The 115,343-nt window shown below is 37.3% G+C and carries 119 protein-coding genes, 4 tRNA genes and 1 pseudogene (2 of these 124 only partly in view); 39 read left to right on the top strand and 85 right to left on the bottom strand.

The annotated features are described in order from the left end of the window. From ACR1PO_RS11890 to ACR1PO_RS11865, 6 genes are all read right to left on the bottom strand, one after another. Positions 1–241: the 5' portion of a four helix bundle protein gene (locus tag ACR1PO_RS11890; protein ID WP_332388245.1), read on the bottom strand. The gene continues 110 nt to the left of window position 1, outside the view; only the first 241 of its 351 coding nucleotides appear in the window; the start codon lies at positions 239–241; its stop codon lies off the left edge, out of view. A 79-nt stretch (positions 242–320) separates the two neighbouring features. Then, positions 321–1,352 carry an AAA family ATPase gene (locus ACR1PO_RS11885; protein WP_332388246.1) on the bottom strand — a complete coding sequence of 344 codons (1,032 nt, stop codon included), beginning with the start codon at positions 1,350–1,352 and terminating at the stop codon, positions 321–323. Positions 1,353–1,439: 87 nt separating this feature from the next. After that, complete coding sequence (locus tag ACR1PO_RS11880) at positions 1,440–2,597, bottom strand: DUF4350 domain-containing protein (protein WP_433986886.1); 1,158 nt, start codon at positions 2,595–2,597, stop codon at positions 1,440–1,442. Positions 2,598–2,608: 11 nt separating this feature from the next. Continuing rightward, positions 2,609–3,400: a DUF4129 domain-containing protein gene (locus ACR1PO_RS11875; RefSeq protein WP_433986885.1), complete on the bottom strand. Its 792-nt coding sequence runs from the start codon at positions 3,398–3,400 to the stop codon at positions 2,609–2,611. Beyond that, positions 3,393–4,355, bottom strand: coding sequence for a DUF4013 domain-containing protein (locus tag ACR1PO_RS11870; protein WP_433986884.1), 963 nt, complete (start codon positions 4,353–4,355; stop codon positions 3,393–3,395). The genes ACR1PO_RS11875 and ACR1PO_RS11870 overlap by 8 nt, the downstream gene beginning before the upstream one ends. After that, on the bottom strand, positions 4,339–5,322 hold the full coding sequence (locus ACR1PO_RS11865) for a stage II sporulation protein M (protein ID WP_002983361.1): 984 nt from the start codon (positions 5,320–5,322) through the stop codon (positions 4,339–4,341). The genes ACR1PO_RS11870 and ACR1PO_RS11865 overlap by 17 nt, the downstream gene beginning before the upstream one ends. A 28-nt stretch (positions 5,323–5,350) precedes the next feature. Between ACR1PO_RS11865 and ACR1PO_RS11860 the strand changes: the two genes are divergently transcribed. Both ACR1PO_RS11860 and ACR1PO_RS11855 read left to right on the top strand, forming a co-directional pair. Continuing rightward, on the top strand, positions 5,351–6,100 hold the full coding sequence (locus ACR1PO_RS11860; protein ID WP_332388252.1) for an RDD family protein: 750 nt from the start codon (positions 5,351–5,353) through the stop codon (positions 6,098–6,100). A 129-nt stretch (positions 6,101–6,229) separates the two neighbouring features. Next, entirely contained in the window at positions 6,230–6,520 is a 291-nt protein-coding gene (locus ACR1PO_RS11855; protein WP_332388253.1) for a GNAT family N-acetyltransferase, read from the top strand. On the opposite strand, the gene ACR1PO_RS11850 is transcribed toward ACR1PO_RS11855, so the two are convergent. From ACR1PO_RS11850 to smpB, 5 genes are all read right to left on the bottom strand, one after another. Then, positions 6,509–7,480 carry a glycosyltransferase family protein gene (locus ACR1PO_RS11850; RefSeq protein WP_433986883.1) on the bottom strand — a complete coding sequence of 324 codons (972 nt, stop codon included), beginning with the start codon at positions 7,478–7,480 and terminating at the stop codon, positions 6,509–6,511. The genes ACR1PO_RS11855 and ACR1PO_RS11850 overlap by 12 nt on opposite strands. Beyond that, positions 7,481–8,305: a UDP-2,3-diacylglucosamine diphosphatase gene (locus ACR1PO_RS11845; RefSeq protein ID WP_433986882.1), complete on the bottom strand. Its 825-nt coding sequence runs from the start codon at positions 8,303–8,305 to the stop codon at positions 7,481–7,483. 57 nt (positions 8,306–8,362) lie between these two features. Then, the gene (locus ACR1PO_RS11840) at positions 8,363–9,103 is read right to left on the bottom strand and encodes a YebC/PmpR family DNA-binding transcriptional regulator (protein ID WP_002983354.1); all 741 of its coding nucleotides are present in this window, start codon (positions 9,101–9,103) and stop codon (positions 8,363–8,365) included. 94 nt (positions 9,104–9,197) lie between these two features. Then, complete coding sequence (locus ACR1PO_RS11835) at positions 9,198–10,709, bottom strand: OmpA family protein (RefSeq protein ID WP_433986881.1); 1,512 nt, start codon at positions 10,707–10,709, stop codon at positions 9,198–9,200. 77 nt (positions 10,710–10,786) lie between these two features. Next, positions 10,787–11,245 (bottom strand): SsrA-binding protein SmpB, encoded by a 459-nt coding sequence (gene smpB, locus ACR1PO_RS11830; protein ID WP_041462062.1) that lies wholly within the window; start codon positions 11,243–11,245, stop codon positions 10,787–10,789. A 121-nt stretch (positions 11,246–11,366) separates the two neighbouring features. On the opposite strand from smpB, the gene ACR1PO_RS11825 reads away from it, so the two are divergent. Beyond that, complete coding sequence (locus tag ACR1PO_RS11825) at positions 11,367–12,989, top strand: ABC-F family ATP-binding cassette domain-containing protein (RefSeq protein WP_002983348.1); 1,623 nt, start codon at positions 11,367–11,369, stop codon at positions 12,987–12,989. Between the two features lie 73 nt (positions 12,990–13,062). Here ACR1PO_RS11825 and ACR1PO_RS11820 read toward each other — a convergent pair whose 3' ends face one another. Then, on the bottom strand, positions 13,063–13,860 hold the full coding sequence (locus tag ACR1PO_RS11820; RefSeq protein ID WP_433986880.1) for an SDR family NAD(P)-dependent oxidoreductase: 798 nt from the start codon (positions 13,858–13,860) through the stop codon (positions 13,063–13,065). A 305-nt stretch (positions 13,861–14,165) separates the two neighbouring features. Between ACR1PO_RS11820 and recJ the strand changes: the two genes are divergently transcribed. From recJ to ACR1PO_RS11805, 3 genes are all read left to right on the top strand, one after another. Then, positions 14,166–15,878 carry a single-stranded-DNA-specific exonuclease RecJ gene (recJ, locus tag ACR1PO_RS11815; protein ID WP_433986879.1) on the top strand — a complete coding sequence of 571 codons (1,713 nt, stop codon included), beginning with the start codon at positions 14,166–14,168 and terminating at the stop codon, positions 15,876–15,878. Positions 15,879–16,007: 129 nt separating this feature from the next. Continuing rightward, positions 16,008–16,592 carry a nicotinate (nicotinamide) nucleotide adenylyltransferase gene (gene nadD / locus ACR1PO_RS11810; protein ID WP_332388258.1) on the top strand — a complete coding sequence of 195 codons (585 nt, stop codon included), beginning with the start codon at positions 16,008–16,010 and terminating at the stop codon, positions 16,590–16,592. A gap of 74 nt (positions 16,593–16,666) precedes the next feature. Next, positions 16,667–17,005 carry a DUF3817 domain-containing protein gene (locus ACR1PO_RS11805; RefSeq protein WP_433986878.1) on the top strand — a complete coding sequence of 113 codons (339 nt, stop codon included), beginning with the start codon at positions 16,667–16,669 and terminating at the stop codon, positions 17,003–17,005. A gap of 44 nt (positions 17,006–17,049) precedes the next feature. On the opposite strand, the gene ACR1PO_RS11800 is transcribed toward ACR1PO_RS11805, so the two are convergent. Beyond that, positions 17,050–18,831, bottom strand: coding sequence for a carboxypeptidase-like regulatory domain-containing protein (locus ACR1PO_RS11800; protein ID WP_433986877.1), 1,782 nt, complete (start codon positions 18,829–18,831; stop codon positions 17,050–17,052). A gap of 323 nt (positions 18,832–19,154) precedes the next feature. Here ACR1PO_RS11800 and ACR1PO_RS11795 point away from each other — a divergent pair, with 323 nt between their 5' ends. The 3 genes from ACR1PO_RS11795 (at position 19,155) to ACR1PO_RS11785 (ending at position 24,659) form a co-directional block, all read left to right on the top strand. Beyond that, positions 19,155–21,416 (top strand): TonB-dependent receptor domain-containing protein, encoded by a 2,262-nt coding sequence (locus ACR1PO_RS11795; RefSeq protein ID WP_433986876.1) that lies wholly within the window; start codon positions 19,155–19,157, stop codon positions 21,414–21,416. A 45-nt stretch (positions 21,417–21,461) separates the two neighbouring features. Next, positions 21,462–23,720: a TonB-dependent receptor domain-containing protein gene (locus tag ACR1PO_RS11790; RefSeq protein ID WP_433986875.1), complete on the top strand. Its 2,259-nt coding sequence runs from the start codon at positions 21,462–21,464 to the stop codon at positions 23,718–23,720. A gap of 78 nt (positions 23,721–23,798) precedes the next feature. After that, positions 23,799–24,659, top strand: coding sequence for an alpha/beta hydrolase fold domain-containing protein (locus ACR1PO_RS11785; protein WP_433986874.1), 861 nt, complete (start codon positions 23,799–23,801; stop codon positions 24,657–24,659). A gap of 49 nt (positions 24,660–24,708) precedes the next feature. Here the strand turns inward: ACR1PO_RS11785 and ACR1PO_RS11780 are convergent, their stop codons facing one another. From ACR1PO_RS11780 to ACR1PO_RS11730, 11 genes are all read right to left on the bottom strand, one after another. Further along, the gene (locus tag ACR1PO_RS11780; RefSeq protein WP_433986873.1) at positions 24,709–26,463 is read right to left on the bottom strand and encodes a discoidin domain-containing protein; all 1,755 of its coding nucleotides are present in this window, start codon (positions 26,461–26,463) and stop codon (positions 24,709–24,711) included. A 28-nt stretch (positions 26,464–26,491) separates the two neighbouring features. Then, positions 26,492–27,517 (bottom strand): hypothetical protein, encoded by a 1,026-nt coding sequence (locus ACR1PO_RS11775; protein ID WP_433986872.1) that lies wholly within the window; start codon positions 27,515–27,517, stop codon positions 26,492–26,494. A 9-nt stretch (positions 27,518–27,526) separates the two neighbouring features. Continuing rightward, positions 27,527–29,053, bottom strand: a complete 1,527-nt coding sequence (locus tag ACR1PO_RS11770; RefSeq protein ID WP_433986871.1) for an NAD(P)-binding protein — start codon at positions 29,051–29,053, stop codon at positions 27,527–27,529. A gap of 37 nt (positions 29,054–29,090) precedes the next feature. After that, positions 29,091–30,605, bottom strand: coding sequence for a polyamine aminopropyltransferase (locus ACR1PO_RS11765; protein ID WP_433986870.1), 1,515 nt, complete (start codon positions 30,603–30,605; stop codon positions 29,091–29,093). Beyond that, positions 30,598–30,813, bottom strand: a complete 216-nt coding sequence (locus ACR1PO_RS11760; RefSeq protein ID WP_142725356.1) for a DUF350 domain-containing protein — start codon at positions 30,811–30,813, stop codon at positions 30,598–30,600. The genes ACR1PO_RS11765 and ACR1PO_RS11760 overlap by 8 nt, the downstream gene beginning before the upstream one ends. A 12-nt stretch (positions 30,814–30,825) precedes the next feature. Next, a complete protein-coding gene (locus ACR1PO_RS11755; protein ID WP_332388281.1) occupies positions 30,826–31,023 on the bottom strand; it encodes a hypothetical protein in 198 nt (65 codons plus the stop codon). Further along, on the bottom strand, positions 31,010–32,476 hold the full coding sequence (locus ACR1PO_RS11750) for a DUF4178 domain-containing protein (protein ID WP_433986869.1): 1,467 nt from the start codon (positions 32,474–32,476) through the stop codon (positions 31,010–31,012). Before ACR1PO_RS11750 ends, ACR1PO_RS11755 begins: the two co-directional genes overlap by 14 nt. A 2-nt stretch (positions 32,477–32,478) precedes the next feature. Beyond that, on the bottom strand, positions 32,479–32,838 hold the full coding sequence (locus ACR1PO_RS11745) for an S-adenosylmethionine decarboxylase family protein (RefSeq protein ID WP_332388284.1): 360 nt from the start codon (positions 32,836–32,838) through the stop codon (positions 32,479–32,481). A 21-nt stretch (positions 32,839–32,859) separates the two neighbouring features. Further along, positions 32,860–33,783 (bottom strand): citrulline utilization hydrolase CtlX, encoded by a 924-nt coding sequence (gene ctlX, locus ACR1PO_RS11740; protein WP_433986868.1) that lies wholly within the window; start codon positions 33,781–33,783, stop codon positions 32,860–32,862. 208 nt (positions 33,784–33,991) lie between these two features. Next, a complete protein-coding gene (locus ACR1PO_RS11735) occupies positions 33,992–34,246 on the bottom strand; it encodes a four helix bundle protein (protein ID WP_332388286.1) in 255 nt (84 codons plus the stop codon). A 106-nt stretch (positions 34,247–34,352) separates the two neighbouring features. Then, on the bottom strand, positions 34,353–35,267 hold the full coding sequence (locus ACR1PO_RS11730; RefSeq protein WP_433986867.1) for a dimethylarginine dimethylaminohydrolase family protein: 915 nt from the start codon (positions 35,265–35,267) through the stop codon (positions 34,353–34,355). Positions 35,268–35,557: 290 nt separating this feature from the next. Between ACR1PO_RS11730 and ACR1PO_RS11725 the strand changes: the two genes are divergently transcribed. Beyond that, complete coding sequence (locus tag ACR1PO_RS11725) at positions 35,558–35,722, top strand: hypothetical protein (RefSeq protein WP_162800874.1); 165 nt, start codon at positions 35,558–35,560, stop codon at positions 35,720–35,722. A 35-nt stretch (positions 35,723–35,757) separates the two neighbouring features. Here ACR1PO_RS11725 and ACR1PO_RS11720 read toward each other — a convergent pair whose 3' ends face one another. From ACR1PO_RS11720 to ACR1PO_RS11710, 3 genes are all read right to left on the bottom strand, one after another. After that, the gene (locus ACR1PO_RS11720) at positions 35,758–37,932 is read right to left on the bottom strand and encodes a TonB-dependent receptor domain-containing protein (RefSeq protein WP_433986866.1); all 2,175 of its coding nucleotides are present in this window, start codon (positions 37,930–37,932) and stop codon (positions 35,758–35,760) included. Between the two features lie 80 nt (positions 37,933–38,012). After that, positions 38,013–39,074 carry a helix-turn-helix domain-containing protein gene (locus tag ACR1PO_RS11715; RefSeq protein WP_433986865.1) on the bottom strand — a complete coding sequence of 354 codons (1,062 nt, stop codon included), beginning with the start codon at positions 39,072–39,074 and terminating at the stop codon, positions 38,013–38,015. Between the two features lie 117 nt (positions 39,075–39,191). Next, entirely contained in the window at positions 39,192–39,569 is a 378-nt protein-coding gene (locus ACR1PO_RS11710) for a winged helix-turn-helix transcriptional regulator (protein ID WP_433986864.1), read from the bottom strand. A 76-nt stretch (positions 39,570–39,645) separates the two neighbouring features. On the opposite strand from ACR1PO_RS11710, the gene ACR1PO_RS11705 reads away from it, so the two are divergent. Next, complete coding sequence (locus ACR1PO_RS11705) at positions 39,646–40,464, top strand: alpha/beta hydrolase (RefSeq protein ID WP_433986863.1); 819 nt, start codon at positions 39,646–39,648, stop codon at positions 40,462–40,464. A gap of 48 nt (positions 40,465–40,512) precedes the next feature. On the opposite strand, the gene ACR1PO_RS11700 is transcribed toward ACR1PO_RS11705, so the two are convergent. The 7 genes from ACR1PO_RS11700 to ACR1PO_RS11670 all read right to left on the bottom strand — a co-directional run bounded on the left by ACR1PO_RS11700 (position 40,513) and on the right by ACR1PO_RS11670 (position 48,764). After that, positions 40,513–41,799, bottom strand: coding sequence for a citrate synthase (locus tag ACR1PO_RS11700; RefSeq protein ID WP_374464939.1), 1,287 nt, complete (start codon positions 41,797–41,799; stop codon positions 40,513–40,515). An 81-nt stretch (positions 41,800–41,880) separates the two neighbouring features. Next, entirely contained in the window at positions 41,881–43,173 is a 1,293-nt protein-coding gene (eno, locus tag ACR1PO_RS11695) for a phosphopyruvate hydratase (RefSeq protein WP_433986862.1), read from the bottom strand. A 250-nt stretch (positions 43,174–43,423) separates the two neighbouring features. Further along, positions 43,424–43,753 carry a hypothetical protein gene (locus tag ACR1PO_RS11690; RefSeq protein ID WP_433986861.1) on the bottom strand — a complete coding sequence of 110 codons (330 nt, stop codon included), beginning with the start codon at positions 43,751–43,753 and terminating at the stop codon, positions 43,424–43,426. A gap of 49 nt (positions 43,754–43,802) precedes the next feature. Next, complete coding sequence (locus ACR1PO_RS11685; protein ID WP_433986860.1) at positions 43,803–44,609, bottom strand: sensor histidine kinase; 807 nt, start codon at positions 44,607–44,609, stop codon at positions 43,803–43,805. Between the two features lie 618 nt (positions 44,610–45,227). Further along, complete coding sequence (locus ACR1PO_RS11680; RefSeq protein ID WP_332388295.1) at positions 45,228–46,055, bottom strand: hypothetical protein; 828 nt, start codon at positions 46,053–46,055, stop codon at positions 45,228–45,230. A 5-nt stretch (positions 46,056–46,060) separates the two neighbouring features. Next, positions 46,061–46,693 carry a response regulator transcription factor gene (locus tag ACR1PO_RS11675; RefSeq protein ID WP_332388296.1) on the bottom strand — a complete coding sequence of 211 codons (633 nt, stop codon included), beginning with the start codon at positions 46,691–46,693 and terminating at the stop codon, positions 46,061–46,063. A 217-nt stretch (positions 46,694–46,910) separates the two neighbouring features. Then, positions 46,911–48,764, bottom strand: a complete 1,854-nt coding sequence (locus ACR1PO_RS11670; RefSeq protein ID WP_433986859.1) for a glycoside hydrolase family 35 protein — start codon at positions 48,762–48,764, stop codon at positions 46,911–46,913. 66 nt (positions 48,765–48,830) lie between these two features. On the opposite strand from ACR1PO_RS11670, the gene ACR1PO_RS11665 reads away from it, so the two are divergent. After that, positions 48,831–49,265, top strand: coding sequence for a hypothetical protein (locus tag ACR1PO_RS11665; protein WP_433986858.1), 435 nt, complete (start codon positions 48,831–48,833; stop codon positions 49,263–49,265). 97 nt (positions 49,266–49,362) lie between these two features. Here the strand turns inward: ACR1PO_RS11665 and rplQ are convergent, their stop codons facing one another. The 31 genes from rplQ to ACR1PO_RS11510 form a co-directional block, all read right to left on the bottom strand. Continuing rightward, entirely contained in the window at positions 49,363–49,881 is a 519-nt protein-coding gene (rplQ, locus tag ACR1PO_RS11660; RefSeq protein WP_002983271.1) for a 50S ribosomal protein L17, read from the bottom strand. 6 nt (positions 49,882–49,887) lie between these two features. After that, positions 49,888–50,883 (bottom strand): DNA-directed RNA polymerase subunit alpha, encoded by a 996-nt coding sequence (locus ACR1PO_RS11655; protein ID WP_002983269.1) that lies wholly within the window; start codon positions 50,881–50,883, stop codon positions 49,888–49,890. Between the two features lie 33 nt (positions 50,884–50,916). Next, positions 50,917–51,525: a 30S ribosomal protein S4 gene (gene rpsD, locus ACR1PO_RS11650; RefSeq protein ID WP_002983266.1), complete on the bottom strand. Its 609-nt coding sequence runs from the start codon at positions 51,523–51,525 to the stop codon at positions 50,917–50,919. Positions 51,526–51,544: 19 nt separating this feature from the next. Further along, positions 51,545–51,934, bottom strand: coding sequence for a 30S ribosomal protein S11 (rpsK, locus tag ACR1PO_RS11645; protein WP_002983263.1), 390 nt, complete (start codon positions 51,932–51,934; stop codon positions 51,545–51,547). A gap of 12 nt (positions 51,935–51,946) precedes the next feature. Further along, positions 51,947–52,324 (bottom strand): 30S ribosomal protein S13, encoded by a 378-nt coding sequence (gene rpsM / locus ACR1PO_RS11640; RefSeq protein WP_002983260.1) that lies wholly within the window; start codon positions 52,322–52,324, stop codon positions 51,947–51,949. 9 nt (positions 52,325–52,333) lie between these two features. Continuing rightward, positions 52,334–52,450 carry a 50S ribosomal protein L36 gene (rpmJ, locus tag ACR1PO_RS11635; protein ID WP_007839480.1) on the bottom strand — a complete coding sequence of 39 codons (117 nt, stop codon included), beginning with the start codon at positions 52,448–52,450 and terminating at the stop codon, positions 52,334–52,336. Positions 52,451–52,512: 62 nt separating this feature from the next. Next, on the bottom strand, positions 52,513–52,728 hold the full coding sequence (gene infA / locus ACR1PO_RS11630; RefSeq protein ID WP_002983257.1) for a translation initiation factor IF-1: 216 nt from the start codon (positions 52,726–52,728) through the stop codon (positions 52,513–52,515). A gap of 3 nt (positions 52,729–52,731) precedes the next feature. Beyond that, a complete protein-coding gene (gene secY / locus ACR1PO_RS11625) occupies positions 52,732–54,111 on the bottom strand; it encodes a preprotein translocase subunit SecY (protein ID WP_002983253.1) in 1,380 nt (459 codons plus the stop codon). A 9-nt stretch (positions 54,112–54,120) separates the two neighbouring features. Continuing rightward, on the bottom strand, positions 54,121–54,570 hold the full coding sequence (rplO, locus tag ACR1PO_RS11620; RefSeq protein WP_002983250.1) for a 50S ribosomal protein L15: 450 nt from the start codon (positions 54,568–54,570) through the stop codon (positions 54,121–54,123). Between the two features lie 21 nt (positions 54,571–54,591). Then, positions 54,592–54,768 carry a 50S ribosomal protein L30 gene (gene rpmD, locus ACR1PO_RS11615; RefSeq protein ID WP_002983247.1) on the bottom strand — a complete coding sequence of 59 codons (177 nt, stop codon included), beginning with the start codon at positions 54,766–54,768 and terminating at the stop codon, positions 54,592–54,594. An 11-nt stretch (positions 54,769–54,779) separates the two neighbouring features. Beyond that, on the bottom strand, positions 54,780–55,301 hold the full coding sequence (gene rpsE, locus ACR1PO_RS11610) for a 30S ribosomal protein S5 (RefSeq protein WP_002983245.1): 522 nt from the start codon (positions 55,299–55,301) through the stop codon (positions 54,780–54,782). Between the two features lie 19 nt (positions 55,302–55,320). Beyond that, positions 55,321–55,674, bottom strand: a complete 354-nt coding sequence (gene rplR, locus ACR1PO_RS11605) for a 50S ribosomal protein L18 (RefSeq protein ID WP_002983242.1) — start codon at positions 55,672–55,674, stop codon at positions 55,321–55,323. A 15-nt stretch (positions 55,675–55,689) separates the two neighbouring features. Further along, positions 55,690–56,235: a 50S ribosomal protein L6 gene (rplF, locus tag ACR1PO_RS11600; protein ID WP_002983238.1), complete on the bottom strand. Its 546-nt coding sequence runs from the start codon at positions 56,233–56,235 to the stop codon at positions 55,690–55,692. Between the two features lie 17 nt (positions 56,236–56,252). Continuing rightward, complete coding sequence (gene rpsH / locus ACR1PO_RS11595) at positions 56,253–56,651, bottom strand: 30S ribosomal protein S8 (protein ID WP_002983236.1); 399 nt, start codon at positions 56,649–56,651, stop codon at positions 56,253–56,255. A 145-nt stretch (positions 56,652–56,796) separates the two neighbouring features. Further along, the gene (gene rpsN, locus ACR1PO_RS11590; RefSeq protein WP_002983233.1) at positions 56,797–57,066 is read right to left on the bottom strand and encodes a 30S ribosomal protein S14; all 270 of its coding nucleotides are present in this window, start codon (positions 57,064–57,066) and stop codon (positions 56,797–56,799) included. A gap of 3 nt (positions 57,067–57,069) precedes the next feature. Further along, on the bottom strand, positions 57,070–57,621 hold the full coding sequence (gene rplE / locus ACR1PO_RS11585; RefSeq protein ID WP_065400324.1) for a 50S ribosomal protein L5: 552 nt from the start codon (positions 57,619–57,621) through the stop codon (positions 57,070–57,072). Positions 57,622–57,634: 13 nt separating this feature from the next. After that, positions 57,635–57,961 carry a 50S ribosomal protein L24 gene (gene rplX, locus ACR1PO_RS11580; protein ID WP_002983229.1) on the bottom strand — a complete coding sequence of 109 codons (327 nt, stop codon included), beginning with the start codon at positions 57,959–57,961 and terminating at the stop codon, positions 57,635–57,637. Between the two features lie 21 nt (positions 57,962–57,982). Beyond that, complete coding sequence (rplN, locus tag ACR1PO_RS11575) at positions 57,983–58,351, bottom strand: 50S ribosomal protein L14 (protein ID WP_002983226.1); 369 nt, start codon at positions 58,349–58,351, stop codon at positions 57,983–57,985. A 2-nt stretch (positions 58,352–58,353) separates the two neighbouring features. Beyond that, the gene (gene rpsQ, locus ACR1PO_RS11570) at positions 58,354–58,608 is read right to left on the bottom strand and encodes a 30S ribosomal protein S17 (RefSeq protein WP_002661338.1); all 255 of its coding nucleotides are present in this window, start codon (positions 58,606–58,608) and stop codon (positions 58,354–58,356) included. Between the two features lie 12 nt (positions 58,609–58,620). Then, positions 58,621–58,806, bottom strand: coding sequence for a 50S ribosomal protein L29 (gene rpmC / locus ACR1PO_RS11565; protein WP_027381309.1), 186 nt, complete (start codon positions 58,804–58,806; stop codon positions 58,621–58,623). A 12-nt stretch (positions 58,807–58,818) separates the two neighbouring features. Next, a complete protein-coding gene (gene rplP / locus ACR1PO_RS11560; RefSeq protein ID WP_002983219.1) occupies positions 58,819–59,244 on the bottom strand; it encodes a 50S ribosomal protein L16 in 426 nt (141 codons plus the stop codon). A 97-nt stretch (positions 59,245–59,341) separates the two neighbouring features. Beyond that, complete coding sequence (gene rpsC / locus ACR1PO_RS11555; protein WP_002983216.1) at positions 59,342–60,091, bottom strand: 30S ribosomal protein S3; 750 nt, start codon at positions 60,089–60,091, stop codon at positions 59,342–59,344. A 7-nt stretch (positions 60,092–60,098) separates the two neighbouring features. Beyond that, positions 60,099–60,497, bottom strand: coding sequence for a 50S ribosomal protein L22 (gene rplV, locus ACR1PO_RS11550; protein WP_002983214.1), 399 nt, complete (start codon positions 60,495–60,497; stop codon positions 60,099–60,101). A 2-nt stretch (positions 60,498–60,499) separates the two neighbouring features. Then, on the bottom strand, positions 60,500–60,778 hold the full coding sequence (gene rpsS, locus ACR1PO_RS11545; protein WP_002983209.1) for a 30S ribosomal protein S19: 279 nt from the start codon (positions 60,776–60,778) through the stop codon (positions 60,500–60,502). 2 nt (positions 60,779–60,780) lie between these two features. Continuing rightward, a complete protein-coding gene (rplB, locus tag ACR1PO_RS11540; protein WP_433986857.1) occupies positions 60,781–61,602 on the bottom strand; it encodes a 50S ribosomal protein L2 in 822 nt (273 codons plus the stop codon). 22 nt (positions 61,603–61,624) lie between these two features. Then, positions 61,625–61,915: a 50S ribosomal protein L23 gene (gene rplW, locus ACR1PO_RS11535; protein ID WP_002983204.1), complete on the bottom strand. Its 291-nt coding sequence runs from the start codon at positions 61,913–61,915 to the stop codon at positions 61,625–61,627. Positions 61,916–61,918: 3 nt separating this feature from the next. Then, positions 61,919–62,548: a 50S ribosomal protein L4 gene (gene rplD, locus ACR1PO_RS11530; RefSeq protein ID WP_002983197.1), complete on the bottom strand. Its 630-nt coding sequence runs from the start codon at positions 62,546–62,548 to the stop codon at positions 61,919–61,921. Then, entirely contained in the window at positions 62,539–63,165 is a 627-nt protein-coding gene (gene rplC, locus ACR1PO_RS11525) for a 50S ribosomal protein L3 (protein ID WP_002983195.1), read from the bottom strand. The genes rplD and rplC overlap by 10 nt, the downstream gene beginning before the upstream one ends. Positions 63,166–63,380: 215 nt before the next feature. Further along, the gene (locus ACR1PO_RS11520) at positions 63,381–64,217 is read right to left on the bottom strand and encodes a GLPGLI family protein (RefSeq protein ID WP_433986856.1); all 837 of its coding nucleotides are present in this window, start codon (positions 64,215–64,217) and stop codon (positions 63,381–63,383) included. Positions 64,218–64,289: 72 nt separating this feature from the next. After that, on the bottom strand, positions 64,290–64,580 hold the full coding sequence (locus ACR1PO_RS11515) for a hypothetical protein (RefSeq protein WP_332388310.1): 291 nt from the start codon (positions 64,578–64,580) through the stop codon (positions 64,290–64,292). A gap of 155 nt (positions 64,581–64,735) precedes the next feature. Then, entirely contained in the window at positions 64,736–65,497 is a 762-nt protein-coding gene (locus ACR1PO_RS11510) for a DeoR/GlpR family DNA-binding transcription regulator (RefSeq protein WP_332388311.1), read from the bottom strand. Positions 65,498–65,613: 116 nt separating this feature from the next. On the opposite strand from ACR1PO_RS11510, the gene ACR1PO_RS11505 reads away from it, so the two are divergent. The 7 genes and pseudogenes from ACR1PO_RS11505 to ACR1PO_RS11475 all read left to right on the top strand — a co-directional run bounded on the left by ACR1PO_RS11505 (position 65,614) and on the right by ACR1PO_RS11475 (position 74,938). Beyond that, positions 65,614–67,212, top strand: a complete 1,599-nt coding sequence (locus ACR1PO_RS11505; protein WP_332388312.1) for a glycerol-3-phosphate dehydrogenase/oxidase — start codon at positions 65,614–65,616, stop codon at positions 67,210–67,212. A gap of 10 nt (positions 67,213–67,222) precedes the next feature. After that, positions 67,223–68,719: a glycerol kinase GlpK gene (gene glpK / locus ACR1PO_RS11500; RefSeq protein ID WP_433986855.1), complete on the top strand. Its 1,497-nt coding sequence runs from the start codon at positions 67,223–67,225 to the stop codon at positions 68,717–68,719. A gap of 20 nt (positions 68,720–68,739) precedes the next feature. After that, a pseudogene (locus ACR1PO_RS11495) lies at positions 68,740–69,474 on the top strand (MIP/aquaporin family protein); the annotation flags it as partial. Positions 69,475–69,479: 5 nt separating this feature from the next. Next, entirely contained in the window at positions 69,480–70,292 is an 813-nt protein-coding gene (locus tag ACR1PO_RS11490; protein WP_332388314.1) for a hypothetical protein, read from the top strand. Between the two features lie 191 nt (positions 70,293–70,483). After that, a complete protein-coding gene (locus ACR1PO_RS11485; RefSeq protein ID WP_332388315.1) occupies positions 70,484–70,906 on the top strand; it encodes a hypothetical protein in 423 nt (140 codons plus the stop codon). A gap of 254 nt (positions 70,907–71,160) precedes the next feature. Next, a complete protein-coding gene (locus ACR1PO_RS11480; protein ID WP_433986854.1) occupies positions 71,161–72,138 on the top strand; it encodes a hypothetical protein in 978 nt (325 codons plus the stop codon). Between the two features lie 76 nt (positions 72,139–72,214). Continuing rightward, on the top strand, positions 72,215–74,938 hold the full coding sequence (locus ACR1PO_RS11475) for a hypothetical protein (protein WP_433986853.1): 2,724 nt from the start codon (positions 72,215–72,217) through the stop codon (positions 74,936–74,938). Positions 74,939–74,996: 58 nt separating this feature from the next. Here ACR1PO_RS11475 and ACR1PO_RS11470 read toward each other — a convergent pair whose 3' ends face one another. From ACR1PO_RS11470 to rpsL, 8 genes are all read right to left on the bottom strand, one after another. Next, complete coding sequence (locus ACR1PO_RS11470; protein ID WP_433986852.1) at positions 74,997–77,255, bottom strand: zinc-dependent metalloprotease; 2,259 nt, start codon at positions 77,253–77,255, stop codon at positions 74,997–74,999. Between the two features lie 154 nt (positions 77,256–77,409). Then, on the bottom strand, positions 77,410–77,904 hold the full coding sequence (locus tag ACR1PO_RS11465; protein ID WP_433986851.1) for a low affinity iron permease family protein: 495 nt from the start codon (positions 77,902–77,904) through the stop codon (positions 77,410–77,412). A 134-nt stretch (positions 77,905–78,038) separates the two neighbouring features. Then, entirely contained in the window at positions 78,039–78,326 is a 288-nt protein-coding gene (locus tag ACR1PO_RS11460) for a hypothetical protein (RefSeq protein WP_332388323.1), read from the bottom strand. Positions 78,327–78,340: 14 nt separating this feature from the next. Beyond that, complete coding sequence (locus ACR1PO_RS11455; RefSeq protein ID WP_433986850.1) at positions 78,341–80,602, bottom strand: TonB-dependent siderophore receptor; 2,262 nt, start codon at positions 80,600–80,602, stop codon at positions 78,341–78,343. A 323-nt stretch (positions 80,603–80,925) separates the two neighbouring features. Then, positions 80,926–81,231: a 30S ribosomal protein S10 gene (gene rpsJ, locus ACR1PO_RS11450; protein WP_002661363.1), complete on the bottom strand. Its 306-nt coding sequence runs from the start codon at positions 81,229–81,231 to the stop codon at positions 80,926–80,928. 17 nt (positions 81,232–81,248) lie between these two features. After that, positions 81,249–83,366: an elongation factor G gene (gene fusA, locus ACR1PO_RS11445; RefSeq protein ID WP_002983152.1), complete on the bottom strand. Its 2,118-nt coding sequence runs from the start codon at positions 83,364–83,366 to the stop codon at positions 81,249–81,251. 6 nt (positions 83,367–83,372) lie between these two features. Continuing rightward, complete coding sequence (gene rpsG / locus ACR1PO_RS11440; RefSeq protein ID WP_002983149.1) at positions 83,373–83,849, bottom strand: 30S ribosomal protein S7; 477 nt, start codon at positions 83,847–83,849, stop codon at positions 83,373–83,375. 23 nt (positions 83,850–83,872) lie between these two features. Then, a complete protein-coding gene (gene rpsL, locus ACR1PO_RS11435; protein ID WP_002983146.1) occupies positions 83,873–84,286 on the bottom strand; it encodes a 30S ribosomal protein S12 in 414 nt (137 codons plus the stop codon). A gap of 447 nt (positions 84,287–84,733) precedes the next feature. Here rpsL and ACR1PO_RS11430 point away from each other — a divergent pair, with 447 nt between their 5' ends. The 5 genes from ACR1PO_RS11430 to ACR1PO_RS11410 all read left to right on the top strand — a co-directional run bounded on the left by ACR1PO_RS11430 (position 84,734) and on the right by ACR1PO_RS11410 (position 88,218). Beyond that, the gene (locus ACR1PO_RS11430) at positions 84,734–85,210 is read left to right on the top strand and encodes a Dps family protein (protein ID WP_079240229.1); all 477 of its coding nucleotides are present in this window, start codon (positions 84,734–84,736) and stop codon (positions 85,208–85,210) included. A 95-nt stretch (positions 85,211–85,305) separates the two neighbouring features. Next, the gene (gene pncB, locus ACR1PO_RS11425) at positions 85,306–86,484 is read left to right on the top strand and encodes a nicotinate phosphoribosyltransferase (protein WP_433986849.1); all 1,179 of its coding nucleotides are present in this window, start codon (positions 85,306–85,308) and stop codon (positions 86,482–86,484) included. A gap of 3 nt (positions 86,485–86,487) precedes the next feature. Further along, the gene (locus tag ACR1PO_RS11420) at positions 86,488–86,955 is read left to right on the top strand and encodes a YciI family protein (protein ID WP_332388327.1); all 468 of its coding nucleotides are present in this window, start codon (positions 86,488–86,490) and stop codon (positions 86,953–86,955) included. A gap of 203 nt (positions 86,956–87,158) precedes the next feature. After that, a complete protein-coding gene (locus ACR1PO_RS11415) occupies positions 87,159–87,395 on the top strand; it encodes a hypothetical protein (protein ID WP_332388328.1) in 237 nt (78 codons plus the stop codon). Between the two features lie 67 nt (positions 87,396–87,462). Next, complete coding sequence (locus tag ACR1PO_RS11410) at positions 87,463–88,218, top strand: DUF5995 family protein (protein ID WP_433986848.1); 756 nt, start codon at positions 87,463–87,465, stop codon at positions 88,216–88,218. Between the two features lie 57 nt (positions 88,219–88,275). Here ACR1PO_RS11410 and ACR1PO_RS11405 read toward each other — a convergent pair whose 3' ends face one another. The 5 genes from ACR1PO_RS11405 to ACR1PO_RS11385 all read right to left on the bottom strand — a co-directional run bounded on the left by ACR1PO_RS11405 (position 88,276) and on the right by ACR1PO_RS11385 (position 96,116). Then, positions 88,276–91,374: an efflux RND transporter permease subunit gene (locus tag ACR1PO_RS11405; protein WP_433986847.1), complete on the bottom strand. Its 3,099-nt coding sequence runs from the start codon at positions 91,372–91,374 to the stop codon at positions 88,276–88,278. Further along, complete coding sequence (locus tag ACR1PO_RS11400; RefSeq protein WP_433986846.1) at positions 91,374–92,477, bottom strand: efflux RND transporter periplasmic adaptor subunit; 1,104 nt, start codon at positions 92,475–92,477, stop codon at positions 91,374–91,376. The genes ACR1PO_RS11405 and ACR1PO_RS11400 overlap by 1 nt, the downstream gene beginning before the upstream one ends. A 15-nt stretch (positions 92,478–92,492) precedes the next feature. Further along, positions 92,493–93,695 carry a TolC family protein gene (locus ACR1PO_RS11395; protein WP_433986845.1) on the bottom strand — a complete coding sequence of 401 codons (1,203 nt, stop codon included), beginning with the start codon at positions 93,693–93,695 and terminating at the stop codon, positions 92,493–92,495. A 382-nt stretch (positions 93,696–94,077) separates the two neighbouring features. Then, on the bottom strand, positions 94,078–95,439 hold the full coding sequence (locus ACR1PO_RS11390) for a HAMP domain-containing sensor histidine kinase (protein WP_332388333.1): 1,362 nt from the start codon (positions 95,437–95,439) through the stop codon (positions 94,078–94,080). Positions 95,440–95,441: 2 nt separating this feature from the next. Next, positions 95,442–96,116: a response regulator transcription factor gene (locus tag ACR1PO_RS11385; protein WP_433986844.1), complete on the bottom strand. Its 675-nt coding sequence runs from the start codon at positions 96,114–96,116 to the stop codon at positions 95,442–95,444. A gap of 181 nt (positions 96,117–96,297) precedes the next feature. On the opposite strand from ACR1PO_RS11385, the gene ACR1PO_RS11380 reads away from it, so the two are divergent. From ACR1PO_RS11380 to ACR1PO_RS11370, 3 genes are all read left to right on the top strand, one after another. Next, positions 96,298–97,803, top strand: coding sequence for a DNA recombination protein RmuC (locus tag ACR1PO_RS11380; protein ID WP_433986843.1), 1,506 nt, complete (start codon positions 96,298–96,300; stop codon positions 97,801–97,803). A 6-nt stretch (positions 97,804–97,809) separates the two neighbouring features. Further along, a complete protein-coding gene (locus tag ACR1PO_RS11375) occupies positions 97,810–98,226 on the top strand; it encodes a hypothetical protein (protein ID WP_433986842.1) in 417 nt (138 codons plus the stop codon). 81 nt (positions 98,227–98,307) lie between these two features. Beyond that, complete coding sequence (locus tag ACR1PO_RS11370) at positions 98,308–99,075, top strand: TrmH family RNA methyltransferase (protein WP_433986841.1); 768 nt, start codon at positions 98,308–98,310, stop codon at positions 99,073–99,075. 132 nt (positions 99,076–99,207) lie between these two features. On the opposite strand, the gene ACR1PO_RS11365 is transcribed toward ACR1PO_RS11370, so the two are convergent. After that, entirely contained in the window at positions 99,208–99,549 is a 342-nt protein-coding gene (locus ACR1PO_RS11365) for a hypothetical protein (protein ID WP_332388338.1), read from the bottom strand. A gap of 183 nt (positions 99,550–99,732) precedes the next feature. On the opposite strand from ACR1PO_RS11365, the gene ACR1PO_RS11360 reads away from it, so the two are divergent. Beyond that, positions 99,733–100,914: a hypothetical protein gene (locus ACR1PO_RS11360; RefSeq protein ID WP_433986840.1), complete on the top strand. Its 1,182-nt coding sequence runs from the start codon at positions 99,733–99,735 to the stop codon at positions 100,912–100,914. Beyond that, positions 100,898–101,479: a hypothetical protein gene (locus tag ACR1PO_RS11355; protein ID WP_433986839.1), complete on the top strand. Its 582-nt coding sequence runs from the start codon at positions 100,898–100,900 to the stop codon at positions 101,477–101,479. Before ACR1PO_RS11360 ends, ACR1PO_RS11355 begins: the two co-directional genes overlap by 17 nt. On the opposite strand, the gene ACR1PO_RS11350 is transcribed toward ACR1PO_RS11355, so the two are convergent. Together ACR1PO_RS11350 and trhO are read right to left on the bottom strand one after the other, a co-directional pair. Continuing rightward, the gene (locus ACR1PO_RS11350) at positions 101,428–102,003 is read right to left on the bottom strand and encodes a 5-formyltetrahydrofolate cyclo-ligase (protein ID WP_433986838.1); all 576 of its coding nucleotides are present in this window, start codon (positions 102,001–102,003) and stop codon (positions 101,428–101,430) included. The two genes, ACR1PO_RS11355 and ACR1PO_RS11350, sit on opposite strands and share 52 nt — an antisense overlap. Before the next feature lie 39 nt (positions 102,004–102,042). Continuing rightward, entirely contained in the window at positions 102,043–103,404 is a 1,362-nt protein-coding gene (gene trhO, locus ACR1PO_RS11345) for an oxygen-dependent tRNA uridine(34) hydroxylase TrhO (protein ID WP_433986837.1), read from the bottom strand. A gap of 339 nt (positions 103,405–103,743) precedes the next feature. Between trhO and ACR1PO_RS11340 the strand changes: the two genes are divergently transcribed. Then, positions 103,744–105,270: a trypsin-like peptidase domain-containing protein gene (locus ACR1PO_RS11340; RefSeq protein ID WP_433986836.1), complete on the top strand. Its 1,527-nt coding sequence runs from the start codon at positions 103,744–103,746 to the stop codon at positions 105,268–105,270. A 72-nt stretch (positions 105,271–105,342) separates the two neighbouring features. Here ACR1PO_RS11340 and ACR1PO_RS11335 read toward each other — a convergent pair whose 3' ends face one another. The 3 genes from ACR1PO_RS11335 to ACR1PO_RS11325 form a co-directional block, all read right to left on the bottom strand. Further along, positions 105,343–105,792: a hypothetical protein gene (locus ACR1PO_RS11335; RefSeq protein WP_002983085.1), complete on the bottom strand. Its 450-nt coding sequence runs from the start codon at positions 105,790–105,792 to the stop codon at positions 105,343–105,345. Continuing rightward, a complete protein-coding gene (locus tag ACR1PO_RS11330) occupies positions 105,792–106,172 on the bottom strand; it encodes a RidA family protein (RefSeq protein WP_041461978.1) in 381 nt (126 codons plus the stop codon). Before ACR1PO_RS11330 ends, ACR1PO_RS11335 begins: the two co-directional genes overlap by 1 nt. 144 nt (positions 106,173–106,316) lie before the next feature. Continuing rightward, positions 106,317–108,902: a putative LPS assembly protein LptD gene (locus ACR1PO_RS11325; protein WP_332388344.1), complete on the bottom strand. Its 2,586-nt coding sequence runs from the start codon at positions 108,900–108,902 to the stop codon at positions 106,317–106,319. Positions 108,903–108,955: 53 nt separating this feature from the next. Between ACR1PO_RS11325 and ACR1PO_RS11320 the strand changes: the two genes are divergently transcribed. From ACR1PO_RS11320 to ACR1PO_RS11280, 9 genes are all read left to right on the top strand, one after another. Further along, positions 108,956–110,242: an N-acetylmuramoyl-L-alanine amidase family protein gene (locus ACR1PO_RS11320; protein WP_433986835.1), complete on the top strand. Its 1,287-nt coding sequence runs from the start codon at positions 108,956–108,958 to the stop codon at positions 110,240–110,242. A gap of 58 nt (positions 110,243–110,300) precedes the next feature. Continuing rightward, positions 110,301–110,372 (top strand) — tRNA-Glu (locus tag ACR1PO_RS11315). A gap of 336 nt (positions 110,373–110,708) precedes the next feature. Next, positions 110,709–111,029 carry a hypothetical protein gene (locus ACR1PO_RS11310; protein WP_002983076.1) on the top strand — a complete coding sequence of 107 codons (321 nt, stop codon included), beginning with the start codon at positions 110,709–110,711 and terminating at the stop codon, positions 111,027–111,029. A gap of 66 nt (positions 111,030–111,095) precedes the next feature. Then, the gene (gene rpsT / locus ACR1PO_RS11305) at positions 111,096–111,350 is read left to right on the top strand and encodes a 30S ribosomal protein S20 (RefSeq protein ID WP_002983073.1); all 255 of its coding nucleotides are present in this window, start codon (positions 111,096–111,098) and stop codon (positions 111,348–111,350) included. Positions 111,351–111,360: 10 nt separating this feature from the next. After that, positions 111,361–111,432: transfer RNA gene (locus tag ACR1PO_RS11300), tRNA-Glu, on the top strand. Positions 111,433–111,513: 81 nt separating this feature from the next. Beyond that, a tRNA-Glu gene (locus tag ACR1PO_RS11295) sits at positions 111,514–111,585 on the top strand. 63 nt (positions 111,586–111,648) lie between these two features. Then, positions 111,649–111,720: transfer RNA gene (locus tag ACR1PO_RS11290), tRNA-Glu, on the top strand. A gap of 290 nt (positions 111,721–112,010) precedes the next feature. Next, a complete protein-coding gene (locus ACR1PO_RS11285; protein WP_332388346.1) occupies positions 112,011–112,784 on the top strand; it encodes a T9SS type A sorting domain-containing protein in 774 nt (257 codons plus the stop codon). Positions 112,785–113,016: 232 nt separating this feature from the next. After that, positions 113,017–113,772 (top strand): T9SS type A sorting domain-containing protein, encoded by a 756-nt coding sequence (locus ACR1PO_RS11280; RefSeq protein ID WP_332388347.1) that lies wholly within the window; start codon positions 113,017–113,019, stop codon positions 113,770–113,772. Positions 113,773–113,908: 136 nt separating this feature from the next. Here ACR1PO_RS11280 and ACR1PO_RS11275 read toward each other — a convergent pair whose 3' ends face one another. Further along, positions 113,909–115,343: the 3' portion of a DUF5074 domain-containing protein gene (locus ACR1PO_RS11275; RefSeq protein ID WP_433986834.1), read on the bottom strand. 824 nt of this gene lie beyond the right edge of the window; 1,435 of the gene's 2,259 nt are visible here — the last part of the coding sequence; its start codon lies off the right edge, out of view; its stop codon occupies positions 113,909–113,911.

The following is a 115,343-nucleotide window of genomic DNA, read 5'->3' as shown; positions in this document are numbered from 1 at the left end:
TTAATTGTGTTTCTACTTCTGCACAACTGCCTCTTGATATTTTTAAAAATTGCAGGTAATCAGGTTTGCTTCTCCTTGAGTTTCCCTCTGCAATATTGGAGGGTATAGAAACAGCAGCCTTTCTGATTTGTGATGTCAAGCCGTAAATCTCATCCTTAGGAAAAGCTTCTGTATTTCTGTAAATTTCAGTAACAAAATCAATAGATCTCTGCCAGACTAAAAGCTCTTTAAAATTTGCCATACATAATAATTTTGTAAATATTTAAACATTCACTCACAATCAACTGCTACCAGCTACCTACCATCTACTACCTATTGGTCTATCTAGGTATTTCTATTCCTTCTAAAATCTGACGGATAATTTCATCTGCTGTAAGACCTTCCATTTCTCTTTCAGGAGATACAATTACTCTATGTCTCAGAACAGCGTAGCATGACTCTTTGATATCCTCAGGAGTCACAAAATCTCTTCCTCTAAGGGCTGCAAATGCTTTTGAAGCTGTAAGAAGCGCCAGGGAAGCTCTCGGAGAAGCTCCAAGATATAAAAACTGGTTTTCTCTGGTGTTAATGATAATTTTAGCAATATATTCCATCAGCTGGGCTTCCACAATAATTTCTTTTACCAGATGCTGGTAATTTTTTAATTGTTCAGCCGTGATAACACGGTGTATGCCTTCTGTTTTATCTTCTTTTTTACTTTCGTGCTGATTTTTAATGATGGCAATTTCCTGCTCGAGATTAGGGTAGCCTACATTAATTTTGAACAGAAAACGGTCCAGCTGAGCTTCCGGAAGGCGGTATGTTCCTTCATGCTCAATTGGGTTTTGTGTTGCTATCACCAGAAAAGGTTCTTCCATTGTATAGCGCGTGCCATCCATTGTGATCTGTCTTTCTTCCATTACCTCAAATAATGCAGACTGGGTTTTTGCCGGCGATCTGTTGATTTCATCAATCAGGATAAAGTTGGAAAAGACAGGACCTTTTTTAAATTCAAACTCCGAGTTTTTTACATTAAATACAGATGTTCCCAGGATATCAGAAGGCATCAGGTCCGGCGTAAACTGGATTCTGCTGAAGCCTACATCGATGGTCTTAGCCAATAATTTTGCTGTAATCGTCTTGGCTACTCCCGGAACACCCTCAATCAAGACGTGCCCGTTTGAAAGTAAAGCAGCCAAAAGATGTTCAATCATCTTTTCCTGTCCTACGATTACTTTTCCGATCTCAGATTTTACTTTCTCTAAGCTTGCGCGAAGTTCAATCATATCGATTCTCGACTGAAACTGCTCTTCCTGTTTATTAAGGTCTATAGAACTTTGGTTTTCTATATTGGGGTTATCAAAGTTTTCCATAATAAGTTTTTATTTACCAATCTAGCAATGTATCAATATAACAATTATTGGGGAACTGCTATCTCGTCGTATTATTATTTTGTTATATTATCTAAATATTTCATCAAGAAGCTTATTAATTCTGGTAAGATCTTCCTTCATTACGCTGGCATAGGGATCCTGAGCTTTTTTAATAAGTATTATTGCCTCATTAATCATCTCCATGGTTTTTCCGGTTTTCAGCTGTAATTTTTTAGCAAATTCCTCATCCAGATGCTGAGTATCGATCAGCAGATCCATTCTTACTTTATTCAGAAAATACTGAGCTTTTTTCGCCATCATATCATGGAAATCACCTTCCTGAAGATAAAGATTTCCAATACTTTTTACAAAATCCAGGGAAGTATTTCTTAATGGCTCCGTTACAGGTACTATTCTCTGTTTTCTTTTGGCATTAAAGAAAATAAAAAGCACAAGCCCTCCTAAAAATACCCACCATGCATATTTTAAAGCCGGATTTGACAATACAAACCGCATAAAGAAACGTGATGTTGAGCTTTTATTTGAAACGAACCAAAGGGTTTCTCTATCCGGAAGATAGGAAAATACATCCTGTGCATATTTTGCATTTCCCGGTTTCAGCAGATAATAATTGGTCAGAAAAAGGGGTTCTGTATGAGCATAAATATACCCTTTTCCAAACTTAACCTTAATAAAGTTGGCTTGATCCGTATTCTTTTTTTCCACTGTTTTCCCAAGTACCTCTACTTTAGGTTTGATGAAGGAGAACCCTCTTCCTGATGGAAATTTATCTAATCTGATGAAATCATTCTGGAATTTTTTATCCGTAAGTTTCAGAACATTTTCCTCTTCGAAAGAGATTTCCGAATCATAATATCCGATACTATCCGAAACTTCTTTCGGCATTCGGGTTACCATCAGAAAGGCATCTGAACCTTCGGATACCTGGGTCAGGATTTTTTTCCACGATTCACCATCAAGGTTGTTTTCAATAACAATAATATTGTGAGCGTCTTTTTTATGCTGGCTGTAATATTCATAAGGAGCCTGTTCTACCTTTTTCAGATTGTTCTTAAAAAGATGTTTGGCTTCATTATTAAAAACAAACAGTCCGAACGGTGACTTTTCATTGATATCGAAGTTTTTCCGCCAGTCTGTCGTTTCTTTTTTGTTAACTTCAAGCAATGCCAGAATAATCATCACAATGATGAAAATTGCAGCATATGTTTTGAAAGTTTTATTCATGGTTACTGTTGTTATGGTTTAAATGCCTGATACTGGTTTTTAAATTTCTGATAGCTCTCTTCTTCAATACTGAATTCGCCATACCAGACATAATCAAAGATATAAGAGAGGTTTGAAAAATCGTTTTTCAGATGGGGAGTTTTTAACTCTGCAGAATAATCCTTATTTGTTTTTTCAGGATTCCAGCTGATCAGTTTTTTGTCACTCAGCTTTTTAAGGATAAACAGGAAGTGATAACGTATTGCAGAACGGTAATCTCCTGACAGCTCAAATTGGGCAATACTTTCGGGGAAATTGATCTCGTGGATATTCTCATGGAGTTCCTGCACATTGATATCCAGTTTTTTATTCTTTTTACCGAAAATAAAATTCCCGTCTTTTCCCATGATGTATTTAATGATGAAATACAACAGGAAACCTACCAGAATAATTGCAAAAAGGCGGATAAGAACAGTGGTGAATTCTGCAGACTTAGTCATAGCTGTTTCACCAAAAATCCCCCGTATAATCTGGTTGATTTTTCTCATCAGTTTTTGAAAGAAAGATTCTCTCGGTTTTGACACCGAATAATCGAACTCATTTCCTTTATATCTTGAGGATATATTTTCTTTAAATGTTTTCGGATAAACCCTATTCTCCGATACCGGATTTTTCATCAATACAGAGTCTGCACGCAGCATATTTCTGTAATGCCCTGTTGTATATAATGAATCTGCCAGATCATCAGAAGCGGGAGTATCGTCCTGTGCATGAACCAGCCCGGAAGAGAAGAAAAGCAGTAAGAAAAAAAGAATTCTATTCATTGATTCCGATAGTGTCTATTTCCGCAAGTTCTACCTTTTGATGCAGATCTGTTCTGCTGTCATAATACATTAATCCCGCATTAACATACATCAGGTTTGAAAGGAAAAACGAAAGCAGCATTGAAATTCCGTATAATACAAAAAACAAGATGCCTGCAGTTCCCGTAAAAGGATTCTGTTCAAAATTTCCATCCGGCGCAGTGGTAAGAAGGGATCCGTAGAAAAACATCATCGGAATGAATGTAAAAATTGACGTGATCATGTAAATAATAATGAACATGACAAATGCAGCTCCCCAATATTTCCAGTAGGGAGATTTTTCACTGCCATTCGGGTAAGAAAACTGCGATCTTAAAGCATAGCTTAAGCTTCCCCAAAAACCCCTGTCCGAATTAAAGTAATCATACATCAGAAATGTAGTGAAATTAAATATCGTGGGATAAAGAAGCAGTATCAAAAAAAAGCCGATTATAATAAAAATGAGGATATAAGAAAAGCCTAACACAAATAAAATCGCCGGTGTGACGATAAAGATCATCCCAAGGCATAATTTAGCTATTCTCCCTGCATTGTTTTTAAAATCACTCAGAATTTCATCTGCCTTGATCTTTTCCGCGCCCTGTGCAATTCTCTTTAAATAAAAAACCGGATACAGGTAGTTTACGATCATTAAAACCATGAAAAGCAGAAAAGTCAGTAATCCGACGGTAATCAGCATTCCGGAATTTTCTGAAAAATACTGTTCAAAATAATAGGTTTCACCGCCCAGATTGGATCCGAATATCTGGGAAAAAAGCTCTTTGTATCCGAAAACCACAACAGTGACCATTAAGATCAAAAGCAAACCATTGATCAGGATGTAGTTTTTAAAGTAATTCTTACCGTATAATTTGAAAAAATTGAAGCTATCACTTATAAAAGTTCCAAAATCCCTTTTTTTATAAAATTGTATCATTGATCAGTTTATTAGTTTTTTTGTAAACAACAGACGGATACACAAAATAGTAATATCCAATAATTGCCAGTGAGCCAAAAATAATGATAAGGTTCAGAATTAAAGGCATCTTCAATGCGTGTCTGGTGACATAACCTTCTATAATTCCTGCACAGATAGTGAAAGGAACCGTACTTAAAAATATTTTAAATGAATCTTTAAATCCTTTTTTAAAAGAATTAAACCTTGAAAAGGTTCTCGGAAATAAAATAGAGGCTCCCAGGATCAATCCGCACATGGCTTCCACCACCATAGCAAAAATTTCAAAAACCCCGTGAAGCCATATTCCTCTTGCACTGTCTTTCAATGCTCCATAATCATAGAAAAAATATTGAAAAGCTCCCAGCATGACACTATTTGACAGCAATGCATATAATGTTCCTACTCCACCGGCAATTCCGTAAATATATAATTTTGCACCCACCTGAATATTATTAAATATAATCCCGATGGTACTTCCCCAGGTACTTCCATTCTGATAGACTCCTACAGCATTATTACTCTTAATATTTTCAATGGTTTCATTCACATATCCTTCGCCCAGAATGATATTGACAAAGTCTTTATCATAAACTGCAGAAAGGACACCAATTAAAGTAAATAATATGAAAAAGAGAAAAGCATACATAAGATATCTCCGGTAATGGTATATCAGCAGCGGAACTTCAGTTTTGAAAAAGTAAACCAGCCTGTTCTCCTCTACCCTTTTGGTTTTATAAATCTTCTGAAAAATCTGGGCAGACAGATGGTTCAGATACACTGTCGTGTTGCTTTTGGGATAATAGGTCTGGGCAAAAGAAAGATCATTGATCAGATTTATGTACAGCGAAGACAGGTCATCAGGATTTTTTTTAATTTTCCCTTGAATAACCTGTTCTATTCCCAACCATTTTTCTTTATTTTGTTTAATGAAATAAACTTCTCTCATAATTGTTAAGGCTAAAATAATAAAAAATATGTCTCAAATCGCGATAAATACCTCACAAAATGTAAATATTAATTTTAATATTGCAGGTGTAGGAGAAAGGATGCTCGCCTTCATTATTGATCTTCTGATCAGAATTGCTTATGTAATGATCGTCCTGTATCTGTTCTTCAGCATTTTTGATCTGGGGTATTTATTAGATGGCCTTGATGAGTGGTCTGTAAGAGCCGTATATCTTATTCTTACATTTCCTATCTACATTTATCCTCTTGTCCTGGAAAGTCTTATGGAAGGCCAGACTCCCGGCAAAAAGCTCATGAAAATCAAAGTAGTGAAGATTGACGGTTATCAGGCAAGTTTTGCGGATTACATGATCCGCTGGATATTCAGGATTGTTGATGTTTCCTTTGCTGGAGTAATAGGACTTATTTCTATGATTGTTTCTAAAAACAACCAGCGTTTAGGGGACATTGCTTCCGGAACAGCTGTTATTTCTCTAAAAAACAACATTAATATCTCTCATACCATTTTAGAAAATATCCACCAAGATTACATTCCTTCCTTCCCACAGGTGATTGCCCTGAGTGATAATGATATGAGAATCATCAAAGATAATTACACCAAAGCCTTGAAAGCAGATGACCGCCAGATCATCAGTAAACTGTCTGATAAAATCAAAAGTATTCTGAAGCTGGAAATAGATCCTACAAAAATGACGGAAAGACAGTTTATTAACGTAATCATCAAAGATTACAACTACTATACAGGGAAAGACAGTTAGCAGGCCAATAGCCCGTTTTGCTTCGCGAGTGAATGGCCAATTGAAAAATGTTGAAAATTCACAGCAGAGCTTATTGCTTATGCAAAGGTCGGTTCAATTTTTGTATATTTAATCAGAAAGTTCAGAATCATGAAATTTGTAAACAATAAATCCGGAAACGGCGGAGTTCTTACTTTAAATAATGAAATAAAAGAAGTCGGCAGACTTACCTATACTATTTTCCCTGAAGACCACAAACTGATTATCTCTTTTGTATTGGTACATCCGGAATTTGAAGGCAGGGGAATGGGGAAATTTTTAGTGGAAGAAGCTATAAGATTTGCCAGAGAAAACAATTGGAAAGTATACCCGCATTGTTCCTATGCAAGATCTGTGATGATGAGAATGAGTGATGTGGACGATATATTTTTAAAGAATTAAAACTTCATTGACCAGGATATCTTCAATATCATCAGGATAATCCACTTTAAGATGATGATCAGATGCTACCCATTCCATAATCTCGTGAAGATTTAAAACCTTGGAATTGGGGATACCCATTTGGTCTAAGGCACATGCATTACATTCCTGTTCATATTGATTATGAATAGGAATTACAAACAATTTTTTATCCATAAACAATGCTTCTGCAGGTGTCTCGAAACCTGCATTACACAAAATTCCGTCGCAGCCTTCAAAATATTTCAGATACTGCATTTCATCAATTGGAAATACCTCCACATTTTTTACTTTAACCTGTACTGTGCTGTATTTTGAAAAGACTTTCCATTCTACAGGAATTTTTCTTAAAACCCTGATAATATTTTCATCTGCAAAGCTGGGAAGATAGACAAGATAATATCCCTGTTTATAAGGATTAAGATTTCTGATTTTTCTTCTGATCACAGGCTTTTTGATCTGAGGATGGTAATTCTCAAAATGAAAGCCTATTTTCCTTTCACTGGGAACATAATATTTTAAAATCATTTCTCCCAGAAAGTCTTTTTTTGGGGGTTTTGGTGTTTCCGGAAAACTCATGGAAGCCTGATGGCTGAGTTCTATCATAGGAAGTTTTTTCAGCTTGGAAGCCCACCCTGTTAAAGGTTCATAATCATTGATGATTAAATCATATTGTGAAAGTTCCAATTCTCTGATTGTTTTCGCAGCTTCAATAAATTTATTCTCTGTAAACGTTTTCCGGTAGGATAAGCCGCCTGTTTTATTATAGAGAAGGGAAATACCTCTGTATTGGAAGTTAATATCGAAATCAGCTTTTAACTGCGATTGGTGCCCACTGATCAAGGTATCAACCGATGCATATTTTTTGAGAAGAGGAATTATTTCCTGCGCTCTGGCTACATGCCCGTTTCCGGTACCCTGGAATGCATACAAAATCTTCATCTAAGAGAAATTCGTTACGATTTTTAAAAGGGCAGAATTATCCATTTCAGGAATTTCTTCCGCTTCATCATCTTTCAGCAAATGTTTATGCTCGTCATAATAAAAAATCTTCCATTCTTTATCATGGTATTCCAAAGCAGAGAGATTTTCAATCCAGTCACCTGAATTCAGATAAGTACATGAGCCTTTTTTAGTAACAACTTCCCGGATCTGCGGCTGATGAATATGTCCGCATACAACATAGTCATAATGATTATCAATAGCCAGTTCGGAAGCTGTGAGTTCAAAATCGCCGATGTATTTTACTGCTTTTTTCACATTGTTCTTGATCTTTTTAGAAAATGAGTACTTCTCCTTCCCCATTTTCTCTAAGAACCAATTTACAACATTATTGATAATAATTAATAGATCATAGCCTTTACCGCCAAGTTTGGCGATCCACTTTGAATGCTGGACTGATGCATCGAAAACATCACCGTGAAAAATCCAGGTTTTTTTCTGATCAATATTCAGACAGATTTTGTTACAGACTTTAAGCTTTCCCAGTTCAAAATCTGTGAACTTACGGAACATCTCATCATGATTGCCTGTAATGTAATAGACATCTGTGTTTTTGGTAGCTAATGAAAGTATCTTCCTGATTACTTTCAAATGAGGTTTAGGGAAGTAAGACTTTTTAAACTGCCAGATATCAATAATATCACCGTTTAAAACTAAAGTTTTAGGCTGTATAGAATTGAGGTATCTCAACAGTTCTTTAGCCTTACATCCATAAGTTCCCAAATGAACATCCGATATAACAACTAATTCAACGTTTCTTTTCATAGTTTTATACAAAGAAACTAATTGAAAGTTAACTATATATGAATGCTATATTATTTTTTATAAAGAGTTCATCAGCTCTTCAGTGATTTCCATGTTGTGGTAAACGTTTTGCACGTCATCATCCTCTTCGAAACGCTCAAGCATTTTCATATTCGCTTTGAACTGTTCGGCATTCACTTCTTTGGTATTATTTGGAATTCTCTGTAATTCTGCGCTTTTTGCTTCAATGCCAAGCTCATCCAGTTTATGAGACAGAGAGCCGAAATCTTCAAAAGCTGTTGTAATCATTACTTCTTCTTCGTCTTTTTCTACATCTTCTGCACCTCCGTCAATCATTTCCATTTCAAAATCATCCCAATCCATTTTGATCTGTGCAAGATCGATTGTGAAAATTCCTTTTCTATCGAAGATAAATGCCAGCTCACCATTTTTTCCAAGGTTACCATCAAACTTATTGAAAACCGCTCTTACGTTCGCTACAGTTCTTGTTGTATTGTTTGTAGTACATTCTACAAAAAAAGCGACACCACCCTGTCCGTAACCTTCATAAGTGATTTCTTCATAGTTTTCCGCATCTGCCCCACTTGCTTTCTTAATTGCTCTTTCTACGTTATCCTTAGGCATATTGGCACCTTTTGCATTCTGGATGCATCTTCTCAATGCCGGATTGGATTCAGGATCAGGTCCCCCAGCCTTTACAGCCAGTGCAATATCCTTTCCTATTTTAGAGAATGTTTTGGCCATTTTATCCCATCTGGCCATTTTAGAAGCTTTTCTATATTCAAATGCTCTTCCCATTTTAATTTTTTAATTTACAGCAAAATTACTTAAAAGTCAACAAAAAAAAAATACCTCCAAAAAATTGGAGGTATTCATTATTTAGAAAAATTAATTATTTTTTCTTTTTAGCAGCAGCTTTTTTCTTAGCTGGAGCTTTTTTAGCTTTTTTCACTACAGTCTTCTTCTCTACAACATCTAGATCAGATTTCTTAAGTGCATCCCAAGCAGCGCCGTTTACAGCTTCAACAACTACTTTTCTGTCAACCATTCTTTCTGCATCAGAAGCTTTTTCAGAAACAGTAGCGTCTCTTTCTCCAACTCCTACAGATTTTAGTTGAGTTCCACTAACTCCTCTAGATTCTAGTGCACCTACTACTGCAGCAGCTCTTTGTCTAGAAAGTTTCAAGTTGTAAGCATCAGCACCTTTCTTATCTGTGTGACCAGTTACTAAGAAAGTACCATCGTTAGATTGCTTAATGATTGTAGCAGCTTGATCTAGTTTAGTGCTAGATTCAGGTCTGATTGTAGCCTTATTGAAATCAAATAAGATATCTTTAAGAGCACCTGTAGCTTCTTGAGCAATCACTTCTTTTGGTTTAGGACATCCGTTGTATTCTGGAAGACCTGGAACAGTAGGACAAGCATCATCTTTATCTAGGATACCGTCACCATCTGTATCTGGCCAAGGACAACCGTTGTTTTCAGCAGGACCTGCTACTGTAGGACAAGCGTCATCTTTGTCGATTACACCGTCACCGTCTGTATCTGGCCAAGGGCATCCGTTGTTTTCAACCGGACCAGCCACTTCTGGACATTGATCATCTTTATCTGGAACTCCGTCACCGTCAGTATCAGGACATCCTTGGAATTCTGGTAAACCTGGAGTATCTGGACAAAGGTCATCTTTATCTAGGATACCATCCTTATCTCTATCTCTGTTTCCGAATCTGAATAAGATGGAAGCAGAAGCTTGCCAGAAGTTAGCAACAGTAGATTTGTCACCTGGAGTTGATACATAATCTCCCTGAACACCAAGACCGAAGTTCTTAGTTACCCAGAAGTTAGCACCAGCACCTGTAGCTACAGTAAAGTGATTAGCTTTACCGTTTTCGTTACCATCCTTACCGTTAGTTACAGTTTCGATTGCGTTACCGTTAGCATCAACAGATGTTCTAGGGAAAGTAAGAGCTGTATAATCATGTCTTAAGTAGTTAGCACCAACTCTTAAATATGGATCAAACCAAGATTCTTCGTTCCATAAAAGACCTGCAGCGTGAGCCTGGAAACCAAGACCTGTCATTAGGAAAAATTCTTTCCCCATGTTGAATCTTTTGTTTTCAACATTTCCAACAGAAGTTTGCCAGTCAATTACTAAACCTTTACCAACGTTTCTAGCAACTGTTAACTTAGATAGTGGAGGTGTAATAGAGAAGTTGTTCACATTGAACATACTCTTTGTCAAATTGTTAGCAGAGAACGTATTACTGAAGCTTGTACGTGCTGCTACGTGGTTTTCAGCGTGAGCACCAACTCCGATTAACCACGGATTGTTGGTAGTCTGCGCGAAAACAGTAGAGGCAACAGTAAGCGCCAATGCTGAAATTCCTAATTTTAGATTTTTCATAGAATTAAATGATTAAATAATTGATAATGCAAAATAAATATAATTTTTCTTTATATACAAAGTTTTTCAAATGATTTTTAACTTTTCTTTAATATTCTGTCCAGGTTCCGTTTATTTTCTCTATCTTTTATCGCCTCTCTTTTATCGAAAAGCTTTTTCCCTCTACCCAGCGCTATCAGCACCTTTGCTTTACCTCGGTCAGTGATATATAATTTTAAAGGTATGATAGTGTTCCCGGCATCCTTTAACTTTTTTTCAAGTTTTTGTAATTCTTTTTTGTGCAAGAGCAATTTCCGTTCCCTTTTTGTTTTATGGTTGTAAAAAGTTCCTAATTTATACTCATCAATCATCATGTTGATGATGTACAACTCCCCATCAATAAACTGACAGAACGATTCTGTGATAGATGCTTTGGATGAGCGTAAAGATTTTATTTCTGTACCCGTTAAAACCATTCCGGCTTCGTATTCTTCCAGAATTTCATATTCAAAACGGGCTCTTCTGTTTAATATATTAACTGTTTTCTCAATCTTCATCATTTTAAAATTTCGTTAATGAAATGTATAAAAAATACCGTACATTTAAAAACTTGACTATTATATTATTACAAAATACCCAAATTCTTTTCGTATTTTTGCGCCAAATTTACAAAACTATATGTTAACAGTATCTAACTTATCTTTACAATTCGGGAAAAGAGTTCTTTTTGACGAGGTAAATATTATGTTTACCAAAGGAAACTGCTACGGGATCATCGGAGCAAACGGTGCGGGAAAGTCTACATTCCTGAAAATACTAACAGGAAAGCAGGATCCTACAACAGGGCACGTATCTCTGGAACCAGGGAAAAGAATGTCAGTTTTGGAACAGGATCACTTTGCTTATGACCAGTTTACTGTTCTTGAAGCAGTTTTAAGAGGTAATAAGAAATTATTTGAGATAAAAGAGGAAATGGATGCGCTGTACGCAAAAGAAGATTTCTCTGACGAAGACGGTATCAAAGCCGGCGAACTGGGTGTAATTTATGATGAAATGGGTGGATGGACTGCAGAATCTGATGCGCAAACCATGCTTTCTAACGTAGGAATCACTGAGGACATGCACTGGCAGCTAATGGGTGAACTTGAAAACAAAGACAAAGTAAAGGTTCTTTTGGCTCAGGCACTTTTCGGTAATCCTGATGTATTGATTCTGGATGAGCCTACCAACGACCTTGACATTGATACCATCTCATGGCTGGAAGACTTCCTTGCTGATTACGAAAACACCGTAATCGTTGTATCTCACGACCGTCACTTCCTGGACACTGTCTGTACACACATCGGTGACCTTGATTATTCTAAACTTAACCTTTATACAGGTAACTATTCTTTCTGGTATCAGGCATCCCAGCTGGCAACCAAACAGAGAGCCCAGGCAAACAAAAAGGCTGAAGAGAAGAAGAAAGAACTTCAGGACTTCATCGCAAGATTCAGTTCTAACGTAGCGAAAGCGAAACAGGCTACTGCAAGAAAGAAAATGATCGATAAATTAAATATCGATGATATCAAGCCAACATCAAGAAGATATCCTGCAATCATTTTTGAAATGGAGAGAGAAGCAGGAGATCAGATCCTTGACGTAAAAGGTCTTGAGAAAACAAAAGACGGGGAATTATTATTCTCTAACATTGATTTAAACCTTAAAAAAGGAGATAAAGTAGCTGTACTTTCTAAAAACTCCTTGGCAATCACAGAATTTTTCGAAATTCTTGCCGGAAATGTTGAAGCAGATAAAGGAACAGTTGCATGGGGAGTTACAACTACCCAATCTCATATGCCGCTAGACAATACGAACTTCTTCCAGGAAGACCTGAGTCTGGTTGACTGGCTGAGACAATTTACAAAGAACGATGAGGAACGTCATGAGGAATTCGTAAGAGGATTCTTAGGCAGAATGTTATTCTCCGGTGATGAAGCTTTGAAATCTTGTAAGGTACTTTCAGGGGGTGAAAAAATGAGATGTATGTTCAGCAGAATGATGCTTCAGAAAGCGAACGTTCTTTTACTGGACGAACCTACCAACCACTTAGACCTTGAGAGTATTACAACCCTGAACAACTCTTTGTCTAATTTCAAAGGGAACATCCTGTTGTCGTCTCATGACCACGAAATGCTTTCAACAGTCTGTAACAGAATCATTGAACTGACTCCTAACGGAATCATTGACAGAGAAATGAATTATGACGAGTATCTTGCTGATAAAAAGGTAAAAGAATTAAGAGAGAAAATGTATTCTTAATTTTTTAAAAACATCAGATAAAAATCAAAGGCTGTCCTGAAAGACAGCCTTTCTTTATATAATCATATCTGTTTTATAAGCAACGAATGGTACCGCCATCAACCCTAATGACAGAACCACTGATATAATCAGCAAAGGGGCTGCAAAGATAGGCCACAGCTCCTGCAATTTCTTCAGGCTCCCCGAATCTGCCCGTATCATTAGGAATAAGTTCCTGTACAGCCTTGTATCTGATTTCCTCCGGATCGGTACCCCAGTTAAACTTCGGGGCTGCATTCGTAAGCCACTCTTCAACCATTGGATTCATAATTGCTCCCGGCGAAACCACATTCGAGGTGATTCCCGTATCTTTAACTGATCTGGCAAGAGAAACTGACATATTGTGACGTGCCGCCAAAGTCGCATTATAATGTGGCTGCTCTTTTATGGGCTGTATACCAAGTCCTCCACCGATATGTATTACCCTTCCCCAGCCTAATTTTTTCATTTGAGGAACAATACGTTGAATCATCCGGACATAGGAAACTACATTAGTATTGTAAATATCCAGCCAATCGTCGGCTCCTGCTTCTCCCCATGATTTGTGAGAAGTTGCGCCTGCATTATTAACGAGAATATCAATCTGTCCGGATTTCAAAGCTACAGATGCAACCTGATCCGCACCTTCATCCGCTGAAAGATCACCTACGGCAACTTCTGCAATGCCTCCTTTCTCCAATATAGAATGCATTACTTTTTCTGCACGTTCTTTATCTCTGCCATGAATAATTACAGAAGCTCCTTCATCTGCCAGCATTTTTGCAATTGCTTCACCCAAACCTGAGCTTGAGCCGGTAACGAGAGCCTTTTTTCCTTTTAATTGTAAATCCATTTTGAACTAGTTTTAATTACTTATTTAATTTTTACTGAAAGCTTATGCAAAAAGCTATTTTTACTTTATTCAGTATTTTTGATAAAGCAAAATTACACAGCACATCATGATCTGGTTTTGTTGGAAAGCTCAAATCGTTTTGTTGAAAAGCCCATTCATGGTGGAAATTATTGAAAAGAGATCAGGAAAGTTGAGTTCATAATCCAACTTGATAGTATTGCAGAGCCTTTTTTTTAACATTTACAAAGTCAAAACTTCGTTCCGGTTCTGTTCGGAATGCTATTTTTTTTCCTTATTTTTGTGAAATGAGTCAAAAATGGATTTACAAGCCTGAACCCGATGAGGAAGTTGTGGACAGACTAAGTTCGTCACTTGGTTTTGGTACTTTTGAATCTAAAATCCTCGTTCTAAGGGGAATTGACAATTATCAAAAGGCCAGAGAATTCTTCAAACCGAACCTTAACGATATCCACAACCCGTTTTTAATGGCAGATATGCAAAAAGCTGTAGAGCGTATCGCCACCGCTATTGAAAATGGTGAAAAAATACTGGTATATGGTGACTATGATGTGGATGGAACCACAGCCGTTGCCCTGATGTACCTTTATCTCAGCAAAATTGTTGAGAAAAAATACCTGGACTACTACATTCCGGACAGGAATTCTGAAGGCTACGGAATTTCTACAGAAGGAATTGATTTTGCCAAAGAAAATGGCTTTTCATTAATCATTGCTCTTGACTGTGGAATCAAGGCACTCGATATGATCAATTATGCCACTAATCTTGGTATCGATTTTATTATCTGTGATCACCACCTTCCTGGCGAAGAGATTCCTAATGCTGCAGCTGTACTTGACCCTAAAAGAAGCGACTGCCGTTATCCTTTCAAGGAACTTTCAGGATGCGGGGTTGGTTTTAAGCTTTGCCAGGGACTTAACACCATTTATAAATTACCGGAAGCTGAGCTATTTGAGCTTACAGATCTTCTGGCGATCTCCATTGCAGCAGATATTGTTTCCATGACAGGAGAAAACAGAGTCCTGGCTAAAATGGGATTAAAAACCCTAAGGAAAACCAGAAATCTTGGTTTAAGATTATTAATTCCTGAGGACAAGCTTTCTCATTTTGAAATTTCCAATATCGTTTTTGAAATAGCCCCTAAAATTAATGCTGCCGGAAGAATTTCCCATGGTAAAGCAGCTGTGGAGCTTATGGTTTCTGACAATCTGAAACATGCCAACCAGATAGTCAATGACATCATGAACCTCAACGATGAAAGGCGCGAACTGGATATGAATTCCACCCTTTCTGCCCTGAATCAGATTATAGAATCCCAGCAGGAAACCAAGCATACGACTATCGTGTATCATCCTGAATGGAATAAAGGAGTAATCGGTATTGTAGCCTCAAGGCTTATTGAAACGTATTATAAACCGACACTTGTATTTACCGATGGTAATAATGGTGAAATGGTAGCTTCTGCAAGATCTGTTTCAGATTTTGATGTACATGAAGCTCTTGATATGTGTTCTGAATATTTCCTTAAATTCGGGGGCCATCATGCTGCTGCCGGACTTTCAATGGAGAAAGACAAGTTTGATGCTTTCAAGGAAAAATTTGAAAGAATTGTTTCTGAAAAAATCCAGGAACATCAGAAAGAACCTTCGATTACCATCGACACGGAAATTAAAATTGATGAGATCAACAGGGAGTTTATCAATTTCCACAGAAAGCTGGCTCCTTTCGGGCCTCATAATATGAAGCCTATCTTTACATTAACCAATCAAAAACTTTCGGGATATGTAAAAACAATGGGAAAAGATAACAATCACCTTAAGTTTTATATCAGACAGGAATCTACGGGACGAAATATTGAATGTGTCGGATTTAAATTGGGGCAGTTCGTGGAAGATTTTAAAAATAAAAATTTCGATCTTGCTTTTACCCTAGAAGAAAACCACTGGAAAGGCAATGTAACCCACTATCTTAATATAAAGGATGTGAAATTCAGGGATTAACTAAGGGTTGCAGAATTTAGTTGCAGGTAAAAGCAGAACCATCATAAAATTCTGTCAGCCTAAAAAACTTGATTTTTGCTGCCTACACTAAAATACTGTCAACTGTTATCAGCTACCTACTAACAAAACATGAAAAAAATCGGTTTATTTTTCGGATCATTCAATCCAATTCATATCGGACATCTTATTCTGGCCAATTATATTCTGGAAAATTCTGATATGGATGAGCTCTGGTTTGTGGTGAGCCCGCAAAACCCGTTTAAAGACAAGAAATCTTTACTGAATGATCACAACAGACTGGATATGGTACAGCTGGCAGTAAAGAATTATCCGAATATGAGAGCTTCCAATGTGGAGTTTTCTCTTCCGAAACCAAGCTATACGATTGATACGCTCACCTATCTTCACGAAAAATACCCTGATTATTCTTTCAGCCTGATCATGGGAGAAGATAATCTTAAGGGCCTGCACAAATGGAAAAATTCTGATGTCCTGATCAAAAATCATCATATTATTGTTTATCCGAGGGTATTTGAAGGGGAGAAAAAAGATTCTGAATATTTACAGCATGAAAATATCTCCATGATCAAAGCACCGGTCATAGAACTTTCTGCCACTGAAATCCGCAATATGATTAGAGATGGTAAAAATGTAAGACCTATGCTTCCGCCCGAAGTTTTTGAATATTTGGATGGTAGCAATTTTTATAAGTAATTTTGCCAATCAGAAAAGAGAAGCATCAAGGGAGAAATATTCTTCTTTATAGCTCTTAATTTATATTTAAAGAAATGAACTTCATCGAAAAATTTTTCTCAAAATATGCTCAGGAAAAAATCATCAGATGGTTTAAACAGATCTGTCTTGCTGAAGCTGTTTCCTGCCTTTTACTCTATTGTGTTGCGATGATCTGGATCCGGTATGATGAAAATTTATATTCTATCATTTTCATCAGCGTTATTGGCAGTTTACACGGATTATTTTTTACGCTTTACCTTTTGCTCTGCCTTCCCGCAAGAAAAATTTATAACTGGGATGATGAAGATTTTGTTTTTGCCTTATTATCTGCATTTTTCCCCTTTGCAACGGTTTGGGTAGATAAAAAGCTCGCCCGATTCGACAGAGAATAAATAAAATAAAAAAGGACCTTTTCGATCCTTTTATTTTTACATGATTAGAAATCTCTCTTTACATGTCCTGTTGCAGTGAAAGTGTGATTTCCTGAACTATCGGTGTACGTTCCATTAACTGTAAAATCAATATAATCTCCTACAGCTCCAAAAGAGGTTATGTTTACAGTCATATTTCCATTATTTGTTGTGATATAACCTCCTGAAAATTCAAACCCATACCCTGTGTTAAAACTTGCAGCAACTCCCAGCACATTGATTTGTTTCATATAGAAAAAAGGCCCCGCAGAATTCGTTGAGCTTATTATCATTTGCTTGGCCGATACAACAGGCGACGTCGTCGTCAGCCCTCCCCACTTTACATCAAACAATCCCACTATATTAACGGTTGGCTGATTATCAATTTTATAACTGATCAATTCGTTCAAAGAATTACAAACCATGATATTCCCCAAATTGACTGTGGCAGACGGAGCCGTGAAAGTCACTTCATGAGTGCTTTGTAAATTAGCGGCATCAAACCCTTCGTAGATAAACTGTGGATTTGCAGTACATGCATATGTGTTGAATGTAAAGCCTCCGGTACTGTTTACTGGTACTGACATATATTGGAAATAGTACATACCCGCCACTGGTTTAAGTAGTACATAGCCATCGGTAACATTAGTATTTGTACATGTTTTAAGACTTCCCTGAATAGTATAATTGACAGACGTAGACGGGTTTATGGTAATTTCAGGAATTGTTGTTATGATTCCAACCGGGAGAGGACCTACATTAGAGGTATATAATACGTTATTACAAACATCATAAACTTTTAAAACGAGGACCTCACCTGCCGGAACAATTCCGGAGACCATTCCTGTATTATCTGTCATTCCGTAAGTTTCATATGCTTGAGAAGTTCTCTTTAAAGCGACTCTAATATTAGGTAAAACCTGTCCTGCCGCGTTTTTTACTGTTACTTTCAAGGTTGCCTGTGCAAACTGCGCATCATAATTCCACCAGGAAAAATGGCTTACTGTTCCTACATAGGTATTTCCAATCTTTGTTGCAGCACCTTCTTCCTTCCACATTCCGGTCTCTTCGTTATAAGACCATAATGGTATTGTAGCTGGTGAGCTGGAAGTTTGCGCTGCATCCACCGGAACTGTAATTTCTGCAGTATGACCGTTTGCAATCTGAAGATTTTGCCCGGAACTTCCCGTTAATTGTACATGGAGCATTCCAAAAGTTTCCATTATTCTGGCATTCCCTCCTGAATTGTCTGCCAAAAAGGATCCCGGCATTAATTCATTGAGATACTGGTTGGACGGAGCCAGGTGAAAAACCCCGACACTTACACTTCCAGCGTATACATTTCCGTTGGCATCTTTGAAGCTTCCATCAAATTTTACTTTGGTTCCGTTGGGTAGTGAAACTGTAGATGCAGAGCCCGCCGTAATTGTAGAGGTAACTGTTGCAGGAATCATCATGATGTTCACTCTGTTTATTCCATTGGTAGGAACCAAAACCCTGGATGCATTTATATAACCGGTCTTTGTCACTTTTACATGGGCAAAATTTTCTTTTACCGAAGCATTTTTAAATGTGAAGAAACCTTTAAGATCGGTTGTAACGGTACTTGTTCCGATGGTAACTGTTGCTCCGGAAACCGGATTTCCACTTGTATCAAGAATTATTCCCTGGAAATTTCGCTGTGCAGTATTTCCGAAATTATAATTAGATGGAGAATTTATTGTTTCATCTCCTGTTTCTAATAAAGATTCATTTTTACATGAAAATAATAATGAAAGTAATAAAAATAATAGGTAAAATTTTCTCATATGGTATTAGTTTTTAATTTTCACTAAATTAATAATAAAAGACAACTGCAAACATATTTTATTTTATTTCTTCATTTTAAAAAAAAAAATTATTCATTATTTTTTTTATTTGATGTAACATTTAACATCTTTCATTTGTCTTATTATTCAGAAAGGTCAAACAATCAATATTTTAAATAAAATTTTTATTAACTGATAATCAAACGATTACAATAATTTAAAAATATTTTTAAGTACTTTGTATTGCATAATACTAAATTTATTATATATCTTTGCAATGTTAAATAACAAACCATACAAGCTATTAATTAAAAAATAATATCATGAAAACTCAGATTCTTATTGCAGCTCTATTTTTCGGCGGACTTATAACTGCCCAGCAGAAAAAAGACAGTTTGAAAGTAAATGCCATTGATGCAGTGACTCTCAAGAAGCAGGTTTTCAAAAAGCAAGGTGACCGTTTGGTATATGATGTAGCTTCTTCATCTATCGCTAAAGGAACCAACACTTTTAATCTTTTGAAACAAACTCCGATGATTTCCAGCATTGACGGAAAAACCCTGAAGATTCTGGGAAAAAATGATGCAGTAATTTATATCAACAATAAAAAAACCAATATGGACGCTGAGGCATTGATTGAAATGCTGAAGTCTACTCCATCTGAAGATATCCAGAAAATTGAAGTGATTACGGTTCCCGGAAGCGAATTCCAGGTCGAATCTAAAGAAGGAGTCATCAATATTGTGATGAAAAAAAGCAAAAACAACGGCTATAACGGAACGCTGAAAATGCAGAACGAGCAGGCTTATTACAACAATCCCAATGCAGGAGCTTCTTTTAACTTCAGACAAGGCAAATGGTCGGGGAACTCCAATTTCAGAACAGGAAGCTGGACAGACAGACAAAGATATACGCTGTCCAACGGAGATTCTACTTTCAAAAATGAATCATTTGGATTTAATGATGATCCGAACAAAAATTTTGGAGGAGGTTTCAATATCGATTACGAGATTAATAAAAAACACAGCCTTGGATTCTCCTACAACATGAGATACAATAAAAGCTTCAATTCTGTACTGGATATTACCAACTTGCAAAACGGAGTATTAAATAACAGAACAGTGAATAACGAGGACGCCCAGACCAGAAACCACTCTTTCAATCTGAATTATGAGATGAAAACAGATTCCTTGGGGAGTAAACTTACCTCAAACGTTTCTTACCTATGGTTCAACAGGGATAAAGTAAGCTTCAACGAGAGTTTTCCGTTAACGAATGATACAATTAACAAATACTCGGCATTGCATCAGGCGGTACCACAGATCATCAACAACTATGCAGCCAATATCGATTATCTGAAAAAGACAGCTAAAGGAGCTACATGGTTAATGGGAATCAGTTACAATCACACCAATACAGATAACGATACCAGACAGGATAAGCTGAAAAACGGAGAGTTTGTAATAGATCCGAATCAGACCAACCACTTTATTTATAAGGAAAATATACTTGGAATTTATCTGAACTATGAAAGAAAACTGACTGAAAAAATATCCGGAAAGATTGGTGCCCGCTACGAAATGACCAGAAGCACCGGAGACATTGTTGATAAAACAGGCTTTGAAAGAAATTACAATAACCTCCTGCCTTATCTGAATTTAAATTACGCTATCAATCCTGATCATAATCTAAGCTATACTTTTTCCAGCAGAATCAGAAGACCGAGATTCTGGGAGCTGAATCCTTCGAGAACCTACTTTACTCCAACCAATTATACACAGAACAATCCATTTATACTGGCATCAAAGTATTATAATCAAGAGTTAAATTATATGTACAAAAATGCATTCTATGCCAACCTTAGTTTCAATATGGTGGAAGATGCAGCAGCTTCAGACCTGATTCCATTGCAGGGAACTGTAACGGCTCCTCAAAAAGATGCCCAAGGGAAAATCATAAAGGACAGCGAAGGTAATCCAATTATGGAAACCACCAGATTCTTAAGGTATATCAGAACCAATTATGGTAAAAACAGGGAAATTGCTCTCACTCTTGGAATGAACAAATCCTGGTTCAAAGACATATGGACAACCAATTATTCTGTCAATTTAGGATATATTACCTACAAAGGCGGAGTATTTGAAGATCCTACTGCCATGCCTGCCCCGGGAGAAACTGAAGTGATAGATCCTTATATCATTGATGTTAAAAACTATAATATGTCTGTAACCATCAATAATGTTATAAGACTCTCTTCTAAAAAAGACTGGTTCCTGGGAGTGAATTACTTCTTTGCCAGCCAGACCGCTATGGAAGCCGGGATGATAGGTGCAAGACAGAGCTTTGACTTCAGCCTGAAAAAAATTGCAGGGGACTGGACTATCGTAGCAGAAGTGAGTGACTTATTTAACCAAAGCTTCTACAGAGTTAAAGGAGTACAGCCCAACGGAAAATTTAACAATATCACCAACTTCAATTATCCAAGGTTGATGAGCATCGGGGTTACTTACAATTTCGGAAATCAGAAACTGAAAAAAGCAAGGGAAATGAAATCAGCTAATGATGCTGTAAAATCAAGAACCTAAACTATACAACTTATTTCACTAAATCCACTCTTAAATAAAACAAACATGAAACGTATAATTTTGTCAATGGCTATTGTATTCGGTACCTGTGCATTTGCTCAGGAGAAGAAATCTGATACGGCAAAAACAAAAAATATAGAAGGTGTAACCATCACAAAACAGGTTTTTAAAAAGCAAAGCGACCGTTTTGTATACGATGTGGCAGCATCCCCTGCTGCCAAAGGAAATACCACTTTTGACCTTCTGAAGCAGACGCCTTTATTATCTTCTACGGATGATAAAACATTGAAAATCGCAGGGAAAAATAATGCGCTGATCTATATCAACGGAAGAAAAAGCAATATGGATTCTGAATCTCTGGCTCAGTTCCTGAAAAATACTCCGGCTGAAAATATCCAGAAAATTGAAGTGATCACTGTTCCCGGAAGTGAATATCAGGTTGAATCTTCAGATGGAATCATCAATATCGTTTTAAAGAAAAAAATGAGCGACGGTCTCAACGGAAATATGAGAATGTCTAATACAACCAATAAGTATAACGGAAGCCAGGCGAGTTTCTCGGCCAACTACAGAAAGGACAAGCTGGGAGTAAGCGCCAGTCTTAGTGGCGGTGAAAATATTGAAGCACAAACGTATACCCTCAGAAACGGTACAGCCAAAACATCCAATGAATCTACAGGTGATATTGATGATCCGAACAAAAATATCGGAGGGTATCTCAATATTGATTATCAGCTTAATGATAAAAGCAACCTTGCACTATCATGGAATACCTGGGCCAATAAAAGCTATAACTCAACGGTAGACTTATTTAATACCATTAAAAAAACAGATACGGAATATACATGGTCCAAAAACAGAGAAGATGCAAGGTCCTACAATAATTCTGTGAATTTAAATTATGAACTGAAAACAGATTCATTAGGCAGTAAACTGAATGTAAATGCAGCTTACCTCAACTATAGAAGATTCCAGTTTACAGATAATCAAACCTTTGCTTCAGACATCAACAGAAATGTGGGAGCAAGAACAACACAGGTGCTTCAGGATCTTCCGCAGATCATTAATAATTTCTCCGGAATGGTAGATTACAATCAGAAATTTAAAAATGATCTTACCGTTTCAGTTGGAGGAAATTATAATAAAACCAAAACAGACAACGATTCTAAAAACATTACTTATTCTTTTGATCCCCTGGCATCCCCGGATTCAAGACCCAACCATTTTATTTATGATGAAAACATCTACGGAATGTATCTTACCGTTGAAAAAAAGATTTCTGACAAACTTTCGGGAAAAATAGGAGCCCGATACGAGATCACAAACAGTTTGGGAACTTCTGACAATGCCCCTACAGAAGCGCTTAAAAGGATTGAAAGAAACTACAATAACTTACTTCCTTATCTGAGCCTGAATTATGCGATTAATGATAAAAATAATATTTCATACTCTTTTTCAAGCAGAATGAGAAGACCGAGCTTCTGGGAACTTAATCCTGTAAGAAATATCCTGACAGAAGATAATTACACTCAGAATGACCCGTTTGTAAAAGCTTCCTCCACCTACAATCAGGAACTTACATACATGTACAGAAATTCATATTTCCTGATTTTAAACCATTCTTATATTCAGGACGTTATTACACAGGTTCCACTTCAGGGATATCCGGTATCACCGGATGGTAAGATCGGAGATAATCCGGCATTGAGATATATCAGAACCAATTTTGGGAACAAGCAGGAAATGTCTGCCATGGTAGGTATTCAGAAGTCGTTTTTCAAACAATACTGGACGACCAACTTTAATATCGGGGTGCAGCATAACATCAACAATGGAAGTCTTGATACCGATCCTACTACCGGAGACCGGTTTAAGAATGATAAAGGACCTAACGGAAATTTTATTACCTACACCAATAAAACGAATTCTACCAGCCTTCTGATTCAGACCAACAACACCATTCGTCTTGATAAAAAGAAAACATGGTTCTTCGGAGTTAATTATTTCTTTGTAGACAAGCAGCAGATTGAGCTTGGTTCACTGAAAAACTTAATGAGCTTAGACCTCAGCCTTAAGAAAATGTGGAACGACTGGACTTTTGCAGTGAATGTAAACGATGTCCTGAATACCAACATCGTGAAAATTGAAGATTTTCAGGAAAACGGAAATTACAATTATATCCACCAAAACCGTTACAACAGAAGTTTAATTGTAAGCCTTACCTACAATTTCGGAAACCAGAAAGTGAAAAAGGTAAGAGACATCGAAGGGGCCTCAGATGCCATCAAAAGCAGAACAAGATAAAGATTATCTTTCTTCATATTTAATTATTCTTACGGTATCCGCTGATTCTTTTCAGCGGATTTTTTATATTTAATCATTATGAAAAAAGATATAAAAATTATTTTGATATCCCTCAGTCTCCTTTTTCTATGGACAGGTTGCAAAGAAAAAAAGATAAAGCTCAGAGATGATATCAATTTTGATAAAGAAGAAAATATTCATTATGGGAATAATGCTGACCAGGTTATGGATCTCTATATTCCATCTACACGAACAAATAAAGAAAAGGATGTTTTTATTATAATTCATGGCGGAGGCTGGAGAGCTGGGAATAAATCGCAATTAACCTTTTTCACGCTCTCTGTGATGCAGAAATTTCCCGATCATATTTTTGTTAATATGAACTACAGACTGGCTTCATCTACTGACTTTGGGCTTCCAAATCAAACTGATGACATTAAAAAAGTAACTGAATTATTAAAAAATAAACTGGGCTACAATCCCGGTGTGATTTTATTAGGTAACAGCGCCGGAGGTCATTTATCTATGCTTTATGCTTATAAATTTGACGCTGATAAAAGAGTTAAAGCTGTGATTAATATTGTGGGCCCGGCAGATCTGTCTGATCCAGGTTTCAAAAATTATCAGGAATATTCTTTTGTGGAAAGCAGACTTGTGGATCCTGAAACAATTGAAACCGGAATATCAAAGATAGGTTTTGCCAGCCCTGTGAAATGGATAAAAAGTGATTCCCCTCCTACTTTATCTTATTACGGAAGTTTGGACCGTGTCATTCCGTCTACACAGGAAAAAAGACTGGATTCAGCTTTGACAGCCAACCATGTTATCCATGAGTCTTATCAATTCAATGGAGGACATCTGGATTGGGACAAACAGCCACATGATGTATTTCTTATTGATAAAATTGAAACCTTCATTAAAAAAATTGACAAAAAATAACACGCTCTGATTCTTCAAAACGTGTTATTTTCTATTTTAAAATTGAATTTTATTCAGATTTTGCAACGGCTGTCCTTTCTGAGATCCCATTGGCATTGAAAGCTTCAATCTGAAAATAATAGGCATCCGTTCTGTCTGCTCCTGTAAAGAAATATTCATTCTTTCCGTATACCATAATGCTTCCGTACAATTTATCCGGAGACTTTCCAAAATAGATTACATAGCCGTCTGCTTCAGGATTCTGCTGCCATTTCATCCAGATACTTCTTCTTTCCCCATATTTTTTAGGGTCAGCTCTTAATGGCACAAAACCTTCCACTTTAGCAGGCTGTTTTCCTGCTCCTTTTCCAAATACCCTGAAACCGCTCAATGCAAATTTTCCGGTAGGCATTTTCAGGTTTTCCATTTTAAGGAAACGGGCTTTCGCTGGTTTTTCCATCTCAATATAGTCATGAGGAACATCCTTTGTATTTTTACTTTTATCCACAATCACATTCCATTTCTTGCCATCATTAGAGCCATAGATTTTATACTGATGCATTTTCCCCAGTGTTTTCCCCATAAATTCTGCATCCTGATCCGCATAATTGATCTGAATGGCATTGATGGTAGAAACTTCCCCAAGATCCGTCTGGAACCATTCCCCGGAATTTCCGGTCTTAGCACTCCAATACGTTTTGATATCCTCATCTACCGCATAGTTAGGCTGATATCCACCTAAAGTAGATGAAACCTGAACCGGTTTATTATAATTCAACAGCATCCATCCGGCAAAAAGACCTTTCGTAAAATCTTTGCCCTGTGCATATTGCGGAAGGTAAGTAGGATAATCGCCATATGCCGTATTACAGTACATCACATCATCTTTATCAAAGCCTGCCGGCCATATTCCCAGCCTTCTTTCAAAATTATTTTTAGTAGAAATAAAAATTGTGGAAACGTGCCACCAGTTCTTGTAATTGTCTTCAAACGTTGCCCCGTGGCCTGCGCCTCTGGCAAAACCGCCCGGTTTATAAGAAAAAGGATTATGCTGCTGATATTCGAAGCCTTCCAAAGGATTTTTACTCACATATACTCCATCGGAATACCCACTGAATTCTGTTGCCGGAGCACCATACTGCATATAATATTTACCGTTATGCTTTGTCATCCACGCTCCTTCTACAAAAGGCTGAAGAAAGACATTGTCATTGTATTCCCCGAAACGTTCCCATCCGTGATCTTCAGGTTTTAACTTAATAATAGGTTTTACGAAACCCTCGGACTGAAGGTTTTTCACTTTTACTTCGGTCCCCAGCAACGGCCATTCGTTACTTGAGCCCCAGTACAGATACAGTTTATTCTTGTCTTCATCATAATGGAATGCTGGATCCCACGCTCCTACTTTTAAAGTATCCACAGCAATTTTCCAGTCATCTTTGGTAGGGTTGGTACTTTTCCAGATCGGAAAATCCTGTTCCCAGGTAGAGCCATACACGTATAAAGTATCTTTCATGGCCCAAACTGCCGGAGCATTAAGATCGTGGATATATTTGTTATCTCTTAGAAATTTCCTTTTTACAAACTTCCAGTCCAGCATATCGTCACTGTACCAGTACCCTTCCTGGTTGGTGGAAAAAAGGAAGAGTTTATTTTTAAAGTTAACAATCACCGGATCTGCTGTAGCACGGTGCTTTCCCTGTTTGGAAAAAGCTTCGAAGGGAGTATAGCCATAATCAATATTAATAGGATTACAGAATGTTTTCTGCTGGGCCCCCGCAATCATTCCAAGAAAGATTGCTAATGACAGAAAATATTGTCTCATTTTCAGATTTTAAACGTTCCGGACAAAGTTAATTAACTTTTTTCGGTTTTCTCCAAATAAAACCGTCCAGAAGATAATGAGTAAGCTGCGGAACAACCAATAAGGGAACCAGGAATTGAAACAGATTTTCTGAGAGCATTACATTCAGGGAAAAGTGCTCATTCCAAACCAAAGTTTCCCATAAAAATTCTTCCAGAAAAGCGAACAATAAAATAACGCCGATAAATAGAAATATTCCGGAAAAAGATTTAAAAATCTGCAACCGGTTCAGCTGGTGATTTTCTTTTTGCTGTATTTCCCGGATATAAATCAATGCGATATAGGGAACCCCATGAGAAACCACGTTCAGAAAAGTAAATAAAAGATCATTATTGAAATAAACAATCCCGAAATACCAGGAAAGAAAAGTTCCGGTGATCAGTGCTGTTTTGGGAATGTTAATGTTTTTTGTTTTAAAAGTTCCGACAATAGTTTTAATAAACCAGATGATCAGAATTGTAAAATAGAATACGGTAAGTAAAGGAACGTAATCCGGGAGATTCTGAAGCCAGTCAAACTCATTGTTTACAAACCATGTAAAAGCCCGGGGAGTTTTAAACCAATACAGCATCGGATAAATAGTTGCGGAGTAAACAGCAATCTCATCTATTTTTTTACTCCAGTTGTCCGGTTCAAAACGGGCATAGATTCTCATAAAGCCGTACTGCTGTCTTATAAAATGAAAAACGGCAATCAATGCCAGTACTGACCAGAAGGTCAGACTTCCAAACTGGAACAGGATCATTCCCAATATCCAGCTCAGAACAGGAATTCCCAGATAAAGCAGCTTATTTTTCTGTACTTCTCCTTTTACAAAATAGGTTTTAAACAGTGTGGAATAAACATGGGCAACATCCACAAAAACAATCAGGAAAAGCCATGTGTAAAAGGAATAATGATTTTCCAGTGCCTGAATCTGCTTCTGAAAAAGAAAGATAATCAGCAGCACCAAAAAAGGCGGAGATAAAATAAACCACCAGTCTGTTTTTGCATTATGTATCCACGGCTGTTTCATAATATTATTTTACATCATTTGTTCTGCAGTCCGGAGTCCCTGATAAAAGGCCTCTTCAAAAATAGATATTCCTGAAAGATCGGAATGGGCAAAGAAAATTTTACCTCCTATCGGTTCTTTTGCTTTTCCGGTTTCTTCTCCAAAAATCTGGTTGGGAACCGGAGCGATCATCGCATGCCCTATTTTATGAAACTGCATTTCCAGAATGAAATCTTCTATTAACGGATGTGCTTTCTTCAGATCATCTAAAACTAAATCTTTCAGTTCAGCCTCTTTCATGGCGTAAAGCTTTTTCCTTGCTTTTCTACAGTCTGAAGTTGAAAAGCTCTTATAGTGAGTAATCACCTTTTCACCAATAATCTGGTTGAGATTCTGATGTTGGTCAAAAATATAACCCAATCCCGAAGAACCATAGATCACATTATCCCAGGCCGGCGCTTCATCTCCCCCGAATTCATTTTTCAGCGTAATGGTGGTTAAAAGCCAGGGCACGTAATGAAAGGAAGATGCTTTTTTATGATTAAAAATTCTTTCATTCACAAATTGAGGTGTTGCAAATAACACTTTATCTGCAATAACCTTTTTGGTTTTCTTTTGAATATTGTCAAAACTTAATACCTCAACTTTATCATTGATTTTTATATCAAAAACCAGATTTCCCGGCATATGTTTTCCCTCCGTGTATTTTGAAAGATGTTTTGCCAGTCTTGCATTTCCTTCCGGCCATGTGAATACCTGATCTTTATATATTGTACTCCAGTTATTCTTTCTTCCGGCAAAATAATGAATTCCTGCCCATGCAGAAACATAATCTATTCCTAATCCGAAATCGTCCCTGCAGGAATAATCCAAAAGCCAGAGAAGTTCTTCCGAGTGGTAATTATTTTCTTTCAACCAGTCTTTAAAAATGATTTTTTCAAGCTTTACTACCTCTTCTTCTCTGCTGGAATCATGTAACGGAATGGCAAACCAGTATTTTCCCCCCGCATCTTTCTTTACACGGAACTCATCCATCAGTTTAAAAAAGCGGGTAAGCTCTTGCTGAGTTTGTGCTGAAATTCCTCTTTGCGGAACAATATCATTCTGCCAGGAATTTTTATAAAATAATCTTTCCTGCTGAGGAAATGTCATTTGGTATTCATCAAGGATGGGTTCTCCGTTTTCTTCTGTTCCAAGGCAGATTTTACATTCTTTCAGGAATTCGATGATTTCTGTATTCTCTTTGTTCGGTAACGGTAAATAATGAGCTCCTAAAGGAAATTTTGAAAAAGGGGTCTCTCCGTTGGAAGAATTGCCACCAAGATGGTTTTCCATTTCCAGAAGAAGATAATCATTTTCATGATGCTGACTGAAGGACCTACAAGCCGACAGTCCGGAAATTCCACCCCCGACAATAAGATACTTAGTGTGGATAACTTCTGAAAACTGTGGAAAATCTTTTGCCCACAGCTTATGACCGAGAATGTGATCGGTACCTGTAATTTTCAGCAGCAATGATTTTACTTTCTTTCCGCAATACTGCAAAAAGGGAAGCATAAGACTACCTAAAAATATAGTTGTAAGAAAATCTTTTCTACTGTACTTTCCCCCACTCTTCATCAAAATAACGGACTAATATCTGGTTATCCAGACGGTTAACTTCTACGTCTTTCACCTTCATATCTTTATTGAAATAAGACATCTGTGAAAAATTGTAATCATAATATTTTAATCCAGGCAGCTTTCTGTAGATCCTGTTGTTGATGGGTTCAAATGAAGCCATAGAAAATCCCCATTCCCCAAAAGACGGAACATAGGTGTGATATGCTGCTGTGAAAGGAAAAATCTGATGGATTGTTTTTTCAATACACCAGAAAGATTTCGGAGCAAAATACGGAGAGGTAGTCTGAACTACAATCTTTGTATCAAGAGTTGTTAACCTTTCCAGTTCTTTATAAAACTGTAAAGAATAGAGTTTCCCCAGGCTGTAATTGGACGGATCCGGAAAGTCTATGATAATGACATCAAACTTCTTTTTGTTCTCTTTTACCCAAATGTAAGCATCTTTATTGATCACTTCCACTTTAGGATTGGAAAAAGAACTTTGATTAAGTCTGCGCATGGTTTCATTGGTTTTAAAAAAACGGGTCATCTCGCCGTCAAGATCCACAAGCGTTATTTTTTTAACGTCTTTATATTTTAATACTTCCCTTGCTGCAAAACCATCACCGCCTCCAAGAATCAGGACATTATCTATATTTTTTGCCATAGACATCGCAGGGTGCACCAAAGCCTCATGATAACGGTATTCGTCTGTGGATGAAAACTGTAAGTTATTGTTTAAATATAAACGGAATTCGTGCGTATTTCTCGTTAACACAATTCTTTGGTACGGTGAGCTTTTGGTATACACTACATTTTCACCATATAATTTTTCTTCTGAATAGGATAAAATAGTATCTGAGAAAATGAAAAGCCCTAAAAGAAATGCAAATGCTGCAAGAGATTTTACTTTGAGCGATAGGGGTTTTGATAATTCCTTTGTAAGATAATAGCACAGGAATATCGCAATGGAGATATTAATCAATCCGAAAAACAAAGGGGTTTTGACAATTCCTAATTTTGGAATCAAAACCAACGGGAAAAGAATCGACGCCAGCAAAGCCCCGATATAGTCGAATGCAAAAACGTTTGAAACTAAATCTTTAAACTGTACCCTGTCTTTTAAAATATTCATCAGAAGCGGGATTTCCACTCCTACAAGACATCCGGTGAAGAAGACAAAGAGATAGAGAACACTTTCAAAATGGGCGAGTGTATTAAACAGAATAAAAAGCACAACAGAGCTGATTCCGCCTACGATTCCCACAAGGATTTCGATCTCAATGAACTTATCAATAAGATTTCCTTTGATGAATTTTGCAAGGTAGGAACCCACTCCCATTGAAAAGAGATACACTCCGATAATGAAAGAAAACTGCTTTACAGAGTCTCCTAAAAGATAGCTTGCCAGTGCTCCGGCCACCAGCTCATAAATCAGTCCACATGTAGCAATGACGAATACTGAAAACAATAAAAGCAGCTCAAGAGGAATCCTCTTCTTATCCATGAATTGCCGCGCTTATAATCATTGAAATTCCGATGATAAATGCCCCGAAGACAATAGCAATTGCTATATTTTTATTCTGGGCGATCTCATGCCATGTTTTTTCAGGAGTCAGTTTTTCAATAATGAAATAACATGCAAGCAAAATGGCGATTCCTAAAAATGAATAAAGAACCGAGTTTAATATGGGTAAGAAATTGATGTTGTCCATAGTTTTATATTTTTATTTGTGATAGTATCTGTAGAATCCTACTCTGGAATGGCTTCTTGTGGTTCCGTCGCGGTATGTTTCCGTCTTGGCACAGTCGCATACCTGATTTCCCTGGTACGTAAGGTATACAAACCAGGTCAGGCAGAATCCTCCGATCAGGCAGAGTATCCAGTTTTTTCTTATGTAATTGGTTATATTAGTTATCATCATTTGCAGGATAAGGTGAGTTTGAACTATTCTTCCATTTATTTACATTAAAGTAATGTTTTCCTATCCACATTGCCACAAACACAGCAATCATTATGAATAAAATAATCCCAAAGTTCCAGAATGAAACGGGAAGCCAGGTTGCTTTGAGCTGTACATAGGTATTGCTTGAAATGGGATCTGTAGTAAGCCTAAGTGCTTCAGTATTAATCAGAGAGTCCAGTTTTTGAGTTCCGAACGATGCTTTGGCAAGTCTGGTTACTTCCGATGTATCTTTTTCCAGCGCCTGTCCGTCTGTAAAAGTTTTGGTCTGCACCTTGAATATATCAGTAACCTCAATTGTTCCTGATTTATCCCGTGATACCATGACCTTTGAATCAGGCGATGTAAGGCCTGAAAATGACGGCAAGCCTCCTTCTTTTTCAGCTGAAATAATGAAATGATATTTTCCGGAGCCTACTCCACACAGGTTAAAATCTTCAGACTGACTTCCTTCTGTCCAGCTTTCCCCTCCTTCGTAACCATGATACTGCTCGATATCTTTGGAAGTGTAGATAATTTCATTGGTATTCTCATTCACAAGGCTTAGCTGAACATTAGCCCAGGAATTATCAACACCTGAAAATGCACTCACTTTTAATGGGGCCGAACCTCCGGAAAGGGTAAAGCTTTTGCTGACCAATTCCTTATCTTTTACATCTGCAAAATTGATGGTTTCTGCAAAAACGGTTTCGTTGGTTCTTGAAGTGTAGACATACATCTGAAGCAGGCAAATCATTAATGCCGCCACACAAAAGATGTTCACAGCCTGTCTGATATCGAAATAATAAGGCTGAACGATCCCTATTCCTGTATAATACGGCAGATTAGCTATTTTAAAAGCTTTCTTTACTTCATATTTTGAAATGTGGACTCCATAGAAATACTGGCTTTTCCTGCTGGTCTTCTCCTGAGAGATCATACGGGTTCCGTTGACATATTCTTTGTAAGTAGCAATACTGAAATCCAGATGCTCATCAAAAAAACCGGCTGCGGCTTCAATACTGCACTGAGAGTTTTCGTACCATCGATAGGTGCGCCCGAGATAGGTTGGGAATGCTGAATCTTTACTTTTAAAATCATCAGGATGTATAGGAATCAGGAAAACCCAATGCCCGTCACTTTCACTCAGGAAAGCATCATTTCCTTTACTGTCTTTTAAATAATATTCGCGCCAGAAAATACTGGAACCATATTTCCTGACGATAATGGCAGCAACAGTATATTCTACCTCTCCGATTTTTCCTTTTTGTCCGACATCTAAAACAACATTTTCCGTAGGGACTTTCAGATGTTTAATTTTTTTGTTTCCGGCAACATCAATGAGATAAGAGCAGGTACTGCAAACATATTCTTCAACAGGAAAGGTGAGATCTAATGTATTTTCTGATTCGCATGCTGGGCAGACATAGTGCATTTTTATCTGTAAATTTTGTGTTTCTGAATGGTATTAGCTTTAAAATACTGAACCACCTCATCTGCTATCTGCTCTACTTTCTCGGTATTGTCCTGAGTATAATTACAAAGGAATACATCGAAGGTAAGCTGTTTAAATTCCGGCCACGTGTGGATACAAAGGTGAGATTCTTTAAGGATCACTGCGGAAGTAAAGCTGTCATTTTCAAAAATATGATTGGTTACTCCTACAATTTCCACCTCTCTGGTTTTCAGAATTTCTTCTGTAAACATCAGAAACCCTTTGCTGTCTAATAACAAATCTTCTGACTCTGTTTGCAAAGTCAGAAGAATATGTAAACCTTTACTTGATAATGGGTTCAATTAATTTTTTTGGTAAATATATTATTTTTTTGGAAGAAAAACCTCAGCAAGCATACATCTTGCACTTCCTCCACCATTTACTTCAATGGTATTCAGGTCTGAATAGATAATTTCGCAGTATTTTTCAATAGCTGCCACCTGTTCTGGAGTGAGAGACTGATAAGCGGTCTGGCTCATCACCAAAAATTTCTCACCCTCTTTATTCTGAACCTGAAGCATGTTTCCCGCAAACTGCTGCATCTGTTCTTCTGAGATTTCGATGATTTCTTTTCCTGAGCCTTTAATGGTTTCCATTACTTTTTCCCTTTCCAGCTCGTCGTCAATACAATCAAGGCAGATTACGACAAATTTATCCGCCACACACATCATTACGTTGGTGTGATAGATCGGAAGCCTTTCTGTTCCTACGGTCTGGAATGAATGGAATACAACGGGAGTGAATCCATATTTTGTGCAGAATTCTCTGAACAGTTTTTCATCCAGCCTCAAAGAAACAGAACCATACGCAATTTTATGATCATGATCAAAAATCATACTTCCTGTTCCTTCCAGGAAATGTCCCTGGGTTTCAGGAAAAGACCAGTCATCAATTTCAGTAACTTCAAATCCCTGATCTTTGATACTTTCAATAATATCTTCCCTTCTTTCCACTCTTCTGTTGGAAGCGAACATCGGGTACAAAACCACTTTTCCGTCTTTATGGAAACTTACCCAGTTATTGGGGAAAATAGAATCCGGAGTATGCGGATCCGGAGTATCTTTTATGGTAATTACATTGATTCCTTTTCCTCTCAGCTTTCCTACAAAGGTATTGAACTCTGCCAAAGCTTTTGACTGGATGTCAGATCCCGTCTGTTCTACCTGAAAATAATTGTTTTTAGCTGTCTCTGCGTTGTAACCGAATGCAATCGGCTCTATCATTAATACTGTATCTGTTGTTTGCATTTTTTTTAAGTTTGAGGGTGTTAGTGTATGAGAGTTTGAGTGTCTGAACAGCGTTTTACAAATTATTATCTTCTTTATTCACCGAAGAAAATGAACACCACTTTTCTGACTGGCTCATCATGTTAACTAACATCCCTATTATTTGGTTATACTTGTTGTGCAAATTATTATATTGCTCGTCATTCATATAATGGCAGGCAAAAGCAAACTAGAGCCATGTTTGGGTTTCTCTTGCTTCACCCTCTGAGTCTGTAAGCTTAGCAATGAAGGATTTTTCATATTTTCTTTTGCCCCAAGCCTCACTAATATTTGCCGTTACAGATCTTGATGATCTTCTTATCTGATCTGTAAGTGAGTAAAGTTCTTCTTTTGGAAAGGATTTTGAGAGTTCATAAATCAGCTGTGCTGTTTCAAATGATTGTTGATAAACTTTTAAGTCCTGATGAAATTTAATTGTCGACATACCCAAATATTTTTTTAAAATTAAAAAAATATTCAAACCCACCAACACTCTAACGCTCAGACTCTAAAACTCCTCCGCTCCCAAACACTAAAACTCTCCCACTCAATTATTCTCTCACAAGCGGCATTGTAGAGCATCTCAATAAACCACCCATTTTGGAGATTTCTCTGTAAGGGATTTCTTCTACTGTCATTCCCCACTCGTTTCTAAGGTGGTTATTCATTCTTGTGAATGCTTTGTCTGAAACCACTACATCAGGAGAAATGGAGAAAATATTCGGGAACATTTCAAACATCTCTTCATCATTGATATGGAAACAGTTTTCTTCTCCGAAAATATCAATGATTAATCGGTAATCGCTTTCATCTACAAATCCGTTTTTATAAATGATACATTTGTCTGCTCCTACCGGATTAAATGTACAATCCAGATGCAGAATGCCTTCAAAAGGAACTTTATCATTTTTCTTCAGTTCCAGATCGATGATTCTTTTCTTCGGAAAATATTCTTTTAAGATTTCAATGGCATATTCATTGGTTCTTGCCGTCTTATAGTTTCGGTAATCTTCGCTGAAGCAGGTTCCAATGAAAAGGAAATCATTCCATACGATCACATCTCCTCCTTCAATATGTGCAGTTTCGGGAAGGTTGATGATCTTTCTCCATGCTACTTTTTCAAAAACACTTTTGTATGCCTCCTGTTCATCTGCCCTGTCAGCAATCACATTGGAAATGATCATCTTGTCATCAATTACAAAAGCTACATCTCTGGAAAAAACCTGGTTGTAGTCTTTGATGATGCTTGGGCGCAGTACTTCAACATCATACTTTTTTAAAACCGCTTCAAAAGCGTTCATTTCTTTAATAATATCCTCTTCTTTAGGATAAATGTTGTGTTCGATTGAGTAATATGACTTTGCGTCATAACTTTCCTCTAGTGTGGGAACCGGCCCCAATGAATTAGGCTGGCCTAGAACTACTGACTTCAGCCTACCCGTTTCGTTTTTAATGTTTAGTCTCATAAAGATTTATGCAATACTACAAATATAAGTAAAGGTCTCTACCTGTAAAACTTTTGGATTATTTTATGCATTAAATTTGGTTCCCAAAACCAGCACGCTTCCACAAAATTTCCTTGCATTTTAGCCAACTGTAGTGAATAGTTCCAAAAACATCTACAACTTACTATTTTCCATCTGCATAAGAAAAGAAAAACAGATAATCATATTATTTAATTTCCTATATTAGTGATATAATTTTCGCGAAATTATAAACAATAAAAACTTAACTATTAACACCAAAAATCAAAGTCATGAACAAGAACAATCCGGTGCTGAAAAACGCACAAAAATTAGGAAGAGATCAACAAAAATCCGTAATGGGAGGCGCTCCCATCTCAACAGGCAGAAGATGCTGCGAATGGGATGATGCAGGAAATTGCTATATCTGGACATGTGACAGATGTGTATGTCCATAATAAAAAACGAAGACCTGCTTTTCAAGCAGGTCTTCTTATCTTGTTCTGTTTTCTTCTTCCGTCTTCTGGGTTTCTCTCACCTGATATTTTGAACTTCCTAGGGTATAACTGAGCGAAAATACAAGCCTGCTGCTGTCCCACCAATGTGTAAAACGGTTATCCATAATCTGTTTATGCCGGAATTCCAGTCGCTGATCATAAGAATCAAACAGATTATTAACCCCGATTTTTGTGTTCAGTTTATTATCAAACCATGCCTTTTGCAATGATACATCTACAGTGTATCGTGGTTTAATAGTATAGAGGCTGTTTCCTGTTTTGGATTCATAAGCACCAAATACATTTACAGTAAATCCTTTCGGAAGCGAAAATACCTGATTGATCCTCACTTCGTAATTATAAATGCTCAATGCAAAAACCTCATCCAGATAAGGTCTGAATTCATAATTATAATATCCGGCAATCTGAGTGGTGATATTCCACCATTTTGTAATTCGTACCGGAAAGCTTGTTTCCAGCATAGCAAAGTTCCGGTAGGGAAGATTCGTTCCTAAATATTCCAATACATTTGTTTCCGGATTGTAAAGGGGATACCGTGTCATCACATCTTTTTCTTTTCCGGCGGTAAAGCTTGTGACCCAGTTTTTATACCGATACATTGCTTTAATCTGGCTGGTAAAGGAAGGTAAGAGGTATGGATTCCCTATCCAGTAATTTAACGGACTGAAATAAAATCTGAACGGATTAAGCTGCGAAAATGCCGGCCTCGTTATTTTTCTGCTATAGGAAAGAGAAAATTCACTGGATTTATTAAAAGTATAGCTTACACTTAAAGACGGCAGCCATTTCAGATAGTTTCTAGAAACCAAGGAGTCCACAGTAATGGCGTTGGAAATACTGTTAGTGTTCTCGAATCTTAATCCTGCATTGATCTGAAAGTCCCCTATCTTTTGCCTGTATACAAGATAACCTGCCCAGATCTTTTCTTTGTATGAAAATATATTGCTTCTCGAAGGATCAAAAACGAATTGATTGCCAACAGATAATGTATCATACCTGATATTGTTATTCGTATCTGAATGGCTGTATTTAAGCCCTGCTTCAATATCGGTCTCTTTTATTTCCTGAGATGCATCTATCTGTGCCGTATAAATGCCGATTTTGTTCACCAGATCAGATTTCCAGTATGACAAAACCTCAGCATTTGTCTGGTCTCTATTGATAAAATCATCATTCTGTTTATTTTTGACTGAAAGATAATTCCCTAAAAAAGCAAGCTTAAACCCCTTATTCTGAAAAGAATAATCGGCTGTCACCCCATAGTTACCCTGAGAATAATCTGTGGGATTTTCACTGGATGTATTGAATACCACCTGGGCTTCGCTTTTATCAGTTGTATAAAGAGATCCGCTGCGTATACGGTCATTATTCCGGAAATTACTTCTCAGATTAATACCAAGCCGGTTTTTATCATTCAGCTTAAAATCTGCACCCGCCTGAAAATTGTAAACTTTTCCAGCATCTTCCTGATAGGTTTGGGTACGCATGATATTGGTATTGCCCAATCGCTGCAGGGCGTGATAACGATAGGTTGAAATTCCTTCATTATAACCCGTCTGCAGATTGTATGTCACGCTCCCTGTATGATAAGATATATTGAATGCATTTTCCCGATAGCTGAATTTATTAACATAAATATTACCATTATAGCTTGCTTTCAAGCCAAGGCTGACATTCTTTTTTAGTTTGATATCAATAATTCCTTTAAATTCTGCATCATATTTAGAAGATGGATTGGTATTCACTTCTACCGATTCTACCATTTCGGGAGATAAAGACCGCAAATAGGCCTGCAGCTCCTGATTGCTCATAACAACGGGTTTCCCATCAATAAAAACAGCGGGAGTGATTCTGCCTCCAATAAAAATTCCATCTTCCTGATCTACTGTAACCCCGGGTGTTTTTCTTAAAACATCAAGGAGATGCGTGGAAGTTTTAAAGTCTTTATTTCCGGCAACAGACAGTACAAGATTACCATCATTCAGTTTCATTTTTCGTGGCGCTGACTGAATAATAACTTCTGAAATATTCGTTGTTGAAGTTTTTGCCTCAGCCAGAGAATCCGTGGTTTTTCCTTTGACAGCTTCCTGAGCTTTTCCAAAAATTGACAGGAACAGCAGAAGCAGCAAGAGCCATAATTTGAAGATCATAGATTTTAAATTTTATGACATCAAAAGTATTGGCCTGGGGCAGAAAAGCGGTTTTGAAATTAAAATTCCGCAGTACTGAATTATAAATTTGAACTCTGAAACCTTGATTCAGTAAGGGTTTGAGACTGCTTATACAAAAGAGGTGTTGTATTTTTAATTTTCTTGAACGTAGAAAAGAAAGTTGATTTGGAATTAAAACCTACTTCATATCCTATCTCTTCAATTTTTAAATAGGAGCCATTTTCTATCTTTTCACAGGCTTCATTAATACGATATTCATTGATATAGGTAGAAAAGCTTTTACCAAGATTATCATTGAGCAACTGGGAAAGCTGATGGGCAGAAATATTCATTCTGAATGCCACATCACTTAATTTAAGATTGGGATTTTTATAAAGCTCTTCAGTATTCATAAGGCGCTCCAATCTGGACGAAAAGCTGTCTGCCTGTTTTTCAGAAATCTTTTTATTGGAATATCTTTCCGTTTCCTTTACCGGAAGCTGCTGATATTTTGTATTGAATAAAATCAAAAAATTGGCATACAGCACAAATGAAAATACAAGACTCCCTCCCGCACAGTAGATCTGCACCCAACCTGTTGAGATCAGCTGATAGGTCAGAAAGATAATTATATTACTGATCAGAACCGGAAGAACAAATTGGTTTGGACTTTTAAGGTTCTGCCTGGAAAAGTTGTAGTACTGATACACCGCAAGGAATACAAATGCAGACCAGACCGTATAAATAAAGGTTCCGAAATAATGTTCCCAGGTAACAGGGAAAAGCAGATACAATAAACCGACAGCCCCTAAAATTAATGTTAATATTCCGAACCATTTCCGGCAGTTCTTCCAATCAAACTGCTCCTGTTGAAAGGAAGATTTCACGTAATAATAAAGTGCCGGACCTGTAAAAAATAAAGCAGAGAGTCCTAAATGCGGAATAATTCTCGGCAGATCCGGGTAAAAGTAAATGCATACAGCAATGCCCACTCTGGTGCTCAGCATCAGCAAGAGAAGTCCGAGAAAAAAATCCGGGAGGTATTTCAGTTTCTTAACAAACAGCAGATAAATACCCAGCAGAAGTCCGTTGAATGCTCCTACTGCGCTGAAGAAAAATAACATCTGTTGTCCGAAAGTCATAATAATTTATTTATTGTTTTATAACGATCCACCATTCGGCTTTGATTATATCAATAATTTCCTAAAAGTAAAATTAATAAATTATTGAATTCAATTTCAGCAACATATACATTTTTTCTAAGAAATATTGCAGATCATGATCTCTTTGCCATCCGCATATTCTTTGCCCCATTCACATAAGTTTTTCAGAATCGGAATAAGGTCCTGCCCTTTGTTAGTCAGTATATATTCTATCCCCACAGGAATGGTATCAGGAATTTCTTTTTTAATGATAAGTTTGTGAGTTTCCAGTTCTTTAAGTTGCCTTCCCAAAACCTGTTCGGAAATATTAGGCAGTTCTTTCTTCAAAAGATGAAACCGGTTATTTCCCTCCGAAATTGAATAAATAATCTGTGATTTCCAGCGCCCGCTGATGATACTTACTGCCGAATTCAGTTCACAGATACCGAACAGAAACTGTTCGTTTGCCGCATTGGTTGAAGTTTCTTTTCTCATAATAATCACTCACAATTTTGTTCGTTATTGTAATTCACAGACAGCTTGCAGAAATTTACATTAAAATTACAAAATTATGTACACAAAAAACATTCTGTCGATTATTGGTCTTGTAATAAGCCTGCAGCTGTTCCAGGCACAGGAAAGATGGATTTTAAAATCCGGGTTTATGTCAAAACCGGATACGGTATTTATTTTTAAACCCCAAGCCTATAAGAAGACAGAGAAATATCCATTAGTCTATTTATTACACGGGTATAGTGAAAATTACGGTCAATGGTCCCGGACAACAGACCTTCAGAAGTTCTCTGATCAATATAAAATGATTATTGTATGCCCGGACGGATTTACAACATGGTATGTAAACAGTCCTTATGATAAAGGGGCAAGAGCTGAAAATTTCTTTTTTAAGGAGCTGGTTCCCAAGGTTCATAAAAATTTCAGTATTGACAAAAAGAATATTTTCATCAGCGGACTGAGCATGGGAGGATATGGTGCTATCCGATATTTTTTACTTCATCAGGATTATTTTAATACTGCGGGAAGTACAAGCGGCGCATTTTCCCTGGATCCTGATATTATGAGGAATGCGAGCTTGCAATTCTTTAATACAGAAAGGATTACTGATGACCTGAACAAAATACTCGGTTCACCGGACGAATGGAAGCAATATAATATTTCAACACTGTTAAAAACCTATAATAAAGGAAATCCTTTTTTAATAGACTGTGGTTCGGACGATATACTTTATCCTTCCACCATTGAAATCAGAGATATTGCCGATAGCCTGAAAATTCCCATTACCTTTATTTCCCAACCCGGAAATCATAATACAGAATACTGGAGAAATTCCATTGAACATCATTTTATTTTTTTCAGACAACATTTTAAATAAAAAAATCCCAAAGCACGCTTTGGGATTTTTTTATGATGTAAGCAAATATTATCTGCTTGCAATATCGATGTAATTTCTTTGCTGAGCACCTTGGTAAACCTGTCTTGGTCTTCCGATCGGATCTCCTTTCAATCTCATTTCTTTCCATTGAGAAATCCATCCCGGAAGTCTTCCTAATGCAAACATTACGGTGAACATTTCTGTAGGAATTCCTAATGCTCTGTAGATGATACCTGAATAGAAGTCTACGTTTGGATATAGTTTTCTTTCTACGAAGTACTCATCTTCCAGCGCTACTCTTTCTAACTGCATTGCAATGTCAAGAGCTTTATCCTGGATTCCTAATGCTTTAAGGATATCGTCAGCAGCTTTTTTGATAATTTTTGCTCTTGGGTCGAAGTTTTTGTACACTCTGTGTCCGAATCCCATTAGACGGAAATTATCATTCTTATCTTTAGCTTTAGCAACATATTTAGCTACGTCACCACCATCTTTCTCGATAAGCTCAAGCATTTCGATTACAGCCTGGTTAGCACCACCGTGAAGTGGTCCCCAAAGTGCAGATACCCCTGCAGAGATAGAAGCGAAAAGACCTGTGTGAGCAGAACCTACCATTCTTACTGTAGAAGTAGAACAGTTTTGCTCGTGGTCTGCGTGAAGGATTAATAATTTATCTAAAGCATTTACCACAACCGGATCGATTTCGAAATCAGCGTTTGGTAATCTGAATGCCATTTTGTAGAAGTTCTCTACGTAGTTTAAGTTGTTATCCCCGTGGTTTAATGGTAAACCTTGAGTTTTTCTGTAAGTCCATGCACAAAGGTGAGAGAACTTCGCGATCATAAGCTCAGCAGCATGATCCATTTCTTCTTTAGAGTTTACATTAACGGCTTTCGGGTTGAAGGCTGTCAAAGCAGAAGTTAAAGAAGATAAAACTCCCATAGGGTGAGCAGAACGAGGGAAAACGTCGATGATTTTTTTCATCTCGTCTGCAATAAAGTTATATTTTTTAATGTTGTTTTCGAAAGAAGTATACTGATCCTGAGTAGGCAATTCTCCATGTAATAAAAGATACATTACTTCAGTGAAGTTAGATTTTTCAGCAATCTGCTCGATTGGATAACCTCTGTAGAATAATTCTCCTTTATCTCCGTCTAAGTAAGTGATGTCGCTAATGGTAGCTCCTGTATTTTTGTAACCTAAATCCAGAGTGATCAAACCTGTCTGGTCTCTTAATTTTGAAATATCAATCCCTCTGTCTCCGATAGTACTATCCACAATTGGATATTCATATGAATTACCTGCGTAATTCAATATTACTTTGTTGTCTGACATTATTTATTTTTTTTTAAATATACTACTTTCCATAAAATACGGCAAACAAAAATTATCGCTTGCCGTTATTTATAAATTCGATTATCTTTTGATTTTAAATGCGCCTAAACCAGGGAAAATGGCAGTCTCACCAAGAGCTTCTTCAATTCTTAACAGCTGGTTGTATTTTGCCATTCTGTCTGATCTTGAAGCTGAACCTGTTTTGATCTGTCCGCAGTTCATTGCTACTGCTAAATCAGCAATGGTAGAATCCTCAGTTTCTCCTGATCTGTGAGACATTACTGAAGTAAACTTGTTGTTCTGAGCCATCTGTACAGCAGCCATTGTTTCAGAAAGGGAACCGATCTGGTTTACTTTTACAAGGATTGAGTTGGCAATACCTTCTGTTACTCCTCTTGACAATCTGTCTACATTGGTTACGAATAAATCGTCACCTACCAGCTGTACTCTGTCACCGATTTTGTCTGTTAACATTTTCCATCCTTCCCAGTCATCTTCCTGCATACCGTCCTCGATAGAAATGATCGGATATTTAGCAGCCAGCTCAGCAAGGTAAGAAACCTGCTCTTCTCTTGATCTGTGAGCTCCTTTATCTCCTTCAAATTTTCTGTAATCGTAAGTTCCGTCTTTGTAAAACTCTGAAGCAGCGCAGTCTAATGCCAGCATAATATCATCTCCAGGCTTATATCCTGCTTTTTCGATCGCCTGAAGCAATGTATCCAAAGCATCTTCAGTTCCGTTGAAAGTAGGAGCAAAACCTCCTTCATCTCCTACTGCTGTAGAAAGACCTCTTCCTTTAAGAATTGATTTCAGGTTGTGGAAAATTTCAGTTCCTTTTCTCAATGCATGAGAGAAAGAGTCTGCTTTTACCGGCATAATCATGAATTCCTGGAATGCGATAGGAGCATCTGAATGAGATCCACCGTTGATTACATTCATCATTGGAACAGGAAGCGTGTTGGCATTCACCCCACCAACATATTTATAAAGTGGCATCCCCAATTCTGCAGCTGCAGCTTTTGCCACCGCCAGAGAAACACCAAGAATAGCATTAGCACCAAGATTTCCTTTGTTAGCCGTTCCGTCAAGATCAATCATAATCTGATCGATATAATTTTGTTCGAAAACCGGCTGTCCAACCAAATTCTCTGCAATTACTTCTTTTACATTTTCAACAGCTTTCAGGACTCCTTTCCCCTGATATTCTGAACCGCCATCACGTAATTCTACCGCTTCGTGTTCTCCTGTAGATGCTCCTGAAGGAACTGCTGCACGGCCCATTGCCCCGCTTTCTGTAAATACATCTACTTCAATGGTAGGATTTCCTCTGGAATCTAAAATCTGTCTTGCTTCTATGTAAGAAATTGCACTCATTTTTTATTTTTTTTAGTTTAGACAAATTTAATCAAAATTTAACTTTTAGGGGTATTTCACGGGATTTTTTTGAGATAATTCCAAGTTAAATTTTAGTTAATTTATATTATGATAATTGGTCAATTTCTTTGTGGGAATTCAATGGGTTAAAACGGGAGAATGCTGATATGAGAAAGTGCCGCACCTTAAAATGCCGGAGCTTTACGATTGATTTTAGGGCTGTCTGGTTTTCAGAATAATGTAAAAACCATTATTTTCTGGGTGAAGGTGACAGCAGCCCGGCTAAAGCACCTATTGCTCCCGAGGAAATGGTTGCAAAAATAGTGACCAGCTGGCTATCGGGAGTTTTCCCATTACCCAGGAAAGATATAAGAATAAGACCGGTTATAATGGCAATAATGGCAAAGCCTAGCATAAGCACTATAATTCTGTAGATCCAGCAATCGGTGTCCTTCGGGCTTCTTATTTCTACCTCTTTAATAGCTTCTATGGGATTGGTCCTGAATTTTTCCTGAAGATCAGTGTCGTTTTTTAAAGCGGCTTCCAAATCTCCAATACTGTCATTAATAAGAGTTTTCATGGCTTTAATTTTATACACCAAATTTCCTTCTAAAAAGCAGAGCAGACAATTACACAAAAGGGGTATTTACAGTATTATGCCTGAAAAGCAGGCAGGTTCCATGGTGTTCGTGTATCACGCTAAATTCACCGGACAATTCATTCATTCTTCTTCTCATATTTCTAAGTCCGTTACCTTCTTTCTGATCATCAGAAATACCGGTTCCATTGTCGGATATTTTCATTGAGAAGCTATTTTTTTCCTGTAAGAAAGAAAGTTTCAAAGTATCTGCATGGCTGTGTTTGTATACATTATTGACGGCTTCTTTTAAACAGAGAAAAAGATTACGCCTCATTTCTGTGGAAATGGGTGTTTCCGCTATGATATCTTCGCTTTCTGAGTACACCATTATTTTTGTTTTCTTTAAAAAATTTGTGGTATAATGAATAGCATAGTCGATAAAGCTTCCCAGGGTATCATTTCCGGCATTCAGGCTCCAGAGCATTTCGCGCATGGAGATATTCATTTCTTCAGAAGTCTTCAGAAGCTCTTCGATATCGCTTTGCAGATCATCATTTTCTGCTTTCTGCTTCAAAAATTCTGCCTGAAGCTTCAATGCGGAGATTCCTGCCCCAAGGTCATCATGCATATCGTGGGAGATACGCTCCCGTTCCTGTTCAAGAATTTTTTGTTTTTCCAGTTCTTTCTGAAGGAGCTGATTCTGATGTTCTGCTTCTTTAAGCTGTTTCTCTTTCAGGTATAAAAGCTGTTTTCTATTGTACATCAATACAATGAAAACTGTAAAGGCAGCTAAAAGCACGACTAAAAGTAATGCAATTAAAAAAATAAGTTTTATTTCCGGAGGTAAAGACTTCATTTTTTATTCAGCAAATTATATTTATTCAAAGCAACATAGAATAAACCGCAGCTTATTATATTGATAATGTTCAAGAGTTGTTTCAAAAGCTTTAGAAACGGTTTATCTATTTCGTCCAGCAGATACATAGGAGTTATTCTAAATAAGAAAAAACAGCTCCATAAAAGTATCGATGTTGAGATCCAAAAGACGGGATCATCTGTAATTTTTGATTGATTGATATTGTTTAATTTATAGCTGCACCAGTACAGCACCTGCAGTATATTGATGACGCAATACGTAATAGCAAGATTTAAGTTATATTTATCAACATAAAAAAGCTCAATATCCAATATTATTACTATTAAAACGATTGCTGACAGCGCAACAGCTATATTCCTGTTTTTAATGTATCTGAAATAAAAGATAATAAAATAAAAACTGTTGAAAACATTCAAATAATTATATTGAATGGATTTAGTTACAATAAGATTAATCTCTGAAAAAAAATCTACCGTAAAATTTACGAATAAATACAACAAAAAATAGTCTTGAGAGGACACTGTTCTTCCTCTCAAAACTATTATTCCTTTTATTAAAACAATAAAAGAAATTATATAGTAAACTGTAATAAGCATTTTATGGCTCCAAACTTCCCTGATCGTAATATGGAAAATCTGCGCTAAATAATTGTTTATTAGAATCTGCCGGCATAGTTGCAAGATATACGGATTCTTTTCCTGCTCCAAAACTTACCGTTTTCTTCTTTCCTATACACGGGATAAAATCGATTCTGATTACATTTTTTCCGAGGCAGCCTTCCAAATACATGTGTATCCTATCGATATATTGTTTCACCAGAATCAAATCATATCGTATAGAGTTGGCTACATAAGCATCACTGGATGCATCAGTAAGGGTTCTGCCTAAATTGGTCCCGTTGAAATCCCCAAGTTGATTAACATTAACCTCATAATAGGTATCCAGATTAAAAACAAAATAATGTTTATCCAATCTGGTTGTATCTGCTGCCTCATGAAAAGAAAGAGTTGCATATAAATATCCTTTTATACTTTTCAACAACAATTGGTTTTCTTCAGGCATCATTCTGGAAAAGTCACTAATTGTACTGTCTGTAATTTCTCTAAAAGATACCTTCATTATTGTATAGCCATCATTCAAATGACCTCGGACAAGCGTTTCAAATAAGCGGAAATCAATATACAATTCCTGGCTGAGGCCTGGAGCCCGCTGTTGAAATAACCCATTATTTACCCGGAATTCTTCATCACCTATAGGCTGGTTTACAAGAAAATCCACACCTGTTTTTGTGATATAGTCTTTTATCCATTGGTCCTTCTCGGTAAACTCTGTCATTTCATAGAAACTTTTAATCGTTCCAGCTTTTTGCATTGCAATGATGGTTGCTTCCAATGCACATTTAAAATCATACAGTTCTTTTTCCATGGTTCTTAGTTTTTTGATTGGTTAAATTTATTGACAGCCTCCACTTTGTTGTTCACGTGAAGTTTTCTGTAGATATTTCCGACATGCTTTTTCACAGTATCGATGCTGATGAATTTTTTGTCTGCAATTTCTTTGTACAGAAGCCCCTGCGAAAGAAGTTCAAGAATTTCCTTTTCACGTTCTGTAAGTTCATCAAAGCCTTTGATTTCCGGGAGTTTATTTTCGAAATGTTTCAGCACTCTTCTCGCAATAGAAAAACTCATCGGAGCACCGCCGCTATATACATCCCGTATCGAAGAAAGAATCTTATCCATGCTTTCCCCTTTTACAAGATATCCCATAGCACCAGCTTTCAAAGAATTGAAAATCTTTTCGTCATCATCAAAGCTGGTACACATAATAAACTGTGTCTCGGGCATTTCTTTTCGCAGTTTTTCTATGATCTCGATTCCAAGCATATCCTGTAACTGGATATCCATCATGACAACGTCAGGAGAAATGCCGGGCAGATGCATCATTGCGTCATTTCCATCAAAGAACTGAGCGATCACCTTCATATCCTTCTGATAATTGATGACCTTCTTCAACGCATTGTTGTAGTTTTTCTCGTCTTCTACTATGGCTATGGAAATGCTCATGTCTTTGTTTGTTTGAAGCAAATTTCAACAGAAAACAATTTGAAATCAATTACACCTTTGGGTAATATTAGGGGCTGAGTTTGTGGTTATGGTTCAGTTTTTTAGCTGCTATTAAATTTAATCAAATTTTCATTTTAAAAACAATATTTATATAAATATTTTACAACAAATCAAAATAAATTCAAAAAAGTTGTTATAAATATTACAATATCAATTATTATTTCACAAGCTGATCAAGAATTGGATGGTCGATACCACTTATCTTATTATGAAATTTGATCTGTTCGAAGATCTGAATCTTGTTTCTGCCTTTTTTCAACCATACACCGGGAATATAAAGTGTTTGCTGGGGGCCTGCTGTACTCCAGTATCGTCCTGCATTTCTTCCGTTGATGAAAACAATTCCTTTTCCAAAATTTCTCATATCAAGAAAAGTATCTCCCGTTTCATTAAGGGTAAATTCTGCTTCCTGAATTACAGGTGAGTGGTCTTCAATATCTTTATTTTTAAAATGATGTTTTGGAAAGGTATCAAAAGGCAGCGGAAGCATTTCCCAGCTTCCGGAAACTTCAGTTCCGTTTATTTTCACAGGGCTGATAATTCCTTTCAGATTATGAACGATCTCTGCTCCATAATTGATTCTCCCCATATTTTCAACCAGAATTTCCAGGCGGTCTCCGGATTTGATTTCAATATCCAGATCATACTTCTTATTTACCCTGTTCAGCTCCCCTTTCCATCTTCCGTTGATATAAACATTCGCGTAGTCACGCAATCCTTTTATCTCCAGTAATCCCTTCTGGTCTGTATCGAACTTTTTTCTGTAGAGTATATAGCCGTTTCCGGTATTCAGATCTTCGAACGTAAGTGGCTTATCATTCTTAACAGGTTTCATACGATCAGTAAGATCAAAAAGGCTGCTTACTTTTGAGAATTCAATTTCAGGAATTGTGATAACTTTTACCGGCTTTGGAACCTCCGGAAGCTTATTTTTACTTATTTTCTGAAAAATTGCTCTCAACGCATTATATTTTGGGGTAGCCCATCCTGCCTCACTGATGGGAGCGTCATAATCATAACTTGTAAGATCCGGCTGAATGTCATGGTCTTTATCGTAATTGGCACCGCTTGTAAATCCGAAGTTGGTTCCTCCATGGATCATATAGTAATTGAAAGAAACTCCATTTTCTACATACAGATTCGTTTGCTTTACGACCTCTTCCGTAGACACCTTAACAAAAGGTTCTGCCCAGTGATCAAGCCATCCCGGGTAATATTCTGCAACCATGTAGGGACCTTTGCCTCCATTATATTCATTGATACTTTTCTTTAAGACATTAATATCACTTTCTCCGTTTGCTGTTGGTAAAGCACCTTCAACAGAACCTCCTTTAAAAAGTGAACTTCCATCTGAAGTAAATAACGGTACCGAAATTCCGCTTTTCAGAAGCATTTCTTTGATCTTATGGCTGTATTTCCTGTGCTCTTCGAGAGAAATATCTTTTCTCTGAGCTACATAAGAACCAAATTCATTTTCCGCCTGTACCATAATCACCGGACCGCCGTCCGTAATCTGCATGGGTTTAATCTGTTTTGCCAGTTGATTGATATATTTCCTGCATTCTTCTAAGAAGGCTGTATTATCTCTTCTTATTTCAAGCTCTTTATTTTTTTGAAGCCACCACGGATATCCGCCAAATTCCCACTCTGCACAAACATAAGGCCCGGGACGGATAATGACATATAAGCCTGTTTCCTGTGCTGTTTTTATAAACTTCTGCAGGTCTTTTTCACCAGAAAAATTCCACATGCCCGGAGCTTCTTCATGATAATTCCAGAAAACGTAAGTTGTAACCGTATTTAAACCCATTGCTTTCATCATCTCCAAACGATGCTTCCAGTATGCTGACGGAACTCTCGGGTAATGCATTTCTCCTGAATATATGGTAAAAGGTTTTCCATTTAAGAAGAAATGTCCATCTCTGATTTCAAATTTTCCTTTTTGAGAAAACACAGTATTCAAAGAGAAAAATAAAAAGATTATGCTAAAATAACGGCTGAAATTTCTCATATTGTAAGGCATGATTTTTGTAAAATTTAAAATATAAAAATCAATTGAATATCAAATAATATAATCATGAAAAAAAGTCTTTTAGCACTAGGTGCTGTATTGGCACTGACAGTAATCAGCTGCAAAAAAAGTGAAAGCGGGAACAAAAGTGTTATTAAAACAGACAGTTCAGAAACTGTAATTACAGACAACAACGGAAAGATAGATTCGGTAACACAAAGCTCTTCTACTGTAGACATCAACGGACAAAAAACAGAGAAAACAGATTTTGTTTATAAAGCTACTGACGGAACACTGGTGAAAGTAGTATTTAAAAACGATCCGAAAGAAAGTACGGTAGCCATCACCAGCAACAAAAAAACATTCACCTTGCCTAAATCAGAAACCAAAGGTGATGAAACCATTTACAAGAAAGATGATATGACTGCAAGGGTAAAAGGAGACAGCCTTCACCTGGAACAAGGAAACAATATTATTGAGCTGAAAAGAACTAAAATCTAAAATAAAAATGTCCCTCCAATGTTGAGGGAAGTGAATAAGCATTAAATAAAAAACCATCCGGGATCCGGATGGTTTTTTTTATCTATCTGAATGAATATTATTCTTCAGTTTTTTCTTCAGTAGTATCAGCTTTAGCTTCTTCTACTTTCTCTTCTACTGCCGGAGCTTCAGCAACTACTGCTTCAGCTTTTTTAGCCGTTGTAGATCTTCTGCTTCTTCTTGTAGCTTTTTTCTCTTCAGCATTAGGGTTGTAAAGCTCATTGAAATCTACTAGTTCGATAAGAGCAGTATCAGCAGCATCACCTGGTCTGAATCCTGTCTTGATGATTCTTGTATAACCACCGTTTCTTTCAGCGATTTTAGGAGCTACAGTTCTGAATAATTCAGCAACCGCATATTTATTTTGAAGGTAAGAGAATACTACTCTTCTGTTGTGTGTAGTATCTTCTTTTGCTTTTGTTAATAGAGGCTCAACATATACTCTTAAAGCTTTAGCTTTAGCTACAGTAGTGTTGATTCTTTTATGCTCAATTAGAGAACAAGCCATATTAGAAAGTAAAGCACTTCTGTGAGAAGCTGTTCTTCCTAAGTGATTGAATTTTTTACCGTGTCTCATTATTAATTATTTATCAGCGTCTAACTTATATTTTGCAACGTCGAAACCGAAGTTAAGACCTTTTGAATGCACTAATTCTTCTAGTTCTGTCAAAGATTTTTTACCAAAATTTCTGAATTTCATCAAATCAGACTTACTGTAAGAAACCAATTCTCCAAGAGTTTCTACTTCAGCTGCTTTCAGACAGTTAAGGGCTCTTACAGAAAGATCCATATCTGCTAATTTAGACTTAAGAAGTTGTCTTGTGTGAAGAGTTTCTTCATCGTACTGGATAGATGCTTTTACAGCTTCAGTTTCAAGAGTGATTCTCTCATCAGAGAATAACATGAAGTGATAAATTAATATCTTAGAAGCTTCTGTTAAAGCATTCTGAGGGCTTATAGACCCGTCAGTTTCTATATCTAATACAAGTTTTTCGTAGTCTGTTTTTTGCTCTACACGATAATTTTCAATGCTGTATTGTACTTTCTTGATTGGCGTGAAAATAGAGTCAATAGCAATAGTACCTACAGGTGCATTGTTTGACTTATTTTGTTCTGAAGGAACATATCCTCTACCTTTTTCAATATTGAAAGTAATTTCGAAAGTTACATCAGTGTTTAGGTTGCAGATCACCAAATCCGGGTTCAGAACCTCAAATCCGTTGATAGACTTTCCTAAATCACCAGCAGTAATAACCGTTTGACCTGAAACTTTAGCAACAACCTGCTCGTTAGCCTGGCCTTCTGCTGCAGCTTTTAATCTTACCTGCTTAAGGTTAAGAATAATTTCGGTAACGTCTTCGATTACTCCTGGAATAGTTGAAAATTCGTGCTCTACACCTTCTATTTTGATAGATGAAATAGCGTATCCTTCCAGAGAAGAAAGCAACACTCTTCTCAAAGCATTACCGATTGTAAGCCCGAAACCTGGTTCTAAAGGTCTGAATTCAAATTGACCTTTAAATTCATCAGAGTTAAGTAAAATTACTTTATCGGGTTTTATGAATTGTAAAATTGCCATATTATTGGGTTGAGCAAAAATTTGATTAAAAAATTATTTAGAGTAAAGTTCGACGATAAGGTTTTCCTTAATGTCCTCCGGAATCTGGATTCTTTCAGGAGCAGAAACGAAAGTTCCTTCTTTTTTCTCATCGTTGAATTGTAACCACTCATAGTTTGACTTAGAAGCCAATGCATTGGTAACAACTTCAAGAGACTTAGACTTTTCTCTTACAGCGATTACATCACCAGCTTTTACCAAGTAAGAAGGGATATTAAGAATCTCTCCGTTCACAGTAATGTGTCTGTGAGAAACCAATTGTCTAGCAGCAGATCTTGTTTTAGCAAAACCGAATCTGTATACTACGTTATCCAATCTTGATTCACAAAGTTGTAATAGAACTTCCCCTGTTACACCTTTACTTCTGTGTGCTTTGTCAAATAAGTTAGCAAACTGTCTTTCTAAAATACCGTAAGTATATTTAGCTTTTTGTTTTTCAGCTAACTGAACTGCATATTCTGATTTTTTAGCACCTCTTCTTTTGTTAGGACCGTGTTGTCCTGGCGGTTGGTTTTTTCTTTTTTCGAAGTTTTTATCATCTCCGTAGATTGCAGCACCAAACTTTCTAGCAATCTTAGTTTTAGGTCCAATATATCTTGCCATAATGGGTAAATTCTAAAAATTAAACTCTTCTTCTTTTTGGTGGTCTACATCCATTGTGTGGCATAGGAGTCACATCAATGATTTCGCTAACTTCAATTCCTGAATTGTGGATAGATCTGATAGCAGATTCTCTACCTGCACCTGGACCTTTCACAAACACCTTTACTCTTCTTAAACCAGCTTCGTGAGCTACAGCAGAGCAATTTTCAGCTGCCATCTGAGCAGCAAATGGAGTATTCTTTTTAGAACCTCTGAATCCCATTTTACCGGCAGAAGCCCAAGAGATAACCTCTCCGTTTTTATTTGTTAAAGAAATGATGATGTTATTGAAAGAAGCCTGAATATGAGCTTCACCAATAGCTTCAACTTTTACTTTTCTTTTCTTAACTACTTTAGTTTGTTTTGCCATAATTCCTAACGATTATTTACTAGCTTTTTTCTTGTTAGCAACAGTTTTTCTCTTCCCTTTACGTGTTCTAGAGTTGTTTTTCGTTCTCTGGCCTCTTAAAGGTAATCCAAGTCTGTGACGTATTCCTCGTTGGCATCCTATGTCCATCAATCTCTTGATGTTCAATTGCACTTCAGATCTCAATTCTCCTTCTACTTTTACGTTTTCAGAGATATATGTTCTGATTGCAGCCAATTCATCGTCATTCCATTCGTTGACTTTCTTGTCTTCGCTGATACCGGCAGCTTTAAGGATTTCAGAAGAAGTACTTCTTCCTACTCCATAGATGTAAGTTAAACCGATAACACCTCTTTTGTTTTTTGGTAAATCAATACCTGCAATTCTCGCCATAATTTAATGTTAACCTTGTCTTTGTTTAAATTTTGGGTTCTTCTTGTTGATTACGAACAGTACACCTTTTCTGCGTACGATTTTGCAATCAGCGCTTCTTTTTTTAATTGATGCTCTTACTTTCATTTTGATAGTATTTATTTTTTACAAATGCCAAATGGAATGGGTATTCCATTTGGCTAATTGTTTTAATATCTAAATGTGATCCTCCCTTTTGTCAAATCATAGGGAGACATTTCTAGTTTTACCTTATCTCCAGGTAAAAGTTTAATATAATGCATTCTCATTTTGCCGGAGATATGAGCAATAAGGATATGCCCGTTTTCCAGCTCTACACGGAACATGGCGTTAGAAAGTGCTTCCACGATCACGCCATCTTGTTCAATATGTTTTTGTTTTGCCATAAATTAATATCCAGTCGTTCTTGATAATTTAGACTGCATTAAGCCATCATAATGATGGTTCAGCAGATAAGTATTAATCTGTTGAACTGTATCTAAAATTACACCCACCATAATTAATAGGGACGTTCCCCCGAAAAATAGGGCAAACGCATCTGTCTGAACAAAGCTTCCATGCACAATTGCCGGAAGGACTGCAAAGATAGATAAAAAAATTGCACCTGGCAAGGTAATTTTTGATAAAATATCATCTAAATAATCAGCGGTCTCTTTACCGGGTCTTACTTTCGGTACTAAACCTCCATTTCTCTTCAAGTCATCAGCCATCTGGTTTACCGGAATTGTAATCGCAGTATAGAAAAATGAGAAGATAATAATTAATAGCGCAAACAATACGTTGTACTGCCAGCTAAAAACATTCTTGAAACCTGCAAGAAAAGTATTAGACTCATCGAATTTTGTTAATAATCCTGGTACGAACATCAATGCCTGGGCAAAGATAATCGGCATTACACCAGCAGCATTTACTTTCAATGGGATCCATTGTCTTGCTCCCTGCATAAGATTTCTGTTTACACCTCCTCTTGCTTGAGCTCTGCTTACATACTGAATCGGAATTTTTCTAACAGCTACTGATAAGATTACTGCTAAAAGAACTACCAACATCCAGAATAATACTTCAATAAGGATCATGATAGATCCCATTCCTCCTTTACCGTTCTGCACGGCCATCTCCTGTACGAATGCTTCAGGTAATCTTGAAAGGATCCCCACCATAATAAGGATAGAGATACCGTTTCCGATACCTTTGTCAGTGATTTTTTCACCTAACCACATTGCGAATACTGAACCGGCAACCAGGATAACAATACTTGGCAGCCAGAACATGATAGAATTTGGCTCTACATAATATGCAGACTGGAACTGAGCATACGGTAAGAATAATTGAGTAATAGAAGTTAAGTAAGAAGGTGCCTGTACCAGACAAACTCCAATCGTTAACCATCTTGTAATTTGGTTCAATGTATTTCTACCTGACTCTCCATCTTTCTGAAGCTTCTGAAGATAAGGAATAGCCATCCCCATCAACTGAACAATAATAGAAGCAGAAATATAAGGCATGATTCCTAACGCCATTACGGAAGCGTGGCTGAAAGCTCCCCCCGTAAACGACGAAAGCAAGCCAAGGAGACCTGCTCCTTGCTTGTTACCGCCTTGATTTTTATAATGCTCTAAGAGATCTCCCACCTCTGCAAGGTTAATTGCCGGAAGTGAGATATAAGATGCGAATCTATACACAAGGATAATACCTAAAGTAAAGAGAATTTTATCTCTAAGTTCTTTAAGACTCCAAATATTTTTAAGTGTTTGTATAAATTCTTTCATTAGTAAGTATTATAAGGTAATTGCTTTTCCACCTGCCTTAGCAATAAGCTCTTCAGCAGATTTAGTGAATTTGTCAGCAGAGATTGAAACCGCAGATTTCAATTCTCCTCTACCCATAATTTTCACTAATTCGTTTTTAGAAACTAAACCGTTTTCTACTAAAACTTCTTTCGTGATATCTCCGGTGATGGATTTGTTCTCGATTAAAGTTTGGATTGTATCAAGGTTTACTCCTCTAAACTCTTTTCTGTTTACGTTTTTGAATCCGAATTTAGGTAATCTTCTTTGTAAAGGCATTTGTCCACCTTCGAAACCGATTTTCTGAGAATAACCAGCTCTAGACTTCTGACCTTTGTGTCCTTTTGTTGAAGTACCTCCTTTTCCACTACCTTGACCTCTACCAATTCTCTTTGAGTTGAAAGTAGATCCTGCAGCAGGTTTTATGTTATTTAAATTCATTTTAATTTCTCTTTTATAAAATTATTTTTGAACTTCAAGTAAGTGGTTTACTGCAGCGATCATTCCTAAGATAGAAGGAGTAGCTTCATGTTCTACAACTTGGTGAAGTTTTTTTAATCCTAATGCTTCAAGCGTTCTCTTTTGGGTTTTTGTTCTACCAATAGCGCTTCTTACTTGCTTTACTTTAATTGTTGCCATTGTTTTAATTATTAACCGTTAAACACTTTACTTAGAGAAATTCCTCTCATTCTAGCGATTTCTTCAGGTCTTCTGATGTCTAATAACGCTTTGAAAGTAGCTTTCACCACGTTGTGAGGGTTAGAAGATCCTTTAGATTTTGAAAGGATATCGTGAATACCAGCAGATTCCAATACCGCTCTTACCGCACCTCCGGCGATAAGTCCTGTACCGTGAGAAGCAGGTCTTAGGAAGATATCTGCACCACCGTATCTAGCAGTAGTTTGGTGAGGAATAGTATGGTTCATTACAGGAACTTTCACAAGGTTTTTCTTAGCGTCTTCAACTGCTTTAGCAATTGCAGAAGCAACCTCTTTAGATTTTCCTAAACCGAAACCGATAACACCTTCTTCGTTTCCTACTACAACGATAGCAGAAAATCCGAAAGCTCTACCCCCTTTTGTTACTTTTGTTACTCTGTTAACAGCTACGAGACGATCTTTTAATTCTAATCCTCCCGGTTTTACTCTTTCTATATTATCTAGTCCTAACATATTTTCCGAAATTTAATGATTAGAATTTAAGTCCACCTTCTCTTGCACCATCAGCTAGAGCTTTTACTCTACCGTGGTATACGAATCCGTTTCTGTCAAATACAATACTTTCGATTCCTGCAGCGATAGCTTTAGCAGCGATAGCTTTACCAACAGCAGCAGAAACTTCAGTCTTAGTACCTTTAGCGTCTACACCTTTCTCTCTTGAAGAAGCAGATACTAAAGTTTTACCATTTTTATCGTCGATTAACTGAGCGTAAATTTCCTTATTACTTTTATATACAGATAATCTTGGCAATTCAGAAGATCCAGAGATTTTCCCTCTTACTCTTCTTTTGATTCTTATTCTTTTTTCTAATTTACTTAATGCCATAATACTTATAATTTATTAAGCAGATTTACCAGCTTTACGTCTAACATTTTCACCAACGAATCTTACACCTTTTCCTTTGTATGGCTCAGGCTTTCTGAAAGAACGGATCTTTGCAGTAACCATTCCTAGAAGTTGCTTGTCATGAGACGTTAAAGTAATAATTGGGTTTTTACCTTTTTCAGTCAATGTATCAACTTTTACTTCATTTGGAAGTTCTAATACGATACCGTGAGAGAATCCTAAAGCTAATTCAAGTTTTTGACCTGAGTGAGAAGCTCTGTATCCTACCCCTACTAGTTCTAGTTTCTTTTCGAAACCTTCTGATACACCAACGATCATGTTAGCGATCAACGCTCTGTATAAACCGTGAAGCGCTTTGTGTTGTTTAGAATCAGATGGTCTGTTTACGTTAAGTTCACCATCTTTTTGTTCTAAAGTAATTCCTGCTGTAAGCTCCTGAGAAAGTTCTCCTTTAGCTCCTTTTACAGTTACTACACCATTGTTTTCAGTGATTGTAACTCCTGCTGGAATTGTTATAATTGCTTTACCAATTCTTGACATTTTCCTGTGATTAAAAATTAATAAACATAGCAGATTACTTCACCGCCTACTTTCTCTTCTCTAGCTTTCTTGTCAGTCATTACTCCTTTTGAAGTAGAGATGATAGAAATACCCAAACCGTTTAGTACTCTTGGAAGCTCAGCTGAACCTTTGTACTGTCTCAAACCTGGTCTAGAAGCTCTTTGGATAGACTTGATAGCTGGTTTGTTAGTTTGCTTATCGTACTTTAAAGCGATTTTGATCACTCCTTGAACAGCGTTATCTTCAAACTTGTAGTTTAAGATATAGCCCTGATCAAATAAGATCTTAGTAATCTCCTTTTTGATTTTCGATGCAGGAATTTCCACCACTTTGTGGCCTGCGCTTTGTGCGTTCCTTACTCTTGTTAGGAAATCTGAAATTGGATCTGTTACCATTTTTCTTTTATAAATTATTGGTTAAAGAACAATCAGTTTTGAAAAGACTTGAAGAGTAAAATATCAGACTTCAGAAATCTTCAGTCTGATATTTATTCTTTAGTATCTTGACAACTTAATTGTCCCGAGTTTTAATTAGTAATTATTACCAACTGGCTTTTCTTACACCTGGGATAAGACCGTTGTTTGCCATTTCTCTGAAAGTTACTCTGGAAATTCCGAACGTTCTCATGTATCCTCTTGGTCTACCTGTCAGTTTACATCTGTTGTGTAATCTTACAGGAGAAGCATTTTTAGGCAATTTTTGAAGTCCTTCGTAATCACCAGCTTCTTTAAGAGCCTGTCTTTTAGCAGCGTATTTAGCAACTAGTGCTTCTCTTTTGCGCTCACGCGCTTTCATTGATTCTTTAGCCATTTCTTAGTTCTTTTTAAATGGTAAACCGAAGTGAGTTAATAATGCTTTAGCTTCTTTATCTGTTTTCGCAGTAGTAACGAAAGTGATGTCCATCCCTTGGATTTTTTTCACTTTGTCAATTACGATTTCAGGGAAGATAATCTGCTCAGTAATACCTAAGTTGTAGTTACCTCTACCATCGAAACCATCAGCTTTGATTCCAGAGAAATCTCTGATACGAGGCAAAGCAGAAGAAGTAAGTCTGTCTAAGAATTCATACATCTGATTTCCTCTTAGGGTAACTTTTGCACCTACTGGCATCCCTTTTCTCAATTTGAAAGCAGCTTCGTCTTTCTTAGAGATCGTACCAACAGCCTTTTGACCAGTGATATTCGTAAGCTCTTCTACAGCATAATCAATGATTTTTTTGTCTGCAGTAGCATCACCTAAACCTTGTGATACAACGATTTTCTCTAATTTAGGTACTTGCATTACTGACTTATACCCGAATTCTTCCATCATTGCAGGAACAATTGTCTCTTTATATGCTTTTTTGGGTCTTGCTATATATTCCATGTGTTATTTAAAATTATAAAGTTTCACCCGTTTTTTTGTTGATTCTTACTTTCTTATCTCCTTCGATTTTGTAACCTACTTTGATAGCTTTTCCGTCTTTACCAACTAAAGCTACGTTTGAGATATGAATAGAAGCTTCTCTTTCAACGATTCCTCCTTGAGGATTTGAAGCTGAAGGCTTAACGTGCTTTTTGATGATGTTAAGTCCTGCAACAACTACTCTAGGGTCTCTTCCTTCTTTCTTGATCACTTCAATAACTTCACCAGTCTTACCTTTGATATCTTTCTTACCAGTAGTAATGATTACGTTATCTCCTCTTTTTATTTTTAACTTTGACATTTCTTTAAAAAATTTTAAAAATTAAAGTACTTCAGGAGCTAATGAAATGATTTTCATATATTCTTTGTCTCTCAACTCACGAGCAACTGGTCCGAAAACACGGGTTCCTCTCATTTCTCCTGCTGCGTTTAGTAATACACAAGCATTGTCGTCGAACTTGATGTATGAACCATCTTTTCTTCTTACTGCTTTTTTAGTTCTTACTACTACAGCTTTAGATACCTGACCTTTTTTAGCGTTTCCTGATGGTGTAGAATCCTTGATAGTAACAACGATTTTATCACCAACTGAAGCATATCTTCTTCTGGTTCCTCCCAGAACTCTGATAACTAGTACTTCTTTTGCACCTGTGTTATCAGCAACTTTTAATCTTGATTCTGTTTGTAACATTATTACTTAGCTTTTTCAATGATTCTTACTAATCTCCATCTCTTGTTCTTGCTCAAAGGTCTAGTTTCCTGGATTAAAACTGTATCTCCCTCGTTGCATTCGTTGTTCTCGTCGTGTGCAGTATATTTTTTCGTTTTTAATACGAATTTACCATACATCGGGTGCTTCATTCTCATCGTTTCACTAACAACAATGGTCTTTTCCATTTTATTGCTGGAAACAACTCCGATTCTTTCTTTTCTTAAATTTCTTTCCATTGTAAAATGAAATTATTGTTTGTTAGTTAACTCAGTGTTTAGTCTTGCGATTGTTTTTCTCAAATCTCTGATTTGAATCGGGTTTTCAATTGGGCTGATAGCATGAGCCAATTTCAATTTAGAATATTGAGCTTTTGCTTCAGTTAATTGAGCTTGAATATCACCCGCGCTTAAATTTTTAATATCAGCTTTTTTCATTGTATTCAAAGATTATAGAGGTTTAACAAAATCGTTAGCAACGATGAATTTAGTAACTACCGGTAATTTTTGTGCAGCAAGTCTAAGAGCTTCTTTCGCTACTTCGTAAGGAACACCTCCAACTTCGAACATAATTTTACCTGGTTTTACTACAGCTACCCAATATTCAACAGCACCCTTACCTTTACCCATACGTACTTCCGCTGGTTTTTTAGTAATTGGCTTATCTGGGAAGATTTTGATCCATAGCTGACCTTCTCTCTTCATATATCTTGTTGCAGCGATACGCGCAGCTTCAATTTGTCTGGCAGTGATCCAAGCACCTTCCGTTGCTTTAATCCCGAAAGTTCCGTAAGCAAGTTGACTACCTCTCTGGGCATTCCCCTTCATCTTCATCTTATGAACTCTACGGAATTTGGTTCTTTTTGGTTGTAACATAATTTCTAAATTTTAGATTTTAGATTTTAGATTTTAGATTTTTTTTTATTTTAAAAAAGTAACGGTAATTTAAAACTCAAAACTCTAATCTAAAATTTTAATTATTATTGTTATTGTTGTTGTTTTTTCTAGGTCTTCTGTTGTCTCTGTCTCCTCCTCTGTTTCCTCTTTCAGACTGACCTCCTTTTTTCTGTTGTCCCACTAGTGGAGAAAGTTCTCTTTTACCGTAAACTTCACCTTTCATGATCCAAACTTTTACCCCTAGTCTACCATAAGTAGTGTGAGCTTCTGCCCAGTGGTAATCGATATCAGCTCTGAAAGTTGACAATGGAATTCTTCCTTCTTTGAAAGATTCTGATCTTGCCATTTCAGCTCCGTTTAATCTACCAGAGATTTGAACTTTGATACCTTCAGCACCCATTCTCATAGTACTTGCCATTGCCATTTTAACAGCTCTTCTGTAAGAAATTCTGTTTTCAATTTGCTTAGAAATACTATCAGCAACCAATACAGCATCTAATTCAGGTCTTTTGATTTCGAAGATGTTGATTTGAATATCCTTACCAGTCAATTTTTTCAACTCTTCTTTCAGTTTATCAACTTCCTGACCTCCTTTACCGATGATAAGCCCCGGTCTAGCAGTAGTAATAGTTACTGTAACTAATTTTAAAGTTCTTTCAATATAAATTTTTGAAATACCACCTTTAGATAATCTAGCTTCAAGGTATCTTCTGATTTTGTAGTCTTCAGCGATTCTGTCTCCATAATCGTTTCCACCAAACCAGTTAGAATCCCATCCTCTGATGATACCTAATCTGTTACCAATTGGATTTGTCTTCTGTCCCATACCTTGATTAATTTTCTTTGTTACCTAAGATTAATGTAACGTGGTTAGATCTTTTTCTGATTCTATACCCTCTACCTTGTGGAGCTGGTCTTAGTCTCTTCAATTGTCTTGCACTATCCACAAATATTTCTTTAACGATAAGGTTTGCTTCCTCGATGTCAGCACCTTCGTTTTTCACTTGCCAGTTAGCCATAGCAGAAAGAAGTAATTTTTCTAACTTGTTAGAAGCATCTTTCTTAGAATATTTTAGGATATAAAGTGCTTTGTCTACCTGCTCTCCTCTAATGATATCAGCAACTAATCTCATTTTTCTCGGAGAAGACGGGCAATTATTTAATGAAGCTTTTACAACGTCTTTGTTAGCTTCTTTTCTTGCGATTGAACTATCTTGTTTTCTTGATCCCATGATTATCTGCTTCCTTTGTTTTTGTTACCACCATGACCTCTGAAAGATCTTGTTGGAGAAAATTCGCCTAACTTGTGACCAACCATGTTTTCTGTAACATATACAGGGATAAAAGATTTCCCGTTGTGTACAGCAATAGTTTGTCCTACGAAGTCCGGAGAGATCATAGATGCTCTAGACCAAGTTTTGATAACTGTCTTCTTACCAGACTCTATATTTGCCTGAACCTTCTTATCTAAAGTATGATGAATGAACGGTCCTTTTTTAAGTGATCTTGCCATAATTATTTTCTTTTAGATACGATGTAACGGTTAGACACTTTGTTTTTCTTTCTAGTTTTGTAACCTTTAGCCGGTTTACCGTTTCTAGATCTTGGGTGACCTCCTGAAGAACGTCCTTCACCACCACCCATTGGGTGATCTACAGGGTTCATTACAACCGCTCTTGTTCTTGGTCTTCTACCTAACCATCTGCTTCTACCAGCCTTACCTGATACAGTTAATTGGTGATCTGAGTTGGAAACAGAACCAATCATTGCCATACATTCAGTAAGGATCATTCTTGATTCTCCTGAAGGTAACTTGATGATTGCATATTTACCATCTCTTGAAGTTAATTGAGCTGAAGAACCAGCACTTCTTGCTAAAATTGCCCCTTGTCCAGGTTTCATTTCAACACAAGAAATTACAGTACCCAATGGAATGTTTTTCAATTTCATTGCGTTACCTACGTTTGGTTCAACGCTTTCTCCTGATACTACTTTCTGATCTACTTTGATACCGTTTGGAGCGATGATATATCTCTTCTCTCCGTCTGTGTATTCTAATAAAGCGATAAATGCAGTTCTGTTTGGATCGTATTCTACAGATTTTACAGTAGCTTCAACGTTTGCTTTGTTTCTTTTGAAGTCAATAATTCTGTATTTCTTTTTGTGTCCACCTCCGGTGTAACGCATGGTCATTTTACCTGTATTGTTACGTCCACCTGACTTTTTAATACCAACTACTAGAGATTTCTCTGGCTTGTTAGTAGTAATTTCCTCAAAATTGTTTACAATTCTGAATCTCTGTCCCGGGGTGATAGGTTTTAATTTTCTAACAGACATTACTATTATTTATAATTAATAATTAATTTACAGCAAAAATATCGATAACCTCACCTTCAGCAAGCTTGATTACCGCTTTTTTCAATTTGTTTGTCTTTCCTACTTGAAGACCTTTTTTAGTGTATTTTGAAGAAACCTTCGGAGCATAAATCATTGTGTTAACGTCTGCTACTTTTACACCGTAAGCTGCTTCAACAGCTTTTTTGATCTCGATTTTATTCGCCTTAGGATTCACTAAGAAAGAATAAGAACCTCTTAAATCTGTAAGGTAATTAGCCTTTTCTGAAATAACTGGTTTAATAATAACTGACATGATTTATTTCTTTAAATTTTCCTGGAATTTTTCAACTGCACCTTCGAAGAAAATGATCTCACCAGCGTTTACTAAATCGTAAGAACTGATTTCGTTGAAGTTCATTACTTTAGCTTTAGGTAAGTTTCTTGAAGATAAATATACATTCTTGTTAGCTTCAGGAAGAACGAATAAAGATTTTTTACCGTTAAGTTCCAATGCGTTTAATACATTGATGAAATCTTTAGTCTTAGGAGCAGCAAAGCTCATATCTTCTAAAACTTTAATGCTGTTGTCTCTCATTTTCTGAGATAATACAGATTTTTTAGCTAATCTCTTAAGAGCTTTGTTCAATTTGAATCTGTAGTCTCTTGGTTTTGGTCCGAATACTCTACCTCCACCTCTGAATACCGGAGATTTGATATCACCGTATCTGGCAGATCCTGATCCTTTTTGCTTCTTAAGCTTTTTAGTAGAAGCCGTAATTTCGCTTCTTTCTTTTGCTTTATGAGTACCTTGTCTTTGAGCAGCAAGATACTGTTTAACTTCTAAGTAAACCGCGTGCTGATTTGGCTCAATTCCGAATACTGTTTCGTCTAGAGTTACTTTTCTTCCGGTCTCTTTTCCTGATGTATTTAATACTACTAGTTCCATTTTCTGATAATTACATAAGAATTTTTAGCTCCCGGAACAGCACCTTTTACTACTAAAAGATTTTGTTCTTGATCAACTTTTAACACTTGAAGGTTTTGAACAGTTACCTGCTTACCTCCCATTCTTCCAGCCATTCTCATCCCTTTGAATACTCTTGAAGGGTCTGAACCAGCACCGATAGAACCTGGAGCTCTAAGTCTGTTGTGCTGACCATGAGTTGCCTGCATTACACCTCCAAATCCGTGTCTTTTAACAACACCCTGGAAGCCTTTACCTTTTGAAGTTCCTGTTACGTCAACATATTCACCTTCTGCGAATAAATCAACTTTTACTTCTTCTCCTACTTTTACTTCATCAACGAATTCTCTGTAGAATTCAACTAATTTAGCTTTAGGAGCAGAACCAGCCTTTTTAAAATGACCAGCTAACGCTTTACCAACGTTCTTCTCACTCTTGTCATCGAAACCTAACTGAACAGCTTTATAACCGTCTTTTTCTAAGGTTCTGACCTGTAAAACCGAGCATGGACCAGCTTGGATAACTGTACAAGGAATGTTTTTTCCTTCTTCGTTAAACAAAGATGTCATACCGATTTTTTTACCAATAATACCTGACATTGTTTATATTATAATAAAATTTATCCTTTATTTATCACCATTTTCCGGGAGTCTGAGGTAATTTCTACTTTTGATATAGGCATACCACGCCCCTAAAATGAGTGTGCAAATCTACGAATAATTTTGTAACTGACAAATATTTCGACTAAAATATTTTGATTTTTAATCATTTACAAAAAATCAGGTTGATCTCATCGCAATATTCATCATTGAAATTATTCCAGCTCAATCGGATTATAAGGCAAGGGTTTGGATTTAACTATCATTGGGCTTCCGTCTGCATTATAAGCCTTCCCATGAAAAATACCCGGGTTATCATGATAGTTTTTTTCTACCTCCCTGTATTTTTCTTTAGTGACATTCAGTATCCTGTCTTCACTTCTAAGATAAATAGGCAGATTTTTCTTGTCAATGGCAATGGCAACAAAATGAAATTCATTTCCTGTATCTGTCAGCTCAAGTATAAGCCCCGGCAGTCCTTCAAATTTATATGGCCCATTATTGGAAGATATTGAATCTGTGAACCAGGCAACATAATCCCTTCCTTTATATTTCACAGTTGCTTTTTTACAGGCATATCCTAAGATAGTTTTGGTACCCTTCTCCAGCTTCCATTTAAAATCAGGCTGTTCCTCCTGATATTGATATATTCCTTTTATTCTCCCCTGATACGTAATTTTTCTTTTCGAAATATCTTTTAAAATCACCGGATGAAAGACAACATTTATATTCATCAGTGCTTCCATCTCCTTTCCATTAATCTCTTTTTGGTGACTGTACTTTTCACTCAGCGAATCGGATTTAAGCTGCTTCACATCACTGAATTTCGAGTAATCCTTTCCTACCTGAAGAATACAGACACTTTCTTTTTTCAATTCTTTACGAGCAACATCAGGAACAAACTCTAACCGGTAATAAACATTGTACAAACTTGTATCATAATTTTCAACTTTGTAAGTAGATGTTTTCATAGAAAAGTTTGGATTATCAATGCGAAACTGAGCATGAAAAACCGAGGCTGTCAAAAAAAAGAATAGTAAATAAAATTTCATATTTATAACATTATAAACAAAAGAATCGGAAGCATGAAGCAACCGATTCTATATTTTTTCTTTTTAAACGGATTACGAACACTTTATTTCGGCAAAATGATGTACATCATCCCAGAATTCATCAGTTGTAGCATAATCATTATAATCAAGGTAAAAAACAGCGCCGCAAGGTGTCACAATTGTAACCCAGTTATATGGCTTAAATGTGACTTTAAGAGTTTGAGTAACTCCCTGCTGATTCTTGCTTTCCACTAAGATGGTTTTCTCTTTTGCATTTTCAGCATTAACATCTTTAATTTCAGAGGTATTTGCACTTGCCATACCCGCAACAGCTAACGCTGCGATAAAAAACAGTTTTTTCATTGTTATTAGTTTTTGTTTATTAAACGTATCAAAAATAAAGACCAAAAAATAAAATACCAAATATTTTATGGAAAATATTGCAATTATTTTATTATGTTAAACAAATCCTTATCAGAAATTCATTATAAACTTAAAAAACACTAAAACAAAATCATTTAAACAATTACGGTTACCCCAATCTCTTCCAGGTTGTTTTTATCTTCCTCCAGAATCCCATCATCTGTAATAAGATAATCCACCTGATCTAAACTTGCAATCTTTCCGAATCCCTTCTTATTTAACTTTGAAGAATCCGCAAGGATTACCGTCTGGTCTGCACACTCCATCATAATCTGGTTCAAATGAGCCTCTGCTGCATTGGAGGTACTGATTCCGAATTCAGGATCAATTCCATCTACTCCCAGAAAAAGCTTATTGCAGGAAAACTGCTTCAGAATTCCTTCCGAAATAGAACCTACTATAGACGTAGAACTTTTCCTCACTTCGCCTCCCAGTTGTATAATATTAATGTTAGGATTATTACAAAGCTCAATTGCCACCCGTAAAGAGGATGTTAGCACTGTAAGCGGACCAAAATTCACCAGCATTCTCGCCAGATAATGCATTGTTGTTCCGGATGCCAATATAATACAGTCATTTTCATGAATCAATGATAACGCAGCCCTGGCAATAACCTGTTTTGCTTCCACATTGATGCTTTCTTTCTCACCTACATTCTTTTCATAAGCATACCTTACCTGCTTACTTGCCCCTCCATGATTTCTGAAAAGAAGCCCCAGACTTTCGAGATAGTTCAGATCCTTTCGGATCGTAACCGAAGACACATTGAGCTTTTCACACAAATCCTGCACAAGCACATGCCCTTTATCATCCAGCTCTTTAAGTATTTCATCCTGCCTTGGTAATAGCTTTTCCATTTTATTCGTTTCCTCAAAAATACCGATTTTTTCCGACATCTTAAAATTTCATTTATTTTCTTTTTGCTTTCATTTTTAATTTATATATTTGAAAACGAAACATAAACGAAACATTTATGAAACGAAACGAAGAACTCAGTACATTAACCCAGGTAAAAGAATGGGACTTTATTGTCATAGGAGGAGGAGCCAGTGGTTTAGGTTCAGCATTAGACGCGGTAAGCAGGGGATTCAAAACTTTATTGCTCGAATCTCATGATTTCGCAAAAGCAACTTCCAGCAGAAGTACCAAATTGGTACACGGTGGAGTAAGATATCTTGCCCAGGGAGATGTCGGATTGGTAAAAGAAGCATTGAAGGAAAGAGGACTTCTGGCAAAAAATGCAGCACATATCGTAAAAAATCAGTCTTTCATTATTCCCAACTATACATGGTGGGGAGGAATCTATTATAAGATAGGACTGTCAGTTTATGATTTCCTTGCCGGAAAATTAAGCTTAGGTAAAACAAAATATATCAGCAAATCAAAAACAGTGGAAAAGCTTCCTACTATTGAACAAAACCACTTAATGAGCGGTGTTGTTTATCAGGACGGACAGTTTGACGATGCAAGACTTGCGATCAACCTTACCCAAACTATCATTGAAAAAGGCGGAAGTGCAGTTAACTATGTAAAAGTAATCAATCTTTTAAAAGATGCTTCCGATAAAATAATCGGTGTTGTTGCAGAAGACCAGTTTTCTAAACAGCAATACCAGATCCATGGTAAAGTAGTTATCAATGCAACCGGCGTATTTACCAACGACATCCTGAATATGAACAATCCCAAGCATGGTAAACTTGTAGTACCGAGCCAGGGAATTCATCTCGTACTGGATAAATCCTTCCTGAAAAGCGATGATGCGATCATGATTCCGAAAACATCAGACGGCAGGGTTTTATTTGTTGTTCCATGGCATGACCGGGCTTTGGTAGGAACTACAGACACCCTACTGGAAAATGAAAGCTTTGAGCCCCGTGCACTGGAAGAGGAAATAAGCTTTGTTTTAAATACAGCAAGACAATATCTGGCTAAAAAGCCGACACGTGAAGACGTAAAATCAGTGTTCGCAGGACTACGCCCCCTTGCTGCTCCTAAAGACGGAAGCAAAAGCACAAAAGAAGTTTCCAGAAGCCATAAAGTCATTACTTCAGAAACAGGATTGATTTCCATTATCGGAGGAAAGTGGACCACATACCGTAAAATGGCGGAAGACACAGTAGATGAAGCTATGAAAGTTCACAGGCTGGGAAACAACCCATCAAAAACAGAGCATATGTCCATTCACGGAAATGTAAAACCTGAACAGGTAGACAGAACCAATCATCTGTATGTGTACGGATCAGATATACCAGCCATAAAAGCATTACAGGAAAGCAATCCCCGTTATGCACAAAAAGTCCATCCGGATCATCCTTTCACCGTAGCAGAAATCATATGGGCAGTGAGAGCAGAAATGGCAGAAACGATTGAAGATATCCTGGCAAGAAGAGTCCGTTTGCTGTTCCTGGATGCAAGAGCAGCAATAGACAGTGCTCATAATGTAGCAAGAATTATTGCTGAAGAAAAAGGATATTCTGAAGAATGGGCCCAGCAGCAGGAAAATGAATTCATTGAACTGGCAAAAGGGTATTTACTGACTCCTTATTCACCTAAAGTTATCAACCTAAATTAGCACTATATACATGAATGAAAAGCTTATCCTCGCTCTAGACCAGGGGACAACTTCCTCCAGAGCGATTCTCTTCAACCATAGTGGAGAAATCAAATATGTATCTCAGAAAGATTTCAGACAGATATTCCCTACTCCGGGATGGGTAGAACACGATCCGAATGAAATCTGGTCTTCACAGATCTCCGTAGCAGCAGAAGTTATAGCAAAAGCAGGAATCTCCGGACTGGAAGTTGCCGCTATCGGAATTACCAATCAGCGTGAAACCACCATTGTATGGGATAAAGAAACCGGTGAACCGATCTACAATGCCATTGTATGGCAGGACCGCAGAACTTCAAAATACTGTGACGAACTGAAAGAACAGGGACATGCAGAAACCATCAAAGAAAAAACAGGTCTTGTTCTGGATGCTTACTTTTCAGCAACCAAATTAAAGTGGATTCTTGATCATGTAGAAGGAGCAAGACAAAAAGCTGAAGAAGGAAAATTGTGTTTCGGAACTGTTGACACGTGGCTTGTGTGGAAACTTACCCGCGGAAAAATGTTCATCACAGACGTTTCCAATGCCAGCAGAACCATGCTTCTGAATATTCACACTCTGGAATGGGATAATCATTTATTAGAGCTATTTGATATTCCTAAAAACATCCTCCCGGAAGTAAAGCAAAGCAGTGAAATATATGGAGAGACCGCTACTACCCTGTTCTCTACCAAAATTCCGATCGCAGGTATTGCCGGAGACCAGCAGGCCGCCCTATTCGGACAGATGTGTACCACTCCGGGAATGGTAAAAAATACCTACGGAACAGGGTGTTTCCTGTTAATGAATACAGGAACAGAAGCTGTTTCTTCTAAAAACAACCTTCTTACCACTGTAGCCTGGAAAATTAACGGAGAGGTTAACTATGCACTGGAAGGAAGTGTTTTTGTAGGAGGCGCGGCTATTCAATGGCTGAGAGACGGTCTTAAGCTTATTCATTCTTCCGAGCAGGTGAACGAACTGGCTGCTTCCGTAGAAGATAATGGCGGTGTTTATTTCGTCCCTGCATTAACCGGCCTTGGTGCCCCTTACTGGGATCAATATGCGCGCGGAACGATTGTAGGGATTACCCGTGGAACTACCGATGCCCATATCGCCAGAGCCACCCTGGAGGGAATTGCATTTCAGGTTTATGAAATTGTAAAAGCAATGGAAGCAGATTCCGGAAGAGCCAGCCTTGAATTAAGAGTAGACGGGGGAGCCTCCGCAAGTGATCTTCTGATGCAGATTCAATCTGATCTTTTCGGATTTAAAATTACAAGACCAAAAACATTGGAAACTACTGCTCTTGGAGCAGCCTACCTTGCAGGACTTGCAGTAGGATATTGGAAAAGTATAGACGAAATCCAGGAACAATGGATTGTAGACAAGGACTTCCACCCTCAACTGGACAGAGAAAAGGTAAATAAAATGACCCACTTCTGGAAGAAAGCTGTAAAAAGCGCTCAAAGCTGGATTGAAGATTAACTCACTTATCAAAAAAAACTTATATGACCCCATTTATTGCAGAAGTTATCGGCACGATGCTTCTTATATTGTTAGGCAACGGTGTTGTAGCCAATGTTGTCTTAAAAGATACGAAAGGAAATAATTCCGGATGGATTGTTATTACTACCGCATGGGCACTGGCCGTTTTTGTGGGAGTAACCGTTGCAGGGCCAATAAGTGGGGCCCACCTGAACCCGGCAGTAACCATTGGTCTTGCTGTTGCAGGAAAATTCTCATGGGATCTTGTTCCGTCTTATATCGCAGCGCAAATGATCGGAGGAATGCTGGGTGCATTTTTAGTATGGCTGTTTCATAAGGATCATTTTGCTATCACAGAGGATGAGGGTGCAAAACTGGCATGCTTCAGTACTGGTCCGGCGATCAGAAAAACATCTTCCAATCTTATCAGTGAGATCATCGGAACATTTGTACTGGTATTCTGTGTATTTTATTTTGCTGGTCCCAGTATTTCTTTACAGGCAGATCCGGCAGCTAAAGTAGGCCTCGGATCTATCGGAGCCATCCCTGTTACCTTTGTCGTTTGGGCTATCGGTTTATCTCTGGGAGGAACTACAGGATATGCTATTAACCCGGCGAGAGATCTTGCTCCAAGAATCATGCATTCCATCTTACCCGTAAAAGGAAGCAGTGACTGGGGGTATGCGTGGATTCCTATAGTAGGTCCGATTACAGGAGCTATTATCGCAGCAGTATTATATGGATTTTTAAAATAAAACAAATGATGAGAAAAATCTTAAAGGGAATCTTCGTTCTTGCTTTAGGCACAGGAAGGTTATTTTCACAGGAAAGCGGTGAAACCAAGGAAACCCAAGAAGGAAGACTTGATTTTACAGCCAACATCCAGAACAATCACTTATGGAGAGGACTAATTATTACGGATAAACCTGTCGTGATGGGGAATCTTTCCTACGCCCTGGATGCAGAGAAGAAATGGAAGGTAGGAATCTGGGGGGCCTCTGCATTAGCTGATGATAAGGACAACACCCATTATAAAGAGATCAACTATTATGTCCAATATTCTGACGGGCGTTTTTATATCGGATTATGGGATCTTTATAATTCCAGGAATATCAATACTGCAGTGGCAGCAGATGACATTTTCAGTTATTCACGGAGAAGAACCGCCCATATTATTGATTTAAGAACCAATTATACTTTCGGGCCTTCATTCCCGATTAATATTGAGGCTGATATCATGCTGTACGGAGGTGCCAATGCCGGAGAAGTTATTCTGGAATCCGACGGAAGCTATAAGAAAAACAGATACTCCACTTATGTTCAGGCAAGCTATCCTGTTATTAAGGGGCAGAAAGTAAATCTGGACGCATTTGTAGGAGCCGGGTTTGCTCTCCATGATAAAACCTTTTTGTATGGTAACGGTAAAAACAGTTTCGATATCGTTAATGTAGGAGTAAAAGCAGGAAAAGTAGTAAAGATTACTGATCATTACAGCCTTCCCGTATCCATGATGGCGATGTGGAATCCTTCCAATAGATTTGCTAGAATTCAGCTTGCGGCAACTGTTTTTTAAACGGATTTAAACACAATCATAAAAAGCCACTTCTTTTAGGAGTGGTTTGTTTTTATAAGAAACATGCATCAAATCAAAATTCACAACTCATGTTATCAAAGAGATTTCTTTTACAATTTTTTAATTTTAAACAACAGTGTTTTTACGGTGAATGCTTTGCTTAAAAATTTTTACTTTTGAAAAAAATAGATATGAAAAAGTTTTTCAGTTTAATGGTTCTGTGCATCAGTATTTTTACATGGGCACAACAGACGGATGTTCCTTTTATCGGATATAGGAATTTTGATATTTTGAAAGGATATAGCGGCACCGGTACTCCTCATTATTATCTGGATGTAAAAAGTAATGGTGATGTACATTTTGGCTATGTTCAGATCAATCAGGCCAACGGGGAAGAAACAACGGAAGAAATCAATGCAGGGAAATATGCACCTAATAAAGTAATGAAAGTGGTCTTTAAAAAATATGAGGAAACCTTTTTCGTGAAATTCGACAAAGAAAAAATCTACCTTACCGATGAAAAGGGAAATGTGAAGAATCTTGATGGCTGCTGTTCATCTACTGAGAGCATCACTAAAGAAACCTGCACCTGTGAAAGTGAATTTTTTAAGTAGTGAAATAATATCTATAGAAAAAGCCACTCTATTTTGGGGTGGTTTTATTATTATTTGTCAAAACCACCCCGTCAAATTATCAATTTGACACCCCTCCACAGGAGGGGAATAGTTATACAACCTACTGCATTCGAACAAATCATACTATCACAATACAAATTTCTTTGCTTATCTACCTATAATTGCCAATCACCGGGATTTTACGGTTTATATTCTGCCAAAATATCTTTAATTTTGAAAGGTCATTTGCACCAATGAAAAATTTTAAAATTTTATTTCTATTCCTTCTCTTTCTTATGGTATCATGCAGCAGGAAAGAGAATCATCCTTATACATTTTATTACTGGAAAACCAAACTAAAGCTTGACCATGCAGAAAAGAAAGCACTGGAGAAAGCAACGGTTCCTTATTTATATACAAGATTCTTTGATGTAGATAAAGTCAATGGGAAATTTCAGCCGGTAGCAGTGATTACCAAAGACGTGAGTTTTCAGACAGGAAAACAGATCGTTCCTACGGTTTTTATTACCAATCAGGCTTTGCTGGGCATTTCTGCAGAAGAAACCAAGTTTCTGGCTGAAAGTATTCACCTTTTAATTCAAAAGAAAGCGGAAGAATATAAACTGAAAACCAATAATGAAATTCAGATCGACTGTGACTGGACCGCTGGGACAAGAAATGATTATTTTAAATTTCTGAAGGAACTGAAAAGGATTTCCGGAAAAGAAATAACCTGTACACTTCGCCTTCATCAGGTTAAAGATAAAAAACAAACCGGTATTCCTCCTGTAGAGAAAGTATATCTCATGTGCTATTCTACATCATCACCATTGGAAAAATCTGATAAGAATTCAATTCTGGATGTCAATATCCTGAAAAGCTATCTTTCAAAAATGGAAGACTATCCGATCAAAAAAATTGAAGTGGCACTTCCTATTTACTCCTGGGGAATTATCACGAACCATTTAGGCAAACACAAACTGATTAATGCTTTATCAAAACAAGATCTGGAGAACCCTGATTTTAAGAGGATATCTGATCATGAAACTGAAGTTCTGAAAGACGGTTTCTACTTTGGAAGCTATTTAAACAAAGGCTTTACAATAAAGGTTGAGGAAATATCTGAAGAACAGCTTAATGATGTTATTAAGTTTTTACAGAAAAAAATACCACATTTTAATATTATTTATTATCAATTAGATAGTAAATTTGTGTCAGACCGTAAATTTTAATCTCCAGCAGATGGAGATCAGCCTGCCTGAACCCTATCATATCATATTATAAACTAAAAAAAACACGACAAACCCTATGAAAAAGTATATTCTTTCACTTGCGGTTATATCACTTTCCTATACCCAATCTGAGGCCTGCGCATGGTCGGATCCTGATTATGATTACTTCAACCTTTTTACGCAAACAATCATTAAGGACAAAGCTTACCTTCCTTTTCTGCACAACTATTCAAGCAGGTTTTATGGGGGATACAACCCTTCACTGATTCCTGATGACAATGTTGAAACATGGAGAAAGTTCTTTAATAATCAGCTCAGCTATTCTGAAACCCAGAATCTGGTATATAAAGTGAGCATGAATGACCTGAATGCCTTAAAGAACGGAAATCCGACCAATCCTCTTTTACAGAAGCTGGGATCCGGATTTTATCAGAAGTACAAGGAAGGCATTGATTATTTAATTGAAGCCAAATATCTTGAGCCTTACATGAGCATCAATTATATCGAAAGTGAAAATTCATTTTACTACGACAGAGATGCCAACAGGAAAAATGCAACAGCTCTTGATTACAATAAAACCATTGCTGCTTTAACGTCTTTATATAATGCAGCGCGAAATCCTGAAATCAAGCAGCGCTATGGATACCAGCTGGTACGTCTGAATCATTACACCCGAAATTACGACTCTGCAGTACAGGCTTTCAAAACTTATGTTGCCCCTGTCAAATTAAAAGGAACAGTATATTTCATGTCCCTTGACCAGCTTGCCGGTGCACAAAGAGGACTTGAAATGAACAGTGATGCCAACTGGAATTTCTTTCAGGTATTCATGAACAGTAAAGACCGCAAAGAATCTGCATTCGTTTCTATGAAGCTTTCTGATACTGCCTCTTTCAGCAATATCATGAAAAGAGCCAGCACCAATGAGGAAAAGAATATGGCATACTTTCTTTTAGTATATGAGGATTTCAACAACCCGATTCCAACCATGGAAAAGATGTATGAGATCAATCCTGTTTCTGAAATCCTGAAGGTAATGGCTGCAAGGAGCATCAATGAACTGGAAAGAAGTTATCTTCCGGTGTATTATTACAATTCTGATGCTGCTAAAAGTCCTTACGTACAAAGAGGAAAAGCAGATAAAAATGCCTCTTCAAAGGATGCCCAACCTTCTGCCACAACTGAAGTAAAGGAAGAAAAGCTTTCTTTCTGGCAAAAAATTGTGAGATTCTTTAAAAACCTCTTCGGGGGATCTAAAAAAGAATCCGCTGATGGGAGTAAAACAGATCAGAGTGATGATGAGTTACTGGACAATCCAAACAGGATTCCGTTCTACACGACTTCCGGTTATGGGTATGATGATAAAATGAAGGATTATCTTGATGATCTTCAGAAGTTCACTGACAAAACCAAAGAAAAATCTAAGGATGAGTTCTGGCAGATTGCAGATGCTTATCTTAAATTCCTTAAAAAAGACTACAAAGGAAGTACGGAAATCCTGAGTGAAATTAAAACGACCAATCCTGAATATCTGGAAGAGATCAAAAGAATGCAGGTTCTGAATGATATCGTTTCACAGCCAAGAATTGATGCAGCATATGAAGACCGGCTGATGAAAGATTATTCGGAATATTTTGTAGAGAAAAAGGTAGAAAAGGATACTGCCACAACTGATAATTTTGATTATTATGGTGAAGTGCCGTCTACGGCTGATTTCCTTAAAGATGTTCTTGCCAACCGTTATTTCCTTCAGGGTGAAGATGGAAAATCATTCCTGATGAACAATAAGCTTTCGGATCTGCAATATAACCCTAACTCGAGTCTTGTGAAGAGTGTGGAAGCGTTTTACAGAAAACCTAATAAAACCCGGTTTGAACAGCAGATCATTGCCAAAAACATGGACAGCGTAGGCAATATTGATGCTTTCTTCAATATCATTTATGGAGACAGAGCCATGAGACTTGCTGACTTTGAAAAGGCAAAATCTTATTATGAAAAAGCAAAAAACTTTGCCGGTATTCCAAGACAGAATTATGAATGGACAGAAAAGGAAGGACAGACTGTTACGGCCAAACAGTATGCACCTGCTGAATACAATGGATTTAAAAACATTTCAAATCTTGTATTCGGGCATAATGTATGGGAAAGTTTTGGAAGTCCTGAAAACGAAAGTATGGAAGCAGAAAACTATACAGATTTCCCTTTCATCAAAACAAGTATGGATAAACTTGAGCTTGCAGATGCATTGATTCAACTTAAAAAGATTGGATCCGGTACGGGTGAAAAAGCTGCAAAAGCCAATCAGCTTATCGGAAACCTGTTGTACAATACTTCTATTTTAGGATATTACCGTCAGTTATTTGTGATGGATATTGACAACAGCAACGGAGGTAAATACGACTTCTGGAATACAGACAGAAAAAATCCTTACCAGTATTATTATAAAAACTTCCTCGATACTTCCTATATTGAACCTGATAATTTTGATCTGTCTATCCATTATTATCAAAAAGCCCTTAAGCTTTCAAATAACAAGGAAGAAAAAGCAAGGATCCTGTTCCAGATGGCAAGTGCCGAGCAAGGTAAATATTACCAGTATGAAGCGAAGGCTCCAAAAGATTTTGATTATTCTGATCCGAAATGGTCTGAGAAAGAAGATGCCCGCCAAAAGGAAATGGATCAACTTAAAAATCAAAAGTACAGAACCTATTTTGCCCAGCTGAAAGCGCAGTATTCCGATACTGAAACAACGAAAAACCTGATGGGAAGCTGTAGTTATTTCAGCTATTTCATGAGATAATATTATTCATAAAAAAACCTCTGATGACTCAGAGGTTTTTATTTTATCTTTTATTGAACTATTTTTTAACAAACTTAATTGTGTTCTTTTCGTCTTTATTATTAATTGTAATAAAGTAGATTCCTTTTACAAGAGCACTGACATCAATTTTACCGTCTCCAATAGCTCCTTTTGAAATTAACTGCCCTGGAGCATTGAAAATTTCATACGATGCATTTGAAGAAACATTCAGAACATTCAACACCTCTTCTACAGGATTTGGGTAAACCTTAACTGATTTTACCTCATTTTTTGCTTCAGAGACAGCCATTGTACCGGATACTACAGCTTGTTTCACTGCATAAAATACATTTCCAATAGCTGACACCCTCAAATGAATCGTTTTACCCGCCAATGACGCAGGAATGAAGACACTGGCTGAGCCGTTATTCGGAACTGATGCTGCAAGATCATTCCAGGTTAATCCGCCATCTTCTGTATAATCAATTTTAACATTGGCTGCATTGTATGGAGCGACTGCAGTTCCGGAAACCGTCCATGTAATAGTAGAGTTCACATTCGAGGTAAGTGATGTTGTATTAACAGTAAATGCAGCTGCGGATCCTACTACAATAGTTTGTGTTGCATAAGCAGTCTGCGCCTGTCCGCCAGGTTTGTTATCTCTTACCGTTACTCTGAAAGCAGTGGTTCTGGCCACCGTACTTGCTGCTTCAAAATCAGCTGTATTTTTTACAGCCCCTCCCAAAACAGTTGTCAGTTTAGGGAAATATCTTGTAGGGCTAGTAGTAGGAGCCCATGATCTGAAATTTGCTCCCGTGGATGTATTTCCGATATTACTTTTGGTAATACCGCCCGGTAAACTGCTTGAGTTCACTTGTTCCCAGCAATAGGTCAATACATCTCCATCCGGATCCGTTGCCGAAGCTGTCAACACAAAAGCTGTGGATTTTGGAATTGTATAAGTTGTATTCATCGCAGTTACAACAGGCTGATTGTTAACAATGGGTGTTTCTACATCTGCTGTTACTGTTGCAAGATTAGCCTGTACCTGATCAATACTTACACTATGGAAATAAACATCAGAATGTTTCTGAACATCTTTATCCGGGCCGATAATCCCCGCATATCCCATAATCGTAGATCCTGAACCTGGTTCCACATAAGTATTAGAACCGGTACCTTCATCACTGCTATAAGTATGATTATCTCCCAACTGATGCCCCATCTCATGAGCTACAAAGTCAATATCAAAAGTATCTCCGCTGGGTGGTAATTGAGCCGTACTGTTTTCGTCCCATGTACCACTAACATAATAATCAATTCCCGGGGAGGTAAATCCGCTGCCCTTATAATTATTTGGATATGGTGAATCTTCACAAAGAGGATCGATACTTGTAGATATATCATTACTTCCTATGCACCCAATACAACCGGCACGCCCGCCACCGCCTGTTGCTCCAAACAAATGCCCAATATCAAAATCTGCATCTGTAACACCATACGCTCCTCCATGCAATGTATTCATCAGTTCATTACTCCATTTACACATAAGATCGGAAGTGCTGTAAGGATCATTAGCATCATCCGGAAATATAAGTGCCGGAGCATTGATTGCGTTGACATGTACATTAAATTCTTTTTCAAATACCCCATTTACTCTTGACAAAGTAGCATTAATTTGGGTAAGAGCACCCGCCACTCCCCCAAAGAAAGCGGTGTACTCTCCTGTTACGGACATAGCCAGTCTAAGGGTATGGAAAGTTTTGTTGTTTGATTTTGCAGCAGTTCCTGAATTCATCAGCTTCTGCATTTTAGCAATAGCTTCTTTGTCTTCTTTGGTGTTACATACAAATGAATGCCTGCTCTTATTGGTTTTTCCGTGTACAGAATAATAAGATTTGTCAGCAGTGGCTGGTTCTATAAATTCATATTTACCATCAGTACCAATGATCATAGACTGGAAATCATTGGGTGCGACACTAAATCTGATATATTTGGAAGGATCATCAGTTCCGATTCCTACATACGACCCTAACTGATATTTGTTAGCCAGGGTCTCATCCATAACCGGAAAGCTATTTACTGTAAACTTCTCAATTTTTCCTTCAAGAGTAGGAATACTGATCGTAATAGGAGTACCCTCACCTATTTTAGGCGCTCTAAGAAGTTGAGTTCTTATCTGATCTATATCGAGTTTATAATAAGCCGAATGATCACTTTTCTTTATGATTTTTTGTTCTGGCAGCCCTCTGCTCCATTGTGCATTTGCTGATATTGCTAAAAATAATACCGGCAAACAAAATAATTTTGTTTTCATTTAATATTTTTAACAAATTTAAACACTTGCTAAAAAAAACGCTAAAAAACAAAGAAAAGAATCAAAAAAAGCCAAAAATACATAAATTACAACAATATAAAATTAAAAAAATATTGCGATAATTTAATTTAAAAGATTTTTTTAAACCGAAACTTTATTTATTTTTTTGTTCCTGCTTCTGCATCCATTCTTCATGTTTTCTTTTGAAAAATTCGTATTTGTAATCCTGATTTCTCTGCGCAGCATCTATAGAATGGGAAGTATGGATATCGTAATCTTTTTTCGCCAGTTGGGCAAGTCTTTCATAATAGCAATGAAGCTGATCCAGCTCTGCTTCTGTAAGATCTTCGATATCTACAATTCTGTTACTGGCTTTTTCGTGGGCAGCAATAATTTCATTAAGCTTAATTTGTATTGCTTTTGAATCTTTATTCTGAGCCTTCTGAATAAGGAATACCATCAGAAATGTAATAATGGTGGTTCCGGTATTGATAACCAGCTGCCATGTTTCAGAATAGTCAAAGAAAGGACCGGTAACCGCCCATACCACAACGATAAGGAAAGCTCCCATAAAAGCATGTGGACTTCCTGTAAATTTTACAGCCCAGTTTGAAAACTTTTCAAAAAAATGATTTCCCGTATGTCCCATAATCTTGGTTTTTTACATAATAAATGTATAAAATTAACAGGAATAAGGAGTAATAATACAAACAAAAAAACATTAAGACCATGCTTACTGTCTTAATGCTTTTAATTAAAATTGATATGAATGATTGAAATATATTATTTAATCTTTTCTGAGAAACGGTTTTCCAGGTTCTGCTTTTCTTCTGCGATCATACTCTTTCCGATTTGAGCAGGTGAAAAAGCTTTTGGATAAATTGTATTATTCCAGTGATCTTTCCAGGGAGAAATATTACCCCAGGAGTATATGCTTTTAGGGTTATTATAATGTTTTTCAATATTTTCCCTGGCCGTTTTCAGTTCCTCTTCGGACAAATGTTCTTCGGAACATGAAGCTACACCAGCTCCGGCAATCAATACTAAGAGTATTGTTCTGGCAATTTTCATACTATTTTTTTGAGTTAGAATTTATAATTTACCTGTACTGCAAAATTTCTTGGTTGAATCTGATCGATATATCCCCCTCTGAAATAAGAGCTGTAGCCAACACTATCAAAAATATTATTAAAGAACACTCTTACTCCCATTCCGTTTTTCATAGAGTATCCAGCCTGGGCATCTACCGTTGTATACTGTGGCATATCGAAAGGCTGATCTCCCGGTTTTACGCTGTTAATGTGGCCTGCACTGAAGGTCTTCTGTGTCCACTCATCTACAGGGCGTTGTCCCACGTAGTAAATTCCTGCTCCAATATCTACTCTGTCTAATATCCCTTTGTTAAATTTGTAATTCAGCCATGCATTTGCGGTGTGCTTTGGAGCATTCATTGGCCTTGAACCGTTGATATATGCCGGGCTATCCTGATACTGGGCATCCAGGTATGCCCATCCGGACATGACCTGAAGGTTTGGTAAAATTCTTCCGATAAGTTCTACCTCTACACCTTTTCTTCTTAAATTACCCGCTAATCCGTAAAGGATATTTTTATTGGCATCTTTAATCGGATTATAGTTGGCATCCAGAATCTGGAATGAAAGATTATCTGTATTAATATCAAACCAGGTAACATTAAATCTCAAACGTTCATTAAACCAATCAGACTTAATTCCTGCTTCCCACTGTTTTGTATGGGATGGCCCTACCAATCCTCCGGCCTGAAGAATGTTATTGGAAGATCTTAATGAAGTTGTTGTGGTATAAGATCCGAAAACATTAATATTTTCAATTGGAGAAATGATCAATCCGAAATTAGGATTCCAGGTATCTACAGATTCATTGGCAGAGCCGTTCAGTCTGCTGTATCTGATTCCCAGATGTGCTTTTACATATTTACCGATTGACATGACATCCTGAGCCATTGCTCCGATACTTGGAGTCAATACAGCATTGGAGCGTCCCAGGCTTTTATAAATAACGTTTACAGGAAGTGTATTCGGAATAGATCCGTTTACTACATCAAATATATCAAGCGGATTAGCGGCGTACTTCACACCAGCAATTTCTGTAGGTCTTGCTGTAATTAAATTTCCGGGTGCTATAGAGTTTTTGTATGCTTCATACGTTACAGAAGAAGTCTCAGTTTCTCTCCAATCAAATCCAACCTGGAAAGTATGATTAATAATTCCTGTTTTTACATTTTCACCAATAAAATCCAGCTGCAAGACCCTGTTGATGTCTAACGACTCGCTCTTTCCAATGGTACGCTGTCTGATATTATAGTCTGTACCTCCGGTTGGTAATGAGATGGATGACGCCTCGCTATCTGAATTCGTCACAGAATTTATAAAAGCAGCCCTCACTTTAAACTTGTCATTCAGCTGGCGAATAGCAGTAGTGGCAAAATTATAGGTTTCCGTCATGGCATAATCAGAAGTATATCCCAGGAACTTGCCTTTTGGCATATGATATAATGCTTCTATATTTCCAGGTGCCAGGTTAATAGTTCCTCTGTCCGGAGTTCTTTTATCATGTAGGTAATCCATTTCTACATTAATGTAGGTTTTATCGTCCGGACGAAAAGCGATGGAGGGATTCACATAAATTCTTTCTCCTTTTACATGGCTCCTGAATGAATTGTTGTTCTGATAGGCTCCATTGAATCTAACTGCGACTTTCCCCTGGTGATCCAGTACTCTCTGAAAGTCTACTGTGGGCCTGTAAAAATCCCAGCTTCCATATCGGAATCCAATATTGGTCTGATCAATAAACTGAGGTCTTTTGGTCACTACATTGATTACTCCTCCTGCAGATCCTAACCCGTTTCCAATTCCCTGGCTTACCGCTGCAGAACCCTTAATGACCTGGATACTTTCTACTCCCTGCATATCTGTCATCATCCCTGCAGTACGGAAATCCGAATCCATCTGAACCCCGTTCTTCAATACAGGAACTCCACGATATCCTCTGATAGACATACTCTCGTTTCCTCCTCCATAACTTGAGAATAGCGTTACACCAGGTACATTTTTGGCAACATCGGTAACGGTAAGAGCTCCTAATTCTTCAATTGCTTTATGGGAGATCACAGAAATACTCTGAATCTGATCTCTGGTTTTTAATGGCAGCCTTGTGATGGCCTCCAAACCTTGCGGCTGCTTTTTTCTTTCACCGAATAGTTCCACTTCGTCAATTTCCTTCGACTTTTTAATAGAATCATTAATTTTCTGTGCATTTACAAAGACCCCACCCAATACAAGCAGAGAAAAGGATACTACTTTATTCATTTGATAATTTTTTGTAAAAATATTATTTTTATTAATTCTAAATAAAGAAATTAACGTGACTTATGTCACCTAAAAAGTACTGCAGTTATCAGATCATTAACCAGCAATGAGGACTCTTAAAAACCTTAAAGCAGTTCTCTTCAATTGTTAGAAGTATTATTCTTCAGACTTTTTATGGTTAAAGAAAGTACAATACAAAAAAAAGCAGATTTGCCAGCCACAAATCTGCTTTACGCTCTGCATTTTTCTGCAGATAATATCCAAAAAAAAATCCGCCCCTGAAAAAGGGACGGACTGTATAATCATTGCAAAGTATGCATTTATCACACTTTAATTTCAACGTCTACACCTGAAGGAAGTTCTAATTTCATTAGAGCATCAACAGTCTTAGAAGAAGAAGAGTAGATATCCATTAGCCTCTTGTGAGCTGAAAGTTGGAACTGCTCTCTTGCTTTCTTGTTTACGTGCGGAGATCTCAACACTGTGAAGATTCTCTTATTTGTTGGTAATGGAATAGGACCGTTTACAACAGCACCAGTAGCCTTTACCGTTTTTACGATTTTCTCTGCAGATTTATCTACTAAGTTGTAATCGTAAGACTTAAGTTTTATTCTGATTCTTTGTGACATTTTAATCTAATTTAATATTAACCTTTAGCTTTAGCGATTACTTCTTCAGCAACGTTTTGCGGAGCAGCTTCATATCTTTCAAACTCCATAGAAGATGTAGCTCTACCAGAAGATAATGTTCTTAGTGAAGTTACATAACCAAACATTTCAGAAAGTGGAACGAAAGCTTTGATCACCTTAGCATTGTTTCTGTCATCCATACCGTTTACAGTACCTCTTCTTCTGTTAAGGTCACCTACGATATCACCCATGTATTCTTCAGGAGTTACTACCTCAAGTTTCATGATTGGCTCCATGATAACAGCTTTAGCAGCTCTACCGGATTCTTTGAATCCTAATTTAGCAGCTAATTCGAATGATAACTGGTCAGAGTCAACTGCGTGGAAAGATCCATCTTTCAATGTAACTTTCATTGATTCAACCTCGAATCCAGCTAATGGACCATTCTTCATTGCTTCTCTGAATCCTTTTTCAACTGAAGGAACGAATTCCTTAGGGATGTTACCACCCTTAATTTCGTTGATGAATTCAAGACCTACTTTACCTTCGTCAGCCGGACCAATTTCGAATACGATATCTGCGAACTTACCTCTACCCCCAGACTGCTTTTTGTACACTTCTCTGTGGTTAGCTTTTTGAGTAAGAGCTTCTTTGTATTCTACCTGCGGCTGTCCTTGGTTAACTTCTACTTTAAACTCTCTTCTCATACGGTCAACGATGATGTCAAGGTGAAGCTCACCCATACCAGAGATGATAGTTTGTCCTGAAGCCTCGTCAGTTTTAACCTGGAAAGTTGGATCTTCTTCAGCTAATTTAGCCAAAGCGTTACCCATTTTATCCTGGTCAGCTTTAGTTTTAGGCTCAACAGCGATACCGATTACCGGATCCGGGAAGATCATAGATTCAAGAACGATTGGGTTCTTTTCATCAGATAATGTATCTCCTGTTTTGATATCTTTAAATCCTACAGCTGCACCGATATCTCCAGCTTCAATATATTCTACTGGATTTTGCTTGTTAGCGTGCATCTGATAGATTCTGGAAATTCTTTCTTTGTTTCCAGATCTTGTGTTAAGAACATATGAACCTGCATCAAGTCTTCCTGAATAAGCTCTGAAGAATGCTAATCTACCTACGAACGGGTCAGTAGCAATCTTAAACGCTAATGCAGAGAAAGGCTCTTCTACAGATGGTTTTCTTTCGATGTCAGCATCAGTTCTTGGGTCTGTTCCTTTGATATTATCCTTATCCAGTGGAGAAGGAAGATATTTACAAACAGCATCCAGCATGAACTGTACTCCTTTGTTCTTGAATGAAGAACCACAAGTCATAGGAATGATAGAAAGGTCTATAGTAGCTTTTCTAAGAGCTTCGTTGATTTCTTCTTCAGAAATTGAATCCGGATCTTCGAAGAATTTCTCCATCAAAGTCTCATCGTAATCAGCAACAGCTTCTACTAATTTCTCTCTATATTCAAGAACTTCATCTTTCATGTCCTCAGGAATTGGAACTACTTCATAAGTAGCACCCTGTCCAGCTTCATCCCAGATGATCGCTCTGTTTTTAATTAAGTCTACAACACCTTTGAAGTCTTCTTCAGCACCGATTGGTAAAACGATTGGAACTGCGTTAGATCCTAACATTTCTTTTACTTGTTTTACAACGTTCAAGAAGTCAGCACCTTGTCTGTCCATTTTGTTTACGAATCCCATTCTAGCAACTTTGTAGTTGTCTGCAAGTCTCCAGTTTGTTTCAGACTGAGGCTCTACTCCATCTACTGCAGAGAAAAGGAATACCAATCCATCCAATACTCTCAAAGATCTGTTTACTTCTACAGTGAAGTCAACGTGTCCCGGTGTATCGATGATGTTGAAGTGGTAAGGTTTTGTTTCAGGCAATTTCTTACCTTGATCTGTTGGGAAATTCCAGTTACAAGTAGTTGCAGCAGAAGTAATAGTAATACCTCTTTCTGCTTCCTGTTCCATCCAGTCCATTGTAGAAGCACCATCGTGAACCTCTCCAATTTTGTGGTTTACACCTGTATAGAATAAAATCCTTTCTGTAGTGGTAGTCTTACCTGCATCAATGTGAGCAGCGATACCAATATTTCTTGTAAATTTAAGATCTCTTCCCATTTCAGATTAGAATTTGAAGTGTGAGAAAGCCTTGTTAGCTTCCGCCATTTTGTGAGTATCAGTTTTCTTTTTGAAAGCGGCACCTTCTTCTCTTGAAGCAGCTACAACTTCGTTAGCTAATTTCAAAGCCATAGACTTATCATTTCTAGCTTTAGAATATTTGATTAACCATTTCATTGCCATAGAAATTTTTCTGTCAGCTCTGATTGGCATAGGGATCTGGAAGTTAGCTCCACCTACTCTTCTAGAACGTACTTCTACGTGAGGCATTACATTTGTAAGTGCATCTTTCCAGATTTCAAGTGCAGTTTTCTCGTTATCTCCTTTTTTAGTTTCTACGATATCTAATGCATCATAGAAAATTTTGAATGCGATTGACTTCTTACCGTCAAGCATTAAGTTGTTTACGAATCTCGTTACCAATTGATCATTAAATTTCGGATCTGGTAACAACGGTCTTTTTTTCGCTTTTGTCTTTCTCATTGCTTTTGTACCTTATTTAATGATTACTTTTTCTTTCCTTTTGCAGGAGCAGCAGCTGCTTGTCCTGGTTTAGGTCTCTTAGCTCCGTACTTAGATCTTCTCTGTGTTCTTCCATTTACACCAGCTGTGTCTAATGCACCTCTTACGATGTGGTAACGTACTCCCGGTAGGTCTTTCACCCTTCCGCCTCTAACCAATACTATCGAGTGCTCTTGAAGATTGTGTCCTTCGCCCGGGATATAGGCATTCACTTCTTTACCGTTAGAAAGTCTTACCCTTGCTACTTTTCTAAGTGCAGAGTTAGGTTTCTTAGGTGTAGTTGTATATACTCTCGTACATACACCACGTCTTTGTGGACAAGAATCAAGGGCAGCCGATTTGCTCTTCTTGGCAAGCGTGGCTCTTCCTTTTCTTACTAATTGTTGAATAGTAGGCATTTAATTGCTTTTTATTTTAGGGTGCAAAAATAGGAATATTTTTTTAATCTGCAAACACTTATATAAAAATTAAAATCAATTACTTACATCAAAAACGAAACACGTTTCAGTGTGACAAGCAGGGAAGCATAATATACAAGCGGAAAATGCACAGAAGTAAATCTGTTTTCACGCTTAAAAAATGAATATTAAATAATTATGAAATTTACCCAGCAAAGATTGTCCATAATTTTTCAGTTTCCAAACAGGCCCGGACATAGGATCCGATACATCCAAACTCTTTTAAAAAACTTTCTTATAGTTATCATCTATTAATAATCAACTGTGTTCGGCACGATATTTCGTAAATTTGAAATACAAATGATAAACGCATTGAATCACCATTCTCTTTTCACTGTTTAACTGAAGCCGGTGATTGAATTTAATCTTAAAAATAAATATATACATATGAAAAATGCTAGTATTATTGGCCTTAAAGAAGCCGACTGCAAAAAGATCTCAGAAAAATTAAATGTACTCTTAGCCAACTATTCCGTATTTTATCAGAATACAAGGGGTTCACACTGGAACATCAAAGGAGAGCAGTTCTTTACCCTTCATCCGAAATTCGAAGAACTGTACAACAGTCTTGTTTTAAAGATTGATGAAATTGCTGAAAGAATTCTGACATTAGGAGCAACACCGGCCCATAACTATTCAGATTATTTAAAGGTAGCAACCATTAAAGAAAGTAAAGAAGTAACGGACGGCACGAAAAGCGTTGAGCAGATTTTAAGTTCATTCAAAGTAGTGATTGACCTGCAAAGAGAACTTTTGGACATTACGGATGAAGCAGGAGATGAAGGTACCAATTCTCAGATGAGCGACTATATTACAGAGCAGGAGAAAGAAGTTTGGATGTACAATTCTTATCTTGGGAAATAACTCCGGCAAAAGCATGGAAATAATTCAAAAAAATCGTCTTACATTTAGGCGATTTTATTTTTTATTTTTATATTTGCGTTAAAATTACACATATTATGAATGACGTAAGACTGAATTCTATTCTGGATAATGATTTTTACAAAATAACAATGCAGAATGCCGTGGTAAAATTATTCCCGAGTTCTATTGTAAAATATGAATTCATCAACAGGGGAAAACACCACTTTCCGGAAGGATTTGACGTTGCTTTAAGGGAAGCCGTACATAAGATGGCTGAACTTAAACTTACGAAAGAGGAAAAAAAGTTCATGGCAAGAACTTGTCCTTATATAGATCTACCCTATCTTGATTTTTTAGAAGGCTATCATTACGACCCGTCTGAAGTGAAAATTCATCAGGAAGGGGGCGACCTTTCCGTTATTGTTGAAGGGCTTTGGTACAGAACCATCCTTTGGGAGGTTCCGCTGCTTGCGTTGATCAGTGAACTGCATTATGAAATGAACCACATGGAAAGAGATTCTAATGAAGTGGTCATGAGCAAAACGATTGAAAAAGCGGACTCATTAGGCAGACTTGGGGTAACCTTTGCAGAGTTCGGAACCAGAAGAAGACATTCTTATAAGGTACAGAATCTTGTAATGGAAGCATTGACCCAGAAAAAGGATTCTACTTTTATCGGAAGTTCAAACGTTCACTTTGCCATGAAGTATGGGGTTAAGCCTATCGGAACCCATGCCCACGAATGGTTTATGTTCCATGCTGCAGAATATGGATTCAAGATGGCTAACGAAATGGCTCTGGAACATTGGGTAGATGTATACAGAGGAGATCTTGGAGTGGCTTTGTCTGACACTTATACTACTGATGTTTTCTTCCAGCAGTTCGATAAAAAATTTGCAAAACTTTTCGATGGCGTACGTCATGACAGTGGTGATGCTCTGGAATTTGCAGACAAAACAATTGCCCACTATCAAAAAAATGGCATTAATCCAATGTTTAAATATATCATTTTCTCTGATGCCTTAAATCTTGAGAAAGTGGAAGAAATTACCAACTACTGCAGAGGAAAGATTGGTATTTCATTTGGAATTGGAACCAACCTTACTAATGATGTGGGACTGAAACCAATGAATATCGTCATGAAGCTTATTGGCGTCCAGGCTCCCAATAAAGAATGGATTCCTACGGTAAAGCTTTCTGATGAACATGGTAAATATACTGGAGACCCAAAGATGATTGAACTGGCAAAAGAATTTTTAAGAATTAAAAACTAAAGTATGAATTTAAAAATTTCCCTCACAATTACTGTTCTGGCTGCAGGGCTATCATTTGCCCAGCAGAAAACAGAAAAGCCAAAATTCAATCAGGAACTGGCAGCATCTTTAGGGGCAGATAAATACGGCATGAAACCTTATACTATCGTTATGCTGACAACAGGTACTGCCAACATTGAAGATAAAGCCAAAATGAGTGAACTTATGAAAGGACACATGAGCAATATCGGCAAACTGGCCAATGAAGGTAAAATTGTTGTAGCTGGACCTTTCCTTGAAAAAAATAAAGAGAACTACCGCGGCATGTTTATCTTCAACACCAAATCTAAGGAAGAAGCTGAACAGTGGGTAAAAACAGATCCGGCAGTTCAGGCCGGCGTTTTCAGTTATGAAATTTTCCCGTGGTACGGATCCGCTGCTTTACCTTTATATCTTAAGCATCATGATGAAGTGGCCAAAGAAAATCATTAAATAAAGCAGAAAAGAATCAGCTTCTCTTACGGAAACAAACAAAACCTATTTTTAACTTTCTACATATCAAATAATTACCAATAAAAACACGTAAATATTTCTTGTTTTAATGAATTAATTTAATTACTTTAGCTATTGAGCAGCACAGCTTACTTGTTTAATTGTGAGTAAGTTATCACCAATACAAACTAAAAATTAATCTCATGAAAAAATTGAATTTTACAAAACTTTCGAGAACAGAACTGAAAGATGTATTCGGAGGAACATTGTATCCGGCACAATGTCCGGGAGGATGCCATGGGGAAGCGATGATCCGATGTCCTGACGGCACCACCACGATGACGAATTTTATATGCATAGGGGGAACCTGCCAGCCGGCAGCAATGTGCAAGCCATTGGTTCTTGAACCTTTTCCCGATCCGATTATCATCACTCCATAATCTGAAGAATAATAAAGTGAGCTTTCCGGCTCACTTTTTTAGTATCTTTAAATAAACAAAACTCACCATGAAAACCATTGAGGAAGTTCTGAAAAAGCTGGATGAAATTATTATCTGGAGTAAAGAAAACCAAAGTCCGGCAGGATATTTTGCATGTACCTATAGAATAATGACCGCACAGGTACTGAAAGGAATCCAGCAGAAAAAATTTGAAGACAATCCCAGAATGACAACACTTGATATTGCTTTTGCACAGAGGTATCTTCAGGCGTGGGACAGCTACAGCAAAGGAGAGAAATGTACCCACTCCTGGTATATTGCCTTTGAAGCGGCTAAAAATAAAAACCTGCTGATCTTACAGCACATATTGCTGGGAATGAATGCACACATCAATCTGGATTTGGGTATTTCTGCTGCTGCTGTTATGCCTTACAGGAAAATTAATCCTTTGAAAAAAGATTTTGAAAATATTAATAACGTTATTGCATCCATCAATCAAAACGTACAGGACTCTTTAAACAAAATCTGTTATCCTGTAGATCTTATTGACAAACTCTCTCACGGAAATGATAATGCAGTTCTTGATTTTGCCATATCCAAAGCACGGGATACATCATGGGCAAGCGCGGTCATTGCATCCAATACTCCTAATTTTTTAAGAGAATCTGTAATCGGTATTATAGATTATGCAGCAGCAAAAGTCGCCACACAAATTCTGAATCCGAAAATTCTCACTCCTTCCCTTTTAAAAGAATTAAAAAAATGTGAAAGCAGTGATGTAGTGAAGAATATTGAAATGTTAGAATCTACAAAGAACTCATAAAAAAGGCCGGGATCTTCCTCACGGATCCCGGCCTCATAATGAACAAAATAAAAGAAACTATATTGCTTCCTTATGCTTTTTACGATAGGCATAATGAAAAATAATCGGCAGTATTGTAAATGACAGCAGCATACAGATGATTAATCCCCCTACAATCATGATAGCTAAAGGCTTTTGAATTTCAGAGCCCATTCCGTTTGACATTGCTGCAGGAAGCAGTCCCATAGATCCCATCAAAGCAATCATCACCACAGGACGGATTCTACTCTTCACTCCCTGTGCAATGGATTCTTTGAGAGAAAGTCTGTTTTGGAGATTTTCCTTCATCACTCCAATCAGAACAATTCCATCTATCGTTGCCACTCCGAAGAGGATAATGAAACCGATTCCCGCAGAAATCCCGAATATAGTTCCTGTAAACCAAAGAGATAAGAATCCTCCGATAAACGCAAATGCCAATGTAATGGAAGAAATCAGCGTGTCTTTTATATTTCCGAAGTTAAAATACAACAGCATCAGAATTAAAACTAGAGAAATCGGTACAACCATAGCCAGCTGTTTTCCCGCTCTTTCTTTGCTTTCAAACTCTCCGGCCCAGGTCATTTTATGATTTTTCGGAAGCTTTACTTCTCTATCTACTTTCGCTTTAGCTTCTTTGATGGTACTTCCGAGATCACGTCCTTCAATATTGAATCCAACTCCGATATATCTGCTGTTTCCTTCGCGGTAAATAAATGATGGCCCGGTATGATAATCAATGGTGGCAATTTCTTTCAACGGAACTTTTTTATTGTCCTGAGTCGGGATCAGAATATTTCCCATCTTTTCAGGAGTATCTCTGTAATCTTTTTCAAATCTAAGCATCACATCAAACATCCTTTCTTCTTCATAAAATTTGGTCGCGGCCTGCCCTCCGATCGTCATTTCAATCACAGCCTGTGCATCTGCGGTGGAAACACCATACTTTGCCATTTTGGAGTCATGAAGCTGTATTCTTAATTCCGGAAGTCCGATATTTTTGAAAACGTTTATATCTGATATTCCGGGAACAGTTCTGATGGAATTGGCTACTTTATTGGCATAATTTTCAAGTTCGAAAAGATCGTTTCCAAAAATTTTAATAACCAACGGAGCTTTTACTCCTGCTACATATTCTTCCACATTGTCCTGTATCGGCTGACTGAATCCAAAATTGATTCCCGGATATTTCTCAAGAGAAACTCTCATTTCTTCAAGGAGTTCTTCTTTGGATATTTTTTTCTTCCACTCGTTCTCAGGTTTCAGCTGAATATTAAATTCGATATTAAAGAATCCTGTAGGGTCAGTACCATCATTGGGACGACCTGTTTGGGTCATGACAAATTTTACTTCATCATACTTCATTAAAATCTCTTTCATCTCTTTGGTCAACCGTACAGATTCATCGAGATTAACACTGTTTGGAAGGGTTGCTCTTACATAAATTGCACCCTCGTTTAGTTTAGGTAAAAATTCTGATCCGTAATTGGAGAATCTCCATCCACATACTGCAAGCAAAGCAATGAAACCAATAATGAATCCTTTTTTATGGCGGTCACTGAATTCGTAGATTCTGTAAATATTAACTCTGAAAAATCTGGAAATAAAATTTTCTTTCTCTTCAATATTCTTAGTGAGGAGCAGTTTACACATTGCCGGAACATACGTCAAACTTAAGATCAAAGATCCTAACAATGCATATCCCAACGTAAATGCTAATGGAGAGAACATTTTTCCTTCTACTTTCTGGAAAGAGAAAATCGGCATCAGGGCAACGATAAGGATCAATAAGGCAAAGAAAATATAACTTGCGACACTTCCTGCGCTTTTCTTGATAATTCCCAGCTTTGAAATTTTGTTGAATCTCCGCAGTCCTATCTTTTTTGCTTTAAGCTCGAGGGCGACAAAGACATGTTCCACAATAACCAATGTCCCTTCCAGAATCAGTCCGAAATCCAGTGCTCCCATGGAAATCAGGTTGGCAGGCAATCCCTGAATTTTAAGCATAATGATAGCAAACAGAAAAGCTAGCGGAATTACTGATGCTACAATGAAAGTTGTTCTCCAGTTGTAAAGGAAAATAAATACAATGATGGAAACCAGAATGACTCCTTCAATAAGGTTTTTGGAAACCGTATGAACGGTAGTGTTCACAAGCTCTGTACGGTCAATGATCGGAACAATCTGAACATCACCGGGAAGCTCTCCCCCATTCAGCTGCTCGATTCTGTCTTTCAGTCTTGCAATGACTTCACTTGGATTTTCACCGCGGAGCATGATCACAATCCCTTCTACAACATCATTTTCCTTATTATATCCTACCTGTCCCAATCTGGGCTTTGCAGAAACTTTCACTTCGGCAACGTGTTTCACCAGGATAGGCGTAGAGCCTTTTACTTCGATCTGAATATTCTCAATATCTTCTTTTTTCTCCAAAAGACCGATCCCCCGCACTACATAAGCCTGATCACCTTTTGCCACTACATCTCCGCCTACATTGATATTACTCTTCGAAACCGCTTCATACACATCCAGGGGGGAAAGGTCGTAATTGTGTAATTCCGTAGGATTAATTTTTATTTCATATATTTTTTCTTCGCCGCCAAAGCTCACAACATCGGCAACACCAGGAACGGCAAGCAATTCTCTTTCTATTACCCAATCCTGAATAGAGGTAACTTCTTTGATCGGAAGTTTACTTTTAATGATATACCGGTAAATTTCACCGGTTGCCCCGGATGGAGGCTCAATGCTGTATTCTGCTCCTCCCGGAAGTTCTACATTTCCAAGTTTATTGGAAGCATATTGCTGTGCATAAAAATCATTCACATGATCATCAAAAATCACCGTTACCACAGATAATCCGAACAAGGAAATAGAGCGTACCGAAGTTTTATTCGGAATAGCATTCATTTCTTTGGAAATAGGTAATGTGACAAACTTTTCTATTTCTTCAGCACTTCTTCCCGGCCATTGGGTAATGACTCTCACCCTTGTATTGGTCACATCCGGAAATGCTTCAATGGGAGTATGTATATAGGAATAGATTCCTCCGGCCAGCAATAGAAAAGTTCCCAAAAGAACGATCAATGAGTTTTTTAAAGAGAAGGAAACTATATTCTGTACAAATTTTCGCATTACTTCTTGGAATTATTTAATTGATTTTTCAGGTTTTCATAGATCAGCAGTCCATTGGAAGCAATAACATTTTCACCTGGCTTTAAATTTCCTTCTACATAGATATATTGACTGTTGGAAGCAATTTCCGTTACCGGTCTTATCTCAAGCTCACAGTCTTTTTTATAAACCACCACATAACTTTGGTTATTATCAAAGATCAAAGCCTTTGCAGGAATAGCCAATGCAGATTTATTTTGTGAATTAATGGGTAATACAACATCTGCAGACATTCCCGGTTTCAGTTTCATTCCATTATTATCCATAATGATTTTGGCTTTGAGCACCCTTTCGTTTTCATTGAAAACCTGGGAAATCGTATTAATCTTTCCGGAAAAACTATCATCAGGATAAGCAAGCGTTTTTACCACTACCGGCTGATCAACATAAACATGCCTCATGTTGGTGGCATACACATTCGCCATCACCCACACTTTATCCAGATTGGAGATGGTAAACAGCTGATCTCCTCCTGCCGTAACCGGCATTCCTTTAGAGATATTCTTTGAAATAACATACCCGTCCGCAGGGGCCTTTATCTGAATAGTATTCCCTCCCGCTGAATAAAGCTGCATATTTTTTTTCGTCTTGGAAATATTAGATTGTAAAATGGCTACTTCTGATTTTGCTTCCTGCAGATCTTTCTGAGAGGCAATATCATCTTTATACATCGCTTCTACAGAAGACAGCTTTCTTTTTGCTACTGCCAGCTGAGCCTGCAAGGTCTGGGTGTCATCCTGCATTTCATTGACTGCTGTACTTTTTACACTGGCCAGTGTTTGTCCCTTTTTCACATAATCGCCAAGAGAGAAATAGGTATCTATCACCACTCCGTCCACAAGACTTACAAAAGGAACCGTCTTATCAGAATTACTTTCCACTTCACCGGTAAGTGTAATGCTTTCTTCTATGGGAAGCATTTCTGCTTTTACTAGTTTAAGGTCTTTCTTAAGCTCTTTACTGATGCAATAGCTTTTTTCTGTTTCTTTATTTTCTGCTTTTCCGGCACAGCCTGTAAAAATGATGAGGGCAGACAGGTAAGCCGCAGCTATGTACTTGGTCATATTTTTGTTCATATCTTATAAATCTTGTCCTACAACATACTGCAGGCTTTCATAGTATTGATTAAGTTCTTTTTTGGTATCCAGGATGATCATTTTGTTTCCGATATAGGTTTCCAGAAAATCCATATATTCCAGCATGCTGATATTTCTTAATCTGAAATTTTTCTCATGGCTTGCCAGCAGACCGTCCAGCGTAGCCTCGTAATTGTCATCAATTTCTTCTGATACCTGCTGTGTCCTGATATAGTTTCTGAAAACAGAGACAATTTCATTCTCAGATTTCTGCACATTTTTACGGGTCTCAAGTTTGCTTTTCTCAATTTCCAGTTTAGCTTCCTGAATATTTCCTTTGTTGCGGTCGAAAATGGGCAGATCCACAGAAACCCCCAGTCCTATGAAATCTTTCATGATATTTCCTCCGCGGTCGTATCCGATAGAAACTGCAACGTCAGGAGTTTTCATAGCATTTTGAATTTCCAGATTTTTGGCGGCATGCTTCTCTTTATTTTTTGCGATCATGATATCCGGACGGTTTTCTTTTGCCTTTTCCATCCATTGATTTACTTCCAGCTCTGAAATTTGTTTTTCAGGCATAGTGAATGAATCAGAAATGACCAGATAAGATTGTGGCGGCAGCATTAACAATGCTTTTAACTCCATCTGCTGGTCTTCGATTTCCTGTTTTAATGAAATCAGTTTCTTTTTAAATTCAATTTCCTGTGCCTTTAGGCGGACATACTCAGCTTTACTGATGTTGCCAAGGTTTAATTGATTATTATAGGATTTTGTTAATTTCCCGATGGAAGCAATCTGTCCCTGGTAGATTTTCTGCTGTTCCTGATTGTAAAGAATCTCTGTGATTGTATTTCTGAGTGTTTTCTTAAGCTCACGCAGAACTTCCTGCAGTTCATACTTTTCTCCTTCCACTTCTATTTTCTGAAGTTCAATATTTTTTCGTCTTTTACCCGCAGTCTGAATCACCTGTTCTATCTCAGCAGAAATCTGGGTATTTTTTCCCCAATTTCCGATCAATGCAGGCTGCTCTTCAATATCATAAGTTCTCCATAGATTGACTTCGCTGATACTTAATTTGGGATTGGGCCAGTATTGAGCCTGAACGGCTCTTGCTTCGGCTTGTGAAATCTCAAGTTTCTGCGCAATAAGGTCAAGGTTTTTAGCCAGAAAGATAGTCTCAGCTTCCTTTCTGCTGATTTTCATAGTATCTGAAATCTGCGCCGAAAAGAAACTGAAACAATGAATATAAAATAGGGTTAAAAATAGCTTCTTCAAGATCTTTTATTTTAAGACCACAAAGCTATTTGTCTAATATTAGAGGGAATTTTAAAGCAAATTAAAATTGGGTTAGTTCAACATTAGAGTTTGATTAGAATGATTTTATTCCTGCGAATTTTTGTTGAAGAGAGTTATGTTTTGGCTAAAGCCAAAGGATTTGAATGCATTTTGTAAGCGGGTTAAAACCCGCTCCTATTGAATATTCAAATCTCTCATAGATTTCACGGATAATACAGATTTTTTTAAGATTTAAAATGAATCTTAAATCATCAATTTGCTAGATCTGGGAAATCTGTGGGAGAAAAAATCAAGAATGGGCAGGAAATTCCAGGAGAACATTGGTTCCCATATTAACCGTAGAATCAATTTTCATGACAATATGATGATGGTCAAAAATACTTTTTGAAAGCGATAAGCCAATTCCGCTTCCTTTAATGGTATCTACATTTTTTCCTCTGTAAAATGTTTCAGATATTTTCATCAGATCATCCGACGGAATCCCTCTTCCTTCATCTGTTACTTCAATATACAGCTGAGTATCTTTTTCTGATAAAGTAATGATTACAGGTTTATCATAAGAATACTTGATGGCATTTTCTACAATATTATATAAAGCCAGATACAGCAGCGTTTCGTTTCCGGGAAATTCAAGCAAAGCGGGTTGGGTTACGTGAAGCTGAATTTTAATGGAGGAATTATTTTCTTTCGCTTTAGGCTCCAATTTCTCGTAGATTTTCCACACCAGCTCATCTACCCTCATTGGCTTATGGGAAGATTCAAGTTTGGTCATTCCTGACATCAGTAAAAGGTTGTTGAGAATATTTTCAATCTCATATACATTTTCCAGAGACTCTTTTGCTACTTTCTTATATTCTTCCGGTGTACGGTCTTTTTGTGCAAAGACTTCCAGATTTCCGGAAATGGCAGCCAGAGGTGTTTTAAATTCATGAGAGACATAGTTAATAAAATTCTGCTGCAAGAGTACACTCTCAGAAATTCTGCCCAGCAGCTTATTGTAGGATTTAATAAGATCTTCAACTTCATCATTGGTATTGGTAGAAGTAATGGCCGTAGAAATATTATTATAATCCACTTTATTAATGCGTTCCACAACATTGGAAATAGGTTTATAAACCACTTTCGAAAGATACCGGCTCAGAAAATAAATTGCAAGCAAACCAATGACCAGCACTGAAAGCATAATAATGGAAAGCCTTAATATCTGAGATTGAAATGAATCGTTGGAAGATTTTACAAAAACAACAAAATCCCCCTGGTTATCCGGATAAAAAATCCCATAATAGAATTGGTTATCAGACATAAACTGTATTCCTTTATTATTCCGGACAGCCTGTAAATGGGAAGGCTTTATATTCTGATCATTAAGGTTATGCCCAAAGGTAACCTCGTTATTCTGATTATACACCGCCACCCTGTTATTCTGGATCAGATGATTGTATTCTTTTTTGATCTGGGCATGGCGGTCTTTCGGAAGTTCATCTTTTTCGAGATAATAAATAGCAGAAATCAGAGCCGCATTGCGAAGTTTTTCAAAATAAAAAATTTTGGTACTGTCATAATAGGCAAAGAATATCACCGCAGATGTGATGATAGAAACAATGCCGAATGAAAGGCTTGAAATAAGGGTAAACCTGTTTCTGAGTGTCATGATCAGTCTTTAATCAGATAGCCGGTTCCTTTCACCGTATGGATAATCTTCTGTTCTGTCTCGTCAATCTTATTACGGATGTAGGAAATATAAACATCCACTACATTCGTTGTATTATCAAAATCAATTCCCCAGACTTTATGCAAAATCTGGGTTCTGCTCAGCACCTTATTTTTATTCTCCATCAGGAAAGTAAAAAGTTTGTATTCAGTTGGAGAAAGCTCTATTTCTTTACCGTTTTGAGTTACTTTATGAAGATCTGTATCAATAGTGATATTGCCGCATGATAAATATTGATCTTCTTTCTGATAGCTCAGTTTATTTCTTCTGGTTAAAGCTTTAATTCTTGAAATCAGTTCTTCAAAATGGAAAGGCTTTGATAAATAATCATCCGCTCCCATATCCAGCATTCTGATCTTATCATCAGGACTGTTCAGGGCGCTCAAAACCAGAATAGGCGTGTAATTTCCTTTGAATCTTATAATCTGTGTAAGCTGCATTCCGTCCAGCCCCGGAAGCATGATATCCATTAAAATAATATCAAAATCATAGGTATGAAGAAATTCACGTGCTTTTTCACCTGAATCGGCAAGGGTTATATTGTAACCGGCCTCAGAAAGGCCTTTTATCAGAAAATTGCTGATTCTTTGATCATCTTCTACCAACAAAATATTCATAAGTCTCTGAAATTTCCCATAAATATAGGTATTCTAATTAAGAAAGAAGCTGGAGCCTGGAAGAGAGAAGCAATGGAGCTCTGATAAATCGTCCCAGCCATTTCATCAATCTTTTAAAATAGTAGAACAAACAACTATTATTACCCATACAGCTTCCAGCCTTTTTTCATAATTTTGAAAGATGGAGATGATATATTTAATTATTGGGTTTGTTGCCGGCGGCTTACTGGGAGCCATTATACTGTATCTTGCATTGAAATCATCAACGGTATCAAGAAGTTCATATGATGCACTGAACGCCTTATCTATTAAAACCCAGTCTGAGCTTGAAAACTCGAACCTGAAAATTCAGGAACTTACACAGAACATCAGTAAAGAAAAAGAAGCCAATATGCTGCAACAGGATTTACTGGATGACCTGAAAAATGAGTTTTCAAAAATCTCCGCCGAATATTCTTCTTTACATATCCAGTTTCAGGAGTTAAAACAAATCAATCAGAGACAGACTTCCCAGATAGAAACCCACATTCTTGAAAAGCAGACCCTTTTTGCTAAAAATTCTGAACTTCTGGCAAAAAATGAAGGCCTTCAAAAGTCTCTTGATACCCAGAAAGAAGAAATCATTAAAATCCAGGAAGATTCTAAGCTCCAGTTTGAAAACCTGGCCAATAAAATCCTGGAAGAAAAAACAGAAAAGTTTACTGTTTTAAACCAAAACAACTTAAAAAATATCCTTGAGCCTTTTCAGGAGAAAATTGCTGATCTAAAGAATAAAGTCAATGAAGCTTACGAAAAGGAAAACAAAGAACGTTTCTCCCTGGCAGAAAAAGTGAAGGAGCTGGCAGAACTGAACCAGCAGATATCTGAAGATGCCAAAAAACTCACCCGCGCACTGAAAGGAGAAAGTAAAACACAGGGAAACTGGGGAGAAATGATTCTTGAAAGTATTCTTGAAAAATCAGGACTGGTAAAAGGAAGGGAGTATTTCCTGGAACATGAATTACGTGATGAAGATAATAATGCTTTATTTTCCGAGTTTTCCGGAAAAAAAATGCGCCCGGATGCGGTTGTAAAATATCCTGATGAAAGAAATGTTATTATAGATTCCAAGGTTTCACTTACTGCTTTCACAGAACTGGTGGACGAAACCGATGCCGATGTTTATGCTATCAAGCTCAGCCAGCACCTTGGATCTATCAAGAATCATATTAATCAGCTAAGTCAAAAAGCGTACGATGACTATGGAAAATCATTAGATTTCGTGATGATGTTTATTCCTAGCGAACCCGCTTATATTGCTGCGATGCAGGCAGATCAGAATCTCTGGAACTATGCTTATGAAAGAAGAATCCTTCTGCTCAACCCAAGCAATCTGATCACTTCCCTGAAGCTGATTGCCGATCTTTGGAAGCGGGAGTATCAAAACCGAAACTCTATGGAAATTGCCGAGCGCGGCGCCAAGCTCTATGACAAATTTGTAGGTTTTGTAGAAAACCTGGAAAAAGTGGGCCGAAATCTTGACCAGGCAAAGAACGTATATAATGAGGCATACAAACAGCTTCATACCGGAAATGACAACCTTGTCATTCAGACTCAGAAGCTGAAATCATTGGGAATTAAAAATAAAAAAGACCTGCCACAGAGCCTTATTGACAACAGCAATCTTATTGAACCTTCAGAAAGCTAAAACTCCATGAAAAAGCCATTTGCCATCATCATTATAAGTATTTTTATTTTTATACTCTCTCTTCCTTTTACAGCAGTATATACGGAACCCCATAATGTGGATGGGTTGACCTGTCTGTTATTAGGATGGGCAGAAATGAGCGGTGGAGGCATCGCATGGATGGCCAATCCTCTTCTTGTTACAGCAGCTTTTTTGCTTTTGATGAAAAAGACAAAAGCATCGTTAGTGATCAGTCTTCTTGCGTTGCTTCTCACTTTATGTTTTTTAACCGTGAAGGAAATCACTGTTGATGAAGCAGGTCATCAGAATCCGATAACAGGCTATGGCCCGGCTTATTACTTATGGATAGCAAGCTGCATTTCAATGATTTCAGGGAATATTATTCTTATTAGATCCGCTGGGCAAAATCATATTTCCAAATAAAGTGCTGTTTAAAACGAGCCTGGAAAACCTTTTTATCAAAGCCAGGGAAGTTCAATCATAAATTTTGCATAATTTTGCAGCATGTTGATAGAAAGTTTCCAGAACGATAAAATAAAAAATGTCACTAAGCTCCTTACTGACAACAGATTTCGTAAAAAATCAAAAGTTTTTGTAGTAGAAGGCCAGCAGGAAAATGAAAGGGCCATTCAGTATGATTTTGAACCCCAGGAGTTCTTTATCTGTGAAAGTATATTCAAAGGAGCTATTCCCAATGGAAAAATCCATTACGTAAGCGAGAAAGTATATGAAAAAATAGCTTACAGAGGAAGTTCAGAAGGAATTATCGGGGTTTACCATGCAAAGGAAACTCTTCTTTCATCATTTGTTCCCCAAAAAGATTCTACAGTAATTATTGTTGAAGGTGTAGAAAAGCCAGGAAATCTTGGCGCAATTTTAAGAAGCTGTGAAGCATTTGGAATTGATGCACTGATTGTTGCTGACGGAAAAACGGATTTCTATAACCCCAATGTCATCAGATCAAGTGTTGGATGTCTTTTCGGAATGGAAGTGTATCAGGCTGAAAATAAAGAGACATTGGAATTTTTGCAAAAAAATAACTTCAATATCTATACCACGCTTATGGATGAAAGTGCTGAAGATCTTTATAAGAGAGATTTCAGACAGCGTTCTGCCGTGTTATTCGGTACGGAACATTCCGGATTAAGTGATTTCTGGATCGGAAAAGGGAAAAATACCCTGATTCCTATGGCCGGAAGTATTGATTCTCTGAATCTGAGCAATGCTGTAGCGATTACCTGCTATGAATCTTTGAGACAGAAGAAGGGCTAACTATATTTGGCTATTCCTTGTTGAACTTTGTCTATTAATGAGATTGCCCAGCCTTTGACTCGCAATGGGTAAGCATAAAAAAACCGCTTCACTGGGTGAAACGGTTCTTTTATTGTTAAGCGTATGCTAGAATTATTTCTTAGCAGCGTCTTTTGCAGCATCTTTAGCAGCGTCAGCAGCTCCTTTAGCAGCATCAGCAGCTCCTTTAGCAGCTTCTCCAGCTCCTTTAGCAGCATCTTTAGCAACTTCAGCACCAGCAGCAGTTGTAGCAGCAGCAGCATCTTTAGTAGCTTCTACAGCAGTAGTTGCAGCAGAATCAACAACTTTAGCAGCAGAATCAGAAACTACAGCAGCAGAATCAGCTACAGTAGCAGCAGCAGAATCAGCAGTACCTTCAGTAGAAGTAGCTTCAGTTTTTTTACAAGCAACTAGAGAGATTGCAGCGATAGCAGCTACGAATAATGACTTTTTCATAATAAATTAAATTTAATTTTGTTAATATTGTTTTATAAAATTTTCTTCTGTTCTGTTATTTGAACAAGACAAAGGTAGAGCAGTTAGAAAGTTTGTCTATGAAAAATAATTGTAATACCTTTGTAAAATCGTTTTACAAAGAAACGCAACTGATAATCAACAATTTAATTATTTTTTGAAAAATTGACAGATTTAGATCTATTACACTTTGAGCAACTGAAAAAGGAAGTTCAGAGCCAATACTTAAAAGAATATACCCCATCACAGGATGATATTTCCAAGTGGAAGGGTATAGATATTATATATTTTCAGGAAGACCTGCGGAAAAAAGCAAAAGGAAACATCAGTGAAAAGTCATTTTACACTTACTTTAAAACTTCACCGGTTACCAAATTGCCCAGAATAGATATGCTCAATTTATTGAGTATTTATGCGGGTTATGACTCCTGGTACGAATTCAAAAAGCAGCATCTTTTTGCCGGCGAATTATTGCAGGAAAATGAAAATCCTGATGAAGAAGAAATTGATGAACCGGAGAAAACGGTTTCTGAAGCTCCTGAACTTCCAAAAACTGAAATTCAGCCTAAAAAAATCGAGATCCGCACCCCGGAAAATACTGATTTACAAAAATCAGCTACTGACAATCAAACAATTAAACAAAATAACACTACAACAAATGAGGTTGAGATTTCATCTGTTCCGCCAAAGAAAAATTTCTTTAAAAAGAATGCCTGGGCACTTGTTACTTCAGTTTTAATTACCATCACCGGCCTTTTAGGATTTAAAGATGTACTTTTCTCGAAAACATATAAATATTGTTTCATCGATAAAGACAGGGGAGTTTCTGTGATCAACACTTTAGAAATAATGGTAGTGAAAGAAAATGAATCTCCACTGATGTATAAAATAAAGCCGGGGGAATGCTTTTACTATTCTACCAAGGATAAAAATTTAAAAATGCGGATCAGCGCTCCTTTCTACGAACCTCTTGAAGTAAACAGAAACCTTGAAAATGCTCCTGAAGAAGAAAAAATAGAGTTAAAGCCGGATGATTATAAGATGGCTGTCTATTATTTCTCTATAAAAGACATCAAGGGGGGAAATCCTGATGAGCAGGTTGCTCTTATTAAACAGAAGAGAAACCAGCTGGAAAACCTGATCAGCAACAATGCGGTAATTTACCAGGTATATGATAACGATACTTATGGTATAGAAAGCCTGAATAAGCAGAAATATATCACATTGGTAACCACCCCTACCACCTCTCTGAAAAACCTGAATGTAATAGAAATGAAAAAGGATAACAAAGGTAAGATTGTATCCATTAAATTTAAAATTGCTACCACAGATGAAAAGAATAAATAATTTTTTAATTTTCACCGTGCTTCTGACTTTATTTATTGCCTGCAATAATAAAACTTCAGAGGTAAGCGACCTCGATAAACTGCGAAACAGCAACAATGAAAAGAGCTATCCTGCTGTACAGATGGACAGTATGCAGGCCATTAACTCCATCACCAAACAGAAAGTTCAGGAGCTGCTCGACCTGTCGACTCTTTACCTGAGCGGAAACAGAAATACAGAAATAGACACGGTCATCTATTCTCAGATGGAAAGCTACTTCCACAAGCCTGATTCCCTCACCTTTAAAAGGCTGCTGAAAGAGCTGGACAGTATGAAAGTGAAAACTGCTAAGGTAAGCAACCTGAATGTTTATAAAGAATTTTATAAAAAGGACACATTGGATTATGCCAAATTTAATGTAGAGTACTTCGATAATAAAAACAAGTCTCTGGGAAGCTTTGAAAAGAATGCACAGTACATCTTGCTCTCTACTTCAAAACTTAAGAAAGAATTTAAATTTTACTTTTTAGATTTTTATTCCAAACCACTTAAGAAAGACAGCACTTCTGTAGGAGTAACCAAATAGTCCAGGGGAATATCGTTTTCCCAGACATCATCCACATATTCATCGGGATCAAAATAATTGATTCCGATTTTTTTTGTCTCAGGAGAAATACTTTGAAACAGGCCGTCATAAAATCCTTTTCCATACCCTACCCGGTTTCCTTTTCCATCACAATACAGCAGGGGTGTAATGACGTAATGAAAGTAATTTTCACCGGAATCTTCATTGGAAACAGGTTCTGTAATCCCCCAGCTGTTGGCTTCATAAAGAGTATCTTCAGAGATTTCTATATTAATCAGTTTATCAGCCACAATCTTAGGGACATAAACCCGGATATTTTGCTCTAAAAAATACTTTATGAAGATTTGGGTATCAATTTCCTTCCTCTCCGGAATCGGGATGAAAATATGTACTTTCTCCCCCACTTTCGGGTCGAAATACTTAATGAAATTTTCAAAAGTCTTCTGTGATAACAAGAAAGCCTCATCATCAGACAAGGCTTTTCTTTTTTTTGTATATTTTTTTCTAAGCTCAGCTTTCAGCATAATTATCAGGTTATTTTAACTGAAATAATTGTTTCTGGATTATGCGTTCTCCAAAATTCTATACAGTTTATCAGACAGGCGAACTCTGAACGGAAGCTCGAAAGTAATCTGATCTCCCGGCTTTGCAGTTTCACAAGGACCTCCGTTGGCATAGATCTCAGTAACAGCAACTTCCTGTTCTCCCGTTGTAGGGCCTGAAATCAATATTTTATCTCCTACTGACAGGCCTTTGTTTTCAATCAAGAACTGTGCAATTTTTGATTTTGAATAGTAATGTTCTGCTTTTCCGATCAGCTCTTTTTTAACAGCAATCTTCTGGCGGATATTTTTAGTTTCAGCTTTTGCCAGAGGCTTATCCGGTAAATCACCTGATTTTTTGAACTTCAAAGCATCCGATTTTCCTTTTCTGAATACTTTATTTCCAACCTGCAGCCCTTTTCTCAGCTTCACCTGCTCGTCCCAAGGCAGATGTATGGTATCCAGACATTCTGTGGAGCAGCAGTTTTCCATTGCAGCCTTACATTCATCACATTGGATAAATAATAAATGACAAGCGTCATTAGCACAGTTCGTATGGTTATCACAAGGTTTACCACACTGGTGGCACTGTGCAATAATATCGTCTGTAATTCTTTCCCCCAAGCGGTGGTCAAATACAAAGTTTTTACCAATGAACTTACTTTTGATACCTTCTTCTTTTATCTGGCGTGTGTACTCGATGATGCCACCTTCCAGCTGGTAAACATTTTTGAAGCCCTGATGTTTGAAATAGGCACTGGCCTTTTCACAACGGATCCCGCCGGTACAATACATCAACAGGTTTTTATCTTCTTTAAAATCCTGAAGCTGTTCATTGATAATCGGTAAACTTTCTCTGAAATTTTCCACATCCGGTGTAATAGCTCCTTCAAAGTGCCCCACTTCACTCTCGTAATGGTTTCTGAAGTCTACTACAATAGTATTAGGATCTTCCAGCATATTATTGAACTCCTGAGCTTTCAGATGAATTCCTTTATTGGTAACATCAAAAGTTTCATCGTTCAAACCGTCAGCAACAATTTTGTTTCTGACTTTTATGGTTAATTTTAAAAAAGAATAATTGTCCTGATCTACCGCTACATTCAAACGGATTCCTTTCATGAAGTCATAAACTTCCAGCGTATCACGAAAAGCCTCAAACTGATCTGCAGGAACACTCATCTGAGCATTAATTCCTTCAGTGGCAACATAAATACGGCCAAGGGCATCCAGTGCATTCCAGGCTATAAATAATTCGTCGCGAAATTTTTTGGGATCTTCAATTTTGGCATACGCATAGAAAGACAAGGTAAGGCGGTCTTTACCGGCTTCATCAATAAGTTTGGCTCTTTCTTCTGCGCTTAAGGTGTTATACAGTTGCATGCTATAAACGTTTTAAGTGAGAATAAAATTTTTGCAAAGATAATCATTTTTGAATTAAATATACTGATGATAAGAATCACAGCTATACCCAATAAGTAATCAGCAATGAATTAAATAATGCTGTACCCTGAGAAAGTCTGACATATTTTCATTAATTTTTTTTTAAGTTTTGTTAACTATGACATTAACAATTATGATTTAAGGCACAAAATGATATAATAGCCGTTAAATTTTAGTTAAAATTGAAACATAGCATACTAATTGCTTACTTATTTAACATTAAATTTGTTTACTCAAAAACATAAAAATAAATTAATTAATAAACAAGAAAGATATACAATGAAGAGTACTTTAAAAAAACTATTACCATTTGCAGTAGTTGGGGTAATTTCCGGAGCTACTACCGTTGGAGCTTTACAATATTTCGGACCTGGTTCCAACAATGGAGATCAATCTTATTTCACAACAGCCGCACCCAACACTTCGTTTGCGGGAATGAATACGGCAGCCGTAGGTGATGACTTTGTAAAAGCAGCTAAAACAACTGTTCCGGCTGTAGTTACCATTAAAAATTATCAAAGCAGAACTTCAAGCAGAGCTTCAGAGCAGGATTTGTTTGATTTCTTCTTCGGAGATCCTTTCGGGGGAAGAGGCCAGCAGAGACAGAAGCAGCAGGCTCCTGATAATATGCCATCAGGAATGGGTTCAGGGGTAATTATATCGCCGGATGGTTATATTATTTCAAATAACCACGTGGTGGCCGGAGCTAATAAGCTGGAAGTCGTATTAAGCAACAAAAAATCATATATTGCTACTTTGGTAGGTACAGACCCTAACACGGATATCTCTTTATTAAAGATTGAAGAAAAAGGTCTTCCTTATCTGAATTTTGCCAACTCTGACAATATTGATGTAGGACAATGGGTGCTTGCAGTAGGAAACCCGCTTGGGTTAAACTCTACAGTAACAGCCGGTATTGTTTCTGCTAAAGGAAGAGGTATCGGAATTTTAGGAAGCCAGGGAAAAGCGGCTAACCCTATCGAAAGTTTCATCCAGACGGATGCTGCCATCAACCCGGGTAACTCTGGAGGTGCTTTGGTGAACACTAATGGTGAACTTATCGGAATCAATTCGGCAATTCAGTCTACTACAGGATATTACCAGGGATACGGATTTGCTGTTCCTTCCAACTTAGCAAGAAAAATTGTTGAGGATATCAAGAAATTCGGAATTGTACAGCGAGGATTCTTAGGAGTTCAGTCTCTGGATCTTTCGAATGATCAATTGGTAAGTTCTTACAATCAGCAATATAAAACGAACCTAAAAGTAGGGTCCGGAATCTATATTACAGGATTTGGCGAGAACAGTGGTGCTGAAGATGCAGGCTTGAAAAAAGGTGACATTATTACGAAAGTAGATACCTATGACATTACTGATTTCGCAGACCTTTCTATGTCTATCGGAAGCAAACGTCCGGGTGATAAAGTACAGGTAACTTATCTGAGAAATGGCAAAGAAGGAACAACTAACGTAACGCTTAGAGACCAAAAAGGTGGAACTTCCACAAGAACAAAAGCAGATCTTAGCGTAACTGAAAAAATAGGAGCTGAATTCCAAAGCATTGATGACAGAACAAAAGCATATTACGGCTTAAATAGCGGGGTTGTTGCCAAAAACGTCATAGAAGGAAGTGAAATGGCCAAAGCAGGAATTGTGGACGGTTACATCATTACAGAAATCAATGGTAAACCTGTCAACTCTCAGAAAGATGTAGAAAGCTTATTGAATAAATTCTCCGGAACCGCACAAATAAAATATATGGATGACTACGGAAGAAATTACCAGAGAGGATTCAAAATGCCTTAGTCAAAAAATTAAATTAGTTTTTTCTCATATCAACAAAAAACGCTGCAGAGATCTGCAGCGTTTTTGTATTTATTACTTGTTCATTTTTTCAGCAATTCTTTTCTTCTTATTGCGCTCGTAGATCACTTCTACAATCTTACCTCCGATCCAGGAAAACGGAAAGAATGTAAGGAAAATAGAAATCTTGTAAAACGTAGGATGATAAGGAAAAATAATTACATCCAGCATTGCGATAAAGAGCATAATAAAACCGATCAGAATAGCATAGGCAACTTTAGCATATTTAACGATGATTGCAGTTGCAACTCCTCCGATAGTAGTTCCCAGTCCGGAAATAAACAAGAGGAAGCCGAAGAATGCCTTATCATCTTTCATACTGAAAAGAAACCTCTGCCAGTGCTCAAACGGAGCAAAAGCCTCAAAAGTTACCCATTGCGGAAAAGCCCTTATACCAAGAGTGATAATAAGCCCTGCAATACCAAGGCCTATCAGAACCGCAATTGTATTTCTTATAAAGTTCATTAATCCTGATGTGCAATCATAGAAATTTCGATATCCACATTTTTAGGCAAACATGAAACCTGTACTGTTTCACGGGCAGGATAGCTTTCAGAATCCAGGTAAGAAGCATAGATATCATTCATTACAGCGAAATCATCCATATTCTTTAAGAAGATTGTAGCTTTTACAACGTTTTTGAAAGTCATGCCGGCTTCAGTAAGGATCGCTTCAAGGTTTTTCATTACCTGGTGCGTTTCTTTTTCAATTCCTTCAACCAATTTTCCAGTTGCAGGATCTACAGGAATCTGTCCGGAGATATACAAAACTCCGTTGGCCATATTAGCTTGTGAATAAGGTCCGATAGCTGCAGGTGCATTAACTGTGTTGATTACTTGTTTCATATGCGGATATTTAATTTTTTTCTAAGTTCATAGACTGTCACTGCCTGTTAAATTCATTGATATTTAAATCTGCCAGCAGTGGTTGCATTAGAATTTCTTTTGGTTGCAAATATAAAATTTATATTCACAAATGCCAATCTGATATTAGAAAGGCGCATTAGGCTGGGTAAAGCTTCTGTCTTTGTACTTCAGTGCATCACTTAAGATATTGGCTTTGATGCCGATAAAGAAGTCGTACACTTTATACTGTCCGAACGGAACCCAGTTGAAATTAATCGTAAAACTTCGCTGATCTCTTGAAAAACCAATTCTTGTGTATGCCAGTTCTTTGGTCACCATATCATAATGGGTGCTTCCGTTGATATTCCAGTAAGGTGTCAGCTTGATACTGCCATCTAATCCTAAGGATGCAATTTTATTACCAAATCTGCTCAGTCCTTTAGAATATGCGTAATTGGCACTGATATTTAAAGTCCATGCCTGATCAAAGTGAGCATAATGATCATCATCAAAATAATAATTTTCATTTCGGACCTCTCCCTTGGAAGAATACTTTTTGGCGTAATCTGTTTTTTCTCCAAAAATCTCGCTGCTTAAAGGATAAGACAGCTGAACGTTGAATCCCTGTACACTGAAATGTCCGAACTGTTCAGTTCTTATTCCTGTATCCTGTCCTGGTAAGAAATCAATTTTATAAGGTTCAAGTGCAAGACTGGTATTAACTGTTAATTTGTTATTGAAAAAAGAAGACTGCCCGTTGATTGAAAATACAGACCAAGGGTGGTCTTTAGCAGCGAAGTTATAGCTTCCCGCAAGGTTTAAGGATTCAAAAATCTTGATTTTCTTCACTCCTGTAGAATCACTCTTAGACTTTATTTTCATCTCGATATTGTTACCGATATTAAAGCCTAAAGCTCCCTGCATCCCGCTTGACGGGCTTCCGATGATCCCTTTTTCAAAAATAGAGTAAGGTGTCAATGCCCCGGTGGCATTATAATAGTTTCTGTAATATCCGAAGTTAGGACTTGAGAAATCCGGAGAATATGTGAAGCTTACACTTGGAGTCATCATGTGTCTTACCGCTTCCACTGCTGAGCCTTTTTTGAATTTCAGCATTCCGTACAATGTAGTCTGAAGACTGGCAGAAGTAGAGAATGTAGAGTATCCGCTAAAATTTTTCTTAATCTCATCGACAGTTACATTTTTTACAGGATCGTAATACCTGTTCAGTGTTTTTGTAGTCAGAGCATTGTCAATATTGGCACTTAAGCTGAATGTAAAGTATTTAGCCACCGTTGTATTGGTTGCCAATGCAATATTATTTTTAAGCCCGGTCTGCATTTTATCCCACATTTCTTTTTTAAACAGCTCATTTTCCTGAGTATTTACGAAATTGGTAAGGTTAAATCCGGTATTCACCGTGATATTTTCAAGAAGTCCCTGTCTGATTCCCGTTCTAGATTTGAAAAGATAAAACTGGTTAATGGCTACGTTCATCTGCGGGAGACGAAGGTCTGCCAGTCCTGTTGCAAAGTTCTGTGAATAAGAAGCCGTTCCCGTAATAGTCATCGGAAGTTTAAGAAATCTTTTGGTAAGGGTAACCGTAGAATTCTGCTGGGTATTCAGTACATTCTGGTTGAAAATGTAATTGTTGTTAAGCGGGTTATTATAGAATTTGGTACTTACAATGTCCACAGAAGCACTGAATGTAAGGAAAGGATTGGCCTTGGAATCCTGAGAGTGGGTCCAGTTGATCCTGTATGTACTGTTTTTAGTATAATCATCCAGCCCTTTGATTCCTCTTACCATGGTACCGATATCTGCTGTAAAGTTTCCTGAGTAACGGTATTTCTTCTGGTAATTCACCTGGGGACGCAGGTTCCAGCTTCCTTTGGTATAAATATCTGCTAAAACTTTAAGGTCAAAATGTTCCCCGATAGGCTGGTAATACCCTATCCCATTCAGGAAGAAACCTACATCTTCCCTTTCCCCGAAACTTGGGATCAGAATACCTGCTGCCCTTTTATCAGAAAATGGTAAAATGGCAAACGGAAGATAAAGAGGTGTAGGAACCTGCTCAATAAACATCTGGATAGGTCCTGTTACGATCTGGGATTTTGTTTTGGTTTTAATCAGCTTAATATTGTAAGCCCGCATAAAATAATCCGCTGCCGTATCTTTTTTCTTAATGAAATAATCATCCGTTGTATAATCCGCTTTTCTCATCGCGAATACGGAATCGTTGTATTTTTTAGTTTTCTGAGCTATAATTACCCCTTCACTTTCTTCTGTTCTTGCATTGAAAGCGATGGCCTGCTTGGTTTTTGTATTATAACTGAATTCGTTGGTTTCGTATTTTTTTCCGGCCTGTGTTGTAATGACAGGTTCAATAATTTTTCCCAGAGAGTCCTGTTTTCCTCTGGCGTATATCAGGTTTTTGTTATCATCAATAGAAATATAATCCGCATCAATCTGCATATCCTGATATTTTACCTGCGCATTTTTATTCAGGAATGTCATTTTTTTCGGAACATCTCTTCTCTGATCGTCTGCTTTTGTACGAAGAACATCATTCAAAGATTCTTTTTTTACAACTATGGTATCCTTTTTGGAAATAGTATCATTAACCGCATTTTTAGGCAATTTTTCAGGAGTTTTCTGTGCTAAAAAATTGTTAAAAATTAGGATAATTAAAATTTGTAATATATTTTTGAAGACGGTTTTGGCCAATTTTATACTATATAATTAAGGCCCAAAATTAATATAATTTTTATAACTGTAAGATGCACAAACAAAATTTTAAAATAATTTTATCATTTCTCCTTATCCTTGTCAGTAACTTTATTTTCTCTCAGAAGAAGTTTACGATCGTTTTGGATGCCGGACACGGAGGAAGTGATCACGGGGCCAACAGGACCTATTCCGACATCGGAAGAGTCGCTGAAAAAGACATTACACTTGCTATCACCTTAAAAGTGGGTGCCATGTTAGAAAAAAACAGAGACTTCAAAGTAATTTATACCCGAAAAATAGACGAGTACCCTTCTCTATCCGACAGGACAAACCTGGCCAACAGGAGCAAAGCAGATCTTTTCATATCTATTCACTGTAATTCTTCTCAAAGGCCTACAGCTTACGGTACAGAAACTTATGTACAGGGACCTAACCAGAATAACGAAAACCTGGAGGTAGCCAAAAGGGAAAATGATGTGATCTTCCTGGATGAAAAGGATAAGCAGATCTTTGGTTCTTATAATCCTGATTCTCCTGAATCTCTGATCGCTTTGAAACTTCAGCAGAGTAAATATCTGGAATCAAGTCTTCTTTTGGGAGGATTGGTGGAAGATAACTTTGTGAATAAGGACAAAAGATCTTCAAGAGGGGTATTCCAGAAAAACCTTCACGTTCTCCGTATGAATGCGATGCCATCTGTACTGATAGAAACAGGATTCATCAATCATCCTGAAGAAAGTCACTATATCGCTTCTGACAAAGGACAGACTGAGATTGCAGAAAGCATCTACAATGCTGTTATCGATTATAAAAAAGCAATTGACAGAAAATCCGGCGGCTCTATTGCTGTCAGAAAACCTGAGCCTGAAAAGCCTGCTGAAGTTCCTCTGAAAAATGACTTCAGAATCCTTCTGATGAGCTCTCCTATGAAATACAATGAAAATGATCCTGCCCTTAAAGGTCTGAACTATATCCTTACTCTTAAAGAAAACGGACAATATAAGTATTACTATGCTGTAACCAATCTGGCCTCTGTGAAAGATATTAATCTTAAAACCGCTAAGGATGCAGGATTCAGAAATGCTTTTGCCGTTGGATTTATGCCCAATCAGAGAATCAATATGGGTTATTATACAATAGAAGTATATGCCGGAGATAAGCTGAATGGCAACTCTTATATTCTTCAGAACCTGAAAGATGTGGAAAGAGAAAAAGACAATGGAGTATTTTATTATACCTATGGAAAAGTGTATACACTGGAGGATGCAGTGAAGCTTCAGAAAGAGCTTGAGGCTAAAGGCATCAAAAATACTGTGATACAAAAAGTCTACAAATAAATCCGGAAATAATTTTGAAGTTAAAAAGTTAATTATTACTTTTGCAACCTCAAAATTCGGCCTATTCGTCTAGTGGTCAGGACTCAAGATTTTCATTCTTGCAACAGGGGTTCGATTCCCCTATAGGCTACGAAAAATACAAACCTTTAACTGCTCAGTTAAAGGTTTTTTTATGGACTCTTTTATTTTCTTATTTCTCATTAAGATCTCCGGGTAAATTTCAGATTGTATGATTTAATTAAAAATATTGAAAGTCAGATTATAGCAGACTTCCAGATTGAGAATTGTAATGAAACAATATTTACTTTTTGCTGAAAAAGGTATTGTGTATATGTTATATATCACAAAAGCATTATATTTGCAAAAATTTTATCCATAGTTGGTCACACAATATGGTCACACTGATGAAAAATAATATTGATAAATCATTGTTTGTAGTTTGCTACAGGCTATCAAATTTTATATCATGCCGGATTTAAAAATACAAGAAGCGAAATTGCTTTTTAAGAAAATCCACTCTAACCCAAAAAGTTATGATTTACAAATCAATGAAGACGGGATTACAGGCAAAGATGATAAAATCAGTTTCAGGCTTTACAGGACAGGAGAAAGGGTTGCTTTTGAAGTAACAATTGACGGACTTACTTTCACCAATACTACTGGAGAATGGAACAATGCACTGATCATGCTGGGAAATACGATCAAAAAATTAGAAAAAGAACAAGAAAATTTAAAAATAGAACAGGCAATAAATAAACTCAGAAAGTACCTATCAGAAGAAAATTAATTTTTTTAAAAATAAATTTGGTAGTTTAAAAAAAAGTTTATAGTTTTGCACTCACATTTAAACGATATGGCAAATCATAAATCAGCACTAAAGAGAATCAGACAAAACGAAACTAGAAGACTTCGTAACAGATATTACCACAAGACTGCTAGAACAGCTTTAAAAGCTTTAAGAAATGAAGAGAACAAAGCTGCTGCTACAGAACAATTGCCAAAAGTTATCGCTTTATTGGATAAATTAGCTAAGAAAAACATTATCCACAAAAACAAAGCGGCTAACTTGAAAAGCAAATTAACAAAGCACGTTAATAAATTAGCGTAATAATATAGCCGGCCCGTTCGTCTATCGGTTAGGACCTCAGATTTTCATTCTGGTAAGAGGGGTTCGATTCCCCTACGGGCTACTTACATCTTAAAAAACCACTGTATAATATCAGTGGTTTTTTAAAGACAAAGTAGTAAAGCTATATAAAACATAACTAACCGGCCCGTTCGTCTATCGGTTAGGACCTCAGATTTTCATTCTGGTAAGAGGGGTTCGATTCCCCTACGGGCTACAATAAGAGTTGATACTTATAAAAACAAACACTAACCTATTACTTCGGTAGTAGAAGATAGAGGGCCCGTTCGTCTATCGGTTAGGACCTCAGATTTTCATTCTGGTAAGAGGGGTTCGATTCCCCTACGGGCTACAAAAGGACTTTTTCGGAAGTCCTTTTTTCGTTTCCGTACAAGACATTTAGTCATTATTCACAGCACCTGCAGATTTCAACTTCTGCCATCATTATTCATTCTAATATCAGATTAATGTGACAGCCTCCGGTAAATTTATCATTAACCAGGCAGGTCATACTGCTTCCATTCGTGCAATGAAGCATATTACTTTTTATTAAAAATATCACCAATAATGGAAATATTATTTTCTGTTTCTTCCTTTTATCCTTACATTTGAATAAAACTATTCACTCTAAAAATATATAACATGAAATTCAATTTACTTGTGGGAAACCGAACTTCTTTTAAGGCCGGTTTGATGGCTTTGTTTTTATTTTCTGCCAGCACAATGTCCTTTGCCCAGAACAGAATTTATGCGCATGCACAAAGCTCAGGCGTATTTGGTGTCGCATGCCTGGGATGCCATATAGATAATCCGCTCAATGCCGTAGGAGATAATGAAAATGATTATTCAACAATGGTATTGGGAACGGCTCTATTGGGAGGAATTCAGCAAACGCTGATTTTTCCTGACCTGAGATCAGACACAAGGCTGGTTGTAGGAATCGGGACAGATAACATTCCATTATCTGTACAATTATTAAGCGGGGTCACTCTCGAAACAATGAATGGAGGTACATCCAATGAGGACAGAAGAACGATTGATGTCAGCCTTCTTAAACTGGGGGCAATTCCCAACAGAGGCACAGTAGAATTCAAGCCAGCAAAGCCTTATGACGGAATAAGAATTGGTTTAACCGGAGGAGTGTTAAGCCTTGGCGGCGGTTTCAGAATTTATTATGCATATCAGGATCCTCTGGTGAATATTATGGCATACAGCCAAAACGGACAGATTACTCTTGGAGGAAATGTTCCGGTGGAAGGTTCTGAAGTAACGCTGTTCAATACTTCGGGGAAAGAGGTATTCCGTTCAACACTGAAATCAAACACATTTGAATCTAAACAGCGTGAAGGGCTTTATATAATGAATGTAAAAACTAAAGATGGGAAAACATATTCCAAAAAAGTTTTAATTCAATAAGTGATAACAAAAGCACGGTAGGTTTTAGCCTGCTGTATTTATTTTCAAAGCAGCCTAAAACACCACATTAAATAAAACAAATTCATAATCACAAATATCAACAAATTATTAACAAATCACTTAATTATGAAATAAAATAAACAACATAATCATTTTATTTATAAATTTACAAAAAGCTAAAACCCAAAATTTTCTACATATGAAAACTTATTTATTATTTAGCCAACGCACAATGAAAGCTGCAATTTTGGCATCATTTCTATTTTTAACGAGCTCAATGTCTTTTGCACAGATTGTAAAAACTTATGCAAGCAGCCAAACCAACCAGGTACTTGGCGTATGCTTAGGTTGTGGTGTTTTGAATCCTCAAAATGCAGTAGGAAGTAACGAAAATGACTACTCTACCCTTCAGGTTTCAGTAGGTCTTCTGGCGAGAACGGAACAGACATTGATCTTCCCAACTACCAATATCGCGAACAATACCAACAAGCTTGTTCTAGCCATTGGTTCAAACGGAACGCCTCTGTCTGCCCAGGTATTGGGAGGTGTTTCTATTGAAACATTTAATGGAGATGTCTCCAACAACGATTACACAAGTCTTGCCACCAAACTGATCAACCTTGGTGCCGGAGATCCAAGCAAAGGTGAAATTGAAATGACGATGAACATTCCTTTTGACCGTATCAAAATCAATGTGAATTCAGGATTATTGAATATTGGCGGTGAGCTTAGAGTATATTATGCTTATCAGTATAAAGATCCGTTCATCAACTTTATGGCCCATAACCAAAACGGACAGTTCACTCTTGATAAAAATATTTCTGCAGCCGGTTCAGAAGTAACCCTGACCAATACTTCAGGAAAAGAAGTATTCCGTTCCAAGCTGACATCCAATACATTTGAAACCAAGCAGCCACAGGGAGTGTATATCATGAACATCACTACAAAAGAAGGAAAAACATATTCTAAAAAAGTGACCATCAAGTAAGGAAAAGATACATAACAGATCAGGCCCGGCAAGCTTTTAAGCTTGCCGGGCTTTTATTTACAATTCAATATTTACTAAAAAACCCTGACCAATTTGGCCAGGGTTAGACTAACAAGATTAACTATCTAAAATAGTATTAGTTTTTGATAACTTTTTGCTGATATACCGCTTTATCTGTTACCGCTTTTACAATATAAACACCCTTTGGAAGAGCACTTACATTGATTTGTCCGTTATTCAGCTGTGCATTGATGGCTCTGCCAGAAGCATCATAGATAGAAACATTCTGAATTTTCTCCTGTGTTTTAATGGTAAGAATATCAGTAACCGGATTAGGGTACATACTGAATTCAAGTTTCTTCACCTCAGCAGTAGCCAGAGTTGATGTTGTACTAGTCACTGTAAGTGTTTTCTCCACTAATTTACCATTGGAATTAAAGCTGATCACAATATCAGATGTACCTGAAACAAGTGGTGTCAAAACCAGCTCGTCATTATTATTAATCACTGCGGAAACGACTGTAGGATTGCTGTTTGATTTTATAGACTTTACAACCGATACTGTCATGTTGTCCGCATCAGAGATTACTGATTTCAGATCGATCGAAGTCGTATTTGCTGCTGTAACCTGTGAAGGTAAAATATTGCTTACAACAGGAACTGAATTATTGGTAAATACCGTCAATGCAGGGAACCAATAATAATCATTCAGTGTTTTGGTATTGATAAGAGTCCCGCTCATATTGTAGGTATGAATCCAGTTTTTCTGGAAGTGTGCACCATACCCGCTTTCTGTGGTATTCAGAACAAGTTCACCGGTAACAGGGTTTACACGAAGAGCTGCACCGTAAGGAATTTGCTTAAACTGCCCTGTCTGTCCCGGAATTGCTGCAAAGTTTTCGTTAAATGTTTTTGTTGTAACATCAAATCTTACAATCTGTGTTCCTGAACTAAAGCTGCTGATTGAATTGATCCAGTATAAGGCATTTTCTTTATTACTTGCCGTAAATCTTCCTGCATTCCATGCTCCCCAGTCCCCAATGTATTTAGTGGTAGGAATATTGTAAACCTGTGTTGCAAACGTGGTAGGGCTGATGCTGATCAGCTTCTGATCCTGAATTCCCCATATACTTCCGTCTTTAGCCTGAACTACTGAATAGAATCCTCCGGCAACAGTGCTCACTATGGTATCCGTATTGGGATCGATTACTAAAATTCCGACCCCCTGCTTCACTGCAAATACATATTGTGAAGTACGGATCATGTTTCCAATCTGGCCGGTTCCGCCGGTTCCGGTAATCAGGGAACCTACCTGCAGATTGTCGATATTGAAAAGGACTATTCCGGTAGAAGTACCAATATAACCTTTATGCACGTTCACCCCTACAAATGATCTTCCATCACCACCTCCGATGTTATTAAATCCAGCAATTTTCTGCATGGTCTGCGCATTGGCTACAACCAGTCTTCCACCCGGCGTATACTGAGTATCTCCTCCATCGGCAGCCTGCTTTGATACAAAGTAAAATTTGTCTCCATAGATTGTTCCGTATTGTGTGGTGGCACCGAAA

Origin of the sequence: Chryseobacterium amylolyticum (genome assembly GCF_051011775.1) — a bacterium.
Taxonomy (GTDB): Bacteria; Bacteroidota; Bacteroidia; order Flavobacteriales; family Weeksellaceae; genus Chryseobacterium.
Note: the sequence above shows the minus strand (reverse complement) of the source record. Positions and strands in the feature narration are given on the sequence as shown.

Excerpts from the sequence above, each read along its gene's own strand:
- ACR1PO_RS11885 (WP_332388246.1), bottom strand. The coding sequence starts at position 1,352 with ATGGAAAACTTTGATAACCCCAATATAGAAAACCAAAGTTCTATAGAC.
- ACR1PO_RS11880 (WP_433986886.1), bottom strand. The coding sequence starts at position 2,597 with ATGAATAAAACTTTCAAAACATATGCTGCAATTTTCATCATTGTGATG.
- ACR1PO_RS11875 (WP_433986885.1), bottom strand. The coding sequence starts at position 3,400 with ATGAATAGAATTCTTTTTTTCTTACTGCTTTTCTTCTCTTCCGGGCTG.
- ACR1PO_RS11870 (WP_433986884.1), bottom strand. The coding sequence starts at position 4,355 with ATGATACAATTTTATAAAAAAAGGGATTTTGGAACTTTTATAAGTGAT.
- ACR1PO_RS11865 (WP_002983361.1), bottom strand. The coding sequence starts at position 5,322 with ATGAGAGAAGTTTATTTCATTAAACAAAATAAAGAAAAATGGTTGGGA.
- ACR1PO_RS11860 (WP_332388252.1), top strand. The coding sequence starts at position 5,351 with ATGTCTCAAATCGCGATAAATACCTCACAAAATGTAAATATTAATTTT.
- ACR1PO_RS11855 (WP_332388253.1), top strand. The coding sequence starts at position 6,230 with ATGAAATTTGTAAACAATAAATCCGGAAACGGCGGAGTTCTTACTTTA.
- ACR1PO_RS11850 (WP_433986883.1), bottom strand. The coding sequence starts at position 7,480 with ATGAAGATTTTGTATGCATTCCAGGGTACCGGAAACGGGCATGTAGCC.
- ACR1PO_RS11845 (WP_433986882.1), bottom strand. The coding sequence starts at position 8,305 with ATGAAAAGAAACGTTGAATTAGTTGTTATATCGGATGTTCATTTGGGA.
- ACR1PO_RS11840 (WP_002983354.1), bottom strand. The coding sequence starts at position 9,103 with ATGGGAAGAGCATTTGAATATAGAAAAGCTTCTAAAATGGCCAGATGG.
- ACR1PO_RS11835 (WP_433986881.1), bottom strand. The coding sequence starts at position 10,709 with ATGAAAAATCTAAAATTAGGAATTTCAGCATTGGCGCTTACTGTTGCC.
- smpB (WP_041462062.1), bottom strand. The coding sequence starts at position 11,245 with ATGAAGATTGAGAAAACAGTTAATATATTAAACAGAAGAGCCCGTTTT.
- ACR1PO_RS11825 (WP_002983348.1), top strand. The coding sequence starts at position 11,367 with ATGTTAACAGTATCTAACTTATCTTTACAATTCGGGAAAAGAGTTCTT.
- ACR1PO_RS11820 (WP_433986880.1), bottom strand. The coding sequence starts at position 13,860 with ATGGATTTACAATTAAAAGGAAAAAAGGCTCTCGTTACCGGCTCAAGC.
- recJ (WP_433986879.1), top strand. The coding sequence starts at position 14,166 with ATGAGTCAAAAATGGATTTACAAGCCTGAACCCGATGAGGAAGTTGTG.
- nadD (WP_332388258.1), top strand. The coding sequence starts at position 16,008 with ATGAAAAAAATCGGTTTATTTTTCGGATCATTCAATCCAATTCATATC.
- ACR1PO_RS11805 (WP_433986878.1), top strand. The coding sequence starts at position 16,667 with ATGAACTTCATCGAAAAATTTTTCTCAAAATATGCTCAGGAAAAAATC.
- ACR1PO_RS11800 (WP_433986877.1), bottom strand. The coding sequence starts at position 18,831 with ATGAGAAAATTTTACCTATTATTTTTATTACTTTCATTATTATTTTCA.
- ACR1PO_RS11795 (WP_433986876.1), top strand. The coding sequence starts at position 19,155 with ATGAAAACTCAGATTCTTATTGCAGCTCTATTTTTCGGCGGACTTATA.
- ACR1PO_RS11790 (WP_433986875.1), top strand. The coding sequence starts at position 21,462 with ATGAAACGTATAATTTTGTCAATGGCTATTGTATTCGGTACCTGTGCA.
- ACR1PO_RS11785 (WP_433986874.1), top strand. The coding sequence starts at position 23,799 with ATGAAAAAAGATATAAAAATTATTTTGATATCCCTCAGTCTCCTTTTT.
- ACR1PO_RS11780 (WP_433986873.1), bottom strand. The coding sequence starts at position 26,463 with ATGAGACAATATTTTCTGTCATTAGCAATCTTTCTTGGAATGATTGCG.
- ACR1PO_RS11775 (WP_433986872.1), bottom strand. The coding sequence starts at position 27,517 with ATGAAACAGCCGTGGATACATAATGCAAAAACAGACTGGTGGTTTATT.
- ACR1PO_RS11770 (WP_433986871.1), bottom strand. The coding sequence starts at position 29,053 with ATGCTTCCCTTTTTGCAGTATTGCGGAAAGAAAGTAAAATCATTGCTG.
- ACR1PO_RS11765 (WP_433986870.1), bottom strand. The coding sequence starts at position 30,605 with ATGGATAAGAAGAGGATTCCTCTTGAGCTGCTTTTATTGTTTTCAGTA.
- ACR1PO_RS11760 (WP_142725356.1), bottom strand. The coding sequence starts at position 30,813 with ATGGACAACATCAATTTCTTACCCATATTAAACTCGGTTCTTTATTCA.
- ACR1PO_RS11755 (WP_332388281.1), bottom strand. The coding sequence starts at position 31,023 with ATGATGATAACTAATATAACCAATTACATAAGAAAAAACTGGATACTC.
- ACR1PO_RS11750 (WP_433986869.1), bottom strand. The coding sequence starts at position 32,476 with ATGCACTATGTCTGCCCAGCATGCGAATCAGAAAATACATTAGATCTC.
- ctlX (WP_433986868.1), bottom strand. The coding sequence starts at position 33,783 with ATGCAAACAACAGATACAGTATTAATGATAGAGCCGATTGCATTCGGT.
- ACR1PO_RS11735 (WP_332388286.1), bottom strand. The coding sequence starts at position 34,246 with ATGTCGACAATTAAATTTCATCAGGACTTAAAAGTTTATCAACAATCA.
- ACR1PO_RS11730 (WP_433986867.1), bottom strand. The coding sequence starts at position 35,267 with ATGAGACTAAACATTAAAAACGAAACGGGTAGGCTGAAGTCAGTAGTT.
- ACR1PO_RS11725 (WP_162800874.1), top strand. The coding sequence starts at position 35,558 with ATGAACAAGAACAATCCGGTGCTGAAAAACGCACAAAAATTAGGAAGA.
- ACR1PO_RS11720 (WP_433986866.1), bottom strand. The coding sequence starts at position 37,932 with ATGATCTTCAAATTATGGCTCTTGCTGCTTCTGCTGTTCCTGTCAATT.
- ACR1PO_RS11715 (WP_433986865.1), bottom strand. The coding sequence starts at position 39,074 with ATGACTTTCGGACAACAGATGTTATTTTTCTTCAGCGCAGTAGGAGCA.
- ACR1PO_RS11710 (WP_433986864.1), bottom strand. The coding sequence starts at position 39,569 with ATGAGAAAAGAAACTTCAACCAATGCGGCAAACGAACAGTTTCTGTTC.
- ACR1PO_RS11705 (WP_433986863.1), top strand. The coding sequence starts at position 39,646 with ATGTACACAAAAAACATTCTGTCGATTATTGGTCTTGTAATAAGCCTG.
- ACR1PO_RS11700 (WP_374464939.1), bottom strand. The coding sequence starts at position 41,799 with ATGTCAGACAACAAAGTAATATTGAATTACGCAGGTAATTCATATGAA.
- eno (WP_433986862.1), bottom strand. The coding sequence starts at position 43,173 with ATGAGTGCAATTTCTTACATAGAAGCAAGACAGATTTTAGATTCCAGA.
- ACR1PO_RS11690 (WP_433986861.1), bottom strand. The coding sequence starts at position 43,753 with ATGAAAACTCTTATTAATGACAGTATTGGAGATTTGGAAGCCGCTTTA.
- ACR1PO_RS11685 (WP_433986860.1), bottom strand. The coding sequence starts at position 44,609 with ATGAAGTCTTTACCTCCGGAAATAAAACTTATTTTTTTAATTGCATTA.
- ACR1PO_RS11680 (WP_332388295.1), bottom strand. The coding sequence starts at position 46,055 with ATGGAAAAAGAACTGTATGATTTTAAATGTGCATTGGAAGCAACCATC.
- ACR1PO_RS11675 (WP_332388296.1), bottom strand. The coding sequence starts at position 46,693 with ATGAGCATTTCCATAGCCATAGTAGAAGACGAGAAAAACTACAACAAT.
- ACR1PO_RS11670 (WP_433986859.1), bottom strand. The coding sequence starts at position 48,764 with ATGAGAAATTTCAGCCGTTATTTTAGCATAATCTTTTTATTTTTCTCT.
- ACR1PO_RS11665 (WP_433986858.1), top strand. The coding sequence starts at position 48,831 with ATGAAAAAAAGTCTTTTAGCACTAGGTGCTGTATTGGCACTGACAGTA.
- rplQ (WP_002983271.1), bottom strand. The coding sequence starts at position 49,881 with ATGAGACACGGTAAAAAATTCAATCACTTAGGAAGAACAGCTTCTCAC.
- ACR1PO_RS11655 (WP_002983269.1), bottom strand. The coding sequence starts at position 50,883 with ATGGCAATTTTACAATTCATAAAACCCGATAAAGTAATTTTACTTAAC.
- rpsD (WP_002983266.1), bottom strand. The coding sequence starts at position 51,525 with ATGGCAAGATATATTGGACCTAAAACTAAGATTGCTAGAAAGTTTGGT.
- rpsK (WP_002983263.1), bottom strand. The coding sequence starts at position 51,934 with ATGGCAAAACAAACTAAAGTAGTTAAGAAAAGAAAAGTAAAAGTTGAA.
- rpsM (WP_002983260.1), bottom strand. The coding sequence starts at position 52,324 with ATGGCGAGAATTGCAGGTATTGATTTACCAAAAAACAAAAGAGGTGTT.
- rpmJ (WP_007839480.1), bottom strand. The coding sequence starts at position 52,450 with ATGAAAGTAAGAGCATCAATTAAAAAAAGAAGCGCTGATTGCAAAATC.
- infA (WP_002983257.1), bottom strand. The coding sequence starts at position 52,728 with ATGGCAAAACAAAAACATATTGAACAAGATGGCGTGATCGTGGAAGCA.
- secY (WP_002983253.1), bottom strand. The coding sequence starts at position 54,111 with ATGAAAGAATTTATACAAACACTTAAAAATATTTGGAGTCTTAAAGAA.
- rplO (WP_002983250.1), bottom strand. The coding sequence starts at position 54,570 with ATGAATTTAAATAACATAAAACCTGCTGCAGGATCTACTTTCAACTCA.
- rpmD (WP_002983247.1), bottom strand. The coding sequence starts at position 54,768 with ATGGCAACAATTAAAGTAAAGCAAGTAAGAAGCGCTATTGGTAGAACA.
- rpsE (WP_002983245.1), bottom strand. The coding sequence starts at position 55,301 with ATGTTAGGACTAGATAATATAGAAAGAGTAAAACCGGGAGGATTAGAA.
- rplR (WP_002983242.1), bottom strand. The coding sequence starts at position 55,674 with ATGGCATTAAGTAAATTAGAAAAAAGAATAAGAATCAAAAGAAGAGTA.
- rplF (WP_002983238.1), bottom strand. The coding sequence starts at position 56,235 with ATGTCAAGAATTGGTAAAGCAATTATAACAATTCCAGCAGGAGTTACA.
- rpsH (WP_002983236.1), bottom strand. The coding sequence starts at position 56,651 with ATGGTAACAGATCCAATTTCAGATTTCCTAACAAGAGTAAGGAACGCA.
- rpsN (WP_002983233.1), bottom strand. The coding sequence starts at position 57,066 with ATGGCTAAAGAATCAATGAAAGCGCGTGAGCGCAAAAGAGAAGCACTA.
- rplE (WP_065400324.1), bottom strand. The coding sequence starts at position 57,621 with ATGGAATATATAGCAAGACCCAAAAAAGCATATAAAGAGACAATTGTT.
- rplX (WP_002983229.1), bottom strand. The coding sequence starts at position 57,961 with ATGTCAAAGTTAAAAATAAAAAGAGGAGATAACGTAATCATTACTACT.
- rplN (WP_002983226.1), bottom strand. The coding sequence starts at position 58,351 with ATGTTACAAACAGAATCAAGATTAAAAGTTGCTGATAACACAGGTGCA.
- rpsQ (WP_002661338.1), bottom strand. The coding sequence starts at position 58,608 with ATGGAAAGAAATTTAAGAAAAGAAAGAATCGGAGTTGTTTCCAGCAAT.
- rpmC (WP_027381309.1), bottom strand. The coding sequence starts at position 58,806 with ATGAAAAAAGCTGATATTAAAAATTTAAGCGCGGGTGATATTCAAGCT.
- rplP (WP_002983219.1), bottom strand. The coding sequence starts at position 59,244 with ATGTTACAACCAAAAAGAACCAAATTCCGTAGAGTTCATAAGATGAAG.
- rpsC (WP_002983216.1), bottom strand. The coding sequence starts at position 60,091 with ATGGGACAGAAGACAAATCCAATTGGTAACAGATTAGGTATCATCAGA.
- rplV (WP_002983214.1), bottom strand. The coding sequence starts at position 60,497 with ATGGGATCAAGAAAACAAGATAGTTCAATCGCAAGAAAAGAAGCTAAC.
- rpsS (WP_002983209.1), bottom strand. The coding sequence starts at position 60,778 with ATGGCAAGATCACTTAAAAAAGGACCGTTCATTCATCATACTTTAGAT.
- rplB (WP_433986857.1), bottom strand. The coding sequence starts at position 61,602 with ATGTCTGTTAGAAAATTAAAACCTATCACCCCGGGACAGAGATTCAGA.
- rplW (WP_002983204.1), bottom strand. The coding sequence starts at position 61,915 with ATGTCAGTTATTATTAAACCAGTTATTTCAGAAAAGGCTAATTACCTT.
- rplD (WP_002983197.1), bottom strand. The coding sequence starts at position 62,548 with ATGGAACTAGTAGTATTAAATACATCAGGAAAAGAGACCGGAAGAAAA.
- rplC (WP_002983195.1), bottom strand. The coding sequence starts at position 63,165 with ATGTCAGGTATTATTGGTAAAAAAATCGGTATGACATCTTTGTTTAAC.
- ACR1PO_RS11520 (WP_433986856.1), bottom strand. The coding sequence starts at position 64,217 with ATGAAATTTTATTTACTATTCTTTTTTTTGACAGCCTCGGTTTTTCAT.
- ACR1PO_RS11515 (WP_332388310.1), bottom strand. The coding sequence starts at position 64,580 with ATGAAAAAACTGTTTTTTATCGCAGCGTTAGCTGTTGCGGGTATGGCA.
- ACR1PO_RS11510 (WP_332388311.1), bottom strand. The coding sequence starts at position 65,497 with ATGGAAAAGCTATTACCAAGGCAGGATGAAATACTTAAAGAGCTGGAT.
- ACR1PO_RS11505 (WP_332388312.1), top strand. The coding sequence starts at position 65,614 with ATGAAACGAAACGAAGAACTCAGTACATTAACCCAGGTAAAAGAATGG.
- glpK (WP_433986855.1), top strand. The coding sequence starts at position 67,223 with ATGAATGAAAAGCTTATCCTCGCTCTAGACCAGGGGACAACTTCCTCC.
- ACR1PO_RS11490 (WP_332388314.1), top strand. The coding sequence starts at position 69,480 with ATGATGAGAAAAATCTTAAAGGGAATCTTCGTTCTTGCTTTAGGCACA.
- ACR1PO_RS11485 (WP_332388315.1), top strand. The coding sequence starts at position 70,484 with ATGAAAAAGTTTTTCAGTTTAATGGTTCTGTGCATCAGTATTTTTACA.
- ACR1PO_RS11480 (WP_433986854.1), top strand. The coding sequence starts at position 71,161 with ATGAAAAATTTTAAAATTTTATTTCTATTCCTTCTCTTTCTTATGGTA.
- ACR1PO_RS11475 (WP_433986853.1), top strand. The coding sequence starts at position 72,215 with ATGAAAAAGTATATTCTTTCACTTGCGGTTATATCACTTTCCTATACC.
- ACR1PO_RS11470 (WP_433986852.1), bottom strand. The coding sequence starts at position 77,255 with ATGAAAACAAAATTATTTTGTTTGCCGGTATTATTTTTAGCAATATCA.
- ACR1PO_RS11465 (WP_433986851.1), bottom strand. The coding sequence starts at position 77,904 with ATGGGACATACGGGAAATCATTTTTTTGAAAAGTTTTCAAACTGGGCT.
- ACR1PO_RS11460 (WP_332388323.1), bottom strand. The coding sequence starts at position 78,326 with ATGAAAATTGCCAGAACAATACTCTTAGTATTGATTGCCGGAGCTGGT.
- ACR1PO_RS11455 (WP_433986850.1), bottom strand. The coding sequence starts at position 80,602 with ATGAATAAAGTAGTATCCTTTTCTCTGCTTGTATTGGGTGGGGTCTTT.
- rpsJ (WP_002661363.1), bottom strand. The coding sequence starts at position 81,231 with ATGTCACAAAGAATCAGAATAAAACTTAAGTCTTACGATTACAACTTA.
- fusA (WP_002983152.1), bottom strand. The coding sequence starts at position 83,366 with ATGGGAAGAGATCTTAAATTTACAAGAAATATTGGTATCGCTGCTCAC.
- rpsG (WP_002983149.1), bottom strand. The coding sequence starts at position 83,849 with ATGAGAAAGACAAAAGCGAAAAAAAGACCGTTGTTACCAGATCCGAAA.
- rpsL (WP_002983146.1), bottom strand. The coding sequence starts at position 84,286 with ATGCCTACTATTCAACAATTAGTAAGAAAAGGAAGAGCCACGCTTGCC.
- ACR1PO_RS11430 (WP_079240229.1), top strand. The coding sequence starts at position 84,734 with ATGAAAAATGCTAGTATTATTGGCCTTAAAGAAGCCGACTGCAAAAAG.
- pncB (WP_433986849.1), top strand. The coding sequence starts at position 85,306 with ATGAATGACGTAAGACTGAATTCTATTCTGGATAATGATTTTTACAAA.
- ACR1PO_RS11420 (WP_332388327.1), top strand. The coding sequence starts at position 86,488 with ATGAATTTAAAAATTTCCCTCACAATTACTGTTCTGGCTGCAGGGCTA.
- ACR1PO_RS11415 (WP_332388328.1), top strand. The coding sequence starts at position 87,159 with ATGAAAAAATTGAATTTTACAAAACTTTCGAGAACAGAACTGAAAGAT.
- ACR1PO_RS11410 (WP_433986848.1), top strand. The coding sequence starts at position 87,463 with ATGAAAACCATTGAGGAAGTTCTGAAAAAGCTGGATGAAATTATTATC.
- ACR1PO_RS11405 (WP_433986847.1), bottom strand. The coding sequence starts at position 91,374 with ATGCGAAAATTTGTACAGAATATAGTTTCCTTCTCTTTAAAAAACTCA.
- ACR1PO_RS11400 (WP_433986846.1), bottom strand. The coding sequence starts at position 92,477 with ATGACCAAGTACATAGCTGCGGCTTACCTGTCTGCCCTCATCATTTTT.
- ACR1PO_RS11395 (WP_433986845.1), bottom strand. The coding sequence starts at position 93,695 with ATGAAAATCAGCAGAAAGGAAGCTGAGACTATCTTTCTGGCTAAAAAC.
- ACR1PO_RS11390 (WP_332388333.1), bottom strand. The coding sequence starts at position 95,439 with ATGACACTCAGAAACAGGTTTACCCTTATTTCAAGCCTTTCATTCGGC.
- ACR1PO_RS11385 (WP_433986844.1), bottom strand. The coding sequence starts at position 96,116 with ATGAATATTTTGTTGGTAGAAGATGATCAAAGAATCAGCAATTTTCTG.
- ACR1PO_RS11380 (WP_433986843.1), top strand. The coding sequence starts at position 96,298 with ATGGAGATGATATATTTAATTATTGGGTTTGTTGCCGGCGGCTTACTG.
- ACR1PO_RS11375 (WP_433986842.1), top strand. The coding sequence starts at position 97,810 with ATGAAAAAGCCATTTGCCATCATCATTATAAGTATTTTTATTTTTATA.
- ACR1PO_RS11370 (WP_433986841.1), top strand. The coding sequence starts at position 98,308 with ATGTTGATAGAAAGTTTCCAGAACGATAAAATAAAAAATGTCACTAAG.
- ACR1PO_RS11365 (WP_332388338.1), bottom strand. The coding sequence starts at position 99,549 with ATGAAAAAGTCATTATTCGTAGCTGCTATCGCTGCAATCTCTCTAGTT.
- ACR1PO_RS11355 (WP_433986839.1), top strand. The coding sequence starts at position 100,898 with ATGAAAAGAATAAATAATTTTTTAATTTTCACCGTGCTTCTGACTTTA.
- ACR1PO_RS11350 (WP_433986838.1), bottom strand. The coding sequence starts at position 102,003 with ATGCTGAAAGCTGAGCTTAGAAAAAAATATACAAAAAAAAGAAAAGCC.
- trhO (WP_433986837.1), bottom strand. The coding sequence starts at position 103,404 with ATGCAACTGTATAACACCTTAAGCGCAGAAGAAAGAGCCAAACTTATT.
- ACR1PO_RS11340 (WP_433986836.1), top strand. The coding sequence starts at position 103,744 with ATGAAGAGTACTTTAAAAAAACTATTACCATTTGCAGTAGTTGGGGTA.
- ACR1PO_RS11335 (WP_002983085.1), bottom strand. The coding sequence starts at position 105,792 with ATGAACTTTATAAGAAATACAATTGCGGTTCTGATAGGCCTTGGTATT.
- ACR1PO_RS11330 (WP_041461978.1), bottom strand. The coding sequence starts at position 106,172 with ATGAAACAAGTAATCAACACAGTTAATGCACCTGCAGCTATCGGACCT.
- ACR1PO_RS11320 (WP_433986835.1), top strand. The coding sequence starts at position 108,956 with ATGCACAAACAAAATTTTAAAATAATTTTATCATTTCTCCTTATCCTT.
- ACR1PO_RS11310 (WP_002983076.1), top strand. The coding sequence starts at position 110,709 with ATGCCGGATTTAAAAATACAAGAAGCGAAATTGCTTTTTAAGAAAATC.
- rpsT (WP_002983073.1), top strand. The coding sequence starts at position 111,096 with ATGGCAAATCATAAATCAGCACTAAAGAGAATCAGACAAAACGAAACT.
- ACR1PO_RS11285 (WP_332388346.1), top strand. The coding sequence starts at position 112,011 with ATGAAATTCAATTTACTTGTGGGAAACCGAACTTCTTTTAAGGCCGGT.
- ACR1PO_RS11280 (WP_332388347.1), top strand. The coding sequence starts at position 113,017 with ATGAAAGCTGCAATTTTGGCATCATTTCTATTTTTAACGAGCTCAATG.